The 113,190-nt window shown below is 72.1% G+C and carries 111 protein-coding genes (2 of these 111 only partly in view); 79 read left to right on the top strand and 32 right to left on the bottom strand.

The genetic code is table 11. The features are described from left to right. On the bottom strand, positions 1–1,965 hold the 5' portion of the coding sequence (locus ACFQW6_RS05020; RefSeq protein ID WP_378541909.1) for a DNA topoisomerase (ATP-hydrolyzing) subunit A. It extends 543 nt beyond the left edge of the window; the window shows 1,965 of its 2,508 coding nt (coding positions 1–1,965); its start codon is at positions 1,963–1,965; its stop codon lies beyond the left edge, outside the window. A 93-nt stretch (positions 1,966–2,058) separates the two neighbouring features. On the opposite strand from ACFQW6_RS05020, the gene ACFQW6_RS05015 reads away from it, so the two are divergent. Genes ACFQW6_RS05015 through ACFQW6_RS05005 form a run of 3 tightly spaced genes read left to right on the top strand, consistent with a single transcriptional unit; the run spans position 2,059 to position 6,557 of the window. Beyond that, positions 2,059–4,782: a GNAT family N-acetyltransferase gene (locus tag ACFQW6_RS05015; protein WP_378541907.1), complete on the top strand. Its 2,724-nt coding sequence runs from the start codon at positions 2,059–2,061 to the stop codon at positions 4,780–4,782. A gap of 35 nt (positions 4,783–4,817) precedes the next feature. After that, a complete protein-coding gene (locus ACFQW6_RS05010) occupies positions 4,818–5,399 on the top strand; it encodes a DUF5998 family protein (protein WP_378541905.1) in 582 nt (193 codons plus the stop codon). 21 nt (positions 5,400–5,420) lie between these two features. After that, a complete protein-coding gene (locus ACFQW6_RS05005) occupies positions 5,421–6,557 on the top strand; it encodes an alkaline phosphatase family protein (RefSeq protein ID WP_378541903.1) in 1,137 nt (378 codons plus the stop codon). A 24-nt stretch (positions 6,558–6,581) separates the two neighbouring features. Here the strand turns inward: ACFQW6_RS05005 and ACFQW6_RS05000 are convergent, their stop codons facing one another. Beyond that, complete coding sequence (locus ACFQW6_RS05000) at positions 6,582–7,235, bottom strand: thymidine kinase (protein WP_378541901.1); 654 nt, start codon at positions 7,233–7,235, stop codon at positions 6,582–6,584. A 54-nt stretch (positions 7,236–7,289) separates the two neighbouring features. On the opposite strand from ACFQW6_RS05000, the gene ACFQW6_RS04995 reads away from it, so the two are divergent. Continuing rightward, the gene (locus tag ACFQW6_RS04995; protein ID WP_378541899.1) at positions 7,290–8,129 is read left to right on the top strand and encodes a sulfurtransferase; all 840 of its coding nucleotides are present in this window, start codon (positions 7,290–7,292) and stop codon (positions 8,127–8,129) included. On the opposite strand, the gene ACFQW6_RS04990 is transcribed toward ACFQW6_RS04995, so the two are convergent. Next, positions 8,130–8,966, bottom strand: coding sequence for an MOSC domain-containing protein (locus ACFQW6_RS04990; RefSeq protein WP_378541897.1), 837 nt, complete (start codon positions 8,964–8,966; stop codon positions 8,130–8,132). It abuts the gene before it with no gap. A 3-nt stretch (positions 8,967–8,969) separates the two neighbouring features. Continuing rightward, the gene (gene sepH / locus ACFQW6_RS04985) at positions 8,970–9,941 is read right to left on the bottom strand and encodes a septation protein SepH (RefSeq protein ID WP_378541895.1); all 972 of its coding nucleotides are present in this window, start codon (positions 9,939–9,941) and stop codon (positions 8,970–8,972) included. A gap of 126 nt (positions 9,942–10,067) precedes the next feature. Here sepH and ACFQW6_RS04980 point away from each other — a divergent pair, with 126 nt between their 5' ends. After that, positions 10,068–10,703 (top strand): trimeric intracellular cation channel family protein, encoded by a 636-nt coding sequence (locus tag ACFQW6_RS04980; protein WP_378541893.1) that lies wholly within the window; start codon positions 10,068–10,070, stop codon positions 10,701–10,703. A 9-nt stretch (positions 10,704–10,712) separates the two neighbouring features. On the opposite strand, the gene ACFQW6_RS04975 is transcribed toward ACFQW6_RS04980, so the two are convergent. Beyond that, positions 10,713–12,035 (bottom strand): D-arabinono-1,4-lactone oxidase, encoded by a 1,323-nt coding sequence (locus tag ACFQW6_RS04975; RefSeq protein ID WP_378541891.1) that lies wholly within the window; start codon positions 12,033–12,035, stop codon positions 10,713–10,715. After that, entirely contained in the window at positions 12,032–13,225 is a 1,194-nt protein-coding gene (locus ACFQW6_RS04970) for an MFS transporter (RefSeq protein WP_378541889.1), read from the bottom strand. The genes ACFQW6_RS04975 and ACFQW6_RS04970 overlap by 4 nt, the downstream gene beginning before the upstream one ends. A 24-nt stretch (positions 13,226–13,249) precedes the next feature. Between ACFQW6_RS04970 and ACFQW6_RS04965 the strand changes: the two genes are divergently transcribed. From ACFQW6_RS04965 to ACFQW6_RS04955, 3 genes are all read left to right on the top strand, one after another. Then, complete coding sequence (locus ACFQW6_RS04965; RefSeq protein WP_378541887.1) at positions 13,250–14,368, top strand: ferrochelatase; 1,119 nt, start codon at positions 13,250–13,252, stop codon at positions 14,366–14,368. After that, a complete protein-coding gene (locus tag ACFQW6_RS04960) occupies positions 14,365–15,186 on the top strand; it encodes an inositol monophosphatase family protein (protein ID WP_378541885.1) in 822 nt (273 codons plus the stop codon). The genes ACFQW6_RS04965 and ACFQW6_RS04960 overlap by 4 nt, the downstream gene beginning before the upstream one ends. Before the next feature lie 202 nt (positions 15,187–15,388). Continuing rightward, on the top strand, positions 15,389–15,679 hold the full coding sequence (locus ACFQW6_RS04955; RefSeq protein WP_056600397.1) for a DUF4193 domain-containing protein: 291 nt from the start codon (positions 15,389–15,391) through the stop codon (positions 15,677–15,679). Positions 15,680–15,833: 154 nt separating this feature from the next. Here the strand turns inward: ACFQW6_RS04955 and ACFQW6_RS04950 are convergent, their stop codons facing one another. From ACFQW6_RS04950 to ACFQW6_RS04940, 3 genes are all read right to left on the bottom strand, one after another. Beyond that, positions 15,834–16,454 carry a helix-turn-helix domain-containing protein gene (locus ACFQW6_RS04950; protein ID WP_378541883.1) on the bottom strand — a complete coding sequence of 207 codons (621 nt, stop codon included), beginning with the start codon at positions 16,452–16,454 and terminating at the stop codon, positions 15,834–15,836. A gap of 515 nt (positions 16,455–16,969) precedes the next feature. Beyond that, on the bottom strand, positions 16,970–17,302 hold the full coding sequence (locus tag ACFQW6_RS04945) for a DUF4235 domain-containing protein (protein ID WP_378541881.1): 333 nt from the start codon (positions 17,300–17,302) through the stop codon (positions 16,970–16,972). Positions 17,303–17,312: 10 nt separating this feature from the next. Continuing rightward, positions 17,313–17,771 carry a DUF3093 domain-containing protein gene (locus tag ACFQW6_RS04940; RefSeq protein WP_378541879.1) on the bottom strand — a complete coding sequence of 153 codons (459 nt, stop codon included), beginning with the start codon at positions 17,769–17,771 and terminating at the stop codon, positions 17,313–17,315. A gap of 27 nt (positions 17,772–17,798) precedes the next feature. Between ACFQW6_RS04940 and dut the strand changes: the two genes are divergently transcribed. The 4 genes from dut to ACFQW6_RS04920 are packed head-to-tail and all read left to right on the top strand — an operon-like array spanning position 17,799 to position 20,033. Then, entirely contained in the window at positions 17,799–18,269 is a 471-nt protein-coding gene (gene dut, locus ACFQW6_RS04935) for a dUTP diphosphatase (RefSeq protein ID WP_378541877.1), read from the top strand. Positions 18,270–18,314: 45 nt separating this feature from the next. Beyond that, positions 18,315–18,950 carry a DUF3710 domain-containing protein gene (locus ACFQW6_RS04930; RefSeq protein WP_378541875.1) on the top strand — a complete coding sequence of 212 codons (636 nt, stop codon included), beginning with the start codon at positions 18,315–18,317 and terminating at the stop codon, positions 18,948–18,950. Between the two features lie 4 nt (positions 18,951–18,954). Further along, a complete protein-coding gene (locus ACFQW6_RS04925) occupies positions 18,955–19,317 on the top strand; it encodes an OB-fold nucleic acid binding domain-containing protein (RefSeq protein ID WP_378541873.1) in 363 nt (120 codons plus the stop codon). After that, on the top strand, positions 19,314–20,033 hold the full coding sequence (locus tag ACFQW6_RS04920; RefSeq protein ID WP_378541871.1) for a DUF3159 domain-containing protein: 720 nt from the start codon (positions 19,314–19,316) through the stop codon (positions 20,031–20,033). The genes ACFQW6_RS04925 and ACFQW6_RS04920 overlap by 4 nt, the downstream gene beginning before the upstream one ends. A 3-nt stretch (positions 20,034–20,036) precedes the next feature. On the opposite strand, the gene ACFQW6_RS04915 is transcribed toward ACFQW6_RS04920, so the two are convergent. After that, the gene (locus ACFQW6_RS04915) at positions 20,037–20,708 is read right to left on the bottom strand and encodes a TrkA family potassium uptake protein (protein WP_191195723.1); all 672 of its coding nucleotides are present in this window, start codon (positions 20,706–20,708) and stop codon (positions 20,037–20,039) included. 15 nt (positions 20,709–20,723) lie between these two features. Then, positions 20,724–21,386 carry a potassium channel family protein gene (locus ACFQW6_RS04910; protein ID WP_378541869.1) on the bottom strand — a complete coding sequence of 221 codons (663 nt, stop codon included), beginning with the start codon at positions 21,384–21,386 and terminating at the stop codon, positions 20,724–20,726. Positions 21,387–21,441: 55 nt separating this feature from the next. Between ACFQW6_RS04910 and ACFQW6_RS04905 the strand changes: the two genes are divergently transcribed. From ACFQW6_RS04905 to ACFQW6_RS04895, 3 genes are read left to right on the top strand one after another with little or no spacing between them, the layout of a single operon-like run. Then, positions 21,442–23,487: an APC family permease gene (locus ACFQW6_RS04905; RefSeq protein ID WP_378541867.1), complete on the top strand. Its 2,046-nt coding sequence runs from the start codon at positions 21,442–21,444 to the stop codon at positions 23,485–23,487. Beyond that, positions 23,484–24,716: a class I SAM-dependent RNA methyltransferase gene (locus tag ACFQW6_RS04900; protein WP_378541865.1), complete on the top strand. Its 1,233-nt coding sequence runs from the start codon at positions 23,484–23,486 to the stop codon at positions 24,714–24,716. Before ACFQW6_RS04905 ends, ACFQW6_RS04900 begins: the two co-directional genes overlap by 4 nt. 39 nt (positions 24,717–24,755) lie before the next feature. Continuing rightward, entirely contained in the window at positions 24,756–25,112 is a 357-nt protein-coding gene (locus ACFQW6_RS04895; RefSeq protein ID WP_378541863.1) for a hypothetical protein, read from the top strand. Between the two features lie 9 nt (positions 25,113–25,121). Here the strand turns inward: ACFQW6_RS04895 and ACFQW6_RS04890 are convergent, their stop codons facing one another. Both ACFQW6_RS04890 and ACFQW6_RS04885 read right to left on the bottom strand, forming a co-directional pair. Beyond that, positions 25,122–25,661, bottom strand: a complete 540-nt coding sequence (locus tag ACFQW6_RS04890) for an AAA family ATPase (RefSeq protein ID WP_378541861.1) — start codon at positions 25,659–25,661, stop codon at positions 25,122–25,124. A 9-nt stretch (positions 25,662–25,670) separates the two neighbouring features. Further along, positions 25,671–26,492, bottom strand: coding sequence for a hypothetical protein (locus ACFQW6_RS04885; protein ID WP_378541859.1), 822 nt, complete (start codon positions 26,490–26,492; stop codon positions 25,671–25,673). A 288-nt stretch (positions 26,493–26,780) separates the two neighbouring features. Here ACFQW6_RS04885 and ACFQW6_RS04880 point away from each other — a divergent pair, with 288 nt between their 5' ends. Together ACFQW6_RS04880 and ACFQW6_RS04875 are read left to right on the top strand one after the other, a co-directional pair. Beyond that, on the top strand, positions 26,781–29,615 hold the full coding sequence (locus ACFQW6_RS04880) for an aconitate hydratase (protein ID WP_378541857.1): 2,835 nt from the start codon (positions 26,781–26,783) through the stop codon (positions 29,613–29,615). 172 nt (positions 29,616–29,787) lie between these two features. Continuing rightward, entirely contained in the window at positions 29,788–30,498 is a 711-nt protein-coding gene (locus ACFQW6_RS04875) for a DUF3105 domain-containing protein (RefSeq protein WP_378541855.1), read from the top strand. A 130-nt stretch (positions 30,499–30,628) separates the two neighbouring features. On the opposite strand, the gene ACFQW6_RS04870 is transcribed toward ACFQW6_RS04875, so the two are convergent. Then, a complete protein-coding gene (locus tag ACFQW6_RS04870; protein WP_378541853.1) occupies positions 30,629–31,465 on the bottom strand; it encodes an alpha/beta fold hydrolase in 837 nt (278 codons plus the stop codon). 137 nt (positions 31,466–31,602) lie between these two features. Here ACFQW6_RS04870 and ACFQW6_RS04865 point away from each other — a divergent pair, with 137 nt between their 5' ends. From ACFQW6_RS04865 to ACFQW6_RS04830, 8 genes are all read left to right on the top strand, one after another. After that, on the top strand, positions 31,603–31,908 hold the full coding sequence (locus ACFQW6_RS04865) for an MTH1187 family thiamine-binding protein (protein ID WP_378541851.1): 306 nt from the start codon (positions 31,603–31,605) through the stop codon (positions 31,906–31,908). Continuing rightward, positions 31,898–32,302, top strand: coding sequence for a YjbQ family protein (locus tag ACFQW6_RS04860; RefSeq protein ID WP_378541849.1), 405 nt, complete (start codon positions 31,898–31,900; stop codon positions 32,300–32,302). The genes ACFQW6_RS04865 and ACFQW6_RS04860 overlap by 11 nt, the downstream gene beginning before the upstream one ends. A gap of 3 nt (positions 32,303–32,305) precedes the next feature. Beyond that, positions 32,306–32,884: a GNAT family N-acetyltransferase gene (locus ACFQW6_RS04855; protein WP_378541847.1), complete on the top strand. Its 579-nt coding sequence runs from the start codon at positions 32,306–32,308 to the stop codon at positions 32,882–32,884. Positions 32,885–32,917: 33 nt separating this feature from the next. Beyond that, a complete protein-coding gene (locus ACFQW6_RS04850; RefSeq protein ID WP_378541845.1) occupies positions 32,918–33,334 on the top strand; it encodes a hypothetical protein in 417 nt (138 codons plus the stop codon). A gap of 20 nt (positions 33,335–33,354) precedes the next feature. Beyond that, the gene (locus ACFQW6_RS04845) at positions 33,355–33,852 is read left to right on the top strand and encodes an NUDIX domain-containing protein (RefSeq protein ID WP_378541843.1); all 498 of its coding nucleotides are present in this window, start codon (positions 33,355–33,357) and stop codon (positions 33,850–33,852) included. Next, positions 33,849–34,784, top strand: a complete 936-nt coding sequence (locus ACFQW6_RS04840) for an SMP-30/gluconolactonase/LRE family protein (RefSeq protein WP_378541841.1) — start codon at positions 33,849–33,851, stop codon at positions 34,782–34,784. Before ACFQW6_RS04845 ends, ACFQW6_RS04840 begins: the two co-directional genes overlap by 4 nt. Positions 34,785–34,800: 16 nt before the next feature. After that, on the top strand, positions 34,801–36,705 hold the full coding sequence (gene dxs / locus ACFQW6_RS04835) for a 1-deoxy-D-xylulose-5-phosphate synthase (RefSeq protein WP_378541839.1): 1,905 nt from the start codon (positions 34,801–34,803) through the stop codon (positions 36,703–36,705). Between the two features lie 65 nt (positions 36,706–36,770). After that, entirely contained in the window at positions 36,771–38,291 is a 1,521-nt protein-coding gene (locus ACFQW6_RS04830; RefSeq protein WP_378541837.1) for an amino acid permease, read from the top strand. 102 nt (positions 38,292–38,393) lie between these two features. Here ACFQW6_RS04830 and ACFQW6_RS04825 read toward each other — a convergent pair whose 3' ends face one another. Together ACFQW6_RS04825 and ACFQW6_RS04820 are read right to left on the bottom strand one after the other, a co-directional pair. Then, positions 38,394–40,472: a 3-hydroxyacyl-CoA dehydrogenase NAD-binding domain-containing protein gene (locus tag ACFQW6_RS04825; protein WP_378541835.1), complete on the bottom strand. Its 2,079-nt coding sequence runs from the start codon at positions 40,470–40,472 to the stop codon at positions 38,394–38,396. Further along, complete coding sequence (locus ACFQW6_RS04820) at positions 40,469–41,683, bottom strand: thiolase family protein (RefSeq protein ID WP_378541834.1); 1,215 nt, start codon at positions 41,681–41,683, stop codon at positions 40,469–40,471. Before ACFQW6_RS04820 ends, ACFQW6_RS04825 begins: the two co-directional genes overlap by 4 nt. Positions 41,684–41,802: 119 nt before the next feature. On the opposite strand from ACFQW6_RS04820, the gene ACFQW6_RS04815 reads away from it, so the two are divergent. Together ACFQW6_RS04815 and ACFQW6_RS04810 are read left to right on the top strand one after the other, a co-directional pair. Next, positions 41,803–42,750, top strand: a complete 948-nt coding sequence (locus tag ACFQW6_RS04815; protein WP_378541832.1) for a proteasome assembly chaperone family protein — start codon at positions 41,803–41,805, stop codon at positions 42,748–42,750. Beyond that, positions 42,750–43,616 carry an acyl-CoA thioesterase gene (locus ACFQW6_RS04810; RefSeq protein ID WP_378541830.1) on the top strand — a complete coding sequence of 289 codons (867 nt, stop codon included), beginning with the start codon at positions 42,750–42,752 and terminating at the stop codon, positions 43,614–43,616. Before ACFQW6_RS04815 ends, ACFQW6_RS04810 begins: the two co-directional genes overlap by 1 nt. Positions 43,617–43,640: 24 nt before the next feature. On the opposite strand, the gene ACFQW6_RS04805 is transcribed toward ACFQW6_RS04810, so the two are convergent. Together ACFQW6_RS04805 and ACFQW6_RS04800 are read right to left on the bottom strand one after the other, a co-directional pair. Then, positions 43,641–44,519, bottom strand: a complete 879-nt coding sequence (locus ACFQW6_RS04805; RefSeq protein ID WP_378541828.1) for a MaoC family dehydratase — start codon at positions 44,517–44,519, stop codon at positions 43,641–43,643. Positions 44,520–44,521: 2 nt separating this feature from the next. Continuing rightward, positions 44,522–45,856, bottom strand: coding sequence for a 3-oxoacyl-ACP reductase (locus tag ACFQW6_RS04800; protein ID WP_378541826.1), 1,335 nt, complete (start codon positions 45,854–45,856; stop codon positions 44,522–44,524). A 65-nt stretch (positions 45,857–45,921) separates the two neighbouring features. On the opposite strand from ACFQW6_RS04800, the gene ACFQW6_RS04795 reads away from it, so the two are divergent. Further along, on the top strand, positions 45,922–47,202 hold the full coding sequence (locus ACFQW6_RS04795; protein WP_378541824.1) for an acetyl-CoA C-acetyltransferase: 1,281 nt from the start codon (positions 45,922–45,924) through the stop codon (positions 47,200–47,202). 15 nt (positions 47,203–47,217) lie between these two features. Here the strand turns inward: ACFQW6_RS04795 and ACFQW6_RS04790 are convergent, their stop codons facing one another. Further along, positions 47,218–47,829 (bottom strand): class I SAM-dependent methyltransferase, encoded by a 612-nt coding sequence (locus tag ACFQW6_RS04790; RefSeq protein WP_378541822.1) that lies wholly within the window; start codon positions 47,827–47,829, stop codon positions 47,218–47,220. A 153-nt stretch (positions 47,830–47,982) separates the two neighbouring features. Between ACFQW6_RS04790 and pyrR the strand changes: the two genes are divergently transcribed. From pyrR to ACFQW6_RS04775, 3 genes are read left to right on the top strand one after another with little or no spacing between them, the layout of a single operon-like run. After that, positions 47,983–48,552 carry a bifunctional pyr operon transcriptional regulator/uracil phosphoribosyltransferase PyrR gene (pyrR, locus tag ACFQW6_RS04785; RefSeq protein ID WP_378541820.1) on the top strand — a complete coding sequence of 190 codons (570 nt, stop codon included), beginning with the start codon at positions 47,983–47,985 and terminating at the stop codon, positions 48,550–48,552. Beyond that, positions 48,549–49,487, top strand: a complete 939-nt coding sequence (locus ACFQW6_RS04780) for an aspartate carbamoyltransferase catalytic subunit (protein WP_378541818.1) — start codon at positions 48,549–48,551, stop codon at positions 49,485–49,487. The genes pyrR and ACFQW6_RS04780 overlap by 4 nt, the downstream gene beginning before the upstream one ends. Then, positions 49,487–50,770, top strand: coding sequence for a dihydroorotase (locus ACFQW6_RS04775; RefSeq protein WP_378541816.1), 1,284 nt, complete (start codon positions 49,487–49,489; stop codon positions 50,768–50,770). Before ACFQW6_RS04780 ends, ACFQW6_RS04775 begins: the two co-directional genes overlap by 1 nt. A 285-nt stretch (positions 50,771–51,055) precedes the next feature. On the opposite strand, the gene ACFQW6_RS04770 is transcribed toward ACFQW6_RS04775, so the two are convergent. Both ACFQW6_RS04770 and ACFQW6_RS04765 read right to left on the bottom strand, forming a co-directional pair. Next, the gene (locus ACFQW6_RS04770; RefSeq protein WP_378541814.1) at positions 51,056–51,700 is read right to left on the bottom strand and encodes a DUF3060 domain-containing protein; all 645 of its coding nucleotides are present in this window, start codon (positions 51,698–51,700) and stop codon (positions 51,056–51,058) included. Between the two features lie 46 nt (positions 51,701–51,746). Next, positions 51,747–52,481, bottom strand: a complete 735-nt coding sequence (locus tag ACFQW6_RS04765; protein WP_378541812.1) for a VOC family protein — start codon at positions 52,479–52,481, stop codon at positions 51,747–51,749. 32 nt (positions 52,482–52,513) lie between these two features. On the opposite strand from ACFQW6_RS04765, the gene ACFQW6_RS04760 reads away from it, so the two are divergent. Further along, the gene (locus tag ACFQW6_RS04760; RefSeq protein ID WP_378541810.1) at positions 52,514–52,978 is read left to right on the top strand and encodes a VOC family protein; all 465 of its coding nucleotides are present in this window, start codon (positions 52,514–52,516) and stop codon (positions 52,976–52,978) included. A 30-nt stretch (positions 52,979–53,008) separates the two neighbouring features. Here the strand turns inward: ACFQW6_RS04760 and ACFQW6_RS04755 are convergent, their stop codons facing one another. Beyond that, positions 53,009–54,244, bottom strand: coding sequence for an acetyl-CoA hydrolase/transferase family protein (locus ACFQW6_RS04755; RefSeq protein WP_378542599.1), 1,236 nt, complete (start codon positions 54,242–54,244; stop codon positions 53,009–53,011). Positions 54,245–54,426: 182 nt separating this feature from the next. Here ACFQW6_RS04755 and ACFQW6_RS04750 point away from each other — a divergent pair, with 182 nt between their 5' ends. The 20 genes from ACFQW6_RS04750 to ligD all read left to right on the top strand — a co-directional run bounded on the left by ACFQW6_RS04750 (position 54,427) and on the right by ligD (position 76,866). Next, positions 54,427–56,091 carry an ABC-F family ATP-binding cassette domain-containing protein gene (locus tag ACFQW6_RS04750; RefSeq protein WP_378541808.1) on the top strand — a complete coding sequence of 555 codons (1,665 nt, stop codon included), beginning with the start codon at positions 54,427–54,429 and terminating at the stop codon, positions 56,089–56,091. A gap of 128 nt (positions 56,092–56,219) precedes the next feature. Continuing rightward, positions 56,220–57,353, top strand: coding sequence for a glutamine-hydrolyzing carbamoyl-phosphate synthase small subunit (gene carA / locus ACFQW6_RS04745; RefSeq protein ID WP_378541806.1), 1,134 nt, complete (start codon positions 56,220–56,222; stop codon positions 57,351–57,353). Position 57,354: 1 nt separating this feature from the next. Then, complete coding sequence (gene carB, locus ACFQW6_RS04740; protein WP_378541804.1) at positions 57,355–60,696, top strand: carbamoyl-phosphate synthase large subunit; 3,342 nt, start codon at positions 57,355–57,357, stop codon at positions 60,694–60,696. A gap of 2 nt (positions 60,697–60,698) precedes the next feature. Further along, positions 60,699–61,766, top strand: a complete 1,068-nt coding sequence (locus tag ACFQW6_RS04735) for a quinone-dependent dihydroorotate dehydrogenase (RefSeq protein WP_378541802.1) — start codon at positions 60,699–60,701, stop codon at positions 61,764–61,766. Continuing rightward, on the top strand, positions 61,759–62,616 hold the full coding sequence (locus ACFQW6_RS04730) for a hypothetical protein (protein ID WP_378541800.1): 858 nt from the start codon (positions 61,759–61,761) through the stop codon (positions 62,614–62,616). The genes ACFQW6_RS04735 and ACFQW6_RS04730 overlap by 8 nt, the downstream gene beginning before the upstream one ends. Then, on the top strand, positions 62,613–63,485 hold the full coding sequence (locus ACFQW6_RS04725; RefSeq protein WP_378541798.1) for a nitronate monooxygenase: 873 nt from the start codon (positions 62,613–62,615) through the stop codon (positions 63,483–63,485). Before ACFQW6_RS04730 ends, ACFQW6_RS04725 begins: the two co-directional genes overlap by 4 nt. Beyond that, positions 63,482–64,306: an orotidine-5'-phosphate decarboxylase gene (pyrF, locus tag ACFQW6_RS04720; RefSeq protein WP_378541795.1), complete on the top strand. Its 825-nt coding sequence runs from the start codon at positions 63,482–63,484 to the stop codon at positions 64,304–64,306. Before ACFQW6_RS04725 ends, pyrF begins: the two co-directional genes overlap by 4 nt. After that, positions 64,303–64,740 carry a hypothetical protein gene (locus ACFQW6_RS04715; RefSeq protein WP_378541793.1) on the top strand — a complete coding sequence of 146 codons (438 nt, stop codon included), beginning with the start codon at positions 64,303–64,305 and terminating at the stop codon, positions 64,738–64,740. Before pyrF ends, ACFQW6_RS04715 begins: the two co-directional genes overlap by 4 nt. A 142-nt stretch (positions 64,741–64,882) precedes the next feature. Continuing rightward, complete coding sequence (gene mihF / locus ACFQW6_RS04710; protein WP_191195682.1) at positions 64,883–65,206, top strand: integration host factor, actinobacterial type; 324 nt, start codon at positions 64,883–64,885, stop codon at positions 65,204–65,206. Then, positions 65,203–65,826: a guanylate kinase gene (gmk, locus tag ACFQW6_RS04705; RefSeq protein ID WP_378541791.1), complete on the top strand. Its 624-nt coding sequence runs from the start codon at positions 65,203–65,205 to the stop codon at positions 65,824–65,826. The genes mihF and gmk overlap by 4 nt, the downstream gene beginning before the upstream one ends. A 15-nt stretch (positions 65,827–65,841) precedes the next feature. Next, positions 65,842–66,153 carry a DNA-directed RNA polymerase subunit omega gene (rpoZ, locus tag ACFQW6_RS04700; RefSeq protein ID WP_172261153.1) on the top strand — a complete coding sequence of 104 codons (312 nt, stop codon included), beginning with the start codon at positions 65,842–65,844 and terminating at the stop codon, positions 66,151–66,153. A gap of 13 nt (positions 66,154–66,166) precedes the next feature. Further along, positions 66,167–67,384, top strand: coding sequence for a bifunctional phosphopantothenoylcysteine decarboxylase/phosphopantothenate--cysteine ligase CoaBC (gene coaBC, locus ACFQW6_RS04695; RefSeq protein ID WP_378541788.1), 1,218 nt, complete (start codon positions 66,167–66,169; stop codon positions 67,382–67,384). Between the two features lie 70 nt (positions 67,385–67,454). Further along, on the top strand, positions 67,455–68,657 hold the full coding sequence (gene metK / locus ACFQW6_RS04690) for a methionine adenosyltransferase (RefSeq protein ID WP_378541786.1): 1,203 nt from the start codon (positions 67,455–67,457) through the stop codon (positions 68,655–68,657). A gap of 183 nt (positions 68,658–68,840) precedes the next feature. Continuing rightward, positions 68,841–70,850 carry a primosomal protein N' gene (locus tag ACFQW6_RS04685; protein WP_378541784.1) on the top strand — a complete coding sequence of 670 codons (2,010 nt, stop codon included), beginning with the start codon at positions 68,841–68,843 and terminating at the stop codon, positions 70,848–70,850. A 173-nt stretch (positions 70,851–71,023) separates the two neighbouring features. Next, positions 71,024–71,569 (top strand): peptide deformylase, encoded by a 546-nt coding sequence (gene def, locus ACFQW6_RS04680; protein WP_378541782.1) that lies wholly within the window; start codon positions 71,024–71,026, stop codon positions 71,567–71,569. A 13-nt stretch (positions 71,570–71,582) separates the two neighbouring features. Further along, positions 71,583–72,524: a methionyl-tRNA formyltransferase gene (gene fmt, locus ACFQW6_RS04675; protein ID WP_378541780.1), complete on the top strand. Its 942-nt coding sequence runs from the start codon at positions 71,583–71,585 to the stop codon at positions 72,522–72,524. Further along, the gene (locus tag ACFQW6_RS04670; RefSeq protein WP_378541778.1) at positions 72,521–72,934 is read left to right on the top strand and encodes an MmcQ/YjbR family DNA-binding protein; all 414 of its coding nucleotides are present in this window, start codon (positions 72,521–72,523) and stop codon (positions 72,932–72,934) included. Before fmt ends, ACFQW6_RS04670 begins: the two co-directional genes overlap by 4 nt. Then, a complete protein-coding gene (locus ACFQW6_RS04665) occupies positions 72,927–74,252 on the top strand; it encodes an RsmB/NOP family class I SAM-dependent RNA methyltransferase (protein WP_378541776.1) in 1,326 nt (441 codons plus the stop codon). The genes ACFQW6_RS04670 and ACFQW6_RS04665 overlap by 8 nt, the downstream gene beginning before the upstream one ends. A gap of 345 nt (positions 74,253–74,597) precedes the next feature. Beyond that, complete coding sequence (locus tag ACFQW6_RS04660; protein WP_378541774.1) at positions 74,598–75,767, top strand: hypothetical protein; 1,170 nt, start codon at positions 74,598–74,600, stop codon at positions 75,765–75,767. 124 nt (positions 75,768–75,891) lie between these two features. After that, entirely contained in the window at positions 75,892–76,866 is a 975-nt protein-coding gene (ligD, locus tag ACFQW6_RS04655) for a non-homologous end-joining DNA ligase (RefSeq protein WP_378541773.1), read from the top strand. Here ligD and ACFQW6_RS04650 read toward each other — a convergent pair. Next, on the bottom strand, positions 76,863–77,345 hold the full coding sequence (locus ACFQW6_RS04650) for a hypothetical protein (protein WP_378541771.1): 483 nt from the start codon (positions 77,343–77,345) through the stop codon (positions 76,863–76,865). The genes ligD and ACFQW6_RS04650 overlap by 4 nt on opposite strands. A 114-nt stretch (positions 77,346–77,459) precedes the next feature. On the opposite strand from ACFQW6_RS04650, the gene ACFQW6_RS04645 reads away from it, so the two are divergent. Genes ACFQW6_RS04645 through ACFQW6_RS04625 form a run of 5 tightly spaced genes read left to right on the top strand, consistent with a single transcriptional unit; the run spans position 77,460 to position 80,387 of the window. Then, positions 77,460–78,407 (top strand): lipid kinase, encoded by a 948-nt coding sequence (locus ACFQW6_RS04645; RefSeq protein ID WP_378541769.1) that lies wholly within the window; start codon positions 77,460–77,462, stop codon positions 78,405–78,407. Between the two features lie 9 nt (positions 78,408–78,416). Next, on the top strand, positions 78,417–79,079 hold the full coding sequence (gene rpe / locus ACFQW6_RS04640) for a ribulose-phosphate 3-epimerase (RefSeq protein WP_378541767.1): 663 nt from the start codon (positions 78,417–78,419) through the stop codon (positions 79,077–79,079). Next, positions 79,079–79,489, top strand: coding sequence for a hypothetical protein (locus ACFQW6_RS04635; RefSeq protein WP_378541765.1), 411 nt, complete (start codon positions 79,079–79,081; stop codon positions 79,487–79,489). The genes rpe and ACFQW6_RS04635 overlap by 1 nt, the downstream gene beginning before the upstream one ends. Beyond that, a complete protein-coding gene (locus tag ACFQW6_RS04630; protein WP_378541763.1) occupies positions 79,486–79,899 on the top strand; it encodes an MmcQ/YjbR family DNA-binding protein in 414 nt (137 codons plus the stop codon). Before ACFQW6_RS04635 ends, ACFQW6_RS04630 begins: the two co-directional genes overlap by 4 nt. A gap of 23 nt (positions 79,900–79,922) precedes the next feature. Continuing rightward, positions 79,923–80,387, top strand: a complete 465-nt coding sequence (locus ACFQW6_RS04625; protein WP_378541761.1) for a DUF427 domain-containing protein — start codon at positions 79,923–79,925, stop codon at positions 80,385–80,387. 16 nt (positions 80,388–80,403) lie between these two features. Here the strand turns inward: ACFQW6_RS04625 and ACFQW6_RS04620 are convergent, their stop codons facing one another. Continuing rightward, positions 80,404–80,631: a DUF5703 family protein gene (locus ACFQW6_RS04620; RefSeq protein WP_179620627.1), complete on the bottom strand. Its 228-nt coding sequence runs from the start codon at positions 80,629–80,631 to the stop codon at positions 80,404–80,406. 33 nt (positions 80,632–80,664) lie between these two features. Continuing rightward, a complete protein-coding gene (locus tag ACFQW6_RS04615) occupies positions 80,665–81,612 on the bottom strand; it encodes an aldo/keto reductase (RefSeq protein WP_378541759.1) in 948 nt (315 codons plus the stop codon). A 67-nt stretch (positions 81,613–81,679) separates the two neighbouring features. Between ACFQW6_RS04615 and ACFQW6_RS04610 the strand changes: the two genes are divergently transcribed. Further along, the gene (locus ACFQW6_RS04610; RefSeq protein WP_378542597.1) at positions 81,680–82,501 is read left to right on the top strand and encodes an undecaprenyl-diphosphate phosphatase; all 822 of its coding nucleotides are present in this window, start codon (positions 81,680–81,682) and stop codon (positions 82,499–82,501) included. On the opposite strand, the gene ACFQW6_RS04605 is transcribed toward ACFQW6_RS04610, so the two are convergent. Together ACFQW6_RS04605 and corA are read right to left on the bottom strand one after the other, a co-directional pair. Beyond that, positions 82,467–83,717, bottom strand: a complete 1,251-nt coding sequence (locus ACFQW6_RS04605) for an MFS transporter (RefSeq protein WP_378541757.1) — start codon at positions 83,715–83,717, stop codon at positions 82,467–82,469. The two genes, ACFQW6_RS04610 and ACFQW6_RS04605, sit on opposite strands and share 35 nt — an antisense overlap. Beyond that, entirely contained in the window at positions 83,708–84,688 is a 981-nt protein-coding gene (corA, locus tag ACFQW6_RS04600; RefSeq protein ID WP_378541755.1) for a magnesium/cobalt transporter CorA, read from the bottom strand. The genes ACFQW6_RS04605 and corA overlap by 10 nt, the downstream gene beginning before the upstream one ends. A gap of 33 nt (positions 84,689–84,721) precedes the next feature. Between corA and ACFQW6_RS04595 the strand changes: the two genes are divergently transcribed. Genes ACFQW6_RS04595 through mshC form a run of 4 tightly spaced genes read left to right on the top strand, consistent with a single transcriptional unit; the run spans position 84,722 to position 88,095 of the window. After that, a complete protein-coding gene (locus tag ACFQW6_RS04595) occupies positions 84,722–85,444 on the top strand; it encodes a histidine phosphatase family protein (RefSeq protein ID WP_378541753.1) in 723 nt (240 codons plus the stop codon). Positions 85,445–85,454: 10 nt separating this feature from the next. Continuing rightward, entirely contained in the window at positions 85,455–86,039 is a 585-nt protein-coding gene (locus ACFQW6_RS04590; protein ID WP_378541752.1) for a DUF3090 domain-containing protein, read from the top strand. Next, entirely contained in the window at positions 86,029–86,811 is a 783-nt protein-coding gene (locus ACFQW6_RS04585) for an SCO1664 family protein (protein ID WP_378541750.1), read from the top strand. Before ACFQW6_RS04590 ends, ACFQW6_RS04585 begins: the two co-directional genes overlap by 11 nt. 45 nt (positions 86,812–86,856) lie before the next feature. Next, complete coding sequence (gene mshC, locus ACFQW6_RS04580; protein WP_378541748.1) at positions 86,857–88,095, top strand: cysteine--1-D-myo-inosityl 2-amino-2-deoxy-alpha-D-glucopyranoside ligase; 1,239 nt, start codon at positions 86,857–86,859, stop codon at positions 88,093–88,095. Between the two features lie 187 nt (positions 88,096–88,282). On the opposite strand, the gene ACFQW6_RS04575 is transcribed toward mshC, so the two are convergent. Then, on the bottom strand, positions 88,283–89,128 hold the full coding sequence (locus ACFQW6_RS04575) for a PAC2 family protein (protein WP_378541746.1): 846 nt from the start codon (positions 89,126–89,128) through the stop codon (positions 88,283–88,285). 143 nt (positions 89,129–89,271) lie between these two features. On the opposite strand from ACFQW6_RS04575, the gene metH reads away from it, so the two are divergent. Together metH and ACFQW6_RS04565 are read left to right on the top strand one after the other, a co-directional pair. Continuing rightward, entirely contained in the window at positions 89,272–93,048 is a 3,777-nt protein-coding gene (metH, locus tag ACFQW6_RS04570) for a methionine synthase (RefSeq protein ID WP_378541744.1), read from the top strand. Positions 93,049–93,161: 113 nt separating this feature from the next. Continuing rightward, complete coding sequence (locus ACFQW6_RS04565) at positions 93,162–95,108, top strand: PAS domain S-box protein (protein WP_378541742.1); 1,947 nt, start codon at positions 93,162–93,164, stop codon at positions 95,106–95,108. Positions 95,109–95,154: 46 nt separating this feature from the next. Here ACFQW6_RS04565 and ACFQW6_RS04560 read toward each other — a convergent pair whose 3' ends face one another. Next, positions 95,155–96,576 carry a GntP family permease gene (locus ACFQW6_RS04560; protein ID WP_378541740.1) on the bottom strand — a complete coding sequence of 474 codons (1,422 nt, stop codon included), beginning with the start codon at positions 96,574–96,576 and terminating at the stop codon, positions 95,155–95,157. Positions 96,577–96,717: 141 nt separating this feature from the next. Here ACFQW6_RS04560 and ACFQW6_RS04555 point away from each other — a divergent pair, with 141 nt between their 5' ends. Further along, a complete protein-coding gene (locus tag ACFQW6_RS04555; RefSeq protein ID WP_378541738.1) occupies positions 96,718–97,428 on the top strand; it encodes an HAD family hydrolase in 711 nt (236 codons plus the stop codon). 15 nt (positions 97,429–97,443) lie between these two features. Here the strand turns inward: ACFQW6_RS04555 and ACFQW6_RS04550 are convergent, their stop codons facing one another. Further along, positions 97,444–98,364 (bottom strand): RecB family exonuclease, encoded by a 921-nt coding sequence (locus ACFQW6_RS04550; protein WP_378541736.1) that lies wholly within the window; start codon positions 98,362–98,364, stop codon positions 97,444–97,446. Positions 98,365–98,467: 103 nt separating this feature from the next. On the opposite strand from ACFQW6_RS04550, the gene ACFQW6_RS04545 reads away from it, so the two are divergent. From ACFQW6_RS04545 to ACFQW6_RS04530, 4 genes are all read left to right on the top strand, one after another. Next, positions 98,468–99,637, top strand: a complete 1,170-nt coding sequence (locus tag ACFQW6_RS04545) for a site-2 protease family protein (protein ID WP_378541734.1) — start codon at positions 98,468–98,470, stop codon at positions 99,635–99,637. 35 nt (positions 99,638–99,672) lie between these two features. After that, positions 99,673–100,641 carry a tRNA (adenine-N1)-methyltransferase gene (locus ACFQW6_RS04540; protein WP_378541732.1) on the top strand — a complete coding sequence of 323 codons (969 nt, stop codon included), beginning with the start codon at positions 99,673–99,675 and terminating at the stop codon, positions 100,639–100,641. Between the two features lie 132 nt (positions 100,642–100,773). Then, positions 100,774–102,519 carry a proteasome ATPase gene (arc, locus tag ACFQW6_RS04535; protein WP_378541730.1) on the top strand — a complete coding sequence of 582 codons (1,746 nt, stop codon included), beginning with the start codon at positions 100,774–100,776 and terminating at the stop codon, positions 102,517–102,519. 7 nt (positions 102,520–102,526) lie between these two features. Continuing rightward, the gene (locus ACFQW6_RS04530; protein WP_378541728.1) at positions 102,527–102,892 is read left to right on the top strand and encodes a hypothetical protein; all 366 of its coding nucleotides are present in this window, start codon (positions 102,527–102,529) and stop codon (positions 102,890–102,892) included. Between the two features lie 153 nt (positions 102,893–103,045). Here the strand turns inward: ACFQW6_RS04530 and ACFQW6_RS04525 are convergent, their stop codons facing one another. Beyond that, positions 103,046–103,669, bottom strand: coding sequence for a class I SAM-dependent methyltransferase (locus ACFQW6_RS04525; protein ID WP_378541726.1), 624 nt, complete (start codon positions 103,667–103,669; stop codon positions 103,046–103,048). A 3-nt stretch (positions 103,670–103,672) separates the two neighbouring features. On the opposite strand from ACFQW6_RS04525, the gene dop reads away from it, so the two are divergent. The 4 genes from dop to prcA all read left to right on the top strand — a co-directional run bounded on the left by dop (position 103,673) and on the right by prcA (position 107,537). Further along, positions 103,673–105,193, top strand: a complete 1,521-nt coding sequence (gene dop / locus ACFQW6_RS04520) for a depupylase/deamidase Dop (RefSeq protein ID WP_378541724.1) — start codon at positions 103,673–103,675, stop codon at positions 105,191–105,193. Positions 105,194–105,414: 221 nt separating this feature from the next. Then, positions 105,415–105,612: a ubiquitin-like protein Pup gene (locus ACFQW6_RS04515; RefSeq protein WP_056907732.1), complete on the top strand. Its 198-nt coding sequence runs from the start codon at positions 105,415–105,417 to the stop codon at positions 105,610–105,612. Between the two features lie 5 nt (positions 105,613–105,617). Further along, positions 105,618–106,448 (top strand): proteasome subunit beta, encoded by an 831-nt coding sequence (prcB, locus tag ACFQW6_RS04510; protein WP_378541721.1) that lies wholly within the window; start codon positions 105,618–105,620, stop codon positions 106,446–106,448. 117 nt (positions 106,449–106,565) lie between these two features. Beyond that, on the top strand, positions 106,566–107,537 hold the full coding sequence (gene prcA / locus ACFQW6_RS04505; protein ID WP_378541719.1) for a proteasome subunit alpha: 972 nt from the start codon (positions 106,566–106,568) through the stop codon (positions 107,535–107,537). A gap of 13 nt (positions 107,538–107,550) precedes the next feature. Here the strand turns inward: prcA and ACFQW6_RS04500 are convergent, their stop codons facing one another. Then, on the bottom strand, positions 107,551–107,961 hold the full coding sequence (locus tag ACFQW6_RS04500) for a hypothetical protein (RefSeq protein ID WP_378541717.1): 411 nt from the start codon (positions 107,959–107,961) through the stop codon (positions 107,551–107,553). Between the two features lie 118 nt (positions 107,962–108,079). Between ACFQW6_RS04500 and pafA the strand changes: the two genes are divergently transcribed. The 6 genes from pafA to tatC form a co-directional block, all read left to right on the top strand. Then, positions 108,080–109,441 (top strand): Pup--protein ligase, encoded by a 1,362-nt coding sequence (pafA, locus tag ACFQW6_RS04495; RefSeq protein WP_378541715.1) that lies wholly within the window; start codon positions 108,080–108,082, stop codon positions 109,439–109,441. A 109-nt stretch (positions 109,442–109,550) separates the two neighbouring features. Continuing rightward, on the top strand, positions 109,551–110,510 hold the full coding sequence (locus ACFQW6_RS04490; RefSeq protein WP_378541713.1) for an FKBP-type peptidyl-prolyl cis-trans isomerase: 960 nt from the start codon (positions 109,551–109,553) through the stop codon (positions 110,508–110,510). Positions 110,511–110,572: 62 nt separating this feature from the next. After that, positions 110,573–111,526: a helix-turn-helix transcriptional regulator gene (locus ACFQW6_RS04485; protein WP_378541711.1), complete on the top strand. Its 954-nt coding sequence runs from the start codon at positions 110,573–110,575 to the stop codon at positions 111,524–111,526. Then, positions 111,523–112,518 (top strand): helix-turn-helix transcriptional regulator, encoded by a 996-nt coding sequence (locus tag ACFQW6_RS04480; RefSeq protein ID WP_378541710.1) that lies wholly within the window; start codon positions 111,523–111,525, stop codon positions 112,516–112,518. The genes ACFQW6_RS04485 and ACFQW6_RS04480 overlap by 4 nt, the downstream gene beginning before the upstream one ends. 10 nt (positions 112,519–112,528) lie before the next feature. Continuing rightward, entirely contained in the window at positions 112,529–112,864 is a 336-nt protein-coding gene (locus ACFQW6_RS04475) for a Sec-independent protein translocase subunit TatA (protein WP_378541709.1), read from the top strand. Positions 112,865–112,884: 20 nt separating this feature from the next. After that, positions 112,885–113,190 carry the start of a twin-arginine translocase subunit TatC gene (gene tatC, locus ACFQW6_RS04470; RefSeq protein WP_378541707.1) on the top strand. Its footprint extends 531 nt past the window's final position, so the window shows 306 of its 837 coding nt (coding positions 1–306); the start codon lies at positions 112,885–112,887; its stop codon lies off the right edge, out of view.

The raw sequence follows: 113,190 nt of genomic DNA, 5'->3' as shown, positions 1-113,190 counted from the left end.
ACCGATGACCTCGTCGCCGTCCCTGAGGCCGACGACCTCCCACTCGTCGCGGTTGAGCACCTCCGGGTTCACCCGCTTGACCACGCCGTCGCGCGTGCCCAGCGCGAGGCCGGGGCCGTCGGTGCGCAGCGAGGTGAGGGCGAGGGGCCGCTCGCCCGCCTCGAGGGCGACGAGCTCGCTGAGCGGGACGCCGCCTGCGACGTTGGGGTCGTTGGCGGTCGAGGGCAGCTCGGCGCCGATGTCGATGACCGGCAGCCGGACCAGCCGGCCGCGGTTGGTCAGCAGGCCGACCTCGCCACGCTTGGACGACAGCACCGCGGAGACCGTCACGTCGTGGTTGGCCCGGTCGCCGCCGCGTCCGGGTGCCTGGGCGTCCCGGGTGCGGGCGAGGAGGCCGGTGGAGGACAGCAGGACGAAGCAGGGGTCGTCGCTGACCTCGACCGCCGCCGCTGCCGTCGCGGCAGGTGCGGCGCCGAGCAGCACCGTACGACGCGGCGTCCCGTGCTCCTTGGCGACGTCGGTGAGCTCGTCGGAGACGACCTTCCGCAGCAGCTTCTCGTCGGCCAGGATCGCGTCGAGGTACTCGATCGTGCGCTCGAGCTCGCTCTTCTCCTTCTCCAGCTCCAGCTTGCTGAACCTGGTGAGGCGTCGCAGCGGCATGTCGAGGATGTAGTCGGCCTGCACCTCGGTGAGGTCGAACACCGAGATCAGGCGCTCCTTGGCCGCCGCGGCGTTGTCGGAGCCGCGGATCACCTGGATCACCTCGTCGATGTCGAGGATCGCGACCAGCAGGCCGTCGACGAGGTGCAGCCGGTCCGCAGCCCTGGCGCGGCGGAACGCCGAGCGACGGCGTACGACGTCGAAGCGGTGGGCGAGGAAGACCTCGAGGAGCTCCTTGAGGCCCAGCGTGCGCGGCTGGCCGTCGACGAGGGCGACGGCGTTGATGCCGAAGGAGTCCTCGAGCGCGGTCTGGCGGTAGAGCTGCTCGAGGATCGCCTCGGGGACAAAGCCGTTCTTGATCTCGATGACCAGGCGCAGGCCCTGGTGGCGATCACCCAGCTGTTTGACGTCGGCGATGCCTTGGAGCTTCTTGGAGAGCACCAGCTTCTTGATCTGCTCCACCACCCGCTCCTCGCCGACTCCGTAGGGCAGCTCGGTGACGACGATCCCCTTGCGGCGGGCCGTCACGGACTCGACCCGGGCGGTCGCGCGCATCCGGAAGGTGCCGCGGCCGGTCTCGTAGGCGTCGCGGATCCCGTCGAGCCCGACGATCTTCCCGCCGGTGGGCAGGTCGGGGCCCGGGATGAACCGCATGAGGTCGTCGAGCGACGCCCGGGGGTGCGTGACGAGGTGCTTGAGCGCCTGGACCACCTCGACGAGGTTGTGCGGCGCGATGTTGGTCGCCATGCCGACCGCGATGCCGGCGGCGCCGTTGACCAGGAGGTGCGGGATCGCGGCCGGGAGCACGACGGGCTCCATCTCGCGCGAGTCGTAGTTGGGCTTGAAGTCGACCGTGTCCTCGTGGATCGAGGTCGTCATCGCGACGGCGGCGGGAGCCATCCGGCACTCGGTGTAGCGCATGGCGGCCGGTGGGTCGTCCGGCGAGCCGAAGTTCCCGTGCCCGGCGACCGTCGGCAGCCGCATCGACCACGACTGCGCCATCCGGACCAGCGCGTCGTAGATGGCGCCGTCGCCGTGGGGGTGGAGCCGGCCCATGACCTCACCGACGACGCGGGCGCTCTTGACGTGCCCGCGGTCGGGCCGCAGGGACATGTCGTCCATCGTGTAGAGGATCCGCCGCTGCACCGGCTTGAGCCCGTCGCGCGCGTCGGGCAGCGCCCGCGAGTAGATGACCGAGTACGCGTACTCGAGGAACGACGTCTGCATCTCGTCGCGGATGTCGGTGTCGAGGATGTGCTCCTCGAAGTCGTCCGGGAGGGGCTCCTGCTTCGTGCGTCGTGCCATGGCCGCCATTCTCCCCGCTGCCGTGGCGCGGAAGGACGGGGGCACGCCGGACGGGGCCCGACCCGTTCCAGCGGGGGCCGATAGATTGCTGCCGTGAGCGAAGCGGACGCTGCTGCAGACGAGGTGCGTACGACGCGTCCCCCCCGGCACTGGGAGGCTGACGTCCTGCTGCGCGACGGCCGCACGGCCCACATCCGGCCGATCCAGCCGGAGGATCGCGAGCTGCTGGTCGAGTTCTACAGCCGCGTGTCGGACCAGTCGAAGTACTACCGGTTCTTCTCGCCGATGCCCGAGCTCTCCGAGCGCGACCTCGACCGGTTCACCCAGGTCGACCACCGCGACCGGGTCGCGATGATCCTGCTCGTGGCCGGGCAGATGATCGCCGTCGGCCGGTACGACACGATCCGGCCTGGCTACGCCGAGGTCGCCTTCCTCGTCGAGGACGCCCACCAGGGCCGCGGCATCGGCCAGCTCCTGCTCGAGCACCTCTCCCAGGCGGGCCGCGAGCGGGGGATCGAGGAGTTCGTCGCGGAGGTGCTGCCCGACAACCAGGCGATGATCCACACCTTCAAGGACGCCGGCTACCAGGTGAGGAGCACGTTCGAGGACGGCGTGATGGAGCTGGTGTTCCGGATCGACCCGACCGACACCGCGCTCGGGGTCATGGAGCAGCGCGAGCACCGCGCGGAGTACGCCTCGATCGAGCGCTTCTTCTCCCCGAGGTCGGTCGCGATCATCGGCGCCAGCCGGCGGCAGGACACCATCGGTCGCGCGCTGGTGCGCCACCTCGTGCTGGGCAACTTCACCGGCCGCATCCACGTGGTCAACCCGAGCGCCGACTCGGTCTCCGGGATGCCGGCGTGGAAGTCGGTGGGCGACATCCCCGGCGAGGTCGACGTCGCCATCGTCGCCGTGCCGGCCGAGTCCGTGCAGGACGTCGTGCTCGACTGCGCTGCCAAGGGCGTCCACGGCCTGGTCGTGATCTCGTCGGGCTTCGCCGAGACGGGCGAGGAGGGACGGATGCGGCAGCGGCGCCTGGTCGGGCTGTCCCGGTCCTACGGCCTGCGCCTGATCGGTCCCAACGCGCTCGGCATCATCAACACCGACCCCGACGTCCAGCTCAACGCCTCGCTCTCGTCGGTGATGCCGCCGCGCGGCCGTGCCGGCTTCTTCTGCCAGTCCGGTGCGCTCGGCTCGGCGATCCTCGAGAAGGTGCAGAACCGCGGTCTGGGCCTCACCACGTTCGTGAGCGCGGGCAACCGCGCCGACGTGTCCGGCAACGACCTCCTGCAGTACTGGGAGGAGGACGACGCCACCGAGGTGGTGCTGCTCTACCTCGAGTCGATCGGCAACCCGCGCAAGTTCTCCCGCATCGCGCGGCGGGTCAGCCGCCGCAAGCCCATCGTCGCGGTGCGGTCGGGCCGCAGCTCCCAGGGCGTCCCGATGGGGCACGCCGTGCGCAAGATCGGGGCGCCGGGGGAGGCCGTCGACGCGATGTTCCGGCAGGCCGGGATCATCCAGGTCGAGTCGCTGGAGGAGATGTTCGACGTCGCCCAGCTGCTCGCCCACCAGCCGCTGCCGCGCGGGCGCCGCGTCGCGATCGTCGGCAACTCCGACGCCCTCGGGCTGCTCGCTGCTGACGCCGCCAACTCCGTCGGCCTCGTCGTCAATCGGCAGGAGGCCCTCGGCGCCGAAGCGACGGCGGAGGACTTCGAGGATGCCCTCGACGCCGCCATCGACGATCCCGAGGTCGACGCGGTGGTCGCGATCTTCATCCCGCCGCTCAACGTCGCCGGCGCCCGCGAGGACGTCGCCAACGTGCTCGCCGCGGTCGGCGAGCAGTCGGACAAGCCCATCGTCTCGACGTTCCTCGGCACCGAGGGCGTCCCCGAGCTGCTGCGCGTGCCCGACGTCGCCGGATCGAGCGCCGGTCGCGGGTCGGTGCCGTCGTACCCCGCCGTCGAGGCCGCCGTCCGCGCCCTCGCCCACGTGGTGGAGTACGCGGTGTGGCTGCGCGTGCCGCAGGCGACGTTCGTCGAGCCGGGTGTCAACGACCTCGAGGCGGCCCGCCACCTCGTCAACGAGGTGCTCATGCGCCACCCGGAGGGGCGCGACCTCGACTTCGACGAGCAGTACCGCCTGCTCACCGCCTACGGCATCGACCTGTGGGACACCTACGCCGTCGCCACGCTCGACGAGGCGACCACCGCCGGCGAGGCGCTCGGGTGGGACGTCGTGCTCAAGGCGACCGCCGATCACCTGCGCGACCGCCCGGACCTCGCCCACGTGTGGCGCAACATCGACACGCCCGAGGAGATGGCGCAGGCCTGGCGCTCGCTCACCGACCTCATCACCGACCCCGACAACGCCGGCTTCGTCGTGCAGCGCAACGCGCCCCCGGGCGTGCCGGTCACCATCGCGACGATGGAGGACCCGCTCTTCGGCCCGGTGCTGTCCTTCGGCATCGGCGGCCCGCTCACCGAGCTGCTGGGTGACCGGTCGTTCCGGATCCCGCCGCTCGCCGACCACGACGCCCAGGACATGGTGCGCGAGATCAAGGCCTCGCCGCTCCTCTTCGGCTACCGCGGCAGCGAGATCGTCGACGTCGCGGAGATCGAGCGGCTCGTGCGCCAGGTGGCGCAGCTGCAGCACGACCTGCCCCAGGTGCGTGCGCTGCAGCTCCCGCTCGTGCTCGCCGGAGCGGACTGCGCGACCGTGCTCGGGGCCAGCGTGCGGGTCGAGCCGGTCAAGGACCCGCGATCGGACTGGTTCGTCCGGCGGTTGAGCACGATGCCCGGGGACACCCTGCCTGACTGAGGCCCGAACGACCGAGGCGTGACAGACTTGTCGCCATGCCCCGCTCCACCCGTGACGCGGACGTCTCCCACGACCTCCGCAAGGCGATCCACCGCACCGGCTACTACCCCGAGGTCGTCGCCGACGGCGTCTTCTCGGCGGCCGGGGGCGAGGAGGTCGTGTCCTACTTCGTCCACCACGAGACGACGTTCGACCACGAGGAGGTGCGCCGTCACCTGACCGCGCTGCTCCTGACGCCCACCCGGCTGGTCATCGCGCACACCGACGAGCACCCCGGCGACGACCTGCTGCCCGAGCCCTACACCTCGACGACCACCGAGGCCGTCACCCTCACGTCCATCCGGACGGTCGTCGTGACCCGGATGGTGGCCAACCCCACCAAGGGCGTCGCCCCGCCAGCCGAGGCGGTGCTGACCATCGGCTGGGGTGGCGTGGGACGGCTCGACCTGGAGCCGGCCGCGTGCTCGGACCCCGAGTGCGACGCCGACCACGGCTACACCGGCACCCTGGCCGGCGACGACTACACGCTGCGGGTGTCGGCCGCCGCCGAGGGAGCGGACGCCGTGGCCGGCCTGCTCGCCTTCGCCGAGGCACTGTCCGCCCGCACGCGCGGATGACCACCCGATGAGCACCCGGCGGTGACCACCGCCGCGGAGCCGGCGGGCTTCACCGCGCCGGCCTACGGCGACCGCTCGCTCGCCGACGTCGTGCCCTCGGTCGCGCGCGCCCTCGGCGTCGAGCTCGACGGGCACCCGGTCGGCCTCGAGCTGCCGCCGGCCCCGTCGTACGTCGTCTTCCTCGTCGACGGGATGGGCGCGGAGCTGCTCACCCGCTACGCCCACTCCGCCCCCTACCTCTCGTCCCTCGTCGACGGGGGCGCGACCGGTACCGCCGGCGTGCCGTCGACCACGGCAACCTCGCTCACCTCCCTCGGCACCGGGCTGGTGCCCGGTGCGCACGGGCTCGTCGGCTTCACCGCCCGGATCCCTGGCACCGACCGGCTGCTCAACCACCTGTGGTGGGACAAGAACGTCGACCCCGTCGAGTGGCAGCCCCACCCGACGGCACTCGGACGACTGGCACACGCCGGCGTCCACGTCACCTCGGTGAACAAGCGCGACTTCGACGGGTCCGGACTGACCGTCGCGTCGCAGCGCGGAGCGACGTACGTCGGCGCGGACCGTGTGGGTGAGCGCATCGCCGCGACGGTCACCGCCTCGGCGGACCAGCCGTCACTGACCTACGTCTACGACTCCGACCTCGACTGGACCGGGCACAAGTTCGGCGTCGCCTCCACCCAGTGGCTCCAGCAACTGGCGATGGTCGACGCGGAGGCCGAGCAGCTGCGCGAGGCGCTGCCCGCCTCGACGCGGCTGATGGTGGTCGCCGACCACGGCATGGTCGACAGCCCCCGGGAGGCCCGGGTCGACGTCGACGAGGTGCACGGGATGCGCGACGGCGTCGCACTCCTCGGGGGCGAGGCGAGGTTCCGGCACCTCTACTGCGCAGCCGGGGCCGTGCCCGACGTCGTGGCCACCTGGCGCGAGGTGCTGGGGGACCGGGCCACCGTGCTCACGCGTGAGGACGCGATCGGGCGCGGGTGGTTCGGCGCGGTCGCGCCGGGCGTGCTGCCCCGCCTGGGTGACGTGATGGTCGCCTGCCACGACGACACCGCCGTGGTGTCCACCCGCGACTTCGCCTACGAGGACACCCTGGTCGGGCTCCACGGCTCGCTCACCCCGGCCGAGATGCTGATCCCGATCCTGGTCGACTGACTGGCCCGTGAGTCTCGAGGAGACTCAACCGAAGGGCAGCGGCTCGGGTGCCAGGCTGACCGCCTTCGCACGCGCTGCGGTGAGGCGGCGGCGGTGGTGCTGGCGGCACAGCACCTCGTACGCGACGTCGGCCGGCGGCTCGTCGACCTGGTCGACGTCGCCGACCACGATGACCTCCCCCTCGACGACCATCGCGCCGTTCTCGGTGCGCGCGTTGTGGGTGGCGCGCTTGCCGCACCAGCACAGCGCCTCCACCTGGAGCACGTTCATCCGGTCGGCGAGCTCGACGAGCCGGGCGCTGCCGGGGAAGAGCTGGGTACGGAAGTCGGTGAGGATGCCGAACGCGAAGACGTCGATCTGCAGCTCGTCGACGACCTTGGCGAGCTGGTCGATCTGCTCGGCGGCGTAGAACTGGGCCTCGTCGCAGATCAGGTAGTCGATCCGGCCACCTCGGGTGAGGGTGTCCACGACGTAGGCCCAGAAGTCGAAGTCGGCGTCGACCTCCAGCGCCTCGTGGGTCAGCCCCAGGCGGCTGGACAGCACCGCCTGACCGGACCGGTCGTGGGTGGTGAAGATCCGGCCGACGCGTCCGCGGGCGGCGTGGTTGTGGTTGGTCTGGAGCGCCAGCGTCGACTTGCCGGAGTCCATCGTGCCCGTGAAGAAGTGCAGTTCAGCCATGTCCCGCGAATCCTGTCACAGCCTCCGCCCGGCCCGGCGGCTACCGTGCCGCGCATGGACGAGGACTTTCCCCGCGACCTCTCGCGAGGCCCCCTGACCACCCCCGACGAGCTCGCCGCGGACCTCGGGAGGGTCACGGTGCTGGACGTGCGCTACCTCATGGGCGGCCCGCCCGGCCGCGAGCTGCACGAGGCGGGCCACGTCCCCGGAGCGGCGTACGTCGACCTCGACGAGGACCTCGCCGACCCGCCGGGCGCTGGTGGCAGGCATCCGCTGCCCGACCCGGCACGGTTCGAGGCGGCCATGCGGCGCGCCGGTGTGCGCGGCGACCGTCCCGTGGTGGTGTACGACGACTGGCAGGGGCGGGCGGCCGCCCGCGCGTGGTGGCTGCTGCGGCACCACGGCCACCGCGATGTACGCGTCCTGGACGGCGGGTGGACCGCGTGGCGGGAGGACGGGCACCCGGCCGATGCCGGCCCGGTGGACGTCGACCCGGGCGACTTCACCGTCTCCGGAGACGCACACGCCGCTGCCGTGGGGCCGGAGGAGGTGCCGCAGGTGGAGGTGCTCATCGACGCGCGGGCGCCCGAGCGGTTCCGCGGCGACACCGAACCCGTCGACCCGGTCGCCGGCCACATCCCGGGCGCCGTGAACGTGCCGACGACCGCCAACCTCGACGACCGCGGCCGCTTCCTCCCCCCGGAGCGGCTCCGGGAGGTGTACGCCCGGGTGGGCGCCGACACCGCGTCCTCGGTGGCTGCCTACTGCGGCTCGGGGGTGACCGCTGCCCACGACCTGCTCGCGATGGAGGTCGCCGGCATCCGGGCAGCGCTCTACCCGGGCAGCTGGAGCGGCTGGATCACCGACCCCGCCCGGCCCGTCGCGACCGGGTGATCAGTCCGCCCGGACCGGGTCGCCGACGCTGATGCGGCCGCTCGTCTCGGGGACGAGGTGCACGGCGAAGAACACCTTGCCGTCGATGCGCCGGTGCCGGGCCAGCGTGCGCGTCGGCTCCTTGGCCGTCGTCAGCGTGACCGGGTCGAGGGTCGCCATCACGCACCGGCCGACGGGCTTGCCGATGCGGAACGGGACGTCGCCCACGACGACCCGGGTCCAGCGGTCCTCGGCGAACGGCTCGTCGCCGTCGACGACGAGGTTGGCCCGGAAGCGCTCGACGGGCAGCGGCTCGGGCCGCTCCTCGCCGAGCTCGAGCGCGCGCTCGAGCATCCAGTCGTTGAGGCGCCGCATCGACGCCAGGGACGCGATCGTCACGGGGAACGCGTCGGCGAACGCGGCGTGGTCGCCCGGCCGGGAGAACCCCGGCTGGAGGGTGCGCTGCTCCGGTGCATGGCACCAGACGAGGCTCAGGTCGTCGCGGCCCAGGACCGAGCGCAGCCACGCGTCGGCCTCCGCGCCGGACGGGCGGGCCCGGAGGTGGAGGGAGAAGAGGCGTACGTCGACAGGTGCGGCCTGCGGGACGTCGAGGAGCAGGTCGGGGTGGCCGGGGGCGCGGAGGCGCAGCGCGGCCGCGACGGAGGGGTCCGTCGCCGGGGTGTCGGCCACGACGTGGAACAGGCGGTGCACCTCGCGGGCGGAGACGAGGCGGTGGTCCCCGTCGACCAGCATCCACGTCCGGTCGTCGGCCAGGCCGCGCGGCAGCACGGTCGTGGAGGTGACCGGTCGGATGGCGCCGGACTTCAGCGGGTGGACGTTGAGCTGGACCAGTCTCAAGCGTCAGTCGCCCTTGCCGCCGCCGAACATGATCTCGTCCCAGCTCGGCACCGAGGCCCGGCCGCGCTTCTTGGCGGGCTTCGGCTTCGGCTCCGCCGGCGCCTCGGCCGCCGCCTCGCGTTCCGGCTCGGTGGGCCGGTCGCCCTGCTCGTCGCCCCGGTCCTGTTGGGTGGGGCGCTCGTCGAGGTAGGCCTCGACCGGCTGCTCCGCACCGAGGCCCGTGTCGGAGAGCTCCATCGTGGTCTCCTCCGGGGTGGCGGAGGACTCCTCGCCGGTGACCATCTCGATCGCGTCGTCGCCCAGCGGGACGTCCTCGTCGACCGCGCTGAGCCGGCGCTGCCGGGCGGCGGCGAGGTCGTCGGCGGCCGGCGTGGCGACGGCAGCGTCTGGGGCGGCGTCAGGGGCGGCGTCGCCGACCAGCCAGCGGGCGTCCTCGTCGTCGACGGTCACGAAGCTGCCGCGCGGGTCGTGGGAGAAGGTCGCGGTGCCGACGCGGCCGGCCACGTCGTACAGCGCGGTGAGCGTCCACCGGCCGTCCTCCCGGCGCCAGGCGTCCCACTCGACGCTGCCCGGGTCGACGTTGTGCGCCCTCAGCTGGGCGGCGACAGCCTCGCCGAGGGTGCGGGCGCCGGACTCGGACGCGCGGCGTCGTACGGACGCGAGCTGGGCACGCTCCGCGACGTGGGCCCGCTCGGCCATCACGGGCGCGGCGAACGGCATGATCTTCTCCACCGACGTCCCGGCGGCGTGCGCGACGGCCTCGGGTGACTCACCGGCTCGGATGCGCGTCTGGATGTCGCGGGGGCGGAGGGTTGATTCCATCGGGATCTCCAACTGGCCGTTGCTGTCGGGCACGCCGGTGAGGGCGCGACGTAGCCGGGCGTCGACGACCAGGGTGTGCTCCTGGCCCGAGTCGTCCACCAGCAGCAGGCGCTTGCCGTCCTTGCTGCGTCCGGTGAACGTCAGCTTGGCCATGGACGGCGGACTCCTGCCTGCTGTGGTCGGGTGGTCGTCGATGCACGGGTCATCGGTGTCGCTCGAGCCTACGCCAGCGTGATCCCCGCGCACGGTTGCGCCCGCGGCGCGCCCTAGGCTTCCGGTGTGCCTGAGCCGGAGTTCGCCACGACGCTGATCGCGTTCGACCTGGTGGGGATCTTCTTCTTCGCCGTCGCCGGAGCGCTCGTCGCCGTCCGCCGGAACCTCGACGTCTTCGCCGCGCTCGTCCTCGGCGGTGTCACCGGCCTGGGCGGCGGCTTCATCCGCGACGTGCTGATCGGCGCGACCCCGCCGGCCGCACTCGCGGACTGGCGCTACCTCATCGTGCCCGTCGCGGCCGGGCTGCTGACCTTCGCCTTCCACCCCGTCGTCGGGCGCCTCGAACGGGTCGTGACGCTGTTCGACGCCGTCGGACTCGCCCTCTTCTGCGTCACCGGCGCGCTGAAGGCCGTCGAGTTCGGCCTCAGCCCGATCCCTGCCGCGCTGATGGGCATGGTCACCGGCATCGGCGGAGGGATGATGCGCGACGTCCTCGCCGGCACCGTCCCGGTCATCTTCGAAGGCGTGCTCTACGCCACGCCGGCGCTGGCCGGCGCTGGCGTCGCGGTCCTGCTCGACCGCACCGCGCTCCCGCTCGTCGTGGTCGCCGGCGCGGGGTTCGCCACCTGCCTGTCGTGGCGCCTGCTGGCGCTCGTGCGCGGCTGGAGCGCCCCGCTGCCGCGAGGCCCCGCCAACGTCTGAGGCGGCCCGTCAGTCGCCGAGCACCCTTCGCAGGTGGGCGTTGGCGAAGACGCGGTCCGGGTCGAGGCGGTCGCGCAGCGCGAGGAAGTCGTCGAACCGGTCGTAGACCGGGGCCAGGTCCGCGGCGGCGCGGGTGTGGACCTTGCCCCAGTGCGGACGTCCACCGGCAGCGCGCAGGACCGGCTCGAGCCCGCCGAAGTAGGCCGTGTGGTCGGTGTCGGCCGGCACGTGGAAGGCGAGGTACAGGCTGTCGCGGCCGTGGGCGGTCGACAGGGCGACGTCGTCGGCCCGCGCGGTGCGCACCTCGACGGGGAAGGCGATCCGCCAGTCGCTGGCGTCGATCACCCGCCGGCACTCACGCAGCACGTCGAGACCGACCTCGCGCGGGACGGCGTACTCCATCTCCCGGAACCGCACCCGTCGCGGCGTCACGAACACGCGGTGGGCGAGGTCGCTGTAGCGGCGCTCGGACAGCGCCCGCCCGGCGACCCGGTTGATCCGCGGGATCAGCGCCGGGGCGCGGGAGCCCACGCGGCACAGGGCGCCGAACACCGAGTTGGACACGAGCTCGTCCTCCCACCACGCCGCCACGCGTGACGGGGGCTGCTGCTCGCCGGGCTCCAGGTCGGTGCGGACGTTCTGCTTCACCATGAGGCGGTCGGTGTGGGGGAACCAGTACAGGTCGAGGTGGTGCGAGTCCGCCTCCATCTCGTCGTACGACGCCAGCCCCCGGTCCCAGGTCATGGGCTGCTCGTGAGCCTCGACGACGAAGAGCGGCTCGACGTGGAAGGTCAGGCTGGTCAGGATGCCCAGCGCACCGAGGCCGACCCGGGCGAGGTCGAAGACGTCCGGGTTCTCCGTGGCGGAGGCACGCAGCACCTCGCCGGTGCCGGTGACCAGCTCGAGGCCGGCGAGCTGCGCGGCGAGCCCGGCCGCGATGCCCCCGGTGCCGTGCGTGCCGGTGGAGGTGGCGCCCGCCAGGGTCTGCTCGGCGATGTCACCCATGTTGTGCAGCGACAGGCCGAGGCGCTCGAGAGCGAGGTTGAGGTCCCTGAGCGGCGTGCCGGCGCGGGCGGTCACCGTCATCGCGTCGCGGTCCACCGCGAGGATCCCGGTGAGGGCCTCCGGGCGCAGCAGCGTGTGCTCGGGTGCGGCGATCGCGGTGAAGCTGTGCCCGGTGCCGGTCATCTTGACGGTGGTGCCGCCCTCGCGGGCGCGGCGTACGGCGTTCACGACCGACTCGACCGATCCGGGGGTCTCGACGTGGCGGGGGACCGCCTCCTCGAGGCCGGACCAGTTGCGCCAGAGGTGACCGTGGACCGGGGAGCTCATGTGCGCAGACTAAGGGCCGGGCGGGCCGCCTGCGCGGCAAGCGCACCGAGCAAACCGCCGACCAGCGCCACCGCGTACGCCGCCGACGCCCCGCTGTGGTCGACGACGAACCCGGCGACGCTCGCGCCCGGCGCGACGCCGGCGACGATGCCGGTGTGCAGGATCGCCATGCCCTCGGTGAGGCGGGGGGCCGGGACGCCCTGCTCGACCATCGTCATCGCGGCGATCATGGTGGGCGCGATCGCGAGGCCGCCCACGAGCAGCACGACCGCCATCAGCGGGACGGAGTCGACGAACATCAGCGGCACCATCGCGAGCGCCATCGCCGCGGAGCCCCACCGGAGCCGGACGTCGGGACCGCTGCGCCAGGCGATCGCACCGGTCACCAGTCCGGCGACGAGGCTGCCGAGGGACCACGCCGCGAGGAGCCACCCGGCCACCCAGCGCTGGCCCTGCTCCTCGGCGAACGCGACCGTGGTCACCTCGGCGGCCCCGAAGAGCGCTCCGAGGGTCAGGCAGACCAGCGCGAGCGTCAGGACGAGCCGCCAGGGCATCGCCGGGCGGACCCCGGCTGGAGCGCTGCGACCGGGGGGCGGCTCGGTGCGCCGCTGGGCGGCGAAGGCGAAGGTGCCGACGACCCCGCTCACGAGGGCGGCGGTCAGGCCGGCGACCGGGTGCCAGCTGGTCGCCAGCAGGGTGACCAGCACGGGTCCGACCACGAAGACGACCTCGTCGAGCACCGCCTCGAGGGCGAAGGCCGTCTGCTTCTCGGCCGGGTCGTGGAGCAGGTACGACCAGCGGGTGCGGACGCTGGCGCCGACCTGGGGGAGTGCCGCACCGGCGACGACCGCGAAGACGTAGGTCCAGACCCGTGGCCAGTCCTGCTCGACGGCCAGCATCATCAGCGCGAGGCCCACGCCGAACACCGAGATGGCGAGCGGGAGGACACGCGACTGGCCGTAGTGGTCGACCCAGCGGCCGTGCGGGACCGCGAACGCCGCCTCGGCCAGCACGAACACCGCGGACACCGTACCGGCGAGCCCGTAGGAGCCGGTGCGCTCCTCGACGAGCAGGACGATGCCCAACCCGACCATGGAGATCGGGAGCCGGGCGACTAGGGCGGCGCTGCTGAACGCGAACGCACCCGGTCGTGCCAGCACCCGGCGGTAGGAGTCGAGCACGAGCCGCATGGTAGGCCGCTCTACTCTGGCTGCATGAATCCTGCGGGTCACCCCGACGTGAAGCCGTACGACGCCCTCCTGGTCCTCTCCTTCGGGGGTCCCGAGAAGCCCGAGGACGTGGTGCCGTTCCTGGAGAACGTGACCCGCGGCCGGGGGATCCCGCGCGAACGCCTCGAACAGGTGGGGGAGCACTACTTCCTGCTCGGCGGCCGGAGTCCGATCAACGACCAGAACCGCGCGCTGATCGCCGCGCTGGAGAAGGACTTCGCGGACCAGGGCATCGACCTCCCGGTCTACTTCGGCAACCGCAACTGGGACCCCTACCTCGCCGACACGCTGGCGCAGATGACCGCCGACGGCGTCCAGCGGGCCGCGGTCTTCACCACGTCGGCGTACTCCTCGTGGTCGTCGTGCCGGCAGTACCGCGAGAACCTGTGGGACGCGGTCGAGCAGACCGAGGGGGCGCCGCGCCTCGACAAGCTGCGGCAGTACTACAACCACCCCGGCTTCCTCGAGCCCGTCATCGACGCGTGCCTCGCCGCGCTCGCCGAGCTGCCCACCAACGGTGAGGAGGCCCACCTGGTCTTCGTGACGCACTCGATCCCGACCGCCATGGCCGAGACCAGCGGCGCACCGCCGGAGGCCGAGGCACAGCCGCGCAAGGCCTACGTCAAGCAGCACCGCAGCGCCGTCGACGAGGTGGCGGACCGGGTGCGCGCGGCCACCGGGCGGGCCCACCGGCACGACCTCGTCTACTGCTCCCGCTCGGGGGCGCCCTCCACGCCGTGGCTCGAGCCCGACGTCAACGACCACCTCGAGGAGCTGGCCAGCGACGGGGTGAGCCAGGTGGTGCTGGTGCCGATCGGCTTCGTGTCCGACCACATGGAGGTCATCTACGACCTCGACACCGAGGCGATGGCCACCGCCGAGCGGCTCGGCATGCGCGCGGTGCGTGCCGCGACGTCGGGGACCGACCCGCGGTTCGTGGAGATGGTCCGCGACCTGGTGCTGGAGCGCGCCGCTGCCGAGCGCGGTGAGTCGCCCGTACGCCCGGCGATCGGCTCGATGCCGGCCGGTCCCGACGTCTGCGGGGCGGGTTGCTGCCCCAACCCGCGAGGACCGCGCCCGGCCCTCTGCGGGGCCGACTCGTGACGGCCGTCCCCTCCGACGCGCCCGAGGAGCTGCGCGACCTGGCCCGATCGCTCGCCCACGAGGGCGCGGGCCTGGCGCGGGAGATGCGTCGAGGCGGGATCGACGTCGCGGACACCAAGACGAGCGCCGTCGACGTGGTGACCGAGGCGGACCGGGCGGTCGAGGAGCTGCTCCGGTCGCGCATCGTCGCCCAGCGTCCCGCCGACGCCATTCTGGGGGAGGAGGGCGACGACCGCCCCGGCACCTCAGGGGTCCGGTGGGTCCTCGACCCGATCGACGGGACCGTCAACTACCTCTACGGCCTGCCCGACTGCGCGGTGTCGGTGGCGGCGGAGGTCGACGGCCAGGTGGTCGCGGGCGCCGTGGTCACGATCCCGACGGGTGTGGAGTACGCCGCCGCGCTCGGGCACGGCGCGACGCGCGACGGCCTCCCGATCTCCGTCCGTCCTTCACCGCCCCTGGCCGAACGGCTGGTGCTCACCGGCTTCGGCTACCAGCGAGAGGTGCGCGAGCACCAGGCCGGCTGCGTCGCCGCGCTGCTGCCCGAGGTCCGCGACATCCGCCGGATGGGCTCCTGCGCCCTCGACCTGTGCCACGTGGCGGACGGGAGCGGGGACGGCTACGTCGAGGCCGGCCCGCAGGCGTGGGACTGGTCCGCGGGCGGCCTCGTGCTGAGCGAGGCCGGCGGCCGGTTCGATCTCCTCGACGGCTCGTCCACGCTCGGTTCCCAGCCGGTGCGCAACGTGGTGGTGGGCGCCCCGGCCGACGGGTGGGACGACTTCGTCGCAGCGCTTGCCAAGGCCGGTTTTCTCGCCTGACCGTCCCCCCGTGGGGGTAGGGTGCGCCCGCCTGCCGAGGTGGGAATAGAGAGACGTCACCCACTGTTCAGGCGACACGTCGCGGACCGGCTCACCACGGAACCGGTTCATGGTGCACAATCTGGCGCCGACGACGCGCACAAATGGGACGTACCGCCGCGATCCGGCGGAGCGGGTCCTACAGCATGGGGAGAGGTAACCGATGGCCACCGACTACGACGCACCACGCAAGTCCGAGGAGGACCAGAGCGAGGAGAGCATCGAGGAGCTCAAGGCCCGACGTCACGACAAGAACTCCGGCAAGGTCGACGAGGACGAGACCGAGGCCGCTGAGTCCTTCGAGCTCCCGGGTGCCGACCTCTCGCACGAGGAGCTCGCTGTCGAGGTCATGCCTCGACAGGACGACGAGTTCACCTGCATGAGCTGCTTCCTGGTGCACCACCGCTCGCAGCTGGCCGACGAGAAGAAGCTCATCTGCCGCGACTGCATCTGAGCGCCGGCACCTGACGTTCCGGACACGACCGCGCCCGTTCCTCCCGGTGAGGGGCGGGCGCTTCGTCGTTCCCGGGCTCCGGTGTCTCCCGGCTTCCGCATTTCGCGCTCCGCATTCCCACGTTCCCGCTTACCGGATTCGTCGCGGGTCCGGGTCAGGCGGCGTGCCGGGGTGGCGTCCCCGGTCTCGGCCTGCGGGCCTGCCGCTCGTCGTCCAGGTGCTCCGCCTCCGCCCTCAGCTGGTGGAGCGCCGGGTGGTCCACGGGCGTCCCGAAGATCATCCGCTCGGTCCGCCTCGCGTGTGGGCAGGACCGGTAGTGCACCGAGGGGATCCCCAGCCGTCGTGAGCGGTCCTTGCTGGTGAAGTAGTCGATGCTCGTCATCATGCGGAACGCCCGCGGAACCCACCACCCGGTCACGCGCAGGTCGACGTGGGCGGGATAGCGGCTGCCGTTGCGCTGACGCGCGCCGTCGGCCCGCATGGGTTCGACGCTCTCACCCGACTCCTCATCGTGGAGGGCCACCGCGATGCCGGCCAGGCGCAGCATCAGCTGCAGGACGCTCACCCGCGGGCTGGTGCGCTCGGTCTCCCAGCGCGCCACGACCGACTGGGACACACCAAGCAGGTCCGCCAGTCCGCGCTGGGACACGTCGAGGATCCGCCTGATCCGCCGGATCAACCCCGCCAGGCCACCGTCGCACGGCCCCATGTGGAGCCACTGGAGCTCCTCCTCGGTCAGGTCCGCCGCCCTGACCCCCACCGTTCCACCACTCATCTGCCGTCATCCTCCTGCGTCCGCCTGTCGTCGTAAGACGAGCAAACGTCCCGGGGCCGACACCCGCGACCGTTCGTCCACAGCGGGTCCCTCAGGGCGCGGTCACGGCCCGGTTGTGGACGACTGGCGGCCCATGATCCGCAGGAGCCCCTCTCGTCGACACCCCCTCCGCCCGCACTGGCCAGTGAGTCGCTCAGAGACTCACGGCCCACTGGGCGGTGGTCGGCGCGCGTGACGTGTTGAGTCGCTCGGAGACTCACGGTCCAGTGCCGTCGGCGCGGAGCCGGCGAGGCGTTGAGTCGCTCAGGGACTCACGGGTCAGTGCTCGGTCCGCAGGTGGCGCGGCTGGTGCGGATTCCGGGGATCGGTCGGCTTCGCCCAGGGGCGCCGAACGCGGCGTCACTCCATGCATCGCCGCCGCGCCGCGGGACGTGGAACCACGGGTGGGGCGGACCCGGCGCACCGTGCCGTGGTCCGAGTGACGCCGGCTCCGGCTCCCGACAGGGCAGCCTGGGTCAGGCCTGGCCTGCCGGGGCCTTCGAGGCGTCCTGGTCGTCCTTCTTCAGCTGCGGGGGGAGGTGGCCGGTCGACTTGGCGTAGTAGTGAGCGGCGCGGCGGCTGGCGAGCATGCGCGCCACCCCGACCAGGGTGCCGCTGACGGCGGCCCACATGACGGCCTCGCCGATGCTGACGTCGGGGTCGGCGGGGTTCTCGGGCGGGTTCTTGCCGGTGGCTGCGCGCCAGGAGGTGTTGAGGCCCTTCTTGGCCAGGGCTGCCGCGCCGAGAGCAGCAACGAGGGAGAATGCGGAGTAGAACTTGCTGGAGCTGTCCGTGGATGAAGGGGCCATGAAGGGCACCCTACCCAGCCGCTCGGTGGGCTCGCCCCGCCTCCAGGGCTGAGGCGAGGGCGTCCGGTCGGCGGGAGCTGACGAGCCAGTACGGCGTCGGGTCGGCCGGGTCGGCGATGTCCACCCGCACGCCCCGCTTGAGGTAGGGCCGCAGCAGGAGGTACGCCCGGGCGTCGGCCTCGACACCCGCCTGGCGTCGCAGGCCGTCCGCGTCGAGGGCCGTCACCGCTCCGACCAGGTGCAGCGGGATGTGCGCCCGACCGGCCCGGAAGGTCGTGCCGTCCACCGACACCCGGGGGCGCCCGTAGCCGACGAACAGGGCGACCAGGACAGCCATCGCGACGGCCGTCACGGACCAGGCGAAGACCTCGGGAGTGGCAGCGAGGACAGCCAGCCACAGGGTCGCCACGAACATCGTGCCCTGCGCCCACCAGCGCAGCGGAACGGTGAGGCGTTCGGCGTAGTCCACGGCGCAGAGCCTATAGATTCCCTCCTCGTGCCCGACCACGACCCGACCCCTGACCTGGACATCGCCGTCGTCCGCCTCGACCCGGACCTGCCGCTGCCGTCGTACGCGCACCCGGGAGACGCCGGCGCCGACCTGCACACCACCGTCGACGTCCACCTCGCGCCGGGCGAGCGGGCCCTCGTGCCCACCGGCATCGGGATCGCGCTGCCGGACGGCTACGTCGCCCTCGTGCACCCGCGGTCGGGCCTCGCGGCCCGCCACGGGCTGTCGATCGTCAACACCCCGGGCACGATCGACGCGGGCTACCGCGGCGAGATCAAGGTGCTGCTCATCAACCACGACCCGGTCGAGGCGGTGAGCCTCAGCCGCGGCGACCGGATCGCCCAGCTCGTGGTCCAGCGGTTCGAGCGGGCGCGGTTCGTCGAGGTGGGGGTGCTGCCGCGGTCGGTCCGGGGCGCCGGGGGCTACGGTTCTACAGGTACCGGTTCGCGTCCTTGAGCCGGAACGCGTTCCGCAGGAGCGCTGACGTGAAGGAGTGCTGACGTGAAGTTCCGCCGCAAGGCAGACACGACCCCGGTGACCGCGGACGGCTCCGCGGAGGACGCCGCGGACGCCACCGCCGGCCCGGCTGGGCCCACCGGCCCGTTCGACGTGTCCCAGGTCGAGGGTGACGGCATCGACCGGGCCGACCTCGGCTCGGTCCTCGTGCCCGCGATCGCCGACCGCGAGCTGCGGCTGCAGGTCGACGAGCAGAGCGGCCAGGTCCGGGCGGTCATGCTGGCCGGTTCCGACGGCGCCTGCGAGTTCCAGGCCTTCGCCGCCCCCCGCAACGGCGACCTGTGGTCCGAGGTCCGCCCGCAGATCGCCGCGGACATGGAGCGGCGTGGCGGCCAGGCCACCGAGCGCGAAGGTCGTTGGGGCACCGAGCTGGTGTGCCAGATGCCGGTGAGGCGCCCCGACGGGACGACCGCGACCCAGCCCTCGCGCGTCATCGGCATCAACGGCGAGCGGTGGATGCTGCGCGCGTCCTTCCTCGGCCGACCGGCCGTCGACCCGGACTCCGCCCCCGAGTGGGAGGACGCGCTCGCCCAGATCGTCGTACGCCGCGGCGACCAGGCCATGCCCGTGGGTGAGCCGCTGCCGGTCACGCTGCCGGACGACGCCCGCCGGGTCAGGTGACCCCATGGCCGAGAAGAGCCGGCTGCGCCAGGCGCTCTCCCGCTGGGCGGACAGCTCCGAGGCCCACCAGCGCGAGCTGCGCCAGTCCCACACGACCGACGAGGCGCTCGCCATCGCCGATGCTCCCGAGCGCGAGCAGGTCGTCGTCAACGGCGTGCTGCGCACCGTCACGCTGCGCCCCCGGGGCGGCGTGCCGGCCCTCGAGGCCGAGCTCGACGACGGCTCCGGCGTCATCACCGTGGTGTGGCTCGGGCGTCGGCGCATCACGGGCGTCGACCCCGGACGGTCGGTGACCGTGTCCGGCTGCATCGGGCGCCAGGGCGGCGTACCGATCATGTTCAACCCGCGTTACGAGCTGCGCCCGTGACCGACCCCACCAGGATCGGGACGACCCCCTCCACCGACACGGTCGAGGCCGTCGTGCGCGGCCAGCTCGCGAAGGCGCTCGGCGGCCGACGTGGCATGGCCGAGGCCGCCGTGCCGACCATCCTGTTCACCGTCACCTGGCTGACGAGGAGCAACCTCAACCTCGCGCTGTCGGTCAGCATCGGCGCGGCGCTCGTGCTGCTCGTCGTACGGCTGGTGCAGCGCTCGACGGTCCAGTTCGTCCTCAACGCGCTCTTCGGCATCGGGATCGGCTGGTACTTCGTCTACCGCTCCGCCCAGTCCGGCGGCTCCGAGCAGGAGCAGGCCCTCGCCTACTTCCTGCCCGGACTGCTCTACAACGGCGGGTACGCCGTCGTGCTGGCGTTCACCTGCCTGATCGGCTGGCCCCTGGTCGGCTTCATGGTCGGCAGCATCACCGGCGACCCGACCGCGTGGCACCAGGACAAGCAGGTCGTGAAGCTCTGCAGCCGGCTCACCTGGCTGCTGGTCGCGCCGTGCCTGCTGCGCGTGGCCGTGCAGGCGCCGATCTGGCTGGCCGGCAACTCGGGCTCGATGGACCCCGACGCCGCGGTGGCCGCCCTCGGGGTGCTCAAGATCGCGCTCGGCTGGCCGCTCCAGCTCGCGGCGCTCGCGTCGATGATCTGGTTGCTCTCGCGCAACCGCACGCCCGTCGAGCCGGACGCGGCGCCCGCCTAGGGCTCAGCCCGGGTGGTGGCCGGGGGAGAGCAGGTGCTCGAGCTCGGACTCCACCTCGGCCGGGACCACGAACAGCAGCTCGTCGCCGGACTCCAGCGGCTGCTCGGCCTCGGGCGTGTAGACCTGTCCGTCGCGCAGGATCGTCACCAACGCGCAGTTGTCGGGGAACGGCACCAGGCCGGCGGGCGTGCCGACGTAGGGCGAGTCGGCCGAGAGGGTCAGCTCGACCAGGTTGGCGTTGCCCTGGCGGAACGTGAACAGGCGGACGAGGTCGCCGATCGAGACGGCCTCCTCCACCAGTGCGGACATGATGCGCGGGGTCGAGACGTTGACGTCGACACCCCAGGCCTCGGTGAACAGCCACTCGTTGTTGGGGTGGTTGACCCGCCCGACGGTGCGCGGCACGCCGAACTCGGTCTTCGCCAGCAGCGAGGTGACCAGGTTGGCCTTGTCGTCACCGGTCGCGGCGATGACCACGTCACACTTCCCGAGCTGCGCCTCGGCCAGGGAGGACAGCTCGCACGAGTCGGCGAGCAGCCACTCGGCGTTGGGGACCCGCTCGGGGCGGATCGCGGAGGGGCTCTTGTCGATGAGCAGGATCTGGTGACCGTTCTCGATCAGCTCGCGGGCGATCGATCGACCCACGGCTCCGGCTCCGGCGATAGCGACGCGCATGTCTCAGGTGTTCCTTCAGTCGTCGTCGGGCCCGGACTCGAGCACGGCGTAGGCGTGGGCCGCGTTCTCCTCGCGGATGACCAGGTGCAGCATGTCGCCCTCCTGCAGGACCGTCTCGCGGGTGGGCAGCATGCCCTCACCGAGCCGGTCGATCCACGCGATCCGGCTGCGCGACTGCATCTGGAACTCGACGGTGCGGTTGCCGATCCAGGCCTCCGGCACCGGCACGTGGTCGACGCGGATGGTGCCGGACGGGTCGCGGAAGTCGGGCTCGGCACCGGCAGGCAGGATGCGGCGGAGCACCTGGTCGGCCGTCCACTTCACCGTCGCCACGGTCGTGATGCCGAGGCGCTGGTAGACCTCGGCGCGACCGGGGTCGTAGATGCGGGCGACGACCTGCTGGAGGCCGAAGGTCTCCCGCGCGACGCGCGCCGCGATGATGTTGGAGTTGTCACCGCTCGAGACCGCGGCGAACGCGTCGGCGCGGCGGATGCCGGCCTTCTCCAGCACCTGCTGGTCGAAGCCGTAGCCCGTGATCTTGTCGCCGTTGAACTCCGGGCCGAGGCGCCGGAACGCATCGGGCTCGCTGTCGATGACGGACACGGTGTGGTTGCGGTCCTCGAGGCTCCGGGCGAGCGTCGAACCGACGCGGCCACAACCCATGATCACGACGTGCACGCCAGAACCGTATCCCAGCGGGGATCTCGGTCGGTGCGGGTCTAGGCTCGCGCCCGTGAGTGTCGGCGACGTGTCCAAGCGGATCCTGCTGGGTCGCAAGCTCCGCAGCAGCCAGCTGGGGGAGACGCTCCTTCCCAAGCGGATCGCCCTGCCGGTGTTCGCCAGCGACGCGCTGTCCTCGGTGGCGTACGCGCCTGACGAGGTGTTCATCATGCTCGCCGTCGCCGGCGCGTCGACGTACGTCTGGTCGTGGAAGATCGGCCTCGCGGTGGCCCTGGTGATGCTCACCGTCGTCGCGAGCTACCGCCAGACCGTGCACGCCTACCCCTCGGGCGGCGGCGACTACGAGGTGGCCACGGTCAACCTCGGCCGCAACGCCGGGGTGACGGTCGCGAGCGCGCTGCTCGTCGACTACGTGCTCACCGTCGCGGTGTCGATCTCGTCGGCAGCCCAGTACGCCGCCGGGGCGGTCAACGGGCTCATCGGCCACGAGGCGACGGTCGCGGTCATCGCGGTCGTCGTCCTGACGGCGATGAACCTGCGCGGCGTGCGGGAGTCCGGGGCGTTCTTCGCCGTGCCGACCTACCTGTTCATGTTCGCCATCCTCGGCATGTGCGCGTACGGCCTGATGCGCCTGCTGGCCGGCGACCTCCCCGAGGCGGAGAGCGCCCATCTCACGATCGTCCCCCAGCCCGGGTGGGAGGAGCCGCTGACCCAGATCGGACTGATGTTCCTCCTCGCCCGCGCGTTCTCGTCGGGCTGTGCGGCCCTCACCGGCGTGGAGGCCATCAGCAACGGCGTACCCGCGTTCCGCAAGCCCAAGAGCCGCAACGCGGCGAGCACCCTGCTGCTGCTCGGCCTGATCGCGATCTCGATGATGCTGAGCGTCATCGTGCTCGCCAACCAGATGGCGATCCGCTTCGTGGACCCGCACGAGCTCGATCGGCTGCGGACGGCGTCCGGCGACGCGCTGCCCGACGGCTACGAGCAGCACCCGGTGATCGCCCAGATCGCGGCCGGTGTCTTCGACCACTTCCCGCCGGGCTTCTACTTCGTGATCACCGTCACCGGGATCATCCTGGTGCTGGCGGCCAACACCGCCTTCAACGGCTTCCCGGTGCTCGGGTCGATCCTCGCCCAGGACGGCCTGGCGCCCCGCTCGCTCGGCTCGCGCGGCGACCGGCTCGCCTACAGCAACGGCATCGTCTTCCTCGCGGCCATGTCGATCCTGCTGATCTGGATCTTCGACGCCGAGACGACCAAGCTCATCCAGCTCTACATCGTCGGCGTCTTCGTCTCCTTCAACCTCAGCCAGCTCGGCATGATCCGCCACTGGACCCGCCACCTGCGCACGGAGCGCGACCCGGCGGTGCGCCGCCGGATGATGCGGTCGCGGGCGATCAACACGTTCGGCCTCGGGATGACCGCCGTCGTCCTGGTGATCGTGCTGATCACCAAGTTCCTCGCCGGAGCGTGGATCGCGATCCTGGCGATGGGGTTCTTCTTCGTGCTCATGCAGGCCATCGGACGCCACTACGCGCGCGTCGAGCTCGAGCTCGCGGCCGACGAGCAGGACAAGGTCATGCCGACCCGGGTCCACGCGATCGTGCTGGCCTCCAAGCTGCACAAGCCGACGCTGCGGGCGCTGGCCTTCGCCCGCGCCACCCGGCCCAACGTCCTCGAGGCGATCTACGTCAGCATCGACGCCAAGGCCACGAGCCGGCTGCTGGAGGAGTGGGACGACCGCAACCTCGACATCCCCCTCAAGGTCCTGCACTCGCCCTACCGTGAGGTCGTTCGCCCGATCGTGGAGTACACCCAGGAGATCCGCCGGGCCAGCCCGCGCGGCGTCGTGGCGGTCTACATCCCGGAGTACGTCGTCGGGCGCTGGTGGGAGCAGCTGCTCCACAACCAGACAGCGCTGCGGCTCAAGGGACGCCTGCTCTTCACGCCGGGTGTCATGGTCATCTCCGTGCCCTACCAGCTGCGTTCCTCCCAGGTCGCCGAGGAGCGTCGCCGCGACGACGTCCGGGTCCACGCCGGCGACCTGCGCCGCGGTCGCGTCTCCTCGCGCACCAACCGACAGGTCGACGACGTATGAGCACCCCACGACGGTCCTCCCAGCGCCACAACCGTCCCCGTCGGGCCCGCGGTCGCTCGCGGGTGGGGGAGCGCTTCGAGGTCGAGGCGGGTCCCGTCGCCCACGGCGGGCACTGCGTCGCCCGGCTCCCCGAGCCCGAGTCCCGCGTGGTGTTCGTGCGCCACGCCCTGCCGGGGGAGCGGATCGTCGTGGAGATCACCGAGGGCACCGACGGCGACCGGTTCTGGCGCGGCGACGCCGTCCGCGTCGACGTACCCTCCGCCGAGCGCGTCCAGCCTCCGTGCCCCTACGCCGGACCGGGGCTGTGCGGCGGTTGCGACTTCCAGCACGTCGCGCTCCCCGCGCAGCGCGACCTCAAGACGGCCGTGGTGCGCGAGCAGCTCGTGCGGCTCGGCCGCCTCGACGCAGCCTCCGACCTCGTGACCGGTCTGCACGTCGAGGCCGTGCCCGTCGCCGGTCGTGGCGACGACGGCCTGCGGTGGCGCACGCGCCAGCGGTACGCCGTCCTGCCGGACGGGCGGCCGGCCATGCGGGCGCACCGCTCCCACGAGCTCATCGCGATCGACGACTGCCTGATCGCCGCGGAGGGCGCACGCCCCGCCGACGCGCACCAACCGCTGGTCGAGGAGGGCACCCTGCGCCCGTCACGAGACCCCGCCACCCACGACGTCACCGTGGGCAGCCGCACCCATCCGTTCTCCGTCGCCTCCGACGGTTTCTGGCAGGTGCACCCCGAGGCGCCGCGCGTCCTGGTCGGCACGGTGCTCGAGCTGCTCGACCCCCAGCCGGGCGAGCGCGCGCTCGACCTCTACGCCGGCGTCGGGCTGTTCGCCCGGTTCGTGGGTGAGGCCACCGGTGCCCGGGTGGTCGCGGTGGAGGCCGACCGAGCCGCATGCCAGCACGCCCGGGCGAACCTGGCGGCCCTGGAGCCGGCGTCCGTCGAGTGCGGTCCGACCGACCGGGTGCTGCGGTCGGGCCTCGACGAGCCGTTCGACCTCGTCGTGCTCGACCCGCCCCGCGAGGGGGCCAAGCGCGTCGTGGTGGAGCAGGTCGTCGACCGCCGGCCGCGCGCGGTGGCGTACGTCGCCTGCGACCCCGCCGCGCTCGGGCGCGACGTCGCGATCTTCGCCGAGCACGACTACGAGCTCACCGCCGTCCGGGCCTTCGACCTCTTCCCGATGACCCACCACGTCGAGTGCGTGGCGCTGCTGGAGCCGCGTCGGCGCTGAGCGCTTGCCACGTCCCGGGCGCGGCGGGAGGCTGGCCCCATGGCGACCTACGAGGTGAACCCGGCGGCCGTCGCCCACGCGCGCAAGCTCATCGACGGCCGGCAGTACGTCCTCGACAGCGACTGGGGCCACGTGCAGCCGCGGGCGGACGACGAGAACGCCTACCTCGAGCGGCACTCGTGGGACGACTACGGCGCCTGGCACCTCGGCCTCACCGAGGGCGCCAACGACGGGACCAAGGCCCGCCACGCGTTCGTCTACGGCGACCTCCGGCGCGTCCACCGGTCCGGTCTGATCGCCTGCGTCTACCGCGCCTCCGAGTGGCGGCACAAGTCCGTGGAGCTGGCCGCGCACGACCTGCTGCAACGGCTCGACCAGATGGCCGGGATCGACTGACGGGCCCGGTCAGCGGCGCGCGGCCACGACGTCCGACAGCGCGGCGAGTGCCGCGTCACAGTCCGTCGCGTCGACCACGGTCCAGCCGTGCTCCGGGGCGAGGTCGAGCAGCTGGCGTCGCCCCTCGAGCACGAGGTCGTCGCCGCCGCGCTCCTCGATGACGCGCGAGACGACGTCGTTGACCGGGGTGCGCAGGCGGCCGTGGAGCCGGGGGAGCAGCGCCTCCGGCGCGACCTCGAGCACCACGGCGACGTACGACGCCCCTGCCGCGGCGGCGGCGGCCTCGAAGCGCTCGGCCTGGGCGGGGGTGACGATCAGCTGGGGCAGCACGACGTCGCGTCCGGTGCCGAGGTAGGCGGTCAGCAGGGCGAGGGCGGAGGCGCGCACCGCCTCGCCGGTGCCGACGAAGTCGTCCTCCCACCCCGACACCCAGGACCGCAGCTCGTCGATGTCGCAGACCAGCGTGCCGGGGTGGCGCGCGGCGTACGCGCGGGCGAGCGTCGACTTGCCGACGCCGGAGGGACCGTTGAGGTGGAGGAGCGTGGGCACCGCCGGAGCCTATGACGCCGGCGGTCCCTCCGGCTCTCGGTCCACCAGCTCGGCCGTCATGGTCCAACCCCCGCGGAAGTAGGTGAACGGGACGTTGGTGGGGCGGACGGGTGAGACGAGGATCGGGATGAGCGGCTCCAGGGTGCTGAAGTCGGCTGTCGTCACGGCGGTCGAGGCCGGTCGCGTCCGGTTGGCTGCCGTGACCAGCACGGTGCCGTCCGGGCCATCGTGCACCCACCTCATCTCGCTGGTCGTGACAGCCGTCCCCGGCTCGTTCCCGACGGCGTCGACCCGGTAGTCGAGTCCGCCGCCGCGCAGGTCGAAGGCCAGCGTGTTGGTTGCGCCGTCCTCGCTGACGGTGCTGGTGGTGCCGGGCTGGAACGTGATGGGGAGGCCGAGCTGCCGCAGCTTGGCCGCCTCCTCCGGGTTGTCCGTGCCCCACCAGAGCAGATAGTGGTCCCGGGTCGGCACACCGTCGCTCGCGGTCAGGGGCACCGCGCCCAGCGTGTACGTGGTGGTGCGCCGAGCCGGCGAGCGGTCGCTGCCGGGCTCCACGCGCACCCACTGGCAGGTCACCGTGATGATCCAGAGCCGGGAGGCTGTGGCGGTGATCGTGTTGATCGTGTGGCGCTCGGGCACGAGCTCGCGGAGGCCCGATGTGCTGACGGCGCGTGGGATCGCGACCTCGTGACAGTCCTCCTGGACGCTGACGACGCGGGTGCGCTCGGCATGGGCCGGAGCGAGGGGCCCAGCGGCGACGAGGCCGACGAGCGAGGCGGTGACGGCGGCCGCGGCGACGGCGGCGCGCAGGTGGGGGCGGGTCTGGTGCATGGTGACGTCCTTCCGAGACGGCGTCGACCGGGTGCACCCCTGTGGCGCGCCGAGTGGCGCCATGCGTCGAGCATGCGCTCGCTCCCGGGCCACCGCCAGTGCCAAGGTCGACCTGACTGGACCGGCCACCGGACACACCCCTTGGTGCGGTTGGGCCGCTCCTCGACATCGTGTATCTTGACGTCGAGACAAGTTGACGCCGGAACTAAGGGTCGCCTGCCTTCCCGCACCTCAGGGTGCGGCGGCAAGATGGATGCGAACCCGCGAACTCCCGAGGAGATGTGGCTGATGGCCAGTCAGGACAGCTTCGGTGCCAAGGGCACCTTGGACGTGGACGGACAGTCCTACGAGATCTACCGACTCGACGCGGTCGAGGGTGAGGGGCTCGACGTCGAGACCCTGCCCTTCTCGCTGAAGGTGCTGCTGGAGAACCTGCTCCGCACCGAGGACGGCGCGGACATCACCGCCGACCACATCAAGGCGATCGCCGGCTGGGACGCCAGCGCGACGCCCGACCAGGAGATCCAGTTCACGCCCGCCCGCGTGATCATGCAGGACTTCACCGGCGTCCCCTGCGTCGTGGACCTCGCCACCATGCGCGAGGCGATGGCCGAGCTCGGCGGCGACGCCACCAAGATCAACCCGCTCGCCCCCGCCGAGATGGTCATCGACCACTCGGTGATCGCCGACGTCTTCGGCTCCGCCGACGCCTTCGAGCGCAACGTCGAGATCGAGTACGAGCGCAACCGCGAGCGCTACCAGTTCCTGCGCTGGGGCCAGGGGGCCTTCGACGACTTCAAGGTGGTCCCGCCGGGCACCGGCATCGTCCACCAGGTCAACATCGAGCACCTCGCCCGTGTGGTCATGGTCCGCGACGGCGTCGCCTACCCCGACACCTGCGTCGGCACCGACTCCCACACCACGATGGTCAACGGCATCGGCGTGGTCGGCTGGGGCGTCGGCGGCATCGAGGCCGAGGCCGCGATGCTCGGCCAGCCGGTGTCCATGCTGATCCCGCGCGTGGTGGGCTTCAAGCTGTCCGGCGAGCTGCCCGAGGGCTCCACGGCCACCGACCTCGTGCTGACCATCACCGAGATGCTCCGCGAGCACGGCGTCGTCGGCAAGTTCGTCGAGTTCTACGGCGAGGGCGTCTCGGCGCTGCCGCTCGCCAACCGCGCCACGATCGGCAACATGAGCCCGGAGTTCGGCTCGACGATCGCCGTCTTCCCGATCGACGACCAGACCGTCGACTACCTGCGCATGACGGGTCGCTCCGAGGAGCAGCTCGCGCTCGTCGAGGCGTACGCCAAGGAGCAGGGCCTCTGGCACGACCCGAGCGCCGAGCCGCGCTACAGCGAGCGCCTCGAGCTCGACGTCTCCACGGTGGTGCCGTCGCTCGCCGGCCCGAAGCGCCCGCAGGACCGCGTCGAGGTCTCCGTCGCCAAGGACTCGTTCCGCGCGGCGCTGACCGACTACGTCGACGAGGGCGACGACGACCCCGACGACGCCGCCGAGGCCACGGGCTACGACGAGGCGGTCGAGGAGTCCTTCCCGGCCTCCGACTCCCCGAGCCACGCCGGCGGCAACGGTGCGCCCGTCCACCGGGACGCCCCGAAGGACGCCGGCCGTCCCACCAAGAAGACGACCGTCTCGCTCGACGGCCAGGAGGTCGAGATCGACCACGGCGCCGTCGTGATCGCCGCGATCACCTCGTGCACCAACACCTCCAACCCGAGCGTGATGATCGGCGCCGCGCTGCTGGCCAAGAAGGCCGTCGAGAAGGGGCTGTCCCGCAAGCCGTGGGTCAAGACCTCGCTCGCCCCGGGCTCCAAGGTCGTCTCCGACTACTACGACCGCTCGGGCCTCACGCCCTACCTCGACAAGCTCGGCTTCAACCTCGTGGGCTACGGCTGCACGACGTGCATCGGCAACTCCGGACCGCTCATCCCGGAGGTGTCGGCGGCGGTCAACGAGGCCGACCTCGCGGTCGTCTCGGTGCTGTCGGGCAACCGCAACTTCGAGGGTCGCATCAACCCCGACGTGAAGATGAACTACCTCGCGTCGCCGCCGCTGGTCGTGGCCTACGCCCTCGCCGGCTCGATGGACGTCGACCTGTTCGGCGACCCGCTGGGGCAGGACACCGACGGCAACGACGTCTACCTCAAGGACATCTGGCCGAGCCCGCAGGAGATCGAGGAGACGATCGCCCAGGCGATCACCTCCGACATGTTCGGCTCCTCCTACGCCGACGTCTTCAAGGGCGACGAGCGCTGGCAGTCGCTGCCCACCCCGGAGGGCAACACCTTCGAGTGGGACGCCGAGTCCACCTACGTCCGCCGTCCTCCCTACTTCGACGGCATGCCGCAGGAGCCGGAGCCGGTCACCGACATCGTCGGCGCCCGCGTCCTGCTCAAGCTGGGTGACTCGGTCACGACCGACCACATCAGCCCAGCCGGCGCGATCAAGAAGGACAGCCCCGCCGGCACCTACCTCGCCGAGCACGGGGTCGAGCAGCGTGACTTCAACTCCTACGGCTCGCGCCGCGGCAACCACGAGGTCATGATCCGCGGCACGTTCGCCAACATCCGCCTGCGCAACCAGATCGCGCCGGGCACCGAGGGTGGCGTGACCAAGGACTTCACCAAGGACGGAGAGGTCACCAGCGTCTACGAGGCCAGCCAGAACTACCAGGAGGCCGGCACCCCGCTGGTCGTCCTGGCCGGCAAGGAGTACGGCTCCGGCTCGTCGCGCGACTGGGCCGCCAAGGGCACCGCGCTGCTGGGTGTGAAGGCCGTCATCGCCGAGTCCTACGAGCGGATCCACCGCTCCAACCTCATCGGCATGGGCGTCATCCCGCTGCAGTTCCCCGAGGGCAAGACCGCCGACGACCTGGGCCTCACGGGTGCCGAGATCATCTCGATCAGCGGCATCACCGAGCTCAACGACGGCACCACGCCGAAGACCGTCACGGTCAAGGTGGAGCCCGCGCCCGGCACCGACCAGGCGCACGGCGAGGCCAGCGAGTTCGAGGCCACCGTCCGCATCGACACCCCGGGCGAGGCCAACTACTACCGCAACGGCGGGATCATGCAGTACGTCCTGCGCAGCCTGCTGCGCAGCTGACCGATCCCGCTGCCGACCCGGCAGAGGTCCGGCTCGGCCGCGTCCAGGACCACCTGGACGCGGCCGGTCGGCCGCCGCTGGGCGGCATGCTCCCCAACACCCCGCAGGACGTGTACGACGGTCCCGCCGAGGCCGTGCGCGCGCCGTTGTCCTGACTGGTTAGCCTGACGCGGTGAGCGACGCCGAGACCCCGCCCGGTCCTGCACGTCCGGGGGAGCCGGGTCAGGCAGTCGACGGTCCGCCCGAGACGTCGTACGACCCGCCTGAGGCGCCGTACGCGCCCGTGGAGGAGAGGCGGCCGAGACGCAACCTGCCGCTGGTCCTGGCAGGTGTCGCGTCGGCGCTCGTGCTCGGCGCCGCGCTCGTGGCTCCGCTCGTCGACCGGGCGATCCGGGGCGAGGAGCGCGCCCAGCGCGCCCTCGACCTGACGCTCGTCGAGACGTGGGAGATCACCGACCGCGCGCACACCATGGACGACGTCACCTACCCGCAGGACCCGCCCGCCGGCGGCGCGCACGCGCCGGCCTGGTTGGCGTGCGGCGTCTACGACGAGCCGGTCCGCGACGAGAACGCCGTCCACGACCTCGAGCACGGCACCGTGTGGATCACCCACGACCCCGACCTGTCCGCCGCCGATCGTGAGGCACTGGCCGAGCAGCTGCCCGACAACGGCATCATGTCGCCGCGCGAGGGCCTGCCGTCGCCCGTCGTGGTGACGGTGTGGGGTGCCCAGCTCCGGCTCGACAGCGCCGACGACCGACGGCTCGGGCTCTTCCTGGAGGAGTACGGCGACGGGCACACGGCTCCCGAGTTCGGGGTCAGCTGCGAGGGCGGGACGCCGTCCCCCGACGGGTCCGTGCCCGAGCAGGGCACCGACGCCTGAGCGGCTCCTCCTCGGCGCCCCGGGCGGCGCCGGGACCAGAACGTGGAAGATCCGGGCCACCAGGTGACTCGGATCTTCCACGATCCGCCCGCGATCCCCGGATATCCGGGGATCGCGCCGGCGACGGCCGTCAGCGCGCCAGGAAGTCCAGCAGCGCCCGGTTGAACTCGTCCGCGTGGCTGACGTTGAAGCCGTGGGGCGCGTCCTGGACGACGACCAGCTCCGAGCCGGGGATCGCCTCGTGGGTGCGCCTGCCCGAGCCCTCGAACGGGACCGTGGCGTCGCTGTCGCCGTGGATCACGAGCGTCGGCACGGTGACCTGCGTGAGGTCGTCGCGGAAGTCCGTCGTGCCGAAGGCCTCCATGCACCCCAACGCGGCCTTCTGGTCGCTCTGGTGGCACATCGCGATCGCCTCCTGGCGCTGCTCCTCGGTGACCTTGAGCTCGCCGTCGGCGGAGAAGAAGTCGCGGGTGAAGCCGTCGAAGAACGTCGTCCGGTCCTCCTCGAGCCCCTTGGTCATCTCTGCGGCTGCCTCCTCGGTCAGCGGGCCGTCCGGGTTGTCGTCGCCCTTCAGCAGGTACGGCGGTACGGCGGCCGCGAACACGACCGAGTGGAGCCGGTCCTGGCCGTGGCGGGCGACGTAGCGGGCCACCTCGCCGCCACCCATCGAGAAGCCGACGAGGGTGACGTCGGTGAGCTCGAGCTCGGACAGGAGCCCGTCGAGGTCGTCGGCCAGCGTGTCGTAGTCGTAGCCCTTGGACGGCTTGTCGCTGCGCCCGAAGCCGCGGCGGTCGTAGGCCACGACCCGGTAGCCGGCGGCGCTCAGGGGGCCGACCTGCTCGCTCCACGACTCCCCGGACAGGGGCCAGCCGTGGATGAGGACGACGGGGCGGCCGGAGCCGCCGGAGTCCTCGACGTGGACCTTGGTGGAGCTCAGCAGGCCGGAGCTTGCGGTGACGTCAGGCACGCGGTGTCCCTTCGTTGGGGCCCTGCGGGGGAGGGCCGTTCACTGGTGCTTCGAACGTAGGCGCGGCTCCGGATGGGTCGTTCCACCCGCCGGGGTGGCCCGAGCGCTGCGGACAGCGGGTGCCCTAGCGTGGCGGCATGATCGTCGCCTTCTCCCTGTCACCGATGTCCAGCGACCCGACGGGCTCCGTCACCGACGCGGTGGCGGCCGCCGTCAGGGTGGTCCGCGAGTCCGGACTACCCCACGAGACCAACGCGATGTTCACCAACATCGAGGGGGAGTGGGACGAGGTGATGGCCGTGGTCAAGCGGGCCGTCGAGGCGGTCTCGGCGGTGTCCCCCCGCGTCGGCCTGGTGCTCAAGGCCGACATCCGACCGGGCTACGACGGTCAGCTGACCTCGAAGGTGGAGCGCATCGAGGAGGCGCTGCGCGATGCACAGTGAGACCCGCAGCTATCGCACCGGCAGCGACGAGGTCGTGCTCGACCTGACCCAGGATGCGCTGGAGTTCGTCGCCGACCGGGGCGACGGACTGCTGCAGGTGTTCGTGCCGCACGCGACCGCCGGCATCGCGGTCATCGAGACCGGCGCGGGGTCGGACGACGACCTGCTGGCGGCCCTGCGTGACCTGCTGCCCCTTGACGACCGGTGGCGCCACCGCCACGGCTCCCCGGGCCACGGACGCTCGCACGTCATGCCCGCGATCGTGCCGCCGCACTGCACCGTTCCGGTCCTGGGCGGGCGGCTCGCGCTCGGTACCTGGCAGAGCATCTGCCTGGTGGACCTCAACGTCGACAACGACGAGCGCGAGGTCCGCTGGTCCTTCCTGGAGGGCTGAGCGGTGACCATCGACATCCGCGAGGCCGACGACGTCGACCACCCCGCGCTGGCGGCGGTCGTCGAGGCCGCCTTCGGCGAGCAGGGCGCCTCGGTCAACGACGTGATGGCGCGGCTGCGCGGCACCGAGGACATGGCCGTCGAGCTCGTCGCCGAGTCGGACGGAGAGGTCGTCGGCTGCGTCGCACTGTCGCGCGCCTGGCTCGACGCCCGGGAGAGGTTGGTCGACGTCCTCGTCCTGAGCCCCCTCGCGGTCGCGCCCGACCACCAGCGGCAGGGGATCGGAGGCCGGCTGCTGGCCGCGGTCCCCGGCGTCGCCGAGGGGCTCGGTGCGCCTCTGGTCTTCCTCGAGGGCGACCCCCGCTACTACGGCCGCCACGGCTGGAGCGCTGCATCGGCCCATGACCTCGAGCGCCCGTCGCGTCGTATCCCCGAGCCCGCGTGTCAGGTGCTGCTGCTGAGGGAGCACGAGCCGTGGATGACCGGTCGCCTGGTCTACCCGGACGTGTGGTGGCGCAGCGACCTGGTGGGGCTCCGGGACCCCGAGCTCGCCGAGATCGAGAGCACGCTGAACGTCGACTGAGTATATCGAACACATGTTCGATAGAGTGGTGAGGTGTTCCCCACCCCCCAGCCCCGCCAGCGGCCGACGCCGCCGCAGGGCCACGCGGGCGTCGCGCCCCCCGGCTGGCCGCGGCAGGTGCGACCTCCCGACGCACCCGACTGGGAGGCCACGGCGGCCAGCTGGCTGCTGGACCTGTGCCCGCCCGACTACCGCCGCTTCTCCGGCCTGCGCCGACACGTCGTGGTCCTGGCCCGCTTCGCTGTGCTCCACGTCGAGGCGCAGCAGCTGGCGACCCGCCGGGGACTCAGCGAGATCCGCGGGGACCTGAAGGACGTGGCCGACGAGGCGGTCGTCCTGGCGGCGGTGCAGACCTTCCAGCTCGAGGACGCCCGCCTGCTCGGCGTACGGCGCGAGGTCGGGTTGGTCGAGGACGCCCTGCGGGGGCGTCGCTACCGCGTGCGGATGTGAGCGCTCGCTAGGGTCGCCCGGTGCACAGAGGATCCCCGGACGAGACCACCGCCGACCGCCATCCCGACCGGGATCCCGGACCCGACCCCAGGCGATTCGCCGGCATCATCCTCGTCGACCGCCGCGGCTGGATCCTGCTGCAGGAGCGGGACGAGTTCCCGCGCATCGACCCGGAGAAGTGGGGCCTGGCCGGCGGCCACGTCGACCCGGGCGAGGACTTCGAGCCAGCTGCGCACCGCGAGCTCGAGGAGGAGACCGGCGTACGACTGCCGGGAAACGGGCTGCGGCTGTTTCGCGAGTTCGTGGTCGACCACCGCGAGGCCTACGGCACGTGGGACGTCATGCAGGTCTTCGCCGCCGCCACCGACCTGGCCGACGCCGACATCGACTGCCGTGAGGGACGCCAGATCGTCTTCGTCGACCCGACCGTGGCGCGGGGGCTCGACCTCGGCTCGGCGGCCACCGAGATCGTCCCGGCCTTCCTCGACAGCGACCTCTACGCCAGCATGGCGCCATGACCGCCGACACGCTCACCGTCCACCCCGTCCCGTCGATGGGCGCGGAGGACGTGGTCGTGGCGCCCGACGGCACCGTCTTCACCGGCACGGATGACGGCGCGATCTGGGCGCTCGACCCCGCGACGGGCAGCACCCGCCGGGTCGCCGACACCGGTGGCCGCCCGCTGGGCATCGAGCTCCTGCCCGACGGCGACCTCCTCGTCTGCGACGCGAAGCGGGGGGTGCTGCGGGTGTCACCCGCGAACGGCGTCGTGGGCGTGCTCGTCGGCGAGGTCGACGGTGAGCCGATGGCCTTCTGCAACAACGCCGCGGTGGCGGTCGACGGCACGATCTGGTTCAGCGACTCCTCGCTCCACCATGGGATCGAGCAGTGGAAGGACGACTTCGTCCGGCACACCCGCACCGGTCGGCTGCTGCGCCGCGACCCCGACGGCTCGGTCGATGTGGTGCTCACTGGGCTGGCGTTCGCCAACGGCGTCGCACTCTCCGCCGACGAGTCCTACGTCGCCGTCGCCGAGTGCCGCGGCCGCACCGTCGTACGCCTCTGGCTGACCGGCCCGCGCGCGGGGGAGCGCGACCACCTCGTCACCGACCTCCCGGGCTACCCGGACAACATCAGCCAGGGCAGCGACGGGCTGATCTGGGTGGCGGTCGCGAGCCCCGTCGACGGCATCGTCGAGCGGCTCGGCACGGCACCGATGCTCCTCCGCAGGGCGGTCACGCGGATCCCGGAGGCGCTGCAGCCCAAGCCCGCGCGGACGATCCGCGTGCAGGCCTACGGCGACGACGGCCGGCTCGTGCACGACATCGACCTGCCCGGGCCCGAGCGCGGCCCCGGCTACCACATGGTCACCGGCGTCCGGGAGCACGACGGACGGCTCTGGCTGGGGAGCCTCCACGAGCCGGCGGTGGCGGTCGTCGACCGTCCATGAAATAGACTCCCGCCCCATGGCCCTCCTCGACTCGATCGCCTCCCCGAGCGACCTCCGCGGCCTGTCCGCGGAGCAGCTCGACGAGCTCGCCGCCGAGATCCGCGACCTGATGATCCGCACCGTCGCGACGAACTCGGGGCACCTCGGGCCCAACCTCGGCGTCGTCGAGCTCACCCTGGCCATCCACCGCGTCTTCGACTCCCCGCGCGACCGGGTCGTCTTCGACACCGGCCACCAGTCCTACGTGCACAAGCTCGTCACCGGTCGCCACGCCGACTTCGCCACCCTGCGCAAGGAGGGCGGCATCAGCGGCTACCCCAGCCAGGCCGAGTCCGACCACGACATCGTCGAGAACTCGCACGCCTCCACCGCGCTGTCCTACGCCGACGGGCTGGCCAAGGCCTACGCGATCCGGGGTGAGGACCGGCACGTCGTCGCGGTGATCGGCGACGGCGCCCTCACCGGCGGCATGGCGTGGGAGGCCCTCAACAACATCGCGATCGCGAAGAAGAGCCGGCTCGTCATCGTCGTCAACGACAACGAGCGGTCCTACACCCCGACCATCGGCGGGCTCGCCACGGCGCTCACCTCGCTGCGCACCAACCCGCGCTACGAGCAGGTCCTCGACCTGGTCAAGAAGCGGCTCAACTCCGTCCCGGGCGTCGGGCACGCGACGTACGACGCCCTCCACGCCGTCAAGAAGGGCATGAAGGACGCGCTCGCCCCGCAGGGGCTGTTCGAGGACCTCGGCCTCAAGTACGTCGGTCCCGTCGACGGCCACGACCGCGCCGCGATGGAGCAGGCGCTGACCAACGCCAAGCGCTTCGACGGCCCCGTCATCGTCCACGCGCTCACGCGGAAGGGCCAGGGCTACGACCCTGCGCTGCGGCACGAGGCGGACCAGTTCCACGCGCCCGGGCCCTTCGACGTGCAGACCGGGGCCGAGAAGCCCAAGGGCAAGATCTGGACCGACCACTTCTCCGAGGCGATCGTCGACCTGGGCGCCCGCCGCGAGGACGTCGTCGCCATCACCGCGGCGATGATGCACCCCGTCGGCCTCGACGTGTTCGCCGAGAAGTACCCCGAGCGCACCTTCGACGTCGGCATCGCCGAGCAGCACGCCGTGACCTCTGCCGCCGGGCTGGCCATGGGCGGCCTCCACCCCGTCTTCGCCGTCTACGCGACCTTCCTGAACCGAGCGTTCGACCAGGTCCTGATGGACGTCGCGCTGCACAGGTGCGGCGTCACCTTCGTGCTGGACCGCTCCGGCGTCACCGGTGACGACGGCGCCAGCCACAACGGCATGTGGGACATGTCGATCCTCCAGGTCGTCCCCGGCCTGCGGCTGGCCGCGCCCCGCGACGTCACGCGGCTGCACGAGCTGCTCGACGAGGCCGTCGAGGTCGACGACGCCCCGACGGTGGTCCGGTTCCCCAAGGGGCCGCCGCCCGCGGACGTGCCGGCGATCGACCGTGCCGGCGGCGCCGACGTGCTGGTCCGCTCGGGTGAGCGCGACGTGCTCGTCGTCGCGGTCGGGTCGATGGCGACGACTGCTGTCGAGGTCGCCTCTCGGCTGAGCGACCAGGGCATCGGCGTCACGGTCGTGGACCCGCGCTGGGTCAAGCCGGTCGACCCCGCGCTGATCGACCTCGCGCGCGAACACCGGCTCGTGGTGAGCGTCGAGGACAACGGACGCGTCGGCGGCTGCGGCGCGACGCTCCTGCAGGCACTCAACGACGCGGGGGTGCGTACGCCGTTCCGCCTGCACGGCATCCCGCAGGAGTTCCTCGACCACGCCAAGCGCGACGTGATCCTGGCGCGTATCGGCCTCGACGCGCAGACGCTGGCCCGGTCGATCGTCGAGGACGTGACCGCCCTCGACGGCGGGCCCACGATCGTCGAGGTCGACCACACCGCCTGACCGTCCGCCGGGACAGGTCGGGACGTGACTCGACGGTAGGGACTCGCCCGCCCTAGGTTGCTGGGATGAGTCTCTTCCGGACCAAGTCAGTCGAGCAGTCGATCGCCGAGACCGAGGAGCCCGAGCACCGCCTGAAGAAGAACCTCGGTGCGCTCGACCTCACGATCTTCGGTGTCGGCGTCATCATCGGTGCCGGCATCTTCGTCTACACCGGCCTGGTCGCCGCGACCAACGCCGGACCGGCCATCTCGCTGTCCTTCCTCATCGCCGGACTGGCCTGCGCGCTCGCGGCGCTCTGCTACGCCGAGTTCGCCTCGACGGTGCCGGTCGCGGGGAGCGCCTACACGTTCTCGTACGCCACCTTCGGCGAGCTGATCGCCTGGATCATCGGCTGGGACCTCGTGCTGGAGTTCACGGTCGGTGCCTCGGCGCTGGCCGTCGGCTTCTCCGGCTACCTCCAGTCCCTGCTCGACGGCACCGCGCTCGAGATCCCGGCGTCGTTGTCCTCCGCGAGCGACGGCGTGGTCAACGTCCCGGCGATCGTGATCACGCTGCTCTGCGCCGCGGTCCTGATCGGCGGCATCAAGCTCTCCAGCCGCGTCAACCAGGTCGTCGTCGCCATCAAGCTGAGCGTCGTCGCCCTCGTGATCATCGTCGGCATCGCGCACGTCAAGACGTCCAACTACACCCCCTTCATCCCGCCGAGCGAGCCCTCCTCCGGCGCGGACGCCTCCGCGTGGAAGACCCCGTTGATCACCTCCATCTTCGGCCTCGAGCCGGCGGTCTTCGGGATCGCCGGGGTGATCGCCGGCGCCGCCATCGTGTTCTTCGCGTTCATCGGGTTCGACGTCGTGGCGACCACCGCGGAGGAGACCAAGAACCCGCAGCGTGACGTCCCGATCGGGGTGCTGGCGTCGCTGGCCATCGTGACCGTCCTCTACATCGCGGTCTCCCTCGTCATCACCGGCATGCAGTCCTACCGCGACATCGACCCCGATGACGCGGCACCCCTCGCGACGGCGTTCGAGAACGTCGGGCTGCACTGGATATCGGACCTGATCGCCGTCGGGGCCACCATCGGGCTGACGGTCGTCGTGCTGATCCTGATGATGGGCCAGACGCGGGTCGCCTTCGCGATGGCCCGCGACGGGCTCCTGCCCGTCGGCCTGGCCAAGGTCCACCCGACGTTCGGCACGCCCTACCGCATCACCGCGGTGACCGCGATCATGGTCTCGGTGCTGTCGGGCTTCGTGCCGTTCGAGACGCTGGGCGACCTGGTCAGCATCGGCACGCTGTTCGCCTTCATGCTCGTCAGCGTGGGCGTGCTGGTCCTGCGCCGGACGCGCCCCGACCTGCACCGCGCGTTCCGGGTGCCGGGGATCTACGTCGTCGCCACCGCGTCGGTGCTGCTCTGCGGCTACCTGATGCTCAACCTCATCGCCGAGACCTGGTTCCGCTTCCTGATCTGGATGGCGCTCGGGCTCGTCGTCTACTTCGCCTACGGCCGCTCCCACAGCCGGCTGGGTCGCGGGGACTACGACCGTCACACGCGTCCTGCCGACGCTGTGACGGATCCCAACGCCTGACCGAGTCGCCGCAGCCCGTCCCTCGTACGGGACCGAGTCGGCGCATCCTGCAGCAGGATGCGCCGACTCGACGGCTTCGGGGCGTCAGGATGCGCCCACTCGTCAGTGGAAGCGCTTGCCGGTCGCCTTCTCCGAGATGCCCGCGACGTCGAGCATGAAGGTCAGGCCGCCGTTCCAGAACGAGAACCCGGCGCCGGTGATCATCGCCAGGTCGATGTCCTGCGGGGCGGCGACGACGCCCTCGTCGAGCATCAGGCGCGCCTCCTCGGCCAGGCCGGACAGCGTCCGCTCGCGCACCTCCTCGGCCGTGAGCACGACGGGGGAGGCCGGCTTCTCGAGCAGCTGCTCCACCTCGGGGTCGAGGCGGCCGTCGGCGCCGTAGTAGGCACCCTTCCTCGCCGCGACGATCCGCTCGAGGGCGGGGGAGACGTAGAAGCGGTCGGGGAACGCTCGCTTCAGCGTCTCGTTGTTGTGCAGCGCGATCGCCGGCCCGACGAGCGAGAGCAGCACGAAGGGCGGCATCGGCGCGATGCCGGCGAAGGCGCTGTCGGCGACACCGACGGACGTGCCCTCGTCGACGATGCGGCCGACCTCGCTCATGAAGCGGCCGAGCAGCCGGTTGACGATGAAGGACGGGCTGTCCTTGACCAGGATCGTCGTCTTCTTCAGCGACTTGCCGGTCGCGAACGCAGTGGCCAGCGTCGCGTCGTCGGTCGCGTCGCCCTTCACGATCTCGAGCAGCGGCATCACCGCGACGGGGTTGAAGAAGTGGAATCCGACGACCCGCTCGGGGTGCTCGAGGGCGGCGGCCATCTCGGTGATCGACAGCGACGAGGTGTTGGTCGCCAGCACGCACTCGGCGCTCACGACCTTCTCGACGTCGGCGAAGACCGTCTTCTTGACCGACATCTCCTCGAAGACGGCCTCGATCACGAAGTCGGCGTCACCGAAGGCCACCTGCTTGTCGGTCTCTCCGGAGACCAGCGCCTTGTGGCGGTTGGCCTTGTCCTGGTTGATCCGACCCTTGGCGAGCAGCTTGTCGATCTCGGCGTGGACGTAGGCGACGCCCTTGTCGGCGCGCTCCTGGTCCAGGTCGGTCAGCACGACCGGCACCTCGAGGCGGCGTACGAAGAGCAGCGCGAGCTGGCTCGCCATCAGGCCGGCACCCACGATGCCCACCTTGGTCACCGGCCGGGCGAGCGACTTGTCGGGCGCTCCGGCGGGCCGCTTGGCCCGCTTCTGCACCAGGTCGAACGAGTAGAGCGACGCGAGCAGCTCGGCGGTCTGCGACATCGCCTCGAGGGCGTCGTCCTCGGCCGCGAAGCCGGTGTCGCGGTCCGTGTCGCGCGCCGCGGCGATGAGCTCCACGGCCTTGGCCGCGGCGGGGGAGCCGCCGCCGGTCCTGGCGGCGACGATGCCCTTGGCGCGCTCGATCGCCGCGTCCCACGCCTCGCCCCGGTCGACCTCGGCACGCTCGACCACGGTCTCGCCGCGGAGCACGGAGGCCGCCCAGAGCAGCGACTGCTCGAGGAAGTCGGCACCGTTGAAGACCGCGTCGGCCAGCCCGAGGTCGTACGCCGCCCGGCCGCCCAGCGTCCTGCCCTGGTTGAGCGGGTTCTCCACGATCAGCGTCACGGCCTTGTCGGCACCGACGAGGTTGGGCACCAGCCAGGCGCCGCCCCAGCCGGGGACCAGGCCGAGCATGACCTCCGGCAGGCCGAGGGCCGGCGCGGAGTCCATGACGGTGCGGTAGGTGCAGTGCAGCGCCACCTCGAGGCCACCGCCGAGGGCGAGGCCGTTGATGAGTCCGAACGACGGCTTGCCGCCGTCCTGCAGCTTGCGGAAGACCGCGTGCCCGAGCTCGGCGACCGTGCGTACGGCGTCGGGGCCGCCGCCCTGGATGACGGTCAGGTCGGCGCCGGCCGCCAGGATGAACGGCTTGCCGGTGACCGCGATGGCGTCGATCGTGTCGTCAGCCAGCGCCGCGTCGATCGCGGTGTTGAGCGCGAGCAGCGAGGCGGGTCCGAAGGTGTTGGGCTTGGTGTGGTCCTCGCCGTTGTCGAGGGTGACCAGGCCGATGGTCACGCCCGGCAGGGTCACGGTCCGCAGGTGGGCCTGCGTGACGCGCTCGGCGTCGGACACGATCGCCTGCGCGCGGTCGAAGATGCTGACGTCGTTCACTTGGACTCTCCGTTCGCGGCTGCACCGGTCCAGTGAGGGTTCTCCCAGATCACGGTGCCGCCCATGCCGATACCGATGCACATGGTGGTGAGGCCATACCGGACCTCGGGGCGCTCCTCGAACTGGCGCGCCAGCTGGTTCATCAGACGTACGCCGGACGACGCCAGCGGGTGCCCCATGGCGATCGCGCCGCCGTAGGGGTTCACCCGCGCGTCGTCGTCGGCGATGCCGTAGTGCTCGAGGAACGCCAGCACCTGCACGGCGAACGCCTCGTTGACCTCGAAGGCCTCGATGTCGTCGATGGTCAGGCCGGCCAGCCGCAGGGCCTTCTCGGTGGCCGGGATCGGGCCGGCGCCCATCACCTCGGGCTCGACGCCGACGAAGGCGTAGGTGACCAGGCGCATCTTCACGGGGAGGCCGAGCTCGCGGGCGGTCTCCTCGTCGGCCAGCAGCGCCGCGGTGGCGCCGTCGTTGATGCCCGCGGCGTTGCCCGCGGTGACGTTGCCGTGCGAGCGGAAGGGGGTCTTGAGACCGGCGAGCGACTCCATCGTCGTCTCGGGGCGCATGGGCTCGTCGGTCGTGGCCAGGCCCCAACCGGCCTCGGCCGAGCGGGTCGCGACCGGCACGAGGTCGGGCTGGATCTTCCCGGCGTCGTAGGCGGCCTTCGTCTTCTGCTGGCTGCGGACGGCGTACTCGTCGACGCGCTGCTTGGTGATCGTGGGGTAGCGGTCGTGGAGGTTCTCCGCGGTCTTGCCCATGACGAGCGCGTCCGGGTTCACGATCCGCTCGGACAGGATGCGCGGGTTGGGGTCGACGCCCTCGCCCATCGGGTGGCGGCCCATGTGCTCGACGCCGCCGGCGATGGCGACGTCGTAGGCCCCGAAGGCGATGCCGGAGGCGGTGTTGGTCACGGCCGTCATCGCGCCGGCGCACATGCGGTCGATGGAGTAGCCGGGGACGCTCTGCGGGAGGCCGGCGAGGAGGGCGGCGGTGCGGCCGATGGTCAGGCCCTGGTCGCCGATCTGGGTGGTGGCGGCGATCGCCACCTCGTCCACCCGCTCGGGCGGCAGGGAGGGGTTGCGCCGGAGCAGCTCGCGGATGCTCTTGATGACGAGGTCGTCGGCGCGCGTCTCGGCGTACTGGCCCTTGGCCTTGCCGAACGGGGTGCGCACGCCGTCGACGAAGACGACCTCGCGCTGTGGTCGGGACACTGGCTACTCCCAGGCTATGAGGGGGACAGGGTGCGCTCACGTTACCCCTGAGTAACAACGCCTGCCCACCACGGCGGGTGTGTGTCGGGTCACGGAGGGCGACTCACTAGTCTCTAGCCATGGCCGACCGACTCGTGCACATCGTCGACGATGCCGAGGTGCTCGCCGATGCCGGTGACCTCACCCTCGTCGTCGTCCTCACCGGATTCCTCGACGCGGGCAAGTCCGCGGAGCTCGCCGCGCGGCACCTGGCCGACCTGTCGGACGGCAAGGTGGTGGCCACCTTCGACGTCGACGCGCTGCACGACTACCGCGCCCGCCGGCCCCCGGTGACCTTCGTCCGCGACCACTACACCGACTACGAGGCGCCCCGGCTGGTCGTCCGCGCGATGCGCGACACCGGCGGTACGCCGTTCCTGCTCCTCGCCGGCCCCGAGCCCGACATCCGGTGGGAGGCCTTCGCCCGCGCGGTCCGCGAGGTCGTCGAGCGCTTCGCCGTGGCCCGGGTCGTCAGCATGGGCGCCGTGCCGATGGCCGTGCCGCACACCCGGCCCATCGCCATCACGCCCCACGCGAACCGGCCCGACCTCGTCCCCGGCGAGAGCCCGTGGCAGGGCGAGCTGCGCGTCCCGGCCAGCGCGCAGGCGCTGCTGGAGATCCGGCTGGGGGAGTGGGGCATCGACGCGCTGGGCTTCGTCGCCCACATCCCGCACTACCTGGCGCAGATGGAGTACCCCCAGGCCGCGCTGGTGCTGCTCGAGCACCTCGAGATCGGCGGCCACCTCACCATCGACCTCGGCGAGCTCCGGGAGGCGGCCGAGATCACCGAGGCCGAGGTCGACCGCTACCTCTCGACCCACGACGAGGTCGGCGACGTCGTCCGCGGGCTCGAGCAGCAGTACGACTCCTTCCGCGAGGCCGAGGCCAGCGGCTCCTCCCTGCTCGCCGGCGACGGGCCGTTGCCGACGGGCGAGGAGATCGGAAGTGCGTTCGAGGCGTTCCTGGCCGATCTCGAGGACGAGTCCAAGGACAACGGCGACGACGCCGGCGGCTGGGACGGCCGCTGATGGCGGGAAGCGCCGACGAGCTTGCGAACCTGCTGGACCTGGAGCGCCTCGAGGTCGACCTCTACCGCGGTGCGCAGGCGCGCACCGAGCGCCAGCGGGTCTTCGGCGGGCAGGTGGCCGCGCAGGCGGTCGTCGCTGCGACCCGCAGCGTCGAGAGCCAGTTCGTGCTGCACTCGCTGCACTCCTACTTCCTGCGCCCCGGCGACACGACGGTACCGATCGTCTACGACGTCGAGCGGATCCGCGACGGCCGCTCCTTCGTGACCCGGCGGGTGTCGGCGCGCCAGCACGGACGGCCGATCTACTACATGACCGCCAACTTCCAGATCCCCGAGCCCGGCCTCGAGCACCAGGACCGGATGCCGGAGGTGCCGGCGCCCGAGCAGGGGATGCCGCTGGTCGAGCTCGCCCGCTCGCGCGGCCCCGAGGCCGCCGGGCAGTGGGAGCGGGAGTGGGCGGCACTCGACATCCGGCACGTCGGGATCACGGGCCAGGGGCTCCCCGAGGACCCCGAGCAGCCGGCCCGGGCCCGGCTCTGGATCAAGGTCGACGGTGAGCTCGCCGCCGATCCCACGGTCCAGCAGGCGGCGTTCACCTACGCGAGCGACCTCACGCTGCTGGGTGCCGCCCTGGTGCCGCACGGCATCCACATCGCCTCGCCGCGGCTGCAGCCGGCGTCGCTCGACCACACGATCTGGTTCCACCGGCCCTTCCGCGCCGACGAGTGGTGGCTCTACGACCAGTTCTCCCCGTTCGCCGGTGGCGCACGCGGCCTCGCCCTGGCCCGCGTGTTCTCGCAGTCGGGCGAGCTCGTGGCGACGGTGGCCCAGGAGGGCCTGATCCGGCTCCGCGACGACCGCGCCTGAACCACGGCGGAACCCCCCGCGGGCTCAGGCGGGCGTCGTACGACCGAGCAGGTGCGGCGAGCCGTCCTTCGGGTTGGTCATCGCGAAGGCCCAGCCCTCGTCGCCCTGGCGGGCGGCGTAGCGGACGGTGCTCGGGAGGAGGACCGGCTTCTTGAACGCCACCTCCACGGTGACGGCGTCGGGCAGCCTGTTCTCGATCGCGGCGACCGAGCGCGCCAGGGTCCACATGCCGTGGGCGATCTGGCGCGGGAACCCCAGCGCCCTCGCGGTCAGCGGGTGGAGGTGGATCGGGTTGGCGTCGCCGGACACGGCGGCGTACGTGCGCCCGAGGTCGGCGGGCAGGCGCCACTCGACGCCACCGGCCGGCGGGTCCGGCAGCTCGAGGCCCGGCGCCGCGTCACCGTCGACGGACGGGCCCCGGCGCAGGTAGGTCGAGGTCGACGCCCACGCGGTCCCACCGTCGCCCGACACGGTGGTGGTGAAGTCGAGCAGGACGCCCCTGGCGTGCGGGCGCGGCGTGGCGACCGAGGTGGTGACGTCGAGCGCCTCGCCGACACCGATGGCGCGGTGCGCCGTGATCGCGTTCTCGACGTGCACCATCCCGATCGCGGCGTAGGGGAAGGCCGGGTCGCTCATGACCGCCATGTGGAGCGGGAAGGCCAGCAGGTGCGGGAAGGTCACGGGTACGACGTCGCGGCGCGGGAAGCCGCAGACGGCGGCGTACGCGTCCACGCGGGCACGCTCCACGACCACGGCCTCGCGCGAGTAGGCCAGGCCGGTGAAGTCGCGCGCCGCGCCCTTGCGGATCCCCGGCAGTCGGTTGACGCCCGGGACCGCCGGCAGCGCCGCGCGGACCAGCGTCGTCAGCCCGCCCGGCTCTCCGGTGAGGGTCTTCGGCGACATCATCAGGCGCCCAGCATCATCTGGCCGCAGACGCGGACGACGTTGCCGTTGACCGCGCCCGAGCCGGGGCCGGCGAACCATGCGATGGTCTCGGCGACGTCGACCGGCAGGCCGCCCTGCGCCAGGGCGTTGAGGCGTTGGCCGACCTCACGGGTCGCGAACGGAACGGCGGCGGTCATCTGCGTGATGATGAAGCCCGGCGCGACGGCGTTGACGGTGATCCCGTCGGAGAGCTCGTCGCGCAGGCTGTCGACCAAGCCGATGACTCCGGCCTTGGACGTCGCGTAGTTGGTCTGGCCGACGTTGCCGGCGATGCCCGCGATGGAGGCGACGCCCACGATGCGGCCGCCGGCGTTGACGACGCCCTGGTCGAGCAGCTCGCGGGTGATCAGCTCGGGCGCGGTCAGGTTGACGGCGACGACGCTGCTCCAGCGGTCCTCGGCCATGTTGGCGAGCTTCTTGTCGCGGGTGATGCCGGCGTTGTGGACCACGACGTCGACGCCGCCGTGGTGCTCGCGGAGGTGGTGGGCGATGCGCTGCGGGGCGTCCTTGGCGGTGATGTCGAGGACGAGGTGGTCGCCGTCGAGCTCACCCATGAGGGTCTGCAGCTCGCTGGCGGCCTGCGGCACGTCGACCCCGACGACCTTCGCGCCGTCGCGGTGCAGGACCCGGGCGATCTCCGCCCCGATGCCGCGGCTCGCGCCGGTCACCAGCGCGACCTTGCCGACGAGGGGGCGGGTCCAGTCGGTCACCTCGTCGGTGGTGACGGCGCCGTGGGCGCCGATGCGGATCACCTGGCCCGAGACGTAGGCGGACTTGGGGGACAGGAGGAAGGCGAGGGTGGAGGCGATCGCCCCGTCGGCGGCAGGAGCGACGTACACGAGCTGGACGGTTCCGCCGCGGCCGATCTCCTTGCCGAGGGAGCGGGTGAAGCCCTCGAGCGCCCGCTGCGCGACGCGCTCGGACCCGGTGCGCTGCTCGGGCGGCGTGCCGATCACCACCACGCGCGGGCAGGACTGGAGCCGGCGCATGAGCGGGGTGAAGAACTCCTGCAGGGCGACGAGGCCGGCGGTGTCGGTGATGCCCGTGGCGTCGAAGACCAGGGCCTTGGCGCGGGTGCCCTCCCCGAGCGTGGTCGCGGACGCGATGCCGAGCCCGTCGAGGGTCGTCGGGAGCGTCTCCGCCAGACGGCCCTCGCCGCCCAGCACCACGAGCCCGTCCACCAGCGGCGAGCCGTCCGACCAGCGCTCGAGCCTGGTGGGTTCGGGCAGGCCGAGGTTCTTGACGAGCAGCTTGCCGATCGGGGTGGACACGAAGCCCTGGTAGCGGTCGCTCATGGTCGCGGTGTTCCCTCTTCGCTGGTGGGACGGGACGGTCTTGACTCTCCCGCAAGGATAGGAACATGCAGCCCACCACCCGCCCGGTCGCCGTCGTCGGCGGCAACCGCATCCCGTTCGCCCGGTCCAACACCGTCTACGCCGGCGTCTCCAACCAGGAGATGCTGACCGCCGCCATCGACGGCCTCGTCGACCGGTTCGATCTGCGGGGGGAGCGGCTCGGGGAGGTCGTGGCCGGGGCAGTGCTCAAGCACTCCCGCGACTTCAACCTCACCCGCGAGTGCGTGCTCGGCTCCCGGCTCGCCCCCGAGACCCCGGCCACCGACATCCAGCAGGCGTGCGGCACCGGGCTGCAGGCGGCGATCCAGGTGGCGAACAAGATCGCGCTCGGCGTCATCGACGCGGGCGTCGCCGGCGGCACCGACACCACCTCCGACGCGCCGGTCGCGATCAGCGACAAGCTGCGCCGCAAGCTGATGAAGGTCAATTCCGCCAAGGACACCGCAAGCCGGCTCAAGGCGCTCGGCGCGATCCGCCCCGGCGACATCGGCCTCGACATCCCCCAGAACGGCGAGCCCCGCACGAAGCTCTCGATGGGCGAGCACGCCGCGCTCACGGCGCTGGAGTGGCGCATCACCCGCCAGGCGCAGGACGAGCTGGCCGCGCGCTCGCACCACAACCTCGCCCGCTCCTACGAGGAGGGGTTCCACGACGACCTCGTCACCGCGTTCCGCGGCGTCGAGCGCGACAACAACCTGCGTCCGGACTCGACGGTGGAGAAGCTCGCCACCCTCAAGCCGGTCTTCGGCAAGGGCACGGCCGCGACGATGACCGCCGGCAACAGCACCCCGCTGTCCGACGGCGCCTCGGCGGTGCTCCTGTCCAGCGACGAGTGGGCGCAGGAGCGCGGCCTGCCGGTGCTCGCCCACCTCGTCGACGCCGAGACCGCGGCGGTCGACTACGTCAACGGCCACGAGGGCCTGCTCATGGCGCCGGCGTACGCCGTCCCGCGGATGCTGGAGCGCAACGGGCTGACGCTCCAGGACTTCGACTACTACGAGATCCACGAGGCGTTCGCCTCGCAGGTGCTGTCCACGCTCGCGGCCTGGGAGGACCCGGTGTTCTGCAAGGAGCGCCTCGGCCTCGACGCCCCGCTTGGCGCGATCGACCGGGACAAGCTCAACGTCAACGGCTCGTCGCTCGCGGCCGCCCACCCCTTCGCCGCGACCGGCGGGCGGATCATCCCCGTCGCCGCCAAGCTGCTCGCCCAGAAGGGCACGGGCCGGGCGCTGATCTCGATCTGCGCTGCCGGCGGCCAGGGCGTCGTCGCCATCCTGGAGCGCTGAGCTCGCGCCGTCCGGTCAGGTGCGGGTGAGCCGGAACCACTCACCGCTCCTGCCGTTCGACGCTCGGTCAGGTGACGTCGCGTCGGTCGATCCGATGCCCGACACAGCGGTCACGGTCCAGCCTCGGTAGGCCCGCTCTATGTCGTGGCGGACGGCTTGCTTCGGGCGGACGGGCCAGGCCCGGGGGCCACCCGTGCGCATCAGGACGGTGGCGTCCGCCGCGGCGAGCTCGGTGACGCCGCCGGCCATGAGGGTGCGGCCTGCGTCGTCGAGGCTCTGGAAGCAACCGACGTCGAGGAACAGGTCGAACCCGCTGCCCACACCGGAGTGGACCATGTGACGCACGTCGCCGATGACGAAGCGGGCGTCGTCGACGCCGTTGCGGCGCACGGCGATGTCGACGGCCTGACGCACGTTGTCGACCCCCATGGCGTCCCAGCCGCGATCGAGAAGGAGCTTGGTGTTGAATCCTCGGCCACAGCCGAGGTCGATGGCACGACGGACCCGGTCGGCCCGCAAGGCCTCCTCGCGATCGAGGAGGTGCTCGAGGGTGGGCCGGTCCTGACGGCTCGCCTTCTCCCAGGGGATGATCCCGGCGCGATATGCGGTGGCGTAGCCGATGCTCATATGAAGTTCCTGACCTGCGTGAGCGGAAAGTACCGCTGCCCTTCGAGCGTACTCCGTCCCGGCCCTCGGACCCGCGCGGCTGCTAGGGTCGCCACCGATCGACATCCTTTAACGAGCCGTCCCGTGAGGCGGAGAAGGAGGTCCGGCGCGCAGATGCCTGCCCCCGAAGAGACCGTGACCGACCCCGCGTCCGACAGGACGGAGCGGACCGTCCTCGACGCCCGTGACATCTCCCGGGCACTGACCCGGATCTCGCACGAGCTGCTCGAGCGCAACAAGGGCGCCACCGACCTGGTGCTGCTCGGGCTGCACACCCGCGGCGTCCCCCTTGCGAAGCGCATCGCTGAGAAGATCGCCGCCGTCGAGGGCACGCCCGTCGCCGTCGGCGAGCTCGACGTGACGATGTACCGCGACGACCTGCGGTCGCAGCCGACCCGGCGCGCCCACAAGACGGCGCTGCCGCCCAGCGGGATCGACGAGAAGGTCGTCGTCCTCGTGGACGACGTGCTCTTCTCCGGCCGCACCATCCGCGCCGCGCTCGACGCCCTCGCCGACCTCGGCCGGCCCGGCGCCGTACGCCTCGCGGTGCTGGTCGACCGCGGGCACCGCGAGCTGCCCATCCGCGCCGACCACGTCGGCAAGAACCTCCCCAGCGCCCTCGCCGAGCGCGTCAGCGTGCGCCTGGCCGAGGTCGACGGCACCGACGAGGTGACGATCTCGTGAAGCACCTGCTCTCCATCGACGACCTCTCCACCGACGAGATCCTCCAGCTCTTCGAGACCGCCGCGGACATGCACGACGTGCAGACCCGCGAGGTCAAGAAGCTGCCGGCGCTGCGGGGCCGCACGGTCGTCAACATGTTCTTCGAGGACTCCACCCGCACCCGGTCGTCGTTCGAGATCGCCGGCAAGTGGCTCTCCGCCGACGTCATCAACGTCAGTGCCAAGGGGTCGAGCACGTCCAAGGGCGAGAGCCTGCGCGACACGGTGCTGACCGTGTGCGCGATGGGCGTCGACGGCCTCGTCATCCGCCACCCCGCCAGCGGGGCCGCGGTCCAGGTCAGCCAGTGGGTCGACGCCGCGGTCGTCAACGCCGGCGACGGGATGCACGAGCACCCGACCCAGGCGCTCCTCGACGCCTACACGCTCCAGCGCCACCTCGGCTCCCTCGAGGGCCGCCACGTCGCGATCATCGGCGACCTGACCCACAGCCGGGTCTTCCGGTCCAACGTGCAGTGCCTGACGCGCCTCGGTGCCCGGGTGACCGTCGTCGCGCCACCGACGCTGATGCCGAGCGGGATCGGCGCCTGGTCGGCCGCGGCCGGCTTCGAGACGTCGTACGACATCGACACGGTCCTGCCCGAGGCCGACGCCGTGATGGTGCTTCGGGTCCAGCGCGAGCGGATGTCCGGCGCGTTCTTCCCGAGCGCGCGGGAGTACACCGTCGGCTACGGCCTGACCCGCAACCGGCTGGCCCTGCTCAAGCCGGACGTCCCGATCTGCCACCCCGGACCGATGAACCGCGGCCTCGAGATCGCCGCCGACGCCGCCGACGCGGCCCAGTCGGTCGTCCTGGAGCAGGTCTCCGGCGGCCTGGCGATCCGCATGGCCGTGCTCTACCACCTGCTGGCCGGGGACACCCGGGGAGGAATTGCCTGATGTCGCTGGTGATCAAGGGAGCCTCGCTGCTCGGCGAGCAGACCCGGGACCTGTACGTCGACGACGCGGGCGTGCTCGTCGACGAGGCGCCCTCCGGCGCCGAGACCATCGACGCCGACGGCCTGATTGCCCTGCCCGGGCTCGTCGACCTGCACACCCACCTGCGCGAGCCCGGCCGCGAGGACGCCGAGACCATCCTCACCGGCTCGCAGGCCGCCGCGCTCGGCGGCTACACCGCGGTGCTGGCGATGGCCAACACCTCGCCCGTCACCGACACCGCCGAGGCAGCCACCCGCGTCTGGGAGCTCGGCCGGGAGGCGGGAGTGGTGCACGTGCAGCCGGTCGGCGCGGTGACGCGCGGCCTGGCCGGCGAGGAGCTGGCCGAGCTGGGGCTGATGCACCGCTCGCGCGCGGCCGTGAAGGTCTTCTCCGACGACGGCAGGTGCGTCCACGACGCGCGGGTGATGCGTCGGGCGCTGGAGTACGTCAAGGCGTTCGGCGGCGTCGTCTCGCAGCACTCGCAGGACCCGGCACTCGCCGGTCCGGTCGCCTGCTGCCACGAGGGCGAGCTGTCCGGCCGGCTCGGGCTGCCCGGGTGGCCGGGGATCGCCGAGGAGGTGATCGTCGCCCGCGACGTGATGCTGGCCCGGCACACCGGCTCGCGGGTCCACGTCGCCCACGTGTCCACCGCCGGCTCGGTGGAGGTGCTGCGGTGGGCGAGGGCGCAGGCCGAGCGCGACGGGACATGGGCGGTGACGGCCGAGGTCACTCCGCACCACCTGCTGCTCACGACCGACCTGCTCACCGGCTACGACCCGACCTACAAGGTCAACCCGCCGCTGCGCCCGCAGGAGGACGTCGACGCGCTCCGCGAGGCGCTCGCCGACGGGACGATCGACGCGGTCGCGACCGACCACGCGCCCCACGCGCGCCACGACAAGGAGCACGCCTTCGTTGACGCGGCCTTCGGGATGCTCGGGATCGAGACCGCGCTCGGGGTGGTCCGCACGGCGCTGCCCGACCTGTCCTGGTCCGACGTGGCCCGCGTGATGTCGACGACCCCGGCGCGGATCGCAGGACTGGCCGAGCAGGGCCGGCCGCTCGAGCCCGGCTCGCCGGCCCACGTCGTGCTCGTCGATCCCGACGCCGCCGTCACCGTCGACCGCGACGCGTCCGCGTCGCTCTCGCGCAACAACCCCTGGCACGGGCGCAGCCTCACGTCGCGGGTGGTGCACACGGTGTACGGCGGCCGGGTGACCGTCCGAGACGGCGCGCTGGCCTGACCAGGCCTACGTTGGCCCTGGACGGTGAGTCGCCGGGAGACTCAACGTGCATCCCGGGCGTGTCGGGGGTCAAGATGGCGTCCCCTGGACGGTGAGTCGCCCAGAGACTCAAGGTGCATCCCGGGCGTGTCGGGGGTCGGGATTGCGTCCCGTGCACGGTGAGTCGCTCGGAGACTCAACGTGCATTCCGGGCGTGGTGGCGGCAGATGACGTGTTCAGGGGTCGCGGAGCTGCGATGTGCCGCCACCCTCGTGGGTCCAAGCGGCCGGGTGGCGCGGCCCGCGCTCAGCGGCGGCGCGGCCGCAGGTCGAGGACGTTGGATTCGCCGCGGTCGCGGAGCGTCGTACGGCCGCGCGCGACGGTGACGGCGTTGCGGTCGCCGGTGAGCACCACCGTGTCGGCACGGCGCAGCACGACGACGTTGTCCGAGCCCGTGATGCGTGTGCGGTAGGCCTTGCGGGCGTTCACGGCGTCGGCGCCGCGCAGGCGGGCGACGTTGACGACGTCGGCGGTCAGGGTCGACGAGGTGCTCGCCAGCTCAGCCGACTCCACGAGTCCCGAAACGGTCACCGTGGTGCCGGCCCCGCTGACGGCGAGCGACCGCACGGACGGGGTGGTGAGGCCGTTGCCGGCGCCGGTCACCTCGACGTCGAGGAGCGGCTTCGCGGTCACCGCGTTGCCGGTGCCCTCGAGGACGAGCCGGGTGGCTGCCGGCATGGTGACGGTCGCGTGGTCGGCGCTCACCCGCACCACCCCGCACGTGCCGCGCAGGTCGTAGGCCACGTCGTCCCAGGCCAGCACCGTCTCGGCGCCCACCTCGCACTGGACCGGCACCGCCGCGACCGCCTGCGCGGGGACCGCGGCGGTCGCGGCGGACAAGAGCGTGGCGGCGAGCGCGAGGATGGGCAGGGAGAAGTGGCGAGAAGTCACATACCGACAGTACGCACGGCGGCGCTGGCGTGGGCGATGGGATCGGTCACACCCGTGGCAGCACCGTCCCGGTCGCCGGGTCGCGGTCGGTGAGGCAGTAGACCTGGCCGCCGGGTGCGCGGAGCACGGTCCAGAAGTCGTGCACCCCGACCACCCGGGCGCCGAGCGCCGCGTGCCGGTCGGTGTCAGCACTCCGGTCCCGGGTCGCGAGGTCGGGGTGGGCGCGGACCGGGCCGTCGGGCTCGCCGAGGCGCTGGAGGAGGAGCCGGAGCTCCCCGTGCTCGACCAGCCGGACGAACTCGGGCAGCGCACCCACCTGCGGCTCCCGTCCGGTGAGCCCGGACCAGAAGGCGACCTCGGACTCCCAGTGCGCAACCGGGATGTCGAGGCACACCTGGTCGAGGACGGTCGAGCCGTCGCGGACCAGGCGCGGCTCGCCGTCGACCAGCGTGTGGCAGAAGACCAGGCCGCCGGGGGAGCGCATCACCTCGACGTCGTGGTAGGTCCAGGCCGCCGTGGCACCGAGGTCGCGGGCCCGCGCGACGGCCGCCGGGCGGTCGGCGGAGTCGAGGTCGAGGTGCACACCAACGGGGCGGTCGACGGCCTGGAGCTTGAGGTACGCCGCGCCCGCCTGCGGCAGCAGCGTCAGGAACTGGCCGTCCTCGCCGCGTCGCTCGGACGGCGTCCAGCCGGTCACGGCCGACCAGAACGCCACGGCCTCCTCGAAGGCGTCCACCGGCGTGTCGAGGAAGACCTGGATCCACCCGGGGCTGGCGCTCATGGGGGGATCCTGACACGTCGTAGGGTCGGGTGATGGCCACCCACCCAGCCAGCCACCCAGCCAGCCACGCCCATCCCGCCGACTTCCCGCCGGTCGTCCCCCAGCTGCTGCACGTGGTCCTCGACGCCCGCGACGTGCGCGGCGAGGCCGAGTTCTGGCGGATGCTCCTGGGGCTGGCCTACCGGCCGGGTGACGAGGCGCCCGAGGACGGCGACGACGACACGGACTGGCTGGTGCTCACGCACCCGGACGGTCGGCGTGCCCTGGCGGTGCAGGAGGTCGAGCAGCTGACGCCGAGCCGCTGGCCCGAGCCCGGGCATCCGTCGGTCTCGCACCTCGACACCACGGTCCCGTCACGGTCCGCGCTGGACGCCGTGCACGACCTGGTGCTCGAGCTGGGCGGCGAGCTGCGCCTCGACCGCACCGACGACCCGGAGGAGCCGCTGCGTGCCTACGCCAGCCCGGAGGGGCACGTCTTCTGCGTGTTCGTCGCCTGAGCGCTGGCGACCCGGCGACCCGGACGCGGGTCAGGCGAGCCCGAGCCCGCGTGCCTCCTCCCAGAGGTCGTCGCGGACCCGCGGGTGCGCGGCGTGCTCGATGAGGTTGCGCGCCTGCTCGCGCTCGCTCCGACCCCACATCCAGGCGATGCCCTGCTCGGTGACGACGGCGCCGTGCTGGAACGACGTGACCGGCTCGTCGACCAGCGGCACGATCGTCGAGACGTCGGCGCGCGGGTGCCAGCTGCGCAGCGCCATGAAGGCCCGGCCGCCCGGCGAGTGGCTCGCACCCACGGTGAAGTCGGTCTGGCCGCCGAAGCCGCTGTAGATCCGCGTGCCGATCCGCGAGGCGTTGGCCTGGTCGAACAGGTCGACCTGAAGCGCGGTGTTGATCGAGGTCATCGCCGGCTGCTGGGCGATCGCGGCGGGGGAGTTGGTGGTCTCGGTGCGCAGCATCCGCACCCGCGGGTTGTCGTCGACCCAGTCGTAGAGCTCCTGGCTGCCGAACACGAACGACGTACGCACCGGGGTGCCGCGGTCGAGCGCACCGGCCCGCTCGAGGACGAGCACGCCGTCGCTGAACATCTCGGTCCACACCTTCAGCCCGCGGCGCTCGAGCACGCCGACGATCGTGGCGTCCGGCACCTCGCCGATGCCCGCCTGGAGGGTCGCTCCGTCGCCGATCTCGGCGGCGACACGGGCGCCGATCAACCGGGCGTCGTCGCTCGGCGGCCGGGCGAGGTGGGTGGTCAGCGGGGCGTCCACCTCCACCCCCAGGTCGACGGCGTCGAGCGGCAGCACCGCGTCGCCGAAGGTCCACGGCATCCGCGGGTTGAGCTGGGCGACCACGAGCGCACCCCGCTCCCGGGCCGCCTCCACGGCAGCCGGCAGCACGTTGACCTCGAGGCCGAGCGACACCTGGTCGTCGCGCGGTGTCGTGGTGTGCACCACGACGACGTCCGGAGCCAGCGGCCCGTGGAAGAGCCGAGGAACCATCGACAGCCGGCAGGGGACGTACGCCAGCCGCGGGTGCCGCCGGAAGCCGGGTCCCACGAACGTCGTCTCCGGGACGACGCCGTCGTGCATCGGCAGGTCCTCCTGCGCGTTGAGCGCGTGCAGGCGCGCGTCCGGCAGCTCGGCGAGGAGCGGGCCTAGCAGGGTCACCGGGGCGGCGAAGTTCCCGCTCGTCACCACCCGCGGTCGGTCGAGGGAGCCGCAGTGCTCGCGCACCTCGCGCACAGCTTGGTCGACCTCGACGACGCGCATGCGATCAGCCATGGGGCCAGCGTGGCAGCCAGCTGCGGGAAATCGACTGGGCCTTCCGGCCCGGACCGCCTAGGCTGTTCGTCATCATGTGGATCCAGGACTGACCCGACTCGCGTCCGCGGCGGCGCACCAGTGCGCCCGAGGCCCGGCGAGTCCTCCCTGATCCTCCGAAGGACGCTCGCATGCCTGCCTCTTCTTCCTCGTCGGCCGCCGCTCGCCGGTCAGGCGCTGCCGCACCGTCCGCCCTGGCTCCGCTCGTGGTGTCCGGGCTGTCGGTGACGTACCCCGACCGCACGGTCCTGTCCGGGGTCGACCTGCTCGCCCAGCCGGGCCGCCGCATCGGCCTCGTCGGCGAGAACGGCGTCGGCAAGTCGACGCTCCTGCGGGCGGTCGCCGGACGGCTGCCCGCCCAGGCCCGGGTCGCGGGTTCGGTCATCGCCCCCGACGACCTGGTGCTGCTCGGCCAGGAGCCGCCCTTCCGCGACACCGCCACGGTGGCCGAGGTGCTGGCCATGACCCTGGCGCCGCTGCGGACGGCCGTCGCCGACGTGGAGCAGCTCGCCGCGATGGTCGGCACCCCCGAGGGCGACACGGCGTACGAGCACGCGCTCGAGGCGGCGGTCGCGCACGACGCCTGGGACGCCGACCGGCGTGCCGAGGTGGCAGCGGCTCGACTGGGGCTCGCCGACCTCGGGTCCGACCGGGTCGTCGGCACCCTCTCGGGGGGCCAACGCACCCGGCTCGCGCTGGCCACGATCATGACCACGCGCCCGGCCTGCCTGCTGCTCGACGAGCCCACCAACCACCTCGACGACGACGCGATCGAGGTGCTGACCGGCTTCCTGCGCGAGCTGCCCGGCGTCGTCGTGCTGGCCAGCCACGACCGCGTGCTGCTCGACGACGTGTGCACCGACCTGGTCGATCTCGACGCGGGCGAGCTGGGCACCGACGGCAACGGCGGGCGCCGCTTCGGTGGCGGGTGGTCGGCCTACGAGGCCGCTCGCGCCGACGCCCGTCGGCGCTGGGAGGAGACCTGGGCCGCGCAGCAGGAGGAGATCGCCCGGCTGCGCGACGCCACCCGCATCCGCACGTCGTCGATCGCGCACGACCGCGGTCCGACCGACGGCGACAAGTTCATCTACTCCTTCAAGGGCGGCCGCGTGGACCAGACCCTCGCCCGGCGCAAGAAGGACGCCCAGCGCCGGCTCGAGGTCGCCGAGCGCGAGCAGGTGCGCAAGCCGCCGGCACCGCTCACCTTCCGCGGCCGGCTGACCGCCGCGGCGACCGGGCGGCTGCTGCAGGCCCGCGGCCTCGAGGTCGCCGGGCGGGCGCGGGTGGAGCGCCTCGACCTCGCGGCAGGGAAGCACCTGCTGCTGACCGGGCCGAACGGGTCGGGCAAGTCGACGCTGCTCGGTGTGCTGTCCGGGCGGGTGGCGCCCACCGCCGGCACGCTCGACGTCTCGGCCCGGACCGTCCGCGAGCTCACCCAGGACCCGGAGGTCACCGAGCGCAGCCGCTCCGCGCTGGCGACGTACGACGACGCGGTGCGGCACCTGCCCGACGCCCCGGCGCTGCGGGAGCTGGGGCTGCTGCACCCGCGCGACCACCGCACCCCGGTCGGCAGCCTGTCGGTCGGCCAGCGGCGGAGGCTCGGCCTGGCGGTCGCGATCGCCGCCGCTCCCGACCTCCTGCTGCTCGACGAGCCGACCAACCACGTCTCGCTCGCGCTCGCGGGGGAGCTGGAGGAGGCGCTCGCCACCGCGCCGGGAGGTGTCGTCCTCGCCTCGCACGACCGCTGGCTGCGCCGCCGCTGGATCGGCCCCGAGCTGGCGCTCACGCCGTGGTGAGCCCACGGGGGGACGCCGTCTCGACAGGCCGACGCGATGCCGGAGGGGAGCCCGTGCGCTGGTAGGGTCGGCGTCGGCTCGAACATCCTTTAACGATCCGTCCCGTGAGGCGGAGAAGGAGGTACGGCATGGCTCTGCCTGCCCCAGCGCTCTTGGTCCTCGAGGACGGGCGCACCTTTCGCGGTGAGTCGTTCGGAGCCGAGGGTGAGACCTTCGGCGAGGCGGTCTTCTCCACCGGCATGTCCGGCTACCAGGAGACCCTGACCGACCCCAGCTACCACCGCCAGGTCGTCGTGATGACGGCACCGCACGTCGGCAACACCGGCATGAACGACGAGGACACCGAGTCCTCCCGCATCTGGGTCGCCGGCTACGTCGTCCGCGACCCCGCCCGCGTCCCGTCCAGCTGGCGCAGCGTGCGCAGCCTTGACGACGACCTGCGCGACCAGGGCGTCGTCGGCATCAGCGGGCTCGACACCCGCGCGCTGACCCGCCACCTGCGCGAGCGCGGTGCGATGCGTGTCGGCATCTCCACGACGGAGACCGACCCCCAGCGCCTGCTGGCGCGGGTGCTGCAGTCGGGCGAGATGACCGGCGCGAACCTCAGCGAGGCCGTCTCCACCGCGGAGGCGTACGTCGTCCCGGCGCAGGGGGAGAAGCGGTTCACGGTCGCTGCCGTCGACCTCGGCATCAAGTCCAACACCCCGCGGATGATGAGCGAGCGCGGCATCGAGGTGCACGTGCTCCCGGCGACCTCGACCATCGAGGACGTCCAGGCGGTCAGCCCCGACGGGTTGTTCTTCTCCAACGGCCCCGGCGACCCCGCGGCCACCACCGGCCAGGTGCGGCTGCTGCAGGACGCGCTCGGTGCCGGCATCCCCTACTTCGGCATCTGCTTCGGCAACCAGCTCTTCGGCCGCGCCCTCGGCTTCGGCACCTACAAGCTGAAGTACGGCCACCGTGGCATCAACCAGCCGGTGATGGACCGCACCACCGGCAAGGTCGAGGTCACCGCCCACAACCACGGCTTCGCCGTCGACGCCCCGCTCGAGGGCTCGACCACGACCGAGTTCGGCGAGGCCTCGGTCAGCCACGTGTGCCTCAACGACGACGTCGTGGAGGGGCTCGAGCTCCGCGACGCCGACGGCAGGCTGACGAGCTTCTCGGTCCAGTACCACCCCGAGGCGGCCGCCGGCCCGCACGACGCGGCGTACCTCTTCGACCGGTTCGCGGACCTGATGAACGACAGGAAGGACGCCTGACATGCCCAAGCGCACCGACATCCAGAGCGTCCTGGTCATCGGCTCCGGGCCGATCATCATCGGCCAGGCCTGCGAGTTCGACTACTCCGGCACCCAGGCGTGCCGGGTGCTGCGCCAGGAGGGCCTGCGGGTCGTCCTGGTCAACTCCAACCCGGCCACGATCATGACCGACCCGGAGTTCGCCGACGCGACCTACGTCGAGCCGATCACGCCCGACTACGTCGAGAAGGTCATCGCCAAGGAGCGCCCCGACGCGCTGCTCGCCACCCTGGGCGGCCAGACCGCGCTCAACTGCGCGATGGCCCTCGACAAGGCCGGCGTCCTCGAGAAGTACGGCGTCGAGCTGATCGGCGCCTCGATCGAGGCCATCGAGCGCGGCGAGAACCGCCAGCAGTTCAAGAAGATCGTCGAGCAGCTCGGTGGGGAGTCCGCCCGCAGCGTCATCTGCCACTCGCTGGACGACCTGCTCGCGGCCGCCGACGACCTCGGCTACCCGATGGTGGTCCGCCCGTCGTTCACGATGGGCGGCACGGGGTCCGGGATGGCGTACGACGAGGCGGACCTGCGCCGCATCGGCGGCGCGGGTCTCGACGCCAGCCCGACCACCGAGGTGCTCCTCGAGGAGTCGATCCTCGGCTGGAAGGAGTACGAGCTCGAGGTCATGCGCGACAGCGCCGACAACAGCGTGATCGTCTGCTCCATCGAGAACCTCGACCCGATGGGCGTGCACACGGGTGACTCCATCACCGTCGCGCCCGCCATGACGCTCACCGACCGCGAGTACCAGAAGATGCGCGACCTCGCGATCGACATCATCCGCGCGGTCGGCGTCGACACGGGTGGCTGCAACATCCAGTACGCCGTCAACCCGGTGGACGGTCGCCTGATCGTCATCGAGATGAACCCGCGCGTCTCGCGGTCCTCGGCGCTCGCCTCGAAGGCCACCGGCTTCCCGATCGCCAAGATCGCGGCGAAGGTCGCCATCGGCTACACCCTCGACGAGATCCAGAACGACATCACGCAGGAGACACCGGCGTCGTTCGAGCCCTCGCTCGACTACGTCGTGGTCAAGGTGCCGCGCTTCGCCTTCGAGAAGTTCCCCGAGGCCGACCCGACGCTGACCACCCACATGAAGTCGGTCGGCGAGGCGATGGCCATCGGTCGCAACTTCACCGAGGCGCTGCAGAAGGCGCTGCGCTCCCTGGAGAGCAAGCACGCGCCGTTCGACTGGCACAAGCACTTCGACGACGAGCTCGCCTCCGACGACTCCAAGGCGGCGCTGCTCGAGGAGATCAAGGTCCCGCACGACGGCCGGCTCAAGAAGGTCATGGACGCCATCCGGGCCGGTGCGACGCCGGAGGAGATCTTCGACGCGACCGCCATCGACCCGTGGTTCGTCGACCAGCTCGCGCTGATCAACGAGGTCGCCGTGCAGCTCATCGAGGCGACCGAGCTCACGCCCGACCTGCTCCGCCTCGCCAAGCGCCACGGCTTCTCCGACGAGCAGGTCGGCAGGATCCGCGGCCTGTCCGCCGACGTCGTCCGCGGTGTCCGGCACGCACTGGGCATCCGGCCGGTCTTCAAGACGGTCGACACCTGCGCCGCCGAGTTCGCCGCGCAGACGCCCTACCACTACTCGTCCTACGACGAGGAGACCGAGGTGCGGCCCCGCGCCGAGGGCAAGGAGGCCGTGATCATCCTCGGCTCCGGGCCCAACCGCATCGGCCAGGGCATCGAGTTCGACTACAGCTGCGTCCACGCCTCGCTCGCGCTGGCCGAGGCCGGCTACGAGACGATCATGGTCAACTGCAACCCGGAGACGGTGAGCACCGACTACGACACCTCCGACCGGCTGTACTTCGAGCCGCTCACGCTGGAGGACGTCCTCGAGATCGTCCACGCCGAGCAGCAGGCCGGCCCGGTGGCCGGCGTCGTGTGCCAGCTCGGCGGTCAGACGCCGCTCGGCCTCGCGCAGGGCCTCGCCGACGCGGGCGTGCCGATCGTGGGCACCACCCCGGAGGCGATCCACCTCGCCGAGGAGCGGGGCGCGTTCGGTCGCGTCCTCGCCGACGCCGGCCTGCCGGCGCCCAAGCACGGCACGGCGACGTCGTACCCCCAGGCGCAGCGGATCGCCCACGAGATCGGCTACCCGGTCCTGGTGCGGCCGTCCTACGTCCTCGGCGGGCGCGGCATGGAGATCGTGTACGACGACGCCGCACTGGAGGCGTACCTCGAGAAGTACGTCGCCAACGGGCTGATCAACGAGCGCCAGCCGGTGCTGGTCGACCGGTTCCTCGACGACGCCGTCGAGATCGACGTGGACGCCATCTTCGACGGCGAGGAGCTCTTCCTCGGCGGCGTGATGGAGCACATCGAGGAGGCCGGCATCCACTCCGGCGACTCCTCGTGCGCGCTGCCGCCGATCACGCTGGGCCGCGAGGAGATCGACCGGATCCGCAGCTCCACCGAGGCGATCGCCCGAGGCCTCGACGTGCGTGGCCTGCTCAACATCCAGTTCGCCCTGGCCTCCGACGTGCTCTACGTCCTGGAGGCCAACCCGCGCGCGTCGCGGACCGTGCCGTTCGTCTCCAAGGCCACCGCGACGCCGCTGGCCAAGGCCGCGGCCCGGGTGATGCTGGGGGAGTCGATCGCCGAGCTGCGCGTCGCAGGCGTGCTTCCCGCGGAGGGCGACGGCGGGCACCTGCCCGACGGCTCGCCGATCGCCGTCAAGGAGGCGGTCATGCCCTTCGACCGCTTCAAGACCTCCGACGGCCGCACCGTCGACGCGCTGCTCGGTCCCGAGATGCGCTCGACCGGTGAGGTGATGGGCTTCGACGCCTTCTTCGGCACCGCCTTCGCCAAGGCGCAGGCCGCGGCCTACGGGTCGCTGCCGCTGTCCGGCAAGGTGTTCGTGTCGGTCGCCAACCGCGACAAGCGGCACATGATCTTCCCGGTCAAGCAGATCGCCGACATGGGCTTCGAGATCCTCGCGACCGCGGGCACGGCGGAGGTGCTGCGCCGCAACGGCGTCCAGTCCACGGTCGTGCGCAAGCAGTCCGAGGGCGAGGGACCGGACGGCGAGCGCACGATCGTCGGGCTGATCCGCGACCGCGAGGTCGACCTGGTCATCAACACGCCCCACGGCGCCACGAGCGGCGGCTCGCCGCGCGCCGACGGCTACGACATCCGCACGGCCGCCGTGCTCACCGACATCCCGTGCATCACCACCATCCAGGGGCTCGGTGCCGCTGTGCAGGGGCTCGAGGCGATGCGCCGCGGCGACATCGGCGTGCGCTCGCTGCAGGACTGGGCGGCGCTGGCGAGCAACGGCGGGGACGCCTGACGGTGCGGCCCTACGACGTCCTCTTCGAGCAGGCCCTCACCCGGGTCGACCCCGAGCGCATCCACCACGCGGCGTTCCGGGCGATCCGGGCGGCGGCGCCCGTCACGTCCCGGGCCGTGCGCGTGCCGTCCGCGCCGGTGCACGCCCTGGGGCTGACGTTCCCGCACCCGCTCGGGCTCGCCGCCGGCTTCGACAAGAACGCCGTCGGGATCGACGGGCTGGCCGCCCTCGGCTTCGGGCACGTCGAGATCGGGACCGTCACCGGCGAGGCCCAGCCCGGCAACCCGCAGCCGCGGTTGTTCCGGCTCACCGACGACCGCGCGATCGTCAACCGGATGGGCTTCAACAACGACGGTGCCGAGGTCGTCGCACGGCGGCTCGAGGCCAGACAGTCACGGCGCAGGGTGCAAGAACAGAAGGGCAGCACCTCGTTCCTCGGTGCTCCCATTCTGGGGGTCAACATCGGCAAGACCAAGGTCGTGCCCGAGGACGAGGCGGCCCGCGACTACGAGAAGTCGGCCGGCCTCCTCGCCCCCTTCGCCGACTACCTCGTCGTCAACGTCTCCTCGCCCAACACGCCCGGCCTGCGCGACCTGCAGGCGGTGGAGAAGCTCGAGCCGATCCTGTCCGCCGTACGCCGTCGCGCCGACGAGGCGCGTCCCGACCACCGCGTGCCCCTCCTGGTCAAGATCGCCCCCGACCTCAGCGACGACGACGTGCTGGCCGTGGCCGACCTCGCGCTGGCGACCGGGCTCGACGGCGTCATCGCCACCAACACGACCATCAGCCGCGACGGGCTCGCCACGCCGACGTCCCGCGTGCAGCAGGTCGGGGCCGGCGGGCTGAGCGGACGTCCGCTCACCCAGCGCTCGGAGGACGTCGTACGCCTGCTGCGGGACCGCGTCGGCCCCGACCTCACCCTCGTCGGCGTCGGCGGCATCACCACCGTCGACGACGCGCGGCGGCGGCTCGCGGCCGGTGCCGATCTCCTGCAGGGATACACCGCCTTCGTCTACGAGGGCCCGCTGTGGCCCCGGCGCATCGTGCGGGGTCTCGCCACGAATGGCTGACGAGCGGGGACGGGTCCACGCCAGCCTCCACCCGAGCGTGCACGTCGACGGCGAGGTGGTCGCCACCAAGCGCGTCGGCGGCTACCGCCACCTGACCCTGACGGCGCCGGGCGTCCCCGAGCGGTTCCGGGCGGGCAACTTCGTCGCGGTCACCGTCGCCGGCCACGTCGCCCGCCGGGCCCTGTGGGTGCACCGGGTCCGGGCGTCGAGCGCGTTCGGTCCCACGCTCGACGTCGTCGTCGAGGCGCGGGGGAGCGGCACCGAGTGGCTCGCCGCGCAGCCGGTCGGTGCGCGGATCGCGATCACCGGCCCGCTCGGGCGACCGTTCGCCCTGCCCAAGGACGCCGTGTCGTGCCTGCTGGTCGGGGAGGGCTACGCCGCCGCCCCGCTCTTCCCGCTCGCCGAGCGCCTCCGTGAGCGCGGGTGCGCGGTCTCGCTCGTCGTCTCCGCGCCCGACGAGGCGCGCCTGCTCTCGGCGCTGGAGGCGAGGCGATCGGCCCGGTCGGTCACCGTCCTCACCGCCGACGGCTCCGTCGGCCAGCGCGGCACGGTCGGGGACCACGTCGACGACCTCGTCCGCCGCAGCGACGCCGACGTCGTCTACGCGGCCGGGCCGCACGCCGTGCTCCGCAGCGCAGCAGCCGCCGCCGAGCGCGCCGGCGCGTGGAGCCAGGTCGCGGTCGAGACGCCCACCCCGTGCGGCACCGGCCTGTGCCACGGGTGCCCGCTGCCCGTCGTGGGCGAGGACGGCGTGGAGCGTGTCGTCCGGGCCTGCGCCGAGGGTCCCGTCGTGCGGGGCGACCGGATCCGGTGGGACGCGCTGCCGGACGCCCTGGGGCAGGTGCGATGAGCGCGCACCTGCCGGGGCCGGTGATGGTCGCCGCCGGGTGCGGCGGCACCGGGCGCGAGCTCGAGCCGTACGCCGGTCCCGACGGCCTGGTCGGTCTCGACCTCGTCACCCGCTCGATCACCCTCGACGCCCGCAGCGGCGGCCCCGGGCCACGGGTCGTCGAGGTGCCCGGCGGGCTGGTCAACGCCGTCGGCCTGCCCAACCCCGGCCTCGAGCACTTCCTTGCCACCGAGCTGCCCTGGCTCGTGCGCGCCGGCGCGCGCGTCCACGTGTCGATCGCCGGCTCGACGATGGGGGAGTACGCCGACCTCGCCCGCCGCCTCAGCCGCGCCCCCGGCGTCGCCGGGCTCGAGGTCAACGTCGGTGCGCCCGACGAGGTCGGCGCCGGCCTGTTCGAGGTGCGCGAGCCCTACCACTCGGCGAGCGTGATCGCGGCCGTGCGCCGCGAGTTCCCCGCTGACCGGCCCGTGCTGGCCAAGCTGCGCCCCGACGTCTCCCGGATCGTCGAGGGCGCCCGCTCCTGCCACGAGGCCGGCGCCACCGCGATCGTCGTCGGCAACGCCGTGCCGGCCGCGTTCCCCGACGGGCGGGCCGGTGGCCTCAGCGGCCCCGCCGTCGCCCCCGTCGCGCTGCGCTGCGTCGCCGAGGTGCACCGGGCGCTGCCGGACGTCCCGATCATCGGGTGCGGCGGCGTGCACGACCTGCGCTCGGCCAACGCGTACCTCGACGCCGGCGCGATCGCCGTACAGGTCGGGACTGCGCTGCTCCACGACCCGACGACCGTGACCCGCCTGCGGGTCGCCCTCGATCCCCGTCCCGATGCCCGTCCCGATGCCCGCCCCGATGCTCGTTCCGAGGAGACCCGATGACGCCGTTCGGCACCCGCCTGGCCCACGCGATCGAGGAGCGGGGGCGGTTCTGCGTCGGCATCGACCCGCACGCGGCGCTGCTGCACGAGTGGGGCCTCGACGACGACGTGGCGTCGCTGGAGCGGTTCGCGCTCACCGTGGTGGAGGCGGTCGCGCCGGTCGTCGGCGTGGTGAAGCCGCAGAGCGCGTTCTACGAGCGCTTCGGCAGTCGCGGGATCGCCGTCCTCGAGCGCGTCGTGGCCGAGTCCCGCGCGGCCGGGGCGCTGGTGCTGATGGACGCCAAGCGGGGCGACATCGGCTCGACGAGCCAGGCCTACGCCGACGCCTACCTCGACCCCACGTCGCCGCTCGGCTCGGACGCGGTCACCGCCAGCCCCTACCTCGGCTTCGGCTCGCTCGACCCGATGCTCGAGGCCTGCCGGCGCCACGGCAGCGGGCTGTTCGTGCTCGCCCTGACCTCCAACAAGGAGGGCCCGGAGGTCCAGCACGCCCGCACCGGCGACGGGACGGTGGCCGGGGCGGTGCTGGCGCACCTGCGCGTCGCGAACGCGGGAGCCGATCCGGTCGGCTCCTTCGGCGCGGTCGTCGGAGCCACGATCGGCGACACCGAGGAGGACCTCGACGTCAACGGCCCGCTGCTCGTGCCGGGCTTCGGCGCCCAGGGCGGCACGGTCGACGACATGGCTCGCATCTTCGGGCGGGCCTCCCGGTGGGCGCTTCCCAGCTCCTCGCGCGACGTGCTGCGGGCCGGGCCCGACGTGGGCGCGCTCCGCGACGCCGCCCGGCGCGGCAACGACGCCGTGCGAGGCTTGGGGGCGTGAAGCTGCTGGCCCCGGCGACCCTCCTGGTCTGCCTGGCGGTGACGGGCTGCTCGAGCGACCCGCAGGCCGACTACTGCGAGGCGGTCGAGGACCACCAGGCCGACCTCAGTGACGTCGCCGCCTCCGACGACGCCGGCGCCGTCTTCGACGCCCTCGACGACTACGAGGACCTCGCCGAGCAGGCGCCGCGCGACATCGCCGACGACTGGTCGGCGGTCGTCGGACCACTGCGCACCCTCGAGGAGGCGCTCGACGCCCATGACGTCGACCCGTCGACGTACCGGGCCGACGAGCCCCCCGCCGGGCTCGCCGCCGACGCGCGCGAGGAGATCGAGGCGGCCGCTCGCGCGGTCGGGGCCGAGCGCACCGTCGACGCCATGGCCGCCGTCGAGCAGCACGCGCTCGACGTGTGCGGGACCCCGCTGTCGCGCTGACCATGGTGAAGGTCACGTCGGGGACATCCGGCCGCGGGCCCGATTGCCCGACCCGACGCGACCTGACTAGATTGATCCGCACCGTCCGGATCCCCGTCCGACGCCCGTCCGACCCTCGTCCGACCCCAGAAGGATCGCTTTCGTGGCCTTGCCCCCTCTGACGCCCGAGCAGCGCCAGGCAGCCCTCGACAAGGCTGCGGCCTCCCGACGCGAGCGGGCCGAGGTGAAGAACCGCCTCAAGAACTCCGGTGGCTCGATCGTCGACGTGCTGCACGAGGGCCAGACCAACGAGGTCATCGGCAAGATGCGCGTCGTCGAGCTCCTCCAGTCGGTGCCCGGCCTGGGCCGCGTGCGCGCCCGCCAGGTGATGGAGCGGCTCAACATCGCCGAGAGTCGCCGCGTGCGCGGGCTGGGCGTCAAGCAGGTCGCTGCGCTCGAGCGTGAGTTCGGCCCCGACGCCTCGTGACCCACACCGCCGAGACTCCTGCCGCCGGCTCGACCGGCACCACCCCCACCCGCTCCCGGCTGATCGTCCTCGCCGGCCCCACCGCCGTCGGCAAGGGCACCGTCGCCGCCGCCGTCCGCGAGACGCACCCCGAGGTGTGGCTCTCCGTCTCCGCCACCACGCGCAAGCCTCGTCCCGGCGAGGAGAACGGCGTGCACTACTGGTTCGTCTCCGACGAGGAGTTCGACGCGATGGTCGAGAACGGTGACCTGCTCGAGTGGGCCGTGGTCCACAAGACCGCCCGCTACGGCACCCCCCGTGGCCCCGTCGACCTCGCCCTGGCGTCCGGCCAGCCCGCGATGCTGGAGATCGACCTCCAGGGCGCCCGGCAGGTGCGCGAGACGATGCCCGATGCGCTGTTCGTCTTCCTCAAGCCGCCGTCGTGGGAGGAGCTCGTACGCCGCCTCGTCGGCCGTGGCACCGAGACCGAGGCCGAGCGGGAGCGCCGCCTCGAGACCGCGCGGGCCGAGCTGGCGGCCGAGAGCGAGTTCGACGTCACCATCGTGAACCACGAAGTTCACGCCGCTGCCGACGAGTTGGTAACCTTGATGGTTGGACCTGCTCCATCCACATCTGACTAGCGAGGCACCCACACCGTGGCTTCTCCCACCATCGCCGCCGAGGGCGTGACCAACCCCTCGATCGACGACCTGCTCACCAAGACCGACAGCAAGTACAAGCTGGTGCTCTACAGCGCCCAGCGTGCCCGCCAGATCAACGCCTACTACTCCCAGCTCGGGGAGGGCCTGCTGGAGTACGTCGGCCCGCTCGTCGACACCCACGTCCAGGAGAAGCCGCTCTCGATCGCGCTCCGCGAGATCAACGACGACCTCCTGACCTGCGAGGACATCGACCCCGCCGCCGAGGCCGCCGCCGCTGAGGCTGCTGCCGGCGACGCCACGGAGTGACGCGAGCCTCACGATGACCGTGAGGGTCGTCCTGGGGGTCTCCGGCGGCATCGCGGCCTACAAGGCCTGCGAGCTCCTCCGCCGGTTCACCGAGTCGGGGCACGACGTCACCGTCGTGCCCACGGCCTCGGCGTTGAAGTTCATCGGCGCCCCGACGTGGTCCGCCCTGTCGGGCAAGCCCGTCGCCACCGACGTCTGGACCGACGTCCACGCCGTGCCCCACGTCCACATCGGCCAGCAGGCCGACGTGGTCGTGGTCGCACCGGCGACCGCCGACCTGCTCGCCCGCGCGGCGCACGGCCTGGCCGACGACCTCCTCACCAACACGCTCCTCACCGCGCGCTGCCCGGTCGTCTTCGCCCCGGCGATGCACACCGAGATGTGGGAGCACCCGGCGACCCAGGCGAACGTCGCCACCCTCCGCGAGCGCGGGGCGGTCGTCATCGAGCCCGCCGTCGGCCGCCTCACCGGCGCCGACACCGGCAAGGGCCGGCTGCCGGAGCCCGCCGAGATCTACGAGCTGGTGCGGGGGCTGCTCGACCGCGGCCCCGACACCACCCAGGACCTCGCCGGTCGCAAGGTGGTCGTCTCCGCGGGCGGCACCCGGGAGTACCTCGACCCGGTCCGGTTCCTCGGCAACCGGTCCTCAGGCCTCCAGGGCTACGCCCTCGCCCGGGCCGCGGCCTCGCGGGGCGCCCACGTCACCCTCGTCAGCGCGAACGTGACCCTGTCCGACCCTGCCGGCGTCAACGTCGTACGCGTCGAGACGACCGAGCAGCTGCGGGAGGCGGTCGTTGCCGCGACCGCCACCGCCGACGCGGTCGTGATGGCCGCGGCACCCGCCGACTTCCGGCCCACGGCCGTGAGCGAGGCCAAGATCAAGAAGGCCGACGACGGGTCCGCGCCGGCCATCGAGCTGGCGCAGAACCCCGACATCCTCGCCGAGATCTCGCGCGACCGGGCTCGCGAGGACGCCGTCATCGTGGGCTTCGCCGCCGAGACCGGCGACGCCACCGGCTCGGTGCTCGACCTCGGGCGCGCCAAGCTGGCCCGCAAGGGCTGCGACCTCCTCGTCGTCAACGACGTCAGCGGGGGAGCCGTCTTCGGCAGCGCCGACAACGAGGCGGTCGTCCTCGCCGCCGACGGAGCCGCCGTGGAGGTCCCGCGCGGGTCCAAGGCCGCACTCGCCCACGTCATCTGGGACGAGGTCGCCCGGCGATTCGCGCCCTGAGACGCGCGTCCCGGATGCTGGTCGGCGGGTACGTTTCATCCAACCGTTACAGAGAAGAATCGAGATCAACGTGGCTGGACGCCTGTTCACCTCCGAGTCCGTGACCGAGGGACACCCCGACAAGATCGCCGACCGGATCAGCGACTCGGTCCTCGACCACCTGATGGCCGAGGACGCCGACAAGGCCAACCTGCGCGTGGCCGTCGAGACGCTGCTGACCACTGGCCTCGTCGTGGTCGCCGGTGAGGTGCGCACGACCGCCTACGCCCCCGTCGCCGACATCGTCCGCAAGGCGATCCTCGAGATCGGCTACGACTCCTCGGACAAGGGCTTCGACGGCCACACCTGCGGCGTCCAGGTCGCCATCGGCGCCCAGTCCACCGACATCGCCGCCGGTGTCGACGCCGGCCACGAGTCGCGGGTCGGCTCCTCCGAGGACGAGCTCGACAAGCGCGGCGCCGGTGACCAGGGCCTGATGTTCGGCTACGCCTGCGACGACACCCCGCAGCTGATGCCGCTCCCGATCACCATCGCGCAGCGGCTCGCGCAGCGCCTCACCGAGGTCCGCAAGGACGGCACGCTCGGCTACCTCCGTCCCGACGGCAAGACCCAGGTCACCATCGAGTACGACGAGAACGACCGCCCGCTGCGCATCGACACCGTCGTGCTCTCCACGCAGCACGACCCCGACGTCGAGCACGCCACGCTGGAGGCCGACATCAAGCAGCACGTCATCGACCACGTGCTCGCCGACGTCGACCTGCCCTCCGACGGCTACCGGATGCTGGTCAACCCCACCGGCACGTTCGTCATCGGTGGCCCGATGGGCGACGCCGGGCTCACCGGCCGCAAGATCATCGTCGACACCTACGGCGGCATGGCCCGCCACGGCGGCGGCGCGTTCTCCGGCAAGGACCCGTCGAAGGTGGACCGCTCGGCCGCCTACGCGATGCGCTGGGTCGCGAAGAACGTCGTGGCCGCGGGCCTGGCCAGCCGCTGCGAGGCGCAGGTCGCCTACGCCATCGGCAAGGCCGCCCCCGTCGGCGTGTTCATCGAGACGTTCGGCACCGGCGTCGTCCCGGACGAGAAGATCCAGGACGCCGTCCTCGAGGTCTTCGACCTCCGCCCCGCCGCGATCATCCGCGACCTCGACCTGCTCCGCCCGATCTACGCCCAGACCTCGGCCTACGGCCACTTCGGTCGCGAGCTCCCGGAGTTCACCTGGGAGAACACCGACCGCGCCGACAAGCTCAAGGCCGCCGTCGGCATCTGATCGCAGCGTTCCGGTCCCCGCCGCTGTCGGGTTCCCGCTCGCCGGCTCTCGGGATCCCCGCCTCGCTGTCGGGATCCCCGCTCGAGCGGGGAAACTGACACTTGGAGGCCGTTGCAACCCCCTCCAAGTGTCAGACTCGCCCACCGAGTCCGACTGTCGGGGCGCGCTGACAGAATCGACCGCATGACGTCCCACGAAGCCCCGGAAGCCGAGATGCTCCCGGGGCTTCGTGCTGCCGTCGACGACGCCAAGGCCAAGGCGGCGGCGACCCGGCGGCGCACGGCTGCGGCCTGGCAGCCTGCCCAGACCGACCCCGTCGCACGGGTCCTCGTCGACATCGCGCTGGCCCACCTCGACCGGCCGTTCGACTACGCGGTGCCGACGGGGATGGCGGAGACCGCAGTGCCGGGCGCACGGGTCAAGGTGCGCTTCGCCGGCCAGGACGTCGACGGCTACGTCGTCGAGCGGACGGGCCACACCGACCACACCGGGGCCCTCCAGCCGCTGCGTCGCGTGGTGAGCCCCGAGCCGGTGCTCGCGCCGGAGATCGTCGACCTCAGCGAGACCCTGGCCCGGAGGTACGCCGGCGCGCGGTCCGACGTGCTCCGCCTGGCCGTGCCGCCCCGCCACGCGGCCACGGAGAAGGTCGCGTCCGAGCGCGCACCCGAGCCCCCGTCGGTCGAGGCGCCCACGACCTGGTCGGAGGTCGGCCACGCCGACGCCTACCTCCGCCACCTCGCCTCCGGCGGGTCGCCGCGCGCGGTGTGGGCGGCAGCCCCCGGAGACGACTGGCCGGCGATGGTCGCCGAGGCCGTGGCGACGACGTACGCCGCCGGGCGGGGCGCGCTGGTCTGCGTCCCGGACCGCCGTGACGTCGCGCGGGTCGACGCCGCCCTGGCTGACCGGCTGGGTGAGGGGCACCACGTCTGCCTGACCGCCGACGGCGGCCCCGCAGCCCGCTACCGCGACTTCCTGGCCGTGTCCCGCGGAGCGCGACGGATCGTCGTCGGCACCCGCTCCGCGGCCTTCGCGCCCGTGCACGACCTCGGTCTCGTGGTGCTGTGGGACGACGGCGACGACCTCCACGCCGAGCCCCGCGCGCCCTACCCGCACACCCGGGAGGTGCTCCTCGTCCGCGCCGAGCAGCAGGGGACGGCGGCGCTCCTCGGTGGCGTGGCCCGCACCCCGGAGGCCGAGCAGCTGGTCGCCACCGGCTGGGCCCACGAGCTGGCGGTGCCGCGCGAGGTGCTGCGGCGGCGCGCCCGCGTCGAGGTCGTCCCGGCCGAGGACCGCTCTGTCGGCACCCGCGTGCCGCGCGCCGCCTACGACGCCATCCGGCGCGGTCTCACCTCCGGGCCGGTCCTCGTGCAGACGCCGCGTGCCGGCTACGCCGCGTCGCTGGCCTGCGACACCTGCCGCGCCCCCGCCCGCTGCACCGCCTGCACCGGACCGCTGGTCGTGGACGGTCCGGCGGTGCCACCGCACTGCCGGTGGTGCGGCCACGTCGAGGCGGCCTGGGCGTGCCCCACGTGCGGTGGCCACGGGCTTCGCGCGCCGGTGCGGGGCGAGGCCCGCACCGCGGAGGAGCTGGGCCGGATGTTCCCCGGCACCACCGTCCGCAGCTCCAGCGGCGAGCGGGTCGTCGACCGGGTCGGCGAGGCGGCCGACCTCGTGGTCGCCACCGTCGGGGCCGAGCCCGTCGCCGACGAGGGCTACGCGGCCGTCGTCGTCCTCGACACCTGGCTGAGCCTGGCCCGCGACGACCTGCGGGCGGCCGAGGAGGCCCTGCGCCGGTGGCTCAACGCGGCGGCCCTGGTGCGGCCCGGCGGCCACGTCGTGGCGGTGGGCGACCCGGCCCACCCCGCGCTGCAGGCGCTCGTGCGGTGGGACCCGACCGGCTTCGCCCGTCGGGAGGCGCAGGAGCGCTCGCAGGCCCACCTCCCGCCGGCTGCCCGGCTCGCGACGGTCACGGGTGACCTCGGGGCGCTCGACGACGTCCTCCACCTGGTCGACCTGCCCGCCGGGGCGGAGGTGCTCGGGCCGGTGCCGGTCGACGACGAGCACCGGGTCCTTCTCCGCGTGCCGCGGTCCAGCGGCGAGGCGCTCTCCCGCTCGCTCGGCGACCTCCAGCGGCTGCGCTCGGCCCGCAAGCTCGACCCCGTCCGGATCCAGGTCGACCCCCTGTCGATCTGAGCGGCCGCCCGCCGCCACCCGGGTCGTGCGCAGACGTCGCACGTCACGCCGCGCGGCGACCGGCCGCCATGACGGCACCGCCGGCGGCTCCCTAGACTTGGCCACTGCTCGAACGCCCGAGCCAGTTCCGCCCCAGTCCACCCAGTCCGCGACCAGCCGAGCGAAGGAGCTCCGTGGCCGTCCAGCCCATCCGTCTCTTCGGTGATCCCGTGCTCCGCCAGCGCGCGGTGGAGGTCGACGACTTCGACCGCGAGGTCCGCCAGCTCGTCACCGACCTGACCGACACGATGCTCGCCGCCCCCGGCGCCGGCCTCGCGGCACCGCAGATCGGTGTGGGCCTCCGAGTCTTCACCTGGAACGTCCACGGCGAGGTCGGCCACCTGGTCAACCCCTCCCTCGAGCTGTCCGACGAGACCCAGGACGGAGCGGAGGGCTGCCTCTCCCTCCCGGAGCTGACCTACGACTGCCTCCGCGCGCTGACTGTCGTCGCGACCGGCTTCGACATGCACGGCGAGCCGCAGCGGATCGAGGCGTCTGAGCTCCTGGCCCGCGCCATGCAGCACGAGACCGACCACCTCGACGGCATCCTCTTCATCGACAAGCTCGACACCGCCGCGCGCAAGGCGGCGATGAAGGAGATCCGCGAGTCCGAGTGGTTCGGGCTCGAGCGGCCGACGGTCCGGTTCAGCCCCCACCCGACGAACGGATTCGCCCGATGAAGGTCCCCAGCTGATGCGCGTCGTCTTCGCCGGCACGCCCGAGGTCGCCGTGCCCGCGCTCGACGCGATCGCCGACAGCCGCCACGAGCTCGTCGGCGTCGTCACCCGACCCGACGCCCCGAGCGGGCGGGGTCGCAGGCTGGTCGCCAGCCCGGTCGCCCAGCGGGCGGAGGAGCTCGGCGTCCCCGTCCTCAAGCCGGAGCACCCGCGCGACCCGGACTTCCAGCAGGAGCTCGCTGCGCTGCGCCCCGACGCCTGCCCGGTCGTGGCGTACGGCGCCCTGCTCCCGCAGTCGGCGCTCGACCTGGTGCCGCACGGCTGGATCAACCTGCACTTCTCCGTGCTCCCGTCCTGGCGCGGCGCCGCCCCCGTGCAGCACGCGATCTGGGCGGGCGACGAGGTCACCGGCGCGACGACCTTCCGGATCGTCAAGGCGCTCGACGCCGGACCGGTCTTCGGGGTGATGACCGAGCGGGTGCGGCCCACCGACACCTCCGGCGACCTCCTCGCGCGCCTGGCCGAAGGAGGAGCGGGCCTGCTCGTCCAGACCCTCGACGGGATCGAGGACGGCACCCTCGAGGCGCGCGAGCAGCAGGAGGAGGGCGTCTCGTTCGCGCCCAAGATCCTCGTCGAGGACGCGCGCGTCGACTGGAACCTCCCGGCCGTGGCCATCGACCGGCAGGTGCGCGCCTGCGATCCAGCCCCGGGTGCGTGGAGCACCTTCGAGGGTGAGCGGATCAAGATCGGGCCGCTGCGCCCGGTCGACCGCGAGCCGCTGGCCCCGGGTGTCCTGGAGGTCACCAAGAACGCAGTCCACGTCGGCACCGCGACCACGCCCGTTGAGCTCGGTCAGGTCAAGGCCTTCGGCAAGAAGCAGATGGGTGCCGCCGACTGGGCGCGCGGCGTACGCCTGGAGTCGGGCGTCCGCCTCGGCGAGCAGGACGCCTCCTCGTGAGCCGGCCCGCTCGTCCGGAGGACGTCGACGAGATCTGCGGCAGCCTGCCGGAGACCGAGCTCGGGATCTCCTGGGGCGACCGACCGACCTGGAAGGTGCCTCGGGGCGACAAGGGCAAGGGCTTCGTGCTCTACCGCGCGCCGCACAAGTCCGCCGTCGACGCCGAGACGGGGGAGATGTACGACGACCTGGTCGTGATCACGACGCCGACCGAGGTGGAGAAGCACGCCCTGGTCGCGGACGAGTCCACGCCGTTCTTCACCATCGACCACTTCAAGGGCTACGCCGCCGTGCTCGTGCAGCAGTCACGGCTCGGGGAGATCGGCCGCGACGAGCTCGAGGAGATCATCACCGACGCCTGGGCGGCCAAGGCCCCCCGGAAGCTCGTGCGGGAGCACCTCGGTGAGTGACCGCCGCGGCCCGGTCGACAAGGCCCGTCGCGCGGCGCTCGACGTGCTCACGGCGGTGCGCACCGACGACGCCTACGCGAACCTCGTGCTGCCGCAGGTCCTGCGCAAGCACGGGCTGGCCGGTCGCGACGCCGCGCTGGCCACCGAGCTGTCGTCCGGGGCCATCCGGATGCACGGGTTGTACGACGCCGTCATCGACGCCTGCCTGACCAAGCCGCGGCTCCAGCCGGAGGTCCGCGACGTGTTGCGGCTGGGGACGCACCAGCTGCTCTCCATGCGGGTCCCCGACCATGCCGCCATCTCGACCAGCGTCGACCTCGTCCGCGCCGCCGTCGGCCGGGGACCTGCCGGCCTGGTCAATGCCGTCCTGCGCACGATCAGCCGACGCGACCTCGCCGGATGGGTCGCGGAGGTCGCCCCGAACCGGCAGGACGACCCGTACGCCCACCTCGCCGTCGCCCGGTCCCACCCCCGGTGGGTCGTGGCGGTGCTGGGAGAGGCGCTGGCCGCGTCCGTCGGCAGCGACGAGGAGCTCGACGCGCTGCTGGAGGCCGACAACGCCCCGCCGCGGGTCACGCTGGTCGCGCGTCCCGGCATGGCGACCGTCGAGGAGCTCGAGGCCGCCGGCGGCACCCGCACCGGCCGGTCGCCGTACGCCGTGACCCTGGCCGGTGGCGACCCGTCGGCCGTCCCTGCGGTCGCCGAGGGACGCGCCGGCGTGCAGGACGAGGGTTCGCAGGTCGTCGCGCTCGCGCTCGCCGACGCCTCGGTCGACGGACGGGACGAACGGTGGCTCGACCTGTGCGCGGGGCCGGGGGGCAAGGCCGCCCTGCTGGCGGCGCTCGCCGCCCAGCGCGGCGCCGTCCTCGTCGCCAACGAGCGGCAGCCGCACCGGGCCGCGCTGGTCGCGTCCGCGCTGCGTGCCACACCCGAGGCCGCCGCACATGTGCTCGCCGGCGACGGCATGCGCCCCGCCTGGCTCCCCGGGACCTTCGACCGGGTGCTGGTCGACGCCCCGTGCTCGGGGCTCGGTGCGCTCCGCCGACGTCCCGAGTCGCGCTGGCGGCGCACCCCCGAGGACGTCGAGGCGCTGGTGGCGATCCAGCAGGTGCTGCTCGACGCGGCGCTGGAGTCGGTGCGACCGGGCGGGGTGGTCGTCTACGCGACCTGCTCGCCCGTCGTCGCGGAGACGACCGACGTCGTACGCGCCGTGCTGGCCCGCCGCGGCGACACCGACGAGGTGGACCACTTCCAGCTGTGGCCGCACCGCGACGGCACCGACGCGATGTTCGCGGCCACCCTGCGGCGACGGGCCTGACCCGGCACGACGGTCGCCGTGGCGAGGGCTCGCCTGATCGCGGTATCTAGGGACGTTGTGGTCGGCTTCGACCCCGAATCGCCTACCGATTCGTCCCTAGATACCGACAGAAGGGCCACTGGGAGCAGGCGCGGCGACGGCGTGGGTGGCGGCAGACCACATGCGAAGGCTCCCCGTGGCTGCGACGTGCCGCCACCCTCCGGGCTCCCGTGGAGCTTTCCGGCCACCAATTGGGGTGACTTCCACGCCTGGGCGGTTCACATCCTTTGCTCTGACCAGCATGATGGAGGCAGCTCGGCACACCGGAGGGGTGTGCCGTGTCACGGGGAGCAGGAGCAGGAATTCATGCACGTGCGCAGCATCATGACGGCCCTGGCCGCCACGACCTTGACCCTGACGGTGGGGACGACACTGATCACGAGTCCCGCCCACGCCGCGGGAGGCTCGCGCACGCTGTCGGGGCCCGCCACGGGCGACGCCGACGTCTACCTCACCTACGTCGGGTGCACCGACCTGCTCGGCAACGCAGCCGCGCCCGCCTCTCGCATCAACCTCGGTCCCTACGCCGCTCCGCTCGGACGCCGGTCGCTGGGCCTCGTCCCGACCGCCGCCGGTAGCGCAGCCGGCCCCTACGCCTCGTTCGACTCGCTCGCCGGCCTCGACTCGTCGGTCGCCGTCGCGGCCACCGGTGGCAGCTCGGGTGTCTCCTGGGTCATGGCCGTGAGCCGTCAGAGCCCGGCCGGCACCGCCTGGCGCGGGCGCGCGGCCGTGTCGGCCCCCGCCGGATCCTGGACCACCGTGTCCTCCTCCTCCCTCACCTACGACTGGGCGCTCGTCGAGCTCGGCTCGGGAGCCGTCGTCGATCGGGTCGGTTCGGCGACACCGGCGCAGTTCGCCGCCGCCCACGGCGACGGCCCCGGCTTCGCGGTCACCGGCTTCGGCTGCGACGGCAAGGCCTTCAATCTCGACGCCGTCCGGGCCTCCGGCTCGACCCTCGACTTCGAGGGCGTGGCGCTGTCCACCAGCATGGCGGCGGGCCGCCAGCAGGTGAAGCCCGACGAGGAGGTCGAGCTCACCGGCCGGGTCACCGACGGGTCCGGACGCCTCACGGGCGACCCGCTCGTGCTGGAGTCCCGCTCGCCCGGCGGCCAGTGGGCGCCGGTCGGCAAGCCGGTCCTCGCGTCCCGCGACGGCGTCGCGCGGGTCGTCGTACCCGTGGCTCAGACCACCGAGTTCCGCTGGCACCGTCCCGAGAGCCAGTACGCCGACGAGGGCTGGTCCGGCGTCGTCACCGTGACCGTGGACAAGCCGCAAGAGACCCAGCCCGGCGACCAGCAGACCCAGCCCGGCGACCAGCAGACCCAGCCCGGCGACCAGCAGACCCAGCCCGGCGACCAGCAGACCCAGCCCGGCGACCAGCAGACCCAGCCCGGCGACCAGCAGACCCAGCAGCAGGACGGGCAGCAGCAACAGCAGCCCGAGCAGGAGCAGCCGTCGGAGACCTCGGCGCCGTAACGGCTCCCGCGACGGCTGGTGGTCTCGGTACGCCCGGTCGCGCCCTCGTGCCTCGGGCGCGCGGCCACTCGACCTCGTGCGCCACGCCGGACGCGACTGCGTCGCCTCCGACTAGGCTCCTGACATGGCGTCGCCGTTCACCGAGATCGAGGTCGACGACCGCGTCGTCAAGGTCACCAACCCCGACCGCGTCTACTTCCCCCCGACCGATAGCTCGCCGGGCGGTGCGACGAAGCTCGACCTCGTCGAGTACTACCTCGCTGTCGGCGACGGGATCGTCAACGCCCTCCTCGAGCGTCCGTGCATGCTGCACCGCTTCCCCAAGGGCTTGGCGGGCGACAAGGTGCACCAGAAGCGCCTGCCGGCCGGCGCTCCCGAGTGGGTCGAGACCGTCCAGCTGTTCTTCCCGCGGTGGAAGCGCACCGCCGACGAGCTGTGCGTGACCGAGCTGGCGAGCGTCATCTGGGCGGTGCAGATGTCGACGGTCGAGTTCCACCCGTGGAACAGCCGGCGCTCCGACACCGAGAAGCCCGACGAGTGGCGCATCGACCTCGACCCGGGTCCGGAGTGCGACTGGGCCACCGTGCAGCGCGTCGCCCACGTCGCCCACGAGGTGCTCGACGAGCTCGGTGCCGTCGGGTTCCCCAAGACCAGCGGCGGGTCCGGCATGCACGTCTACGTGCGGATCCCGCCCGACCACGGCTTCCAGGACGTACGCCGCGGCGCGCTGGCGTTCGCACGAGAGGTCGAGAGACGGGCCGGGGGAGAGGTCACGACGGCGTGGTGGCGCAAGGACCGCGACCCCTCGCAGCTCTTCGTCGACTACAACCAGAACGCCCGCGACCACACGATCGCTGCCGCCTACTCGGTCCGGGGCGTGCCCGAGGCCCGCGTGTCCGCGCCGATCCGGTGGGACGAGGTCGACGACTGCGTGCCCGACGACTTCACGATCTTCACGATGCCTCAGCGGTTCGCGGAGATCGGCGACCTGCACGCCGGCATCGACGACCACCCGTTCGACATCGCGCCGCTGCTCGAGTGGGCCGCCCGCGACGAGGACGAGGGCGCCGAGGCGCCGCCGGAGCCCGAGGACACCTAGCCGGTCGAGCGGACCCGGTCGTCGAGCAGCGTGAGCGCCGCGCACGCGAGGACCCCGTCGGCGCACAGGGTCGGCGCGGCGAGGAGGAAGACCTCGCGGTCGTACCACTCCACCCGGTCGACGCCGGGCTGCAGGGCCAGCGCGGCGTCGAGGTCGATCGCAGCCCCGGCGTCGGTGTCGTCGTAGTGGACCCGCGCGTCGTCGTCGGCGACGAGGTGCCACGTGAGGTCCGCCGGCTCGTCGGGGACCTGCTCGTCGCTGCGTGCCGGGCGGACCGAGAGGCCCCCGGAGCCCAGCAGGTCAGCCACCGTGACGGGAGCGGGCTCGAATCCGAGGTCCTCCGCGAGCGCGGTCGTGAAGGGGAGGACCGTCTGCAGCAGCCCGTCGTCGAGGTGTCGGGCGCAGGAGCAGTGCGGACGCTCAGGCGGTTGCCATCCGGCGGTTTGCTCCGGTCGCCGGCGCCGGGAGAAGAGACCCACGCGCGCATCATCGTGCGACCTGGGGTCGGCTGTCCGTGAATTCGGCCACGCGGCCACAGGCCGCGCACAGGTCGTCCTCATCGTCCTCTCACCCTCACGACGTACCGTCTGGGGATGCAGCAGAACAGGTCCGCCCGGCCGCGCACAGGTCGGGTCGCGGTGGTCGTGAACACCGCAGCCCGCCGCGGGGCGCGAGCCCTGCCGCTCGTGGAGGCTGCCGTCCGCGGTGTGTCGGACGACGTGACGGTGCACCCGGTGCACGGCGGGCGCGAGCTCCTCGAGGCGCTGACGGTCGCCGTCGGGTCCGAGCCCGACCTGCTCGTGGTCGGTGGAGGTGACGGCACGATCGGCTGCGCGGCCGCGATGGTCGCCCACTCCAGCACCGCGCTCGCCGTGCTGCCCCTCGGGACCGCCAACGACTTCGCCCGCACGCTCGGCGTCCCCGACGACCTGGCGGCCGCGGTCGACACGCTGGTCCACGGCCACGTCGTCGACGTGGACCTCGGGCGCGTCGACGGGCGCGCCTACCTCAACGTCGCCTCGGTCGGTCTCTCCGTCGCGGTCACCCAGCGGCTCACCCCGGCGCTCAAGCAGCGGCTGGGCCGCTTCGCCTACCCGGCGGCCACCCTGGCCGCGTACCGGTCCCACCGACCGTTCGCCGCCCGCCTCGAGCTCGACGACGGCACCACGCTCGAGCTCGACGACCTCATGCAGGTCGCGGTCGGCAACGGGCGGCACTACGGCGGTGGCCTCACCGTCGCGCCGGACGCCTCCATCGACGACCACCAGCTCGACGTGTACGCCGTCGAGCAGGGCCGGCTGCGCGACCACGTCTCGGTCGCGCGCCTCCTCCGCACCGGGCACCTCGTCGACCACGACCGGGTGCACCACGTCACCACCCGGCGCCTGCGCCTGGTCACCGACGAGCCCCTCCCCATCAACCTCGACGGCGAGATCGCGGCCACCACGACCGCGACGTTCGAGGTCGACCGCAACGCGCTCCACGTCGTCGTACCGGCCGGGAGCCGTGCCGCGCGTCTCGACGGTCCCGGGAGTCACTAGGCTCGCCCCGTGGGCATCCAGATCACGCCGAGCATCCTCAACGCCGACCTGTCGCGCCTCGCCGACGAGGTGGCCAGGATCCCCAGCGCCGACTGGGTGCACGTGGACGTCATGGACAACCACTTCGTGCCGAACCTGACTCTCGGCCTGCCCGTCGTCGAGGCGCTCAGCAAGCACGCCTCCCAGCCGATCGACGCGCACCTGATGATCGAGGACGCCGACCGGTGGGCGCCGGCGTACGCCGAGGCGGGGTGCGGGTCCGTCACCTTCCACGCGGAGGCGGCCAAGGCACCGGTGCGGCTCGCCCGCGAGATCCGGTCCCAGGGCGCCCGCGCGTCGATGGCGCTCAAGCCGGCGACGCCGATCGAGCCCTACGAGGCGCTGCTGCCCGAGCTCGACACGGTGCTCATCATGACCGTCGAGCCCGGCTTCGGGGGCCAGAAGTTCCTCGACCTGTGCCTGCCCAAGATCCGCACCGCCCGCGAGCTGATGCGCAAGCACGGCGTCGAGACGTGGCTCCAGGTCGACGGTGGCGTGTCGCTGGAGACCATCGAGCGGTGCGCCGAGGCCGGGGCCGATGTCTTCGTCGCCGGCTCGGCCGTCTACTCCGCCGACGACCCCGACGCGATGGTGCAGGAGCTTCGCGAGCGGGCTGAGGCCGTGAGCGGCTGATGGAGCTGGCGCACCGCTACGACCGGATGTGGGAACGGCTGCTCCTTCTGCTCGACACCCTCGGTGAGGTGGACGCGACCACACCCGGGCGGCTGCGCCTCCGAGCCGAGGGGCACCACATCGAGATCGTGATGGCCGAGCGGGACTGGCAGGACATGGCAGGCACCGTCCACGGGTCCTTCGTCAGCGCTGCGGCAGAACTGCTCCTCGCGATCAAGCGTGCCCAGATGAACGGGGCGCCCTTCCTCGTCTTCGACACCTACGAACTCCATCCCTCGGCGACGGCGCGGAGCCCTGTGCAGGCCGAGCGCGATGCGGATCGCCAGCGGATCGAGGAGTACCTCCTCACACACCCGGGCGCTCGGTTCCAGGCGCGCGCCCACTCACCGGACCCGGACGAGACGTCGTGAGTCGCCCGGCGACGGTCGACGACATCCACGCCACGGCGCGTGCGATGCCCCACGTGACCGTCGTACGACCTGAGAAGAACCCCGTCTACCAGGTGGGCAGCAAGTCGTTCGTGTTCTTCCGGACGCCACGACCCGACGCGGTGGACCCCGAGACGGGTGAGCGCTACGACGACGTCGTGGTCATCTGGGTCGCCTCCGAGGGGGACAAGCAGGCGTTGCTCCAGGACGAGCGACTGCCGTTCTTCACCACGGCACACTTCGACGGCCACGCGTCGGTGCTGCTGCGCGCCTCTCGGGTGGGGGAGATCGATCGGGACGAGCTCGTCGAGATCATCGAGGAGGCCTGGCTCGCGCAGGCGTCGGACCGTCGCGGCCGCGCCTGGCTCGCCTCGCGCGAGCTCGAGCCGTAGGGACCGGTCCGTAGGTTGGGGGCATGACCGAGTCCGTGTGGGACTACCCCCGCCCGCCGCGCGTCGACCCGAGCAGCGAGCACGTCGTGGTCACCCACGGTGGGCTCGTCGTCGCCGACACCACCGCCAGCCTGCGGGTGCTGGAGACCAGCCACCCGCCGACGTACTACCTGCCGGCCGCCGACTTCGCCGAGGGAGTGCTCCGCCCCGGGCAAGGCGCCTCCTGGTGCGAGTGGAAGGGTCAGGCGGCCTACTACGACCTGGTGGTCGGCGACGAGGTCCTCCCGGCCGTGGCGTGGACCTACCCGACGCCCTCGACCGGCTTCGAGACGCTGGTCGACCACGTTGCGCTGTATCCGGGCCGGGTCGACCGCTGCACGGTCGACGACGAGGTCGTCCGACCGCAGCCGGGCAGCTTCTACGGCGGCTGGATCACGTCGCGGGTCACCGGACCGTTCAAGGGCGCGCCGGGCTCGTCGGGCTGGTAGCCGCCGGCGAAGAGGGTCAGCCCGCGAAGAGGGTCAGCCGCTGCCGGATGATCTTGCGGCGCAGCACCACGCGCCGCTTGCCGTCGTTGCCGATGCGGAGCCGGTCGAGCTCCCAGCCACCGTGCTCGGCCCGCTCGACGAGCACGCGGGTGACGACGTTGCGGGAGAAGTCCTTGGGCAGCACGAGCGTCTCGAACTCCCACTCCACCCCGCGGCCGGGTGGGCGGCGCTGGATCCTGGCCATCGTCTCTCCCGTCTCTCCTCGGATCGTGCGTCTTCAGTCGGCCGACACGTCGTCGAGCGCGTCGACGATCTCCGGCGGCAGGGTCAGCTCCTCGATGCCGAGCGCTCCCTTGAGCTGCGCGGCCGTGCGGGCGCCGACGATCGGGGCGGCGACCCCGGGCCGGTCACGTACCCACACGAGCGAGACCTCAAGCGGCGACCAGCCGAGGCCGTCGGCGGCGCGCACGGCGGCCTCCACAATCCCGCGGCCGCGCTCGTCGAGGTAGGCGCCCACGAACCCGGCGAAGTGCTCGGTCGCGGCGCGCGAGTCCGACGGGGTGCCGGTGCGGTACTTCCCGGTCAGCACGCCCCGCCCGAGGGGCGACCAGGGAAGGACCCCGAGACCCAGCGCCCGCGCGGCCGGGACGACCTCGTGCTCGACGTGGCGGTTCAGGAGCGAGTACTCGACCTGGGTGGATGCCAGCGGCACCCGCCCGGGGACGGCCCGTTGCCAGGTCGCGGCCTGCGCGGTCTGCCAGCCGGTGTAGTTGGAGACGCCGACGTACGACGCGCGGCCCGAGGTGACGGCGAGGTCGAGGGCGCTGAGCGTCTCCTCGACCGGGGTCTCGTCGGTCCACACGTGGGCCTGCCAGAGGTCGACGTGGTCGACCCCGAGCCGCTTCAGCGACGCATCGAGGGTGGTCAGCAGGCTGCCGCGGGAGGTGTCGGTGACCCGCGCGCCCGTACGCCGGTGGATGCCGGCCTTCGTCGCGAGGACGACCTCGTCGCGGGCGACGACGTCGCCGATGAGCGTCCCGATCAGCTCTTCGCTCGCACCGTCGCCGTAGCCGGCGGCGGTGTCGACCAGGGTGCCCCCGGCCTCGGCGAAGGCGATGAGCTGGTCGCGCGCCTCGTGCTCGTCGGTGTCGCGGCCCCAGGTCATCGTGCCGAGGCCGAGCCGGGAGACCTTGAGCCCGGTGGCGCCGAGGGAACGCTGCTGCATGGTGGTGAGGGTAGCCACGGGTCGTGCGCGGACCGCACGGGACGCGCCCGTAGGCTCACGCCTCGTGATCGATCTCCTCAAGGCAGTGGTCCTCGGCGTCATCCAGGGGCTGACGGAGTTCCTGCCGATCTCGAGCAGCGCGCACCTGCGGATCTTCCCCGAGCTGTTCGGCTGGGGCGACCCGGGAGCGGCGTTCACGGCCGTGATCCAGATCGGCACCGAGCTCGCCGTGCTCATCTACTTCCGCAAGGACATCTGGCGCATCGGCAGCACGTGGGTGCGCTCGCTCTTCAAGGCCGAGTACCGCGGCACGATCGACGCTCGGATGGGCTGGTTCATCATCATCGGCTCGCTGCCGATCGTGGTGCTCGGGGTCCTGCTCAAGGACGTCATCGAGCGCGACTTCCGGAACCTGTGGATCACCGGCACCACCCTGATCGTGATGGGCGTCGTGCTGGGCATCGCCGACCGCATCGGGCGCACCGACCGGCCGCTGGGCAAGCTCACCCTGAAGGACGCGGTGCTGATGGGCATCGCGCAGGCGCTGGCCCTCGTCCCCGGCGTCTCCCGCTCGGGCGCCACGATCTCGATGGGTCGCTTCCTCGGCTTCGACCGCGAGGCCGCGACCCGGTTCGCCTTCCTGCTCGCGATCCCCGCGGTCGTCGGCGCCGGGCTCTTCGAGCTCAAGGAGATCCCGCACGGCCACAACGACTTCGGCTGGGGCCCCACCATCACCGCCACGGTCGTCTCGTTCGTCGTCGGCTACGCCGCCATCGCCTGGCTGCTGCGCTACGTCAGCACGAACTCCTACACGCCCTTCGTGATCTACCGGATCCTGCTCGGCGCGGGCACGCTCATCCTGCTCGGAGCCGGCGTGCTGACCGCCTGAACGTGTCGGCCAGCAGCACCAGCGCCACGACCTGGGTGACGGCGACGACGGCCACGAGGGCCGGCACCGACCGGTCGTAGAGCCACCCGGCGGTGACGCCCCCGACGATCGCGAAGAGTCCCTGGATCCCTGCGAAGACGCCGTACGCCGTCGCGCGGCGCGGCGCGTCGACCAGGTCGGCGACCACGGCCTTGACCGTCGAGTCCTGGACGCCCTGGGCCACGCCCCACGCGGCGACGCCGCCCAGGACCGCGACCATGGCCGAGCCGAGCGCGAGAGCCGGCACGAGCGCCACCAGCACCGGCACGAGGAGCAGCACCCGCGGGCCGGTGCGGTCGTAGACCGAGCCGACGGCGAGTGCCGCGACCGCCTCGACACCCATCGCCGCGGCGTACACCACGGGCACGGCCGCGACGGGCACCACGTCGTCGACGGTGAGGTGGTAGCCGATGATGCCGAAGGTGACCAGCGCTCCCGTGGTCAGCGACGCGGCGACGGCGTAGCGGAAGAAGTCGGCCGGCAGGCCCGAGCCGACGACGTTCGCCCACCAGCCGCGGCGCGGGACCGGGTGCTCCGGGGCCGCCGGCGCGGGTGAGTCGTCGTACACGCTGGGGTCGGGGACCCGGCGACGGAGGGTGAGCAGCAGGACCATCGCCACCGCGCCGGGCACGGCGAGCACGGCCATGCCCCACCAGAGGGACGCGACCGCGACGACACCGGCGACCACCAGCGGTCCGGCGAACGCGCCCACCTGGTCGAGGGCCTTGTGCACCCCGAAGCCGCGCCCACGGCCCACGGCGGTCGCGACGTGGGCCAGCAGCGCGGACTTCGACGGCGACCGGACCGCCTTGCCGAGGCGCTCGAGCAGGATCATCGTGGAGGCGAAGGCCAGCCCGGCCGCACCGAGGCGCGGCGCCAGCGCGATCAGCGGGACGCAGACCGCGGTGAGGCCGTAGCCGACGATCGTCAGGGACCAGTAGCGGCCCGTGCGGTCGGCGATCGGGCCGAACGCCAGGCGCATGACGAGCGCGACCGCCTCACCGGCTCCGGTGACGAGCCCGACGACCACCGCGGACGCACCGAGGGCGGCGAGGACGGGGCCGTAGACCGAGCGGGCGCCCTCGTAGACCATGTCGGCGGCCAGGCTCACGAAGCCGAACCACCAGACCACCCGCCAGGCCGTGGGAGCGGCAGTGGCGGATCGCGTCACAGCCACCCGGACTTCTTGAACCAGGCGAACAGGCCCACCGACACCCCCACCATGAGCAGCAGCGCGAACGGGTAGCCGTAGGTCCAGTGCAGCTCGGGCATGTGGTCGAAGTTCATCCCGTAGACGCCGGCGATGAGCGTGGGGACCACGATCAGCGCCGCACCGGCCGAGATCTTGCGCATGTCCTCGTTCTGCTGGACCGAGATCCGGGCGAGGTGGGCGTCGAACGCCGTCGACAGCAGGCCGTCGAGGTTGTCGACCACCTCCGAGACCCGGTGGAGGTGGTCGGCCACGTCGCGGAAGTACGTCGCCGTCTCGGCAGTGATCCGCTCGTCGACGCCCGTCGCGAACTTCCGCATCGGCTCGCGCAGCGGCATGACCGCCCGGCGCACCTCGGCGATCTCGCGCTTGAGGACGTAGATGCGGTTGGAGTCGTCGGTGCGAGCCTCGGAGAAGACCGACTCCTCCACCTCGTCGACGTCCACCTCGAGCTCCTGGCCGACCTTCTCGTACTCGTCGACGACGCGGTCGCAGATGGCGTAGAGGACGGCCATCGGTCCGTGCTCGAGCACCTGGGCGCGGTGCTCGAGGTCGCGCCGTGCCGTCGCGAGGTCGATGCCGTGGCCGTGCCGCACGGTCACCACGAAGTCCCTGCCGACGAACAGGTTGATCTCGCCGGTCTCGACCGCGTCCTCCTCGTCGACATACCAGAGCGTCTTGAGCACCAGGAACAGCGTGTCGCCGTATCGCTCGAGCTTGGGGCGCTGGTGGGAGTCGCCGGCGTCCTCGACGGCGAGCGGGTGCAGGTCGAAGGTGCGCGCGATCAGCTCGAGCTCGTCATTGCTGGGGTCGTGGATCCCGATCCACTGGAAGTCCCCGGGGTCGCAGGGCACCCGCGCCCAGCCGAGGCTCTGGTCGTCGGCGTCACCGAGCTGGACCCGCTTGCCCTGGTGGTACAGGGCGTTGTCGACGATCACAGGGCCGAGGCTAGCCCCACTAATGTCTGGAGAATGCCCACCCTCATCCTCGTGCGACACGGCCGCTCGTCCGCCAACGCGACCGGAGTCCTCGCCGGCCGGCTGCCCGGCGTCCACCTCGACGACGCCGGGGTGAAGCAGGCGGTCGCGGTGGGGGAGCGGCTGGCAGGCGTACGGCTCGCCGCCGCGGTGACCAGCCCCCTGGAGCGCTGCCGCGAGACGTGCCGCGAGATCACCACCCGGCAGTCCGAGTCGCTGCGGGCCGCCAGCGACAAGCAGCTGTCGGAGTGCGACTACGGCGAGTGGCAGGGGCGGGCGCTCAAGGACCTCGCCAAGGAGAAGCTCTGGAAGACCGTCCAGGCGCAGCCGTCGGCGGCCACCTTCCCCGGCGGCGAGTCGATGCGGGCGATGCAGGACCGGGCGGTGGCAGCCGTACGACGCCACGACGCGCGGGTGGCGGCCGAGCACGGCGACGACGCCGTGTGGCTCGCCGTCAGTCACGGAGACGTGATCAAGTCGATCCTCGCCGACGCGCTCGGCACCCACCTCGACCTCTTCCAGCGCATCCACGTCGACCCGGCGTCGGTGTCGATCGTGCGCTACACCGAGTCGCGGCCCTTCGTGATCGGCACCAACACCCACGCCGGCGACCTCGCCTGGCTGACCCCGCCCAGGAAGCCCCGACGCGCGTCCCGCAGCCGGCGCACGGACGCCGAGGTGGGTGGAGGCGCCGGGCCTCAGACAGGCACGCCCTAGGGTGAGTGACATGCCCGTCGTGCACCGCTTCGACCCACCCGAGCGCTTCGTCGCCGGCACCGTTGGCGAGCCCGGCCAGCGCACCTTCTTCCTCCAGGCGCGCGAGGGCGCCCGGCTGGTCAGCGTCTCCCTCGAGAAGCAGCAGGTGCAGGCCCTCGCCGAGCGCATCGACGAGCTCCTCGACGAGCTGATGCAGGCCGTCGGCGGCGAGGTGATGATCCCGGTGATCGCGCCCCGCGACCTCACCGACACGCAGCCCCTCGAGCAGCCGATCGAGGAGGAGTTCCGCGCCGGCACGATGACCCTGTCGTGGGACGGGTCCGACGAGCGGGTCGTGATCGAGGTCTTCCCCTTCACCGAGGCAGCGGTCGTCTCGCCCGAGCAGCTCCAGGAGGACCTCGAGGACCTGCTCGAGCCCGAGCCGGAGGAGATCTTCCTCGTCCGGCTCACGGCCGCCGCGGCGCGGTCGTTCGTGGAGCGCTCGCTGTCCGTGATCGGCGCCGGTCGGCCCGACTGCCCCTTCTGCGGCGAGCCGATCGACCCGGACGGACACCTGTGCGTCCGTGCCAACGGCTTCCGGCGTCGTGATCCCTGACAGCACCCTCCCGGGCGGCTTCCCCACCGGGGAGCTGAGCCTGCACGGACGCGTGCTGCCGGCGTCCAATGCCACCTTCGTCGGCGAGCTCGGCGGCGTGCGGGTCGTCTACAAGCCGATCGCGGGGGAGCGCCCGCTGTGGGACTTCCCCCACGGCACCCTGGCCGCCCGCGAGGTCGGTGCGTACGCCGTCTCCGAGGCGCTGGGGTGGGACATCGTTCCGCCCACGGTCCTCGGCGACGGACCGCACGGCCCGGGCATGCTGCAGCTGTGGCGTGACGAGGTCGAGGACGCAGCCCCCGTCGACATCGTCGGCGAGGGCGAGGTCCCGGACGGGTTCCGACACGTCTTCGACGGCCTCGACGCCCACGACCAAGGGGTGTCACTGGTCCACGAGGACAGTGAGCCCCTGCGCCGGATGGCGCTCTTCGACGTCGTGGTCAACAACGCCGACCGCAAGGGCGGACACGTCCTGCCCATGCCCGACGGCCACCGGCACGGCGTCGACCACGGACTGACCTTCCACGTCGAGCACAAGCTGCGCACCGTGCTGTGGGGCTTCGTCGGCGACGCGATCAGCGCCGAGGAGGCCGACGGCCTGCGGCGGCTCTCCGCAGAGCTCGACGGGGAGCTGGGCGCGACGTTGTCCGCGATGCTCACCGACGACGAGGTCGAGACCACCAGGCGTCGGGTCGCCCGGCTGCTGGCACGGGGGACGTTCCCCGGCCCGCGCTCGTCGTCGTACCCCGTCATCCCCTGGCCACCCTTCTGAGGTCGCCCGTCCGGACCCTCACCACCGGCGGATAGGCTGCGCGACATGCGTGCCTGGTCGTCGCCCGACGTTCCCTCACTGCCCGTGACGGGCCCCGTCGTGCGGGTGCACGACACCGCGAGCGACGCCCTCGTCGAGACCCGGCCCGAGGGCCCGGCGCGGATGTACGTCTGTGGAATCACCCCCTACGACGCCACGCACATGGGGCACGCTGCGACCTACGTCGGCTTCGACCTGCTCAACCGCGCCTGGCGCAACGCCGGCCACGAGGTGACCTACGTCCAGAACGTGACGGACGTCGACGACCCGCTCCTGGAGCGCGCCACCAAGGTCAACGTCGACTGGTCCGAGCTCGCCCAGCGCGAGACCCAGCTGTTCCGCGAGGACATGGAGGCCCTGCGGGTCCTGCCGCCCGCGCACTACACCGGGGCGGTCGAGTCCATCCCGCAGGTGGTCGCGCTGATCCAGCGACTCGACGAGGCCGGTTCGGTCTACCGCGTCGAGGACGACCTCTACTTCTCGGTGACCGCCGACGACACCTTCGGGGCCGTGTCCGGGCTGGACCGCGACATGATGCTCGAGATCTTCCCCGAGCGCGGTGGTGACCCCGACCGCGAGGGCAAGAAGGACCCGCTCGACTGCCTGCTGTGGCGTGCCGAGCGACCGGGCGAGCCGGCGTGGCCCAGCCCGTGGGGCCCCGGCCGGCCGGGCTGGCACGTCGAGTGCTCGGCGATCGCGCTCGACCACCTCGGGGCCGCGTTCGACGTGCAGGGCGGTGGCAGCGACCTCGTCTTCCCGCACCACGAGATGTCGGCCGGCCACGCTCAGGTCGCCCATCCGGGCGAGCGGTTCGCGCGCACCTACGCCCACGCCGGGATGGTCGCCTACGACGGCGAGAAGATGTCGAAGTCCAAGGGCAACCTCGTCTTCGTCTCCGCGCTGCGGATGAGCGAGGTCGACCCGATGGCGATCCGGCTGGTGCTGCTGCGCCACCACTACCGCAGCGACTGGGAGTGGACCGACGACCAGCTCTGGGACGCTGTCGACACCCTCGCCACCTGGCGCCGCGCCCTCGCGCTCGGCAACGGTGCCCCGGCCCTCCCGTTCGTCGAGCGGGTGCTCACCGCGCTGGCCGACGACCTCGACGCACCGACGGCTGTCGCGGCCGTCCAGGAGTGGGTCGAGGCGACCCTCGGCACCACGGGCCTCGCTGACACCTCCGACCCCGAGGCCGCGGCGACCGTCCACCGGCTCCTCGACGCCGCCCTCGGCCTCTCGCTCTGACGTACGCCCCTCCTCGTCGCCCGAGCGGTGCGTGAGGCAGGTTCCGGGACCGCAGAACGTGTCTCACTCACCGCTGCGCGCCGTGTCGGCGTACGACTCGCCGGTGGGCGGTGAGTGAGGAGGATTCCCGTGGCCGGGGATGCCCCTCAGCCACCGCCCGAGCAGACGCCAGGCGGGCGGGCGGACGTCAGTCGGTGTCGCGGCGCTTGAGGTAGCGCTCGAACTCCCGGGCGATGGCCTCGCCGGAGGCCTCCGGCAGCTCGGCGGTGTCGCGGGTCTCCTCGAGCGCGCGGACGTAGTCGGCGACGTCCTCGTCCTCGGCGGCGAGCTCGTCCACGCCGCGTTCCCAGGCCTTGGCGTCGTCGGCGAGGTCACCGATGGGCATCGGGGCCTCGAGGAGCTCCTCGAGCTGGCCGAGGAGGGCGAGCGTCGCCTTGGGGCACGGCGGCTGGGCGACGTAGTGGGGGACCGCGGCCCAGTAGGAGACGGCCGGGATGTCGAGCTGGGTGCAGGCGTCGTTGAAGACGCCGACGATGCCGGTCGGCCCCTCGTAGGTCGACTGCTCGAGGACGAGGCGGTCGACGAGCTCGGGCTCGGTCGCGGTGCCAGTGACGGGGATGGGGCGGGTGTGCGGGGTGTCGGCGAGGAGCGCGCCCATCGTGACCACGAGCTCGGCGCCGAGGTCGTCGCAGGCGGCGAGGAGCTCGGCGCAGAACTGGCGCCACTTCATGTTGGGCTCGATGCCGCGCACCAGGATGACGTCGCGCTCGAGCTCGGCGGGACGCGCGACCGCGATCCGCGTGGTGGGCCAGGTGAGACGCCGGTAGCCGTTGACGTCGGTGCCGATGATCGGTCGGTTGACCTGGAAGTCGTAGAACTCCTCCGGGTCGATCGCGCCGATCACCTCGGCCTTCCACTGCTCGATGAGGTGGTCGACCAGCCCCGAGGCCGCGTCGGCGGCGTCGTTCCAGCCCTCGAAGGCGGCGATCACCACCGGGGAGACCAGATCCTGCACGTCGTCGAACTCGATCACCCGCCCAGCCTAGGGCGCCGTGTCCAGTCGTCCGTCGTGATTTCACCGCCCGACGCGCCGGGTGCCACCATGTGGGAAACCAGTCCGCCTGTCGGACGACGTTCCTAGGCTGGCGGCAACGCCGCCCGAGAGGAGCCACATCCGTGGAGCCGCAGCACCGCCCTGACGCCACCGCCGCCCTGACGGAGGTCCTGAGCGAGCGGATCATGGTGCTGGACGGTGCGATGGGTACCGCGATCCAGCGCGACCGGCCCGACGAGGCGGGCTACCGCGGTGAGCGCTTCGCCGACCACCCGAGCGACCTGATCGGCAACAACGACCTGCTGACGATCACGCAGCCGCAGATCATCCGGACGATCCACGAGGAATACCTCCGAGCCGGCGCGGACATCATCGAGACCAACACGTTCAACGCCAACGCGGTGTCCCTGGCCGACTACGGCCTCGAGGAGCTCGCCTACGAGCTCAACCACGAGTCGGCCAGGCTCGCCCGCCAGGCCGCCGATGCCGTCGCGAGCGAGGACCGCCCGCGCTGGGTCGCCGGCGCGCTCGGCCCGACGACCCGGACGGCCTCCATCTCGCCCGACGTCAACGACCCGGGCGCGCGCAACGTGTCGTTCGACCAGCTCGCCGACGCCTACCTCGTCGCCGCTCGGGGGCTCGTCGACGGTGGCGCCGACCTGCTGATGATCGAGACGATCTTCGACACCCTCAACGCCAAGGCGGCGATCTTCGCCGTGGAGACGCTCTTCGAGGAGCAGGGGCGCCGTTGGCCGGTGATCATCTCCGGCACCATCACCGACGCGTCCGGTCGTACGCTCTCGGGCCAGGTCACCGAGGCGTTCTGGGACTCCATTCGCCACGCCCGCCCGCTGGCCGTCGGTCTCAACTGCGCGCTCGGCGCGCGGGACATGCGCCCCTACGTCGCCGAGCTGTCGCGGCTCGCCGACTCGTTCGTCAGCGTCTACCCCAACGCCGGCCTGCCCAACGCCTTCGGGGAGTACGACGAGACGCCGGACCAGACGGCCGCGGTCCTCGCGGAGTTCGCCGACGCCGGCTTCATCAACCTCGTCGGCGGGTGCTGCGGCACTACGCCCGACCACATCGCGGCCATCGCCGGCGCGGTCGAGGGCAAGGGCCGTCGCGAGCCCGTCACCCCGGACCCGGTGATGCGGCTCTCCGGTCTCGAGCCGCTGACGATCACCGACGACAGCCTCTTCGTCAACGTCGGCGAGCGCACCAACATCACCGGCTCCGCACGCTTCCGCAAGCTGATCAAGGACGGCGACTACGACGCCGCCCTCGCCGTGGCGGCGCAGCAGGTCGAGTCGGGCGCACAGGTCATCGACGTCAACATGGACGAGGGGATGATCGACGGGGTCGCGGCCATGGACCGCTTCCTCAAGCTCATCGCGGCCGAGCCCGACATCAGCCGCGTGCCGGTGATGGTCGACTCCTCCAAGTGGGAGGTCATCGAGGCCGGCCTCAAGTGCGTGCAGGGCAAGGCGATCGTCAACTCCATCTCCATGAAGGAGGGCGAGGAGTCGTTCCGCGCGCACGCCCGGCTGTGCCGCAAGTACGGCGCCGCTGTCGTCGTGATGGCGTTCGACGAGGACGGCCAGGCCGACAACCTGGATCGGCGCAAGGCCATCTGCGAGCGGGCCTACCGCATCCTCGTCGACGAGGTCGGCTTCCCGCCCGAGGACATCATCTTCGACCCCAACGTCTTCGCCGTCGCCACCGGCATCGAGGAGCACGCCACCTACGGCGAGGACTTCATCGAGGCCACCCGCTGGATCAAGCAGAACCTCCCCGGGGCCAAGGTCAGCGGCGGGATCTCCAACGTCTCGTTCTCCTTCCGGGGCAACAACCCGGTCCGCGAAGCGATCCACGCCGTCTTCCTCTTCCACGCCATCCGCGCCGGGCTCGACATGGGCATCGTCAACGCCGGCGCGCTGGTCGTCTACGACGAGGTCGACGCCGAGCTGCGCGAACGCATCGAGGACGTCGTCCTCAACCGCCGCGCCGACGCCGCCGAGCGGCTGCTCGAGATCGCCGAGCGCTACAACGTCGCCGCCGACGCCGTCGAGGAGGCCGAGCACGAGTGGCGCTCCCTCCCGCTGCGCGAGCGGATCACCCACGCCCTGGTCAAGGGCATCGACGCCCACGTCGAGGACGACACCGAGGCGCTGCGCACCGAGATCGCCGCGGCCGGTGGGCGCCCCATCGAGGTCATCGAGGGTCCGCTCATGGACGGGATGAACGTCGTCGGCGACCTCTTCGGCGCCGGCAAGATGTTCCTGCCGCAGGTGGTGAAGAGCGCCCGCGTGATGAAGAAGGCGGTGGCCTACCTGATCCCCTTCATCGAGGAGGAGAAGATCAAGGACCCCGCGCTCGCCGCCCAGAAGGACACCAACGGCACGATCGTCATGGCCACGGTGAAGGGCGACGTCCACGACATCGGCAAGAACATCGTCGGCGTCGTCCTGCAGTGCAACAACTACGAGGTGATCGACCTCGGCGTCATGGTGCCGGCCCAGAAGATCCTCGACGCGGCCCAGGAGCACGCCGCCGACATCATCGGCCTGTCCGGCCTCATCACGCCGTCCCTGGACGAGATGGTCAACTTCGCCTCCGAGATGCAGCGCCTCGGCCTCGAGATCCCGCTCCTCATCGGCGGCGCCACCACCTCGCGCGCCCACACCGCGGTCAAGATCGACCAGAAGTACGACGGCCCCGTGGTGTGGGTCAAGGACGCGTCCCGGTCCGTGCCCACCGCAGCGGCGCTGCTCAGCCCGACCGGTCGCGAGAAGCTCATGGGTGACGTCAAGGCCGACTTCGACTCCCTGCGCACGCGCCACTCGGCCAAGAACGACCGGCCGATGGTGACGCTGGAGCAGGCCCGCGCCAACGCGACCCCGGTCGACTGGTCGGACTACCACCCGCCCAAGCCCCACATGCTCCTCCAGCAGGACCACGCGGTCTCGCCGCTCACCGGCGTGCGGGCGAGCCAGCACGTACGGGTCTTCCGCGACCAGGACCTCACGACCCTGCGTCGCTACATCGACTGGCAGCCGTTCTTCAACGCCTGGGAGATGAAGGGCGCGTTCCCCGACATCCTCAACAACCCCAGCTCCGGACCGGCGGCCCGCAGGCTCTACGACGACGCGCAGGCGATGCTCGACCAGATGATCGAGGAGAAGTGGATCCGCGCGCACGGCGTGGTCGGCTTCTTCCCGGCCAGCTCGGTGGGCGACGACGTCGAGCTCTACCTCGACGACGACCGCAGCGAGGTGCACGCCACCCTGCGCCACCTCCGTCAGCAGGGCCAGCACCGCGACGGCGTGCCCAACCGGTCGATCGCCGACTACGTCGCGCCCAAGGAGACGGGCCTGCGCGACCACGTCGGTGCCTTCGCGGTGACCGCCGGCGACGGGCTGTCCGACCGGGTCGCGGCCTTCCGTGCCGACCTCGACGACTACAACGCCATCCTGCTCGAGTCGCTCGGCGACCGGTTGGCCGAGGCGTTCGCCGAGCGGCTCCACGAGCGGGTGCGCAAGGAGCTGTGGGGCTACGCGCCCGACGAGCACCTCGACAACGTCGGGCTGATCAAGGAGCAGTACGACGGCATCCGGCCGGCCCCGGGCTATCCCGCCTGCCCGGAGCACACCGAGAAGCAGACGCTCTGGGAGCTCCTCGACGTCGAGGAGCACACCGGCATCAGGCTCACCGAGTCGATGGCGATGTGGCCCGGTGCGTCGGTCAGCGGGTTCTACTACTCCCACCCCCAGTCCCAGTACTTCGTGGTGGGCCGACTGGCCCGCGACCAGGTCGCCGACTACGCCGAGCGCAAGGGCTGGACCCTCGCCGAGGCCGAGCGGTGGCTCTCGCCCAACCTCGGCTACGACCCCGAGGACTGAGCCTGGGCGTCCCCTGCCGGCCGTGCATGGGAGAGTGCCATGCCGGGAACGAGCGACAGGGACGACCTGTCACGTCACGGCGGCGGGTCGCTCGAGCGTGGGACCGTGGGCGGATGGAGGAACGACAGGTGGTTGCGGGCGGCAAGGTCTCGGTGGTGCTCGTCGACGACTCCGTCGACGTGCGGACACTGGTGCGCATGCGGCTCGAGGCCTCGGGGCTGTTCGACGTCAAGGGCGAGGCCGCCGACGGCGAGCAGGCCATCGCGCTCGTGATCCGGCACGAACCCGCGCTGGTGCTCCTCGACGTCTCGATGCCCAGGATGGACGGCCTCGAGACCCTGCCGTCGATCCTCGCGGTGCGACCCGAGACCGCCGTGGTGATGTTCAGCGGCTTCGGAGGCACCCACCTCGTGACCGAGATCCGGGAGCTCGGCGCGATCGACTTCATCGAGAAGTCCATCCCGCTGGAGCAGCTCCCCGACCGCCTCCTGCAGAGCCTGCGTGACAGGAGCCCGGATCCTGTCGCCCCTCCACCGCCCCGGCCCCAGGACGGTCCCGCCGACGCGGGTCAGCCGCGTCTGGACGCGACGCGGCTCGAGCAGGAGATCCTCAACGAGCACCTCGAGGGCTTCCGGGCCCTCTTCGACCGGGCCGCGATCGGCATGGCGACCCTGACCGTGCACGCCACGATCGTGCGGGCGAACGACGCGCTCGCCGAGCTCATGTCGTGCGAGCCGAGCGACCTGGTGGGTGTCGACTACGGGCAGCTGACCGGTGGGAAGGGTGACGTCCTGGACCACCGCCTCGAGGCACTGCGGACCTCCCAGGACAGAGTGGCCACGTTCGAGCACCGCATCCCCGGCCCACCGGGGGCGAGGGACGTACGCACCGCCCTGGTGACGCTCGTCCCGATCCGCGACTCGGCCGGCCAGATGCTCTACGTGTTCGCCCAGGTGCAGGACATCAGCGCCCAGCGGACGGCCGAGGACGAGCTGCACCGCACCGAGGAGAAGTTCCGCCTGCTCGTCGCCGCGGTCGAGGAGTACGCCGTGTTCATGCTCGACACCCGCGGCCGGGTGATGAGCTGGAACGCAGGCGCGCGCCGGATCAAGGGCTACGAGGCGGCAGAGATCATCGGGAGCGACTTCCGGGTCTTCTACCCCACGGAGCAGCAGCTGACGGGGCACCCGCAGCGCAACCTGGAGGCAGCGCTGCGCGACGGGTCGTTCGCCGAGGAGGGCTGGCGCGTACGCCGGGACGGCACCTGGTTCTGGGCCAGCGTCGTGATCAGCCCGGTCCACGACGACAGGGGTCGCCACATCGGGTTCGCCAAGGTCACGCGCGACCAGACCGAGCAGCGGCAGAACGCCGAGCACCGGTTGGAGGCCATGGCCGAGCAGGCACGCCTGCTCGCCGTCACGGCCCACGAGCTCCGCAACCCGACCGCCGTCATCGACGGCAGTGCCCACGCCCTCCAGATGTCGGAGGGCCAGATGGCGGCCGCCGAGCGCGACCAGCTCTTCCGCGGCATCCGGAGCAGCGCGGAGCGCCTGCGCCGGCTCGCCGCCGACCTGACCGCTGCGTCCCAGCTGCAGGGCCCGGGCATGCAGTTCCGGCGACAGAGCGTGTCGCTCCCGGAGCTCGTCCGGGGCGCTGCCGCCCGCCGGGAGGCAGCCAGCCCCGCTGCCCAGGTCGGGGTCGACGTCCCCGACCGTGCCGTCCTCGAGGCGGACGAGGTCCGCATCGCCCAGGCGATCGACAACCTGCTGGATAACGCCCTCCGCCACGGGGCCGCGCCCGTCACGGTCGGCGCGCACGTGCGTGACGACCACGTCGAGCTCCGGGTCACGGACGCCGGCCACGGCGTGCCCGACGAGCTGGTCTCGCGGCTGTTCGACCGGTTCGCGGCGGCCGGAGCCACCGGCGGGACAGGACTGGGCCTGTACCTCGTGCGGGAGATCGCGAGGGGCCACGGCGGCGAGGTCGTCTACGAGCCCCCCGCCCAGGACAGCCCGACGACGTTCCTCATCCGGTTCCCCGTGGCTGCCGCGATCGGCTGACCCCGCGTCACCACGCCGGGCGCCCGCCGGAGGCCGGGCGACCGGGTCACAGGACCACGGCCGCCAGCATCACGAGCGGCAGCGAGACCACTGAGGCGACCGATGTCACGAGCGTCAGTGTCTTGAGCGTGCCCTTGGTCGACAGGCCGAGCAGTGACTTGAACATCCAGAAGAAGTTGCTGTTGACCTGCAGGGCGAACATCGCGCCCGAGGCGATCGCCAGCCCGACGGCGATGGGGGAGATGGTCAGCGAGTCGAGGATCGGGGCGATGATCCCGGCGGCGGTGATCGCCGCCACCGACACCGAGCCGATCGCCAGGTGCAGGACCGCGGCGATGAACCACGCCAGCAGGATGCTCAGCACGACGGGCGCGCCCTCGTCGGCCTGGAAGAGGTCGCCCAGCACGCTGTCGAGGCCGGTGGCCTCGATGACCGCTCCGAGCGAGCCGCCCACACCGGTGATGAGGAGGATCTCGCCGGTCGTGTGGAACCCGTCCTCCATCGCCTCGTTGGTGTGCTCTCGGCCCGACGAGGCGCGCGAGAGGAAGTAGGCCCCGAGGAGGCCGATGAAGAGCGCGATGTTGGCGTCGCCGAGGAAGGCGATGAAGGCGTTCGACCAGCCGCCGAGCTCGGCGAACGCGCCGAACGCGATCAGCAGCAGCGGCACCAGGATCGGCAGCATCAGCACCACGAGCGGGAGCGGGCGTACGCCCTCCCGCTCCTTGGCAGCGGTCGCCTCCGAGTCGCTGCGGGCCCGGGCCTCCTCCGCGGAGCCCGCCTCGCCCGTGAGGTACGCGCGGTCGGCGGCCTCCTGCTCGGCCATCGCCTCGTCGACCTCCTCGTCCGTCTCCGGGTTCCAGAAGCCGCCGGCCGCGAACAGCAAGCGCATCAGCAGGGTCGAGACGAGGGCCGTGACCAGGCCGATCACGACGCCGTACAGGAGCCAGTCGCCGAGGCGGATGTCGAGCAGGCCGGCGATCGAGATCGCCGCGAGGCCGGGGATCACGAAGACGTAGCCGGCGAAGATGCCGCAGCCCAGCGCGGAGGCGAGCACCGGGAGTCCCACCTTGCCGATGAACGGCGACGCCGAGCGCGCGACCGGCGCGGCGAGGACGACCTGCACGTCGACGTAGATCGACGGCATCACCACGGCCAGCATCGACGTCAGGGCGTACGGCAGCCGCCCCGAGCCGACCCGCTGCACCAGGAGCGCGACCAGGCGCCGGAACGCTCCCGTGGAGTGCAGCAGGGAGCCGATCAGCACACCGAAGCCGATCAGCAGGCCGACCTCCGCCATGATCCCGCCGAAGCCGGTGGTGATCGCCTCGACGGTGCCGGCGAAGCCGACCCCGCTGGCCAGTCCGAGGTAGAGGGATCCGAGGATCAGCGAGATCACCGGGTCGATGCGGACCTTGATGATGAGTCCGATGACCAGGACGATCGCGATCGTGGTGTGCAGGGCGACCATGGGCTCTCCAGAGAAGTCGTCGTCCCCGAGAGGCTCCCGAGTGGCCTCCTGTCTACCGGTGCCGGGCGGTGGTTGACCACCCGGTGTCGAGTCCTGGGCGCCCTCGGGTCGGGCGGCCGTCGCTGGATAGGGTCGGTCCTCGTGACATCACACCGCAGCCGGGTCGGCGAGGTCGCCGGCGATCCCACGCCCCTTCCGGCCGCCGTGCTCTGGGACATGGACGGCACGCTCGTCGACACCGAGCCCTACTGGATCGCCACCGAGTACGCGATGGCGGAGAAGTACGGCGGGACCTGGTCGGAGGAGCACGCGCTGAACCTCGTCGGCAACGCCCTGCTCGAGTCCGGCGACTACATCCGCGTGCACATGGGCATCGATCGCACGCCGCAGCAGATCGTCGACGAGCTGCTCGACGGTGTGGTCGCCCGCGTCGAGGAGGAGGTGCCGTGGCGACCGGGCGCCCGTGAGCTCCTGACCGACCTCCAGGACCACGGCATCCCCTGCGCGCTGGTCACGATGTCCTGGCAGCGGTTCGTCGTCCCGATCCTGGCCCAGCTGCCCGCAGGCACCTTCGCGAGCGTGGTGACCGGCGACCGCGTCGAGTTCGGCAAGCCGCACCCCGAGCCGTACCTCACCGCTGCGGCCGAGCTCGGTCTCCACCCGGGGCAGTGCCTCGCGATCGAGGACTCCAACACGGGCGCCAAGTCGGCCGTCGCGGCGGGGTGCACCGTCCTGTGCGTGCCGAACCACGTGCCGATCCTGGAGGGAGACGGCCGGGTCTTCGCCGACTCGCTCGCCGGGCTCGACGCGCAGTCGCTGGGCCGGCTGCTGCCGCCGTCGCTGCCTGCGTGAGGGCCCCCGCCGAGCTCAGTCGGCTGACTCGTCGGTCGACACGTCCGTCGCACCGGCCGGGGTGACCTCGGGCAGCGGAGGGATCGTGCCGCCCTTGGTCGGGCAGTACTGGTGGAAGGAGCACCAGTCGCAGAGGCGGGACGGGCTCGGGCGCCAGTCGCCCGTCTCCCGGGCCAGGCGTATGGCCCGCCACACGGCCTCGACCTTGCGCTCCGTGGCGCGGAGGTCGTCCTCGTCGGGCTCGTAGCGGAGGATCTCGCCGTTGCCGAGGTAGACCAGCTGCAGCACCGACGGCACGACGCCGCGCAGCCGCCAGAGGACGAGCGCGTAGAACTTCATCTGGAACAGCGCCTTGGCCTCGTAGCCCTCGCTCGGAGCCTTTCCGGTCTTGTAGTCGACCACCCGGATCCGGCCGTCGGGAGCAACGTCGACCCGGTCGACGAACCCGCGCAGGAGCAGCTTGGACTCGAGCAGCGCCTCGACGTAGAGCTCCCGCTCGGCCGGCTCGAGCCGCCGCGGGTCCTCGAGGTCGAAGTAGCGGTCCAGCACCGTGCGGCAGGAGGCGAGCCACGCCGCGAGGTCGGGCCCCTCGCCGCCGAACATCTCGGCCAGGCCGGGATCGGCCTCGAGCAGCAGCTCCCAGGTGGGCGTGAGCATGTGGCCGGCCCTCTCGGGCGTGCGTTCCGCCGCCGGTGCGTCGAAGAGGTCCTCGAGCACCTTGTGGACCACGGTCCCGCGGACGGCGTCGGGTGACGGCGGCTCGGGCAGCCGGTCGATGGTGCGGAATCGGTACATCAGGGGGCAGGCCATGAAGTCGCCCGCCCGGCTCGGCGAGATGGCCCCCAGCACGTCGACCCCGTCCACGGGCGTCGAGATCCGGTCCGCGGGGGACTCGGGCACGGTGGGGGTGGCAGGGGCGGGGAGGGGGATCGACATGACGCGGTTCACCCTAGGCGGGTCCACCGACAGCGGGAGGCCGGCGGCAGCGGCCGCGTACGGGCGGCCGACCGCTGTGGGCGAGGTTCGTTAGGGTTCAAGGGTGTCCGAGCCCAGCGATCCAGCGCCTGCCGACGGCGACCAGCGGCGCCCCCCGCGTCCGCGCGGCACGCTGCGCATCGGGTCGATCGTCGGGATCGACGTCCTCATCACCAGCTCGTGGTTCGTCGTGGCGCTGCTCATCTCGCTGGCGTTCGGGCCGCGCATCGAGGCCGCCCAACCCGGTCTGGGGTTCTGGAAGTACGTCGCGGGCTTCGTCTTCGCGGTCGTGCTCTACCTCTCGGTCCTGCTCCACGAGGCGTCCCACGCGGTCGTCGCCAAGCGCCTCGGCTACGGCGTCAACTCGATCACGCTCCACTTCCTCGGCGGCATGACGGAGGTCGACGGGCAGTCGCGGCGCCCCCGCCACGAGTTCTGGATCGCCGTGGTCGGCCCGCTCACCTCGATCGCTGTCGGCGCTGCGTCGGGCGCCGTGGCCTACGTGATGTCCGACGGTCTCGTCCGTGAGGCGATGATCCTCCTCGCGGGCGCCAACCTGCTGATCGGCGTGCTCAACCTCGTGCCGGGCCTCCCGCTCGACGGCGGGCGCGTGCTGAAGGCGCTTGTCTGGGGGGCCTCCGGCAACCAGCACCGCGGCACCATCGTCGCCGGCTGGGGCGGCCGCATCACGGCCCTGGCGCTGCTGGTCTGGCCGCTCGTGCAGGAGCGGGTCATCGGCGAGCCGCCGAGCGTCCTCGACCTCGTCCTCGTGTTCATCCTGGGTCTGTTCCTGTGGACCGGCGCGACGGCCGCGATGGCCCACGCCCGGCTCCGCCAGCGCCTCCCTGCCCTCGTCGCACGCCCGCTCGCACGTCGTACGCTCACCGTCCCCGAGGACCTGCCCCTCGCCGAGGCCGTACGACGCGCGCAGGAGGCCGAGGCGGGCAGCATCGTGACCGTCACCCCCGACGGCACCCCCGTCGGCATCGTGAGCGAGGCGGCGGTCACCGCGATGCCGGCCGAGCGCCGTCCGTGGGTCGCGGTCTCGGCCGTCGCCCGCACGATGGAGGAGGGGCTCACGCTGCCCGCCACCGTCGCGGGGGAGGACCTCATCCTCGCCATCAGCCGACGCCCCGCGGAGGAATACCTCCTCGTCGAGGCCGACGGCCGGATCTACGGCGTGCTGGCGACCGCCGACGTCGACCGGGCGTTTCGCGACAACGCTCGCCGCTGAGGGAAATCGGCCCTCCGAACACTAGGGTTCGCGCCATGTCCGAGCCTTCTCCCGACGTCCCCGCCGAGGCCTGGTCCGGCGTCCACCGCGGCCCCCTGCGCGAGGGCGAGTGGGTCCGCCTGGTCGACAACAAGGGCCGCAAGCACAACTTCGAGCTCGTCGCGGGCAAGCGGTTCTTCTCCAACAAGGGCCACCTCGACCACGACGACATGATCGGGCGCGATGAGGGGTTCACCCTCGTCTCGTCGGCGGGCGGGCAGTACCTCGTCTTCCGCCCGCTGCTCAACGAGTTCGTCGTGTCCATGCCGCGCGGCGCGGCCGTGGTCTACCCGAAGGACGCCGCCCAGATCGTGGCGCTCGCCGACATCTACCCGGGCGCCCGCGTCGTGGAGGCCGGTGTCGGGTCCGGAGCCCTCACCTGCTCGCTGCTGCGAGCCGTCGGCCCGTGGGGCCGCGTGACGTCGTTCGAGCTCCGCGAGGAGTTCGCCGACGTCGCCCGGCGCAACGTCCACCAGTTCTTCTCCGCCCCCGAGGGCCGGACCCACCCGGCCTGGGACCTGCGGCTCGGCGACCTCAAGGAGGGCCTGCCCGTGCTGGGCGGCCAGGTCGACCGCGTCATCCTCGACATGCTCGACCCGTGGAACTGCGTCGACGCGGTCGCCGACGCGCTCGTGCCCGGCGGCATCGTGTGCGCCTACGTCGCCACCACCACCCAGCTCTCCCGCGTGGTCGAGACCCTGCGCGTCCACGGCGGATTCACCGAGCCGCAGGCGTGGGAGTCGCTGGTGCGCGACTGGCACGTGGAGGGCCTGGCCGTCCGTCCGGGTCACAAGATGATCGGGCACACCGCCTTCCTCGTCACCGCGCGCCGGATGGCGCCGGGGGAGCAGCCGCCCCGCAAGACCCGTCGCCCCGCTCCCGGCGCCTACGGTCCGGACTACACCGGCCCCCGCCCGGCCGACGCACCCGCCATCGAGGTGGCCGAGCCCGACCGGGACGCATGAGCGTCGCCGTCCAGCGCCTCGAGCGCGGCTGACGGACCCCCGCGCGGTGGCGCGAAACGGTGGTCAACACGTCGAGATATTCACTTCCGTCCCATGGATCCATGGGTAGTGTCACTGAGCAGGAGGTGCGAGATGACTGAGCCGACCCGCGAGCAACTTGCCACTCAGGTGCGCTACCTGGAGGACGAGGTCACCGACCTGCGCCGCCGGCTGGAGGACCTGCCCGGTCAGTCGCGCGGCCTGGAGACCCGGCTGGCCGACGCGCAGCGGTCCCTGGCGGCCGTCTCGAGCCAGAACGAGCGGCTCGCCCAGACGCTGCGCGACGCGCGCGACCAGATCACCACGCTCAAGGAGGAGGTCGACCGTCTGGCGCAGCCGCCGGCGGGCTTCGGCACGTTCCTCGGGCGCAACGACGACGACTCCGTCGACGTCTTCACCGGCGGGCGCAAGCTCCGCGTCAGCGTGAGCCCCGCCGTCGAGCTCGACGGGCTCGTGCGCGGCCAGGAGGTCATGCTCAACGAGGCCCTCAACGTGGTCGCCGCCCTCGACTTCGAGCAGGTGGGCGAGGTCGTCATGCTGAAGGAGATCCTCGCCGACGGCGAGCGGGCCCTCGTGATCGCCAACGCCGACGAGGAGCGCGTGGTCCGACTCGCGGAGCCGCTGTGCGCCGAGGACGTCACGATCCGGGCCGGCGACTCGCTGCTGCTCGACACCCGGGCCGGCTACGTCTACGAGGTCGTCCCGAAGTCGGAGGTCGAGGAGCTCGTCCTGGAGGAGGTGCCCGACATCGACTACACGCAGATCGGCGGCCTCACCACCCAGATCGACGCGATCCGCGACGCCGTCGAGCTGCCCTACCTGCACCCGGAGCTGTTCAAGGACCACGAGCTCAAGCCGCCCAAGGGCGTCCTGCTCTACGGCCCGCCGGGCTGCGGGAAGACGCTGATCGCCAAGGCGGTCGCCAACTCGCTGGCCAAGAAGGTCTCCGAGCGCACGGGGGCGTCGGGGAAGTCCTACTTCCTCAACATCAAGGGACCCGAGCTGCTCAACAAGTACGTCGGCGAGACGGAGCGGCACATCCGTCTGGTCTTCCAGCGCGCGCGCGAGAAGGCCTCGCTCGGCACCCCGGTCATCGTCTTCTTCGACGAGATGGACTCGCTCTTCCGCACCCGCGGCTCGGGCGTGTCCTCCGACGTGGAGAACACGATCGTGCCCCAGCTGCTCAGCGAGATCGACGGCGTGGAGGCGCTCGAGAACGTCCTCGTGATCGGCGCCTCCAACCGCGAGGACATGATCGACCCCGCCATCCTGCGACCCGGTCGCCTCGACGTGAAGATCAAGATCGAGCGCCCCGACGCCGAGTCGGCACGCGACATCTTCTCGAAGTACCTCACGCCGAGCCTGCCGCTGCACGCCGAGGACCTCACTGAGTTCGGTCAGGACCGCACCGCCACCGTCAACGCGATGATCCGCGCGACGGTGGAGCGGATGTACACGGAGTCGGAGGAGAACCGGTTCCTCGAGGTGACGTACGCCAACGGCGACAAGGAGGTCCTCTACTTCAAGGACTTCAACTCCGGCGCGATGATCCAGAACATCGTCGACCGGGCCAAGAAGATGGCGATCAAGGACTTCCTCGACAGCGACCTCAACCCCGCCCAGCGCGGTCTCCGCGTCCAGCACATGCTCCAGGCGTGCGTGGACGAGTTCAAGGAGAACGAGGACCTGCCCAACACCACCAACCCTGACGACTGGGCGCGGATCTCGGGCAAGAAGGGCGAGCGGATCGTCTTCATCCGCACGCTCATCACGGGCAAGCAGGGCACCGAGCCGGGTCGCTCGATCGACACGGTGGCCAACACCGGCCAGTACCTCTGAGGTGCGCGTGAGCCACGAGGACGACCTCGGCCACGGCGACATCGAGGCCGCCCTCGCTGCGCGGCGCGAGCTCGGTGCCCGCTACGACGCCGAGCTCGTCGACGGCTTCGCCGAGCGCATCGAGCGTGCGGTGGAGCGGCGGGCGGCCCAGCGGGGCGAGCTGCAGCAGCGTCGTACCGCCGGCACCGAGGGCGGCCGCATCCGGCAGTTCGTCCTCGGCCTCGTCTCGGTCGGTGTCGGCGTCCCGATCACGATCGTGCCGATGGTGGCCACGGACAACGGGCTGCCCGCGGTCATCGTGGCCTGGCTGGGCATCGGGGCGGTCAACGTCGCCCACGCCTCGACGCTCAACGGTCCGCGCCCCCGCGACTGAACCGGCGCGACACCCCTGCGGAGGAGTTGCCGACGCGCTGGCGGGCACTAGGTTGACCGGATGCGAACCATTCTGATCATCGTCGTCATCGTCGTCATCGTGCTGTTCCTCGTCGGGTTCCTCCGTCGCGGACGCTGACCTGCCCCGACCGATCTATCCGGCCACGAGCCGGTAGACGTACGTCCACGGGCGGGAGAGGGCCGGTCCGGGCAGGTAGTCCTGCTCCCGGTCCTCGACCCGCCACCCCGCGGCCGCAACGAGCGCGGGCACGTCGCGGGTCAGGTGGCAGCCGGCGAAGACGGTTCGCTGCACCGGCTCCATCCGGCGCTGCCACCGGCGTACGGACTCCTGCGGCGCGATGCCGTGCTCGAGCGCGTGCAGCCGCCCCCCGTCGCGCACGACGCGCCGGGCCTCGCGGAGCGCCAGCAACGGGTCCGGGATGGTGCAGAGGCTGAAGGTGACCAGGGCGTTGTCGTGGGAGTCGTCGGGCAGGTCGAGGCGCTGCCCGTCGAGCCCGGCTCGCTCCACCACCAGGTCGCTGCCCGCGCGATGGCGCTCCGAGAGCCGCCAGCCCAGGTCGGAGGGCTCGATCGCGGTGACGGACCTGACCTCCGGCGGGTACCAGCGGACGTTGAGCCCGCTGCCGAAGCCGATCTCCAGCACCCGCCCGGTGAGCCCGGCGCAGGTGGCCTCACGCAGCTCGCTGACGTCGTCGCCGCGCAGGGCGAGGTCCGTCAGCCGTGGTACGACGCGCTCGTCCCACACCCGTAGGCTCATGGCATGAGCGTACGCCGCGTGATGGGGACCGAGGTCGAGTACGGCATCTCGGTGCAGGGGCAGCCGTCGGCCAACCCGATGGTCGCGTCCTCCCAGATCGTCAACGCCTACGCCAGCTCCACGGTGAAGGCGAGGCGCGCGCGCTGGGACTTCGAGGAGGAGTCGCCGCTGCGTGACGCTCGCGGCTTCGACATGGCCCGCCAGGTGGCCGACCCGAGCCAGCTCACCGACGAGGACCTCGGCCTGGCCAACGTCATCCTCACCAACGGCGCGCGGCTCTACGTCGACCACGCGCACCCGGAGTACTCCTCGCCGGAGGTGACGACGCCGCTCGACGTCGTCCGCTGGGAGAAGGCGGGGGAGCAGGTGATGCTCGACGCGTCGCGGATGGCGGCGCAGGTGCCCGGCAGCGCCCCGATCGTGCTCTACAAGAACAACACCGACAACAAGGGCGCGTCTTACGGCGCCCACGAGAACTACCTGATGCGGCGCTCCACGTCGTTCGCCGAGATCGTGCGTCACCTGACGCCGTTCTTCGTCTCCCGCCAGGTGGTCACCGGCGCGGGCCGCGTCGGCATCGGCCAGGACGGGCGCGACACGACGCCCGAGCGCGGCTTCCAGATCAGCCAGCGCGCGGACTACTTCGAGGTCGAGGTGGGTCTCGAGACGACCCTGAAGCGGCCGATCATCAACACCCGCGACGAGCCGCACGCCGACCCCGCCGTCTACCGCCGCCTCCACGTCATCCTGGGCGACGCCAACCTCGCCGAGGTCTCGATCTACCTCAAGACCGGCACCACCTCGCTCGTGCTCGCGATGATCGAGGACGGCTTCATCGACCGCGACCTGAGCGTCGAGGGGGCGGTCAAGGCGTTGCGCGAGGTCTCGCACGACCCGACGCTGCGGCACCTCGTCACCCTGCGCGACGGGCGCCGGCTGACCGCCGTACAGCTGCAGCTGGAGTACCTCGACCTCGCCCGCAAGTACGTCGAGGACCGCTACGGCGCCGACGCCGACGCGCAGACCGTGGACGTCCTCGCCCGCTGGGAGTCGGTGCTCACCCGGCTCGAGCGCGACCCGATGGAGTGCGCCGGGGAGCTCGACTGGGTCGCCAAGCTCAAGCTGCTCACCCAGTACCGCGACCGTGACGACCTCGACTGGGACGACGCCAAGCTTCACCTCATCGACCTGCAGTACGCCGACGTACGACCGGACAAGGGGCTCTACCACCGCCTCGCCGCGGCCGGTCGCATCGAGCGACTGCTCGACGACGCGACGATCGAGGCGGCGATGCACGACCCGCCGGTCGACACCCGCGCCTACTTCCGCGGCAGGTGCCTCGACAAGTACGCCGACTCGGTGGCCGCCGCGTCGTGGGACTCGGTGATCTTCGACCTCCCCGGCCGCGAGTCGCTCCAGCGGGTGCCCACCATCGACCCCCTCCGCGGCACGCGCGCCCACGTCGGGGAGCTGATCGACCGCAGCGACTCCGCCCAGGCCCTGGTCGCGGCGATCACCCGCTGAGGGGCTTCGGAGCCGTCTGCCGTGCGTCGGTTTCCCCGCTCGAGCGGGGTCGGTTTCCCCGCTCGAGCGGGGAAACCGACTCCCGGAGGCCTTTGCAAAGGCCTCCAGGAGCCAGAACAGGCCTACAAGCCCGGGTCAGCGCGGTCGTACGACGTACGACTCGCCCGTCCGCCGCGGGTGAACGTCCTTGTGGCGTCGGTGGGAGTGGATAGGGTCGAGGCATGGCCCAGGAGCAGAAGCAGCCGCGCAAGTCCTCGCAGGAGGAGACGGCGACCGAGGAGGTCGTGGAGTCCGACGTCGCCGAGCGCAAGGAGATGATCGACGAGGACGTCGACGCGATCCTCGACGAGATCGACGAGGTCCTCGAGACCAACGCCGAGGACTTCGTGAAGTCGTTCATCCAGAAGGGCGGTCAGTGAGCCGCATGAGCGACTCCCGCCTGCCTGCGTCCTACATGACTCCAGGGACGTCGAGCTTCGCCGACTTCCTCGGCGCCCAGGCGCCGGACCTGCTGCCGTCGCGGCGCGCGGTCCCCACCGGTGACGCCGGCAGCCTGGCCCCGCACGGGACCACGATCGTCGCGGCCACCTTCGCCGGCGGCGTCGTCATGGCCGGGGACCGGCGGGCGACGATGGGCAACATCATCGCTCAGCGCGACATCGAGAAGGTCTTCCCGGCCGACGAGTTCTCGGTGGTCGGCATCGCCGGCACCGCGGGCCTCGCCGTCGAGATGGTGCGGCTGTTCCAGACCGAGCTCGAGCACTACGAGAAGATCGAGGGCACGACGCTGTCGATGGACGGCAAGGCCAACCGGCTCGCCGCCCTCATCCGCGCCAACCTCGGCCTGGCGATGCAGGGCCTGGCCGTCGTGCCGCTCTTCGCCGGCTACGACCTCACCGCCGACCAGGGACGCATCTTCAGCTACGACGTGACCGGCGGGCGCTACGAGGAGACGGCCTTCCACTCGGTCGGCTCCGGCTCGCTGTTCGCCCGGGGCTCGCTCAAGAAGCTCTACCGCGACGACCTCGACGCCGAGGGCGCGGTCACGGCCGTGATCCAAGCGCTCTACGACGCCGCCGACGACGACTCGGCCACCGGCGGCCCCGACCTGACCCGGCGCATCTTCCCGGTGGTTCACGTGATCACGCCCGACGGCGGCCGCCGGCTGCCCGACGACGAGGTCTCGGCCATCGCCGACCGGGTCATCACCGCCCGGATGCAGCGCCCCGACGGCCCGGCCGCGGCCCTCACCTGATTGTGACCAAGGAGCTTTAGTGAAGAGCGAGCGAAGCGAGCACGCGACCGAGCGCAGCGAGGGCGCCATCGAGAACAGCCATGCCCTGGCATGCTCATGTGAGCCCGGAGTCCGAGCATGAGCATGCCGTTCTACGTCTCGCCCGAGCAGCTGATGAAGGACCGGGCGGACTTCGCCCGCAAGGGCATCGCCCGCGGTCGCTCCGTCATCGCGGTGCAGTACGCCGACGGGGTCCTGTTCGTCTCGGAGAACCCCTCGAAGGCGCTGCACAAGGTCAGCGAGATCTACGACCGGATCGCCTTCGCGGCGGTCGGTCGCTACAACGAGTTCGAGAACCTCCGCATCGCCGGCGTACGCCTCGCCGACATGCGCGGCTACGCCTACGACCGGCGCGACGTCACCGGTCGCGGCCTCGCGAACGCCTACGCCCAGACCCTCGGCACGATCTTCTCCTCCGGCGGCGAGAAGCCCTACGAGGTCGAGATCTTCGTCGCAGAGGTCGGCGACGCGCCCGAGGACGACCAGCTCTACCGGCTCACCTACGACGGCCAGGTGGCCGACGAGCACGGCTACGCCGTGATGGGTGGGGCGGCCGAGACGGTGGCCGGCCACCTCGCCGAGCACTACGTCGGCGGCGCCTCGCTGGAGGAGACGCTCCGGGTCGCGGTCGCGGCCCTGGGCCACGGCGAGTCCGAGGACCGGGTGATCCCGGCCGGCGACCTCGAGGTCGCCGCTCTCGACCGCACCCGAACCCAGCCCCGCAAGTTCCTCCGGCTGCGCGAGACGCGCCTCGTCGAGATCCTCGGCGGGCGCGGGGTCGAGCAGGCCGACGAGGCGGCACCCGAGGACGCGCTCGCCGGGTCCGGTCCGCGGCAGTCCGGTCAGGACGACCCGGCCGACCCCACCGACCAGGTCTCCGGAGCCACGCCGCCCCTCGAGGACCCGGTCACCGGCGAGCCGCCCGTGGCTCCGCCGACGACCGAGCCCCCGGTCGCACCCCCGGTCGCCCCACCTCCGCCGGCCCCCGAGCCGGGCCAGCCTCCGACGCCCGGCGCACCCCCGCCGCCGACCGAGCCCGGTCAGGTCTGAGCGTCCTCGGGGCTCAGCGCAGGTTGAGCCCCGGCCACTCGGTCGTCGGCTCGGTGGGGATGCCGTTCAGGCGTCGGCGGTAGCGCACCGACGAGTCGAACTCGGCCAACGCGCTCCACAGCCGTTGGTGGGCGGCCCAGGGGAGCGGACCCGAGGGACGCACGTTGCCGTCCGGGCCGAACTCGTGCCAGGCGCCGCCGAAGCCGATCCAGGCGGGTGTCCAGTCGGAGGCTTCGTCCCACGCGCCACGCCGCTGCTCGACCAGCCTCCTGCGGATCTGGAACTCCATCCGTGCCCCGTCGACGACGACGGGTGCGGTGCGGACGGGCCACAGCCACATGTCGTCTGTCATGACCCGCAGCTCGAGGTCCTGGACGACGTCCGGCTCGACCAGCACGGTCGCGACGAGGTGGCGAGGTCCCATGGGGGAACGCTCACCCGAGCGGCGGCCGGCCGTCAAGGGCGGCCTGCAACCCGGAAGGCAGGCAAGTTTCCGCGCGGAGTGACGCGCCGGGCGTGGTCCGCGGTCCTAGGGTGGGTCCATGGACCGGCGGATCTTCGGCATCGAGAACGAGTACGGCGTCACGTGCACGTTCAAGGGGCAGCGCCGGCTGAGCCCCGACGAGGTCGCCCGCTACCTCTTCCGCAAGGTCGTCAGCTGGGGCCGTTCGTCCAACGTCTTCCTCCGCAACGGCGCGCGGCTCTACCTCGACGTCGGCAGCCACCCGGAGTACGCCACCCCGGAGTGCGACGACATCGTCGACCTCGTCACGCACGACAAGGCGGGCGAGCGCATCCTCGAGGGCCTGCTGCTCGACGCCGAGGCGCGCCTGCACGAGGAGGGCATCGCCGGCGACATCTACCTGTTCAAGAACAACACCGACTCCGCCGGCAACTCCTACGGCTGCCACGAGAACTACCTCGTCGGCCGCGCGGGGGAGTTCAGCCGGCTGGCCGACATCCTGATCCCGTTCCTGGTGACCCGGCAGATCGTCGTCGGCGCCGGCAAGGTCGTCATGACGCCGCGCGGTGCGTCGTACAGCGTGAGCCAGCGTGCCGAGCACATCTGGGAGGGCGTCAGCAGCGCCACCACCCGCAGCCGGCCCATCATCAACACCCGCGACGAGCCGCACGCCGACGCGGAGCGGTTCCGGCGCCTGCACGTCATCGTCGGCGACTCCAACATGAGCGAGACCACCACGATGCTCAAGGTGGCCTCCTGCGACCTCGTGCTGCGGATGATCGAGGAGGGCGTGGTGATGCGCGACCTCACGATGGAGAACCCGATCCGCGCGATCCGCGAGATCAGCCACGACACGACCGGCCGCCGCAAGGTGCGCCTGGCCAACGGCCGCGAGGCGAGCGCACTGGAGATCCAGGCCGAGTACCTCGGCAAGGCCCGCGACTTCGTCGACCGTCGACAGATCTCCACGCCGACCATCGAGCGGGCGCTCGACCTGTGGGAGCGCGGCCTCAAGGCCGTCGAGTCCGACGACCTCGGCCTGGTGGACCGCGAGATCGACTGGGTCATCAAGCTCAAGCTGATCGAGCGCTACCGCGCCAAGCACGGCCTGTCCCTCGGCGACGCCCGGATCGCGCAGCTCGACCTCGCGTACCACGACATCCACCGCGGGCGCGGGCTCTACTACCTGCTCGAGAAGCGCGGTGCCGTCGCCCGCGTGAGCAGCGACCTGAAGATCTTCGAGGCCAAGAGCGTGCCGCCGCAGAACACCCGCGCGCGCCTCCGGGGTGAGTTCATCCGCCGCGCGCAGGAGCGTCGCCGCGACTTCACCGTCGACTGGGTGCACCTCAAGCTCAACGACCAGGCCCAGCGCACGGTGCTGTGCAAGGACCCGTTCAAGGCGTACGACGAGCGGGTGCAGCGCCTCATCGACGGCATGTGACCATCCCACGACCGGCCGACGCGGACGTCGCGGCGGTGTCGCGGCAGTGGGCGTGGGGTGTGCTGGATAGGGTGTCCGGGCAACGCCGACCGATCGAACAGGTGAACCCGTGTCTCGTGTACGTTCCGCTGCCCTCAGCGGTGTCCTTTCCCTCAGCATGCTCGGTTTGGCCGCCTGCGGCTCGGGCTCCAGCGACCCCCAGGAGGGCGGTGAGTCCCTCAGCTCGGTGACCATCGAGGGCGACCAGGGCTCGGAGCCGAAGGTCACCTTTGACGGCCGCCTCGACGGCTCGAAGGAGGAGACCGAGGTCCTCGTCGAGGGCGACGGCGAGGAGGTCGCCGACGGCGACACCGTGAAGGCCAACTGGTGGATCGGCAACGGCTTCACCGAGAAGAAGGCGCAGAGCACCTGGACCAAGGACGGCGCGCCCCAGTCGGTTGAGATGTCGGAGGACATCGTGCCCTTCCTGCGCGAGACCGTCGTGGGCAATCAGGTCGGCGACCGCGTCGTGCTGCTTACCAGCGCCGAGGAGGCTTTCGGTGAGGGCGGACGCCCCGACATCGGCATCGGCAACAAGGACGCCGTGCTGGCGGTCGTCGACATCCTCGGGACGTCCGAGACGGTGCCGCCGCTCGACGGCCCGCAGGGCGAGGACAAGAAGCCCGCGGGCTGGGCGCCGGAGCTGGTCGAGAAGGACGGTGTCATCACCGGCCTCGACTTCAGCACCGCCCACAAGCCCACCGGCAAGCTGATCGCCACCACGCTCGTGAAGGGCGACGGGCCCAAGGTGAAGGCCGGTCAGACCCTCACCGTCGACTACCTCGGCCAGGTCTACGACGCCGACAAGCCGTTCGACGAGTCCTACAGCGGCGAGCCGGCCGAGTTCCCGATCGGCGTCGGCCAGGTCATCCCGGGCTGGGACGAGCGCCTCGTGGGTCGCACCGTCGGATCGCGCGTGATCCTGGAGATCCCGCCGGCCGACGGCTACGGCGAGCAGGGCAACGAGCAGGCCGGGATCAAGGGCACCGACACCTTGTTCTTCGTCGTCGACATCCTCGGCGCTTCCTGACCCGACTGACTGGCGCAGGGGAGAGGGCGGACGGCATGGTGCAGCCACGGGCAGAACGGCTGATGAACCTGCACATCCTGCTGCTCGGCGCCAAGCGTTTCATCGGCAAGGACGCGATCCGCGAGGCGTGCTATCCCGAGCACGCCCGCGGGCCGGCCGGCGACGAGGCGTTCGAGCGTGCCTTCGAGCGCGACAAGGACGCCCTGCGCCAGATCGGCGCCGTCATCGAGGTCGGGAGCGCTAATGCGTTCTTCGACGACGAGATCGGCTACCGCATCCCGACCGAGCAGACCTCGCTCCCCGAGATCCGGTTCGAGTCCGACGAGGCGGCCGTGCTCGGCCTGGCCGCCCAGGTCTGGCAGCACGCGACCCTCGCGAAGGCGACGGGCCGGGCGCTGGCCAAGCTGAAGGGCCAGGGCGTCGAGATCGACCCCTCGCGCCTGGAGGTCGTCGCCCCGGCCATCACCGCCGACGAGCCGGCCTTCGAGCCGCTCTGGGACGCGATCGGCAAGCGGCGCCAGGTCAGCTTCCCCTACCAGCGCGCGGACGAGACCGAGCCGACGACCCGTCGGGTGCAGCCCTGGGGCCTCGCGCGCTCCTCCGGCCGGTGGTACGTCGTCGGCTTCGACGTCGACCGCGGCGCCGAGCGCGTCTTCCGGCTCTCGCGCATCGTCGGCACCGTCCGCCCCAGCGGCAAGTCCGGGGCGTACGACGTCCCGCCCGGCACCGACGTCCGCGAGGTCGCGCGGCGACTCTCGCCGTCGTACCCCTCCGTCCGGGCAGAGATCCGGGTGCGGCAGGGGACCGGGGTGGGCCTGCGCCGGCGCGCGGAGTCGGTGACGCCGATCGCCGACCGTCCCGGGTGGGACGCCGTCGTCGTCCAGGGGCCCGTGCAGGAGCTGGCCGACGAGGTGCTCACCTACGGCGCCGACGTGGTCGTGGTGGCTCCGCAGTCGCTGCGCGACGACGTCATCGCCCGGCTCCGTGCCGTGGCCGGCTCGGGCGAGGCGTCATGAGCGCGCAGACCGGTGACACCGCACCCGACCAGGTCGCACGCCTGCTCGCACTGGTGCCCTTCCTCCTCGCACGCGGCGAGGTGCGCCTCGAGGACGCCGCCGCCCACTTCGGCACCGATGCCGACCAGATCGAGCGCGACCTGCGGCTGCTGTTCATGACCGGGGTGTCGCCCGGGCTGCCGGGGGACCTGATCGAGGTCGACCTCGAGGCCCTGGAGGGCGACCGGATCATCCGCGTCGACAACGCCGACTACCTCGCCCGACCGGTGCGCTTCTCGCCCGCCGAGGCCACCTCCCTCGTCGTGGCGCTGCGCACGATGGTCGACACCGCCCCCGCCGAGGCCCGCGAGGTCATCGAGCGGACCCTGGCCAAGCTCGAGGACGCCGCCGGCCAGGACGGCGAGGGCCTGCTCCGCCTGCACGTCACGCCGACGCCGCTCGAGAGCAGCGCCGTCGTGCCCGTCCTCGAGTCGGCGCTGGCCCACGGCCACCAGGTCGAGATCACCTACCACGTGCCGTCCCGCGACCGGGAGTCCCGCCGCGTCGTCGATCCCCGCGGGCTCGCCCGGGTCGAGGACCTGCTCTACCTCGACGCCTGGTGCCACACCGCCGGTGGCGACCGCGCGTTCCGCGTCGACCGCATCGTGGCCGCCACGGAGCTCGACAATCCCGTCGCCGACCCGGGCGCCCGCGCCCGCGACCTCACCGGCGGCTGGTTCAGCGACGCCGAGACCACGACGGTCACCCTGCGCCTGGCGCCCCCGGCGCGCTGGGTCGTCGAGTACTACCCGGTGACCGGTCGCCGGCCCGGTCCCGACGGCACGATCGACGTCGACCTCGAGGTGGCCAGCGAGGAGTGGGTGAAGTCCCTGCTCCTGCGCCTGGCGCCCCACGCCGAGCTGCTCGCGCCGACGGCGTACGCCGACGCCTTCACGACCGCGGCACGGGCGGCGCTCCGCATGTACGAGGACGACGGCGTAGACTCCGAGTGACCCCCAGCACGTGATCCACCACACCACCAATGACGGAGTGACCAACATGATCGACCCGATGATCGGCATGCCTCAGGGCCTGGAGTGGCTCGTGATCCTGGCGATCGTGGTGCTCGTGTTCGGTGCCGCCAAGCTGCCCGACCTGGCCCGCAGCTCCGGGCAGGCGCTGCGCATCTTCAAGACGGAGACCAAGGGCCTCCGCGACGAGAACGACGCGGACAAGACCCCCGAGCAGCTCGAGATCGAGGCTCGCGACGAGGCCCACGACCCGGCCGCGGGTGGCGAGGTGCGCAACGAGACCTCCGGTGAGGTGCTGCGCGAGCGGCGCGACGACACCACCGCCTGATCGCCGGAGTCCAGAAGAGCGTGAGGATCGCCGGTCTCGTCGGCCTGTTCAAGGGGCCGTCGCCCGACGCCGTCGGTCCCGACGGTCGGATGGCACTCGCGGACCACTTCCGCGAGTTCCGCGCACGACTGCTGCGCTGCCTGCTCGTGTTCGGCGTCGCGCTCGCGGTGGCGATCCTCTTCCGCCACGCGATCTACGACGCCGTCTACGGCCCCTACCAGGAGGCCCAGAAGACGCTGGCGGAAGGCACGTCCATCGCCACGACCAGCGGCGCAGGCGCCGGCCTGCTCCTCTGGCTGACCCTGTGCGGCTTCGCCGCCGCCATC

Origin of the sequence: Nocardioides sp. GCM10028917 (assembly GCF_042666175.1) — a bacterium.
In the GTDB taxonomy this organism is placed as follows: domain Bacteria; phylum Actinomycetota; class Actinomycetes; order Propionibacteriales; family Nocardioidaceae; genus Nocardioides.
The sequence above is the reverse complement of the archived record's forward strand: the minus strand, read 5'-3'. Positions and strand labels throughout refer to the sequence as shown.

Bases quoted from the DNA above. Each gene is read 5' to 3' on its own strand.
- ACFQW6_RS05010 (WP_378541905.1), top strand. From the start codon at position 4,818: ATGCCCCGCTCCACCCGTGACGCGGACGTCTCCCACGACCTCCGCAAG.
- ACFQW6_RS05000 (WP_378541901.1), bottom strand. From the start codon at position 7,235: ATGGCTGAACTGCACTTCTTCACGGGCACGATGGACTCCGGCAAGTCG.
- ACFQW6_RS04995 (WP_378541899.1), top strand. From the start codon at position 7,290: ATGGACGAGGACTTTCCCCGCGACCTCTCGCGAGGCCCCCTGACCACC.
- sepH (WP_378541895.1), bottom strand. From the start codon at position 9,941: ATGGCCAAGCTGACGTTCACCGGACGCAGCAAGGACGGCAAGCGCCTG.
- ACFQW6_RS04975 (WP_378541891.1), bottom strand. From the start codon at position 12,035: ATGAGCTCCCCGGTCCACGGTCACCTCTGGCGCAACTGGTCCGGCCTC.
- ACFQW6_RS04970 (WP_378541889.1), bottom strand. From the start codon at position 13,225: ATGCGGCTCGTGCTCGACTCCTACCGCCGGGTGCTGGCACGACCGGGT.
- ACFQW6_RS04965 (WP_378541887.1), top strand. From the start codon at position 13,250: ATGAATCCTGCGGGTCACCCCGACGTGAAGCCGTACGACGCCCTCCTG.
- ACFQW6_RS04955 (WP_056600397.1), top strand. From the start codon at position 15,389: ATGGCCACCGACTACGACGCACCACGCAAGTCCGAGGAGGACCAGAGC.
- ACFQW6_RS04950 (WP_378541883.1), bottom strand. From the start codon at position 16,454: ATGAGTGGTGGAACGGTGGGGGTCAGGGCGGCGGACCTGACCGAGGAG.
- ACFQW6_RS04945 (WP_378541881.1), bottom strand. From the start codon at position 17,302: ATGGCCCCTTCATCCACGGACAGCTCCAGCAAGTTCTACTCCGCATTC.
- ACFQW6_RS04925 (WP_378541873.1), top strand. From the start codon at position 18,955: ATGGCCGAGAAGAGCCGGCTGCGCCAGGCGCTCTCCCGCTGGGCGGAC.
- ACFQW6_RS04915 (WP_191195723.1), bottom strand. From the start codon at position 20,708: ATGCGCGTCGCTATCGCCGGAGCCGGAGCCGTGGGTCGATCGATCGCC.
- ACFQW6_RS04900 (WP_378541865.1), top strand. From the start codon at position 23,484: ATGAGCACCCCACGACGGTCCTCCCAGCGCCACAACCGTCCCCGTCGG.
- ACFQW6_RS04895 (WP_378541863.1), top strand. From the start codon at position 24,756: ATGGCGACCTACGAGGTGAACCCGGCGGCCGTCGCCCACGCGCGCAAG.
- ACFQW6_RS04885 (WP_378541859.1), bottom strand. From the start codon at position 26,492: ATGCACCAGACCCGCCCCCACCTGCGCGCCGCCGTCGCCGCGGCCGCC.
- ACFQW6_RS04880 (WP_378541857.1), top strand. From the start codon at position 26,781: ATGGCCAGTCAGGACAGCTTCGGTGCCAAGGGCACCTTGGACGTGGAC.
- ACFQW6_RS04865 (WP_378541851.1), top strand. From the start codon at position 31,603: ATGATCGTCGCCTTCTCCCTGTCACCGATGTCCAGCGACCCGACGGGC.
- ACFQW6_RS04860 (WP_378541849.1), top strand. From the start codon at position 31,898: ATGCACAGTGAGACCCGCAGCTATCGCACCGGCAGCGACGAGGTCGTG.
- ACFQW6_RS04840 (WP_378541841.1), top strand. From the start codon at position 33,849: ATGACCGCCGACACGCTCACCGTCCACCCCGTCCCGTCGATGGGCGCG.
- dxs (WP_378541839.1), top strand. From the start codon at position 34,801: ATGGCCCTCCTCGACTCGATCGCCTCCCCGAGCGACCTCCGCGGCCTG.
- ACFQW6_RS04830 (WP_378541837.1), top strand. From the start codon at position 36,771: ATGAGTCTCTTCCGGACCAAGTCAGTCGAGCAGTCGATCGCCGAGACC.
- ACFQW6_RS04815 (WP_378541832.1), top strand. From the start codon at position 41,803: ATGGCCGACCGACTCGTGCACATCGTCGACGATGCCGAGGTGCTCGCC.
- ACFQW6_RS04810 (WP_378541830.1), top strand. From the start codon at position 42,750: ATGGCGGGAAGCGCCGACGAGCTTGCGAACCTGCTGGACCTGGAGCGC.
- ACFQW6_RS04805 (WP_378541828.1), bottom strand. From the start codon at position 44,519: ATGTCGCCGAAGACCCTCACCGGAGAGCCGGGCGGGCTGACGACGCTG.
- ACFQW6_RS04800 (WP_378541826.1), bottom strand. From the start codon at position 45,856: ATGAGCGACCGCTACCAGGGCTTCGTGTCCACCCCGATCGGCAAGCTG.
- ACFQW6_RS04795 (WP_378541824.1), top strand. From the start codon at position 45,922: ATGCAGCCCACCACCCGCCCGGTCGCCGTCGTCGGCGGCAACCGCATC.
- ACFQW6_RS04790 (WP_378541822.1), bottom strand. From the start codon at position 47,829: ATGAGCATCGGCTACGCCACCGCATATCGCGCCGGGATCATCCCCTGG.
- pyrR (WP_378541820.1), top strand. From the start codon at position 47,983: ATGCCTGCCCCCGAAGAGACCGTGACCGACCCCGCGTCCGACAGGACG.
- ACFQW6_RS04775 (WP_378541816.1), top strand. From the start codon at position 49,487: ATGTCGCTGGTGATCAAGGGAGCCTCGCTGCTCGGCGAGCAGACCCGG.
- ACFQW6_RS04765 (WP_378541812.1), bottom strand. From the start codon at position 52,481: ATGAGCGCCAGCCCCGGGTGGATCCAGGTCTTCCTCGACACGCCGGTG.
- ACFQW6_RS04760 (WP_378541810.1), top strand. From the start codon at position 52,514: ATGGCCACCCACCCAGCCAGCCACCCAGCCAGCCACGCCCATCCCGCC.
- ACFQW6_RS04755 (WP_378542599.1), bottom strand. From the start codon at position 54,244: ATGCGCGTCGTCGAGGTCGACCAAGCTGTGCGCGAGGTGCGCGAGCAC.
- ACFQW6_RS04750 (WP_378541808.1), top strand. From the start codon at position 54,427: ATGCCTGCCTCTTCTTCCTCGTCGGCCGCCGCTCGCCGGTCAGGCGCT.
- carA (WP_378541806.1), top strand. From the start codon at position 56,220: ATGGCTCTGCCTGCCCCAGCGCTCTTGGTCCTCGAGGACGGGCGCACC.
- carB (WP_378541804.1), top strand. From the start codon at position 57,355: ATGCCCAAGCGCACCGACATCCAGAGCGTCCTGGTCATCGGCTCCGGG.
- ACFQW6_RS04730 (WP_378541800.1), top strand. From the start codon at position 61,759: ATGGCTGACGAGCGGGGACGGGTCCACGCCAGCCTCCACCCGAGCGTG.
- ACFQW6_RS04725 (WP_378541798.1), top strand. From the start codon at position 62,613: ATGAGCGCGCACCTGCCGGGGCCGGTGATGGTCGCCGCCGGGTGCGGC.
- pyrF (WP_378541795.1), top strand. From the start codon at position 63,482: ATGACGCCGTTCGGCACCCGCCTGGCCCACGCGATCGAGGAGCGGGGG.
- coaBC (WP_378541788.1), top strand. From the start codon at position 66,167: ATGACCGTGAGGGTCGTCCTGGGGGTCTCCGGCGGCATCGCGGCCTAC.
- ACFQW6_RS04685 (WP_378541784.1), top strand. From the start codon at position 68,841: ATGACGTCCCACGAAGCCCCGGAAGCCGAGATGCTCCCGGGGCTTCGT.
- fmt (WP_378541780.1), top strand. From the start codon at position 71,583: ATGCGCGTCGTCTTCGCCGGCACGCCCGAGGTCGCCGTGCCCGCGCTC.
- ACFQW6_RS04660 (WP_378541774.1), top strand. From the start codon at position 74,598: ATGCACGTGCGCAGCATCATGACGGCCCTGGCCGCCACGACCTTGACC.
- ligD (WP_378541773.1), top strand. From the start codon at position 75,892: ATGGCGTCGCCGTTCACCGAGATCGAGGTCGACGACCGCGTCGTCAAG.
- ACFQW6_RS04645 (WP_378541769.1), top strand. From the start codon at position 77,460: ATGCAGCAGAACAGGTCCGCCCGGCCGCGCACAGGTCGGGTCGCGGTG.
- ACFQW6_RS04635 (WP_378541765.1), top strand. From the start codon at position 79,079: ATGGAGCTGGCGCACCGCTACGACCGGATGTGGGAACGGCTGCTCCTT.
- ACFQW6_RS04625 (WP_378541761.1), top strand. From the start codon at position 79,923: ATGACCGAGTCCGTGTGGGACTACCCCCGCCCGCCGCGCGTCGACCCG.
- ACFQW6_RS04620 (WP_179620627.1), bottom strand. From the start codon at position 80,631: ATGGCCAGGATCCAGCGCCGCCCACCCGGCCGCGGGGTGGAGTGGGAG.
- ACFQW6_RS04615 (WP_378541759.1), bottom strand. From the start codon at position 81,612: ATGCAGCAGCGTTCCCTCGGCGCCACCGGGCTCAAGGTCTCCCGGCTC.
- ACFQW6_RS04595 (WP_378541753.1), top strand. From the start codon at position 84,722: ATGCCCACCCTCATCCTCGTGCGACACGGCCGCTCGTCCGCCAACGCG.
- ACFQW6_RS04590 (WP_378541752.1), top strand. From the start codon at position 85,455: ATGCCCGTCGTGCACCGCTTCGACCCACCCGAGCGCTTCGTCGCCGGC.
- mshC (WP_378541748.1), top strand. From the start codon at position 86,857: ATGCGTGCCTGGTCGTCGCCCGACGTTCCCTCACTGCCCGTGACGGGC.
- ACFQW6_RS04565 (WP_378541742.1), top strand. From the start codon at position 93,162: ATGGAGGAACGACAGGTGGTTGCGGGCGGCAAGGTCTCGGTGGTGCTC.
- ACFQW6_RS04560 (WP_378541740.1), bottom strand. From the start codon at position 96,576: ATGGTCGCCCTGCACACCACGATCGCGATCGTCCTGGTCATCGGACTC.
- ACFQW6_RS04550 (WP_378541736.1), bottom strand. From the start codon at position 98,364: ATGTCGATCCCCCTCCCCGCCCCTGCCACCCCCACCGTGCCCGAGTCC.
- ACFQW6_RS04540 (WP_378541732.1), top strand. From the start codon at position 99,673: ATGTCCGAGCCTTCTCCCGACGTCCCCGCCGAGGCCTGGTCCGGCGTC.
- arc (WP_378541730.1), top strand. From the start codon at position 100,774: ATGACTGAGCCGACCCGCGAGCAACTTGCCACTCAGGTGCGCTACCTG.
- ACFQW6_RS04525 (WP_378541726.1), bottom strand. From the start codon at position 103,669: ATGAGCCTACGGGTGTGGGACGAGCGCGTCGTACCACGGCTGACGGAC.
- dop (WP_378541724.1), top strand. From the start codon at position 103,673: ATGAGCGTACGCCGCGTGATGGGGACCGAGGTCGAGTACGGCATCTCG.
- ACFQW6_RS04515 (WP_056907732.1), top strand. From the start codon at position 105,415: ATGGCCCAGGAGCAGAAGCAGCCGCGCAAGTCCTCGCAGGAGGAGACG.
- prcB (WP_378541721.1), top strand. From the start codon at position 105,618: ATGAGCGACTCCCGCCTGCCTGCGTCCTACATGACTCCAGGGACGTCG.
- prcA (WP_378541719.1), top strand. From the start codon at position 106,566: ATGAGCATGCCGTTCTACGTCTCGCCCGAGCAGCTGATGAAGGACCGG.
- ACFQW6_RS04500 (WP_378541717.1), bottom strand. From the start codon at position 107,961: ATGGGACCTCGCCACCTCGTCGCGACCGTGCTGGTCGAGCCGGACGTC.
- pafA (WP_378541715.1), top strand. From the start codon at position 108,080: ATGGACCGGCGGATCTTCGGCATCGAGAACGAGTACGGCGTCACGTGC.
- ACFQW6_RS04485 (WP_378541711.1), top strand. From the start codon at position 110,573: ATGAACCTGCACATCCTGCTGCTCGGCGCCAAGCGTTTCATCGGCAAG.
- ACFQW6_RS04480 (WP_378541710.1), top strand. From the start codon at position 111,523: ATGAGCGCGCAGACCGGTGACACCGCACCCGACCAGGTCGCACGCCTG.